Consider the following 82,490-nt stretch of genomic DNA (forward strand, 5'->3'; position numbering starts at 1 on the left):
TAATTATAACAAAAAGTGAGAACTATTCTATGTAGTTCTCACTTCTAAATGTTGATATTTCTATGAACTTTGTGCGAAAAAATCTTTAAAATATTGTTATTCGTTGGCCTTTAAGCTTGCAACCATATCTATCTTTTTAAGATTACGTGACAAAGCGATACTTGTTACAAACATAATTATAAGAGTGCCTAGTATAGCAATAAGGTATGAAGATATATCAATGTTTGCGAAGAAATCATAATTATCGCCAATAGCATATTTAAACATACAGTCGGTGAATTCATAGCCCAATGGCAAACCAAATATGATTCCAACTATGGTAAGCCATAAATTCTGCTGAGTATAAATGAGTGCCAGCTTTTTGAACTTGAATCCCAATACCTTTAGTGTTGCAAACTGATACATCTTTTCTGTGAGAGCAAGGATTCCCATATTGTAAATGATAATAAATCCAAGTAAGGCTGATATAGCAATTAATAAAATAATCATGCTACTTATCATTTCAAGCATTACATTCATCTGCTCTTTCAAAGATTCGATAGATGAAATGGTGGATACTCCATCAATATCTGAATCTGTTAGATTGCTAAGGTCGTCATTTGTATAGATGGTATCGCAGACATATTCCTCGCCCAGATCTTCAAATGCGGCCCTTGTCATAGAAAACTGCTGACTTTGAGGGTCTCTATATGCAGCGGCAATGCTGGTTTCATACCAATCATCCTCACCCATGATTCTCCATTTGACCTTATCTCCTAATGAAAAACTATTTTCTTTTAAAAGCTTTTCTGTGGCAAATAAAGCCCCTGCTTTATTTATATCACCATCAGTGTTTCCTGGGATTCCTTCGTTTATATCATAAGTGTTTGTATCATGATCAGATACTCTTAAATACCCATCAGAATCATTTACTGTAATGGTGGATGTGACGATGTTACCATCTGAATCCTTGTATTCAATAGCTACTGTTTGGCTTGTTGCATCCCCATAGGTATCAAACAATTCATCCAATCTATCATCAGATACATTTTCTGATAACGTGAGTTTATATTTATAAGCCTGTATCTTATCAAACTCCCATTCCATATAATGATTCAGCGAATCCTGCATGCCAAATGCCATTACTATAAGTAAGGTAGAGCCCATAATACCAACTATTGCCATTATGCTTCTAGATTTACTTCTGAAAATATCACGAAGATTCCACTTTACAGAAAATGGAAGCTTTGCGCTGATTCCTTTACCGCCTTCTTTTGCTTTTATTTTTATATGAGGCACTTCAAGCCTAAGGGTTTGCGCTGCAGATTCCTTCAAAATGGTCTTGATAGAATAATATGTGATTATCGTAATTACGATAATAATTGCCGCCGCAAGAATATAGTTTTTGCTTAGAATAACTTTGTGAGCTTCTGGCAAATCAAACATGGATAATTCCATATTTAAAAATGGCTGTCCAAGCAAAGGGGCTCCCATAGCAAGTCCTAAAATTGCCGCTATTACACTTACCCAAAATCCGTATGCAATATAATGGATTGTAACTCTTCTATTTCTAAATCCTAAAGCTTTTAGCGTACCAATCTGTACTCGCTGCTTCTTTACAAAACGGCTCATTGTTGTTACAACAGAAAGTCCTGCAATAAAAACAAACAAGATTGTAAACATGCCGGAATATGTATCTCCTTCTTCTGACTCAGCCTTCAAGCTAGCATAAGATTGCCACACATCCCTTCCTGTTATAGCGCTTATTGATGTGTCATCCAGCTCGTACAATTCATTTTTAACTGTCTTTAGTTTATTTTCAAATTCATCTAATTCACTTGATTTAATATATGGATTTGGAGCTACACCTGCTACATCAACTATGGCATTAGGATAAACAAAACATTCCTCTATATCAAAATCTGGATCTACGGCTTTTATAAATGCTTCTTTATCTGATATATCTGCCTTTTTATCCTTTACCAAGCTAGCTTTATCCAAAGCTGTCTCAAGGTCCACAGCTTCATCTATATCCAACTGCTTTTTAACAAATTCAATATCAGCTCCCATAGATGAATAAGCATCCACAGCCTTCTTTATATCATCTACTGAATCAAGATATTCTACAATTTCATCTTCCTTAAGAATCTCATCATAAAGATATTCCTTAGGAAATTCATTCATAGACAAATATGCCCAGCCGAAATCCGCAGCATCCTGGAATATAACTGTTGGGTCAGATACCGTATATACGTGATCTGGGGAAGATACGATTCCTCTAACTTTCTCTGTGAATTCATAGCCTTCAACATAAAATGTAAGTTCATCTCCAACCTGAATATCTCTGGCCTTGGCAAAATAATATCCTAGCCAGACACCATCCTTATCTGGGCTGTAATCCTCTCCATCTCTTAAATACAAAGATGAAATATTTTTTTCAGCATCCTCTGTGTCTAAGAAATTCAGCTCTGCCGGAATATTCTCAATCTCCGAATCATCTGTATTTTCTACATCAACTGAACCCTGCATGGACAGATATCTTTCCACATCTGCCACATTGTCTAAAGCTTTTATTTTTTCTAATTCATCATCTGTAAAGTTCTCACCATACAGCCATAGGTCCTGCAGATTATTCTTTTCGTAAAATTCAACTGATGAGTATTTCAATCCATCAGAAAAAGCACTGATTCCTGAAAAAGCCATAATCGCCAAAAATATCATGGCAAATATAGTAAAGAACTGTCCAAAGTTTCCTTTTATTTCTCTGAATAATTTTTTTCTAAACATTTTACCATTGAACCTCATCTATGTTTGCTGGGTTTACGTTCTCTTCAACACTCTTAATCTTTCCGTTTTTTACACGGATAACAACATCTGCAATGTCCGCAATGAGCGCATTATGGGTAACGATAATAACTGTGTTATTACCTCTTTCCTTCGTAGTCTGCTTCTTTAAAATCTTTAAAATCATTACACCAGTCTGAGAGTCAAGTGCTCCTGTTGGCTCGTCACATAATAGTAACGCTGGATTTTTAGCAATAGCGCGGGCGATGGAAACACGCTGCTGTTCTCCACCTGAAAGCTGATTAGGGAGCTTATTTATGTGCTCCAATAAACCTACATCCTCAAGTGCTTCTGTGGCATCCAATGGATTCTTTACGATTTCATTAATCAACTCCACATTTTCTTTTACAGTAAGTGAAGGAAGAATGTTGTAAAACTGGAATATAAAGCCTACTGATTCTGCTCTAAAATCACTGAGCTTATTCTCAGAGTAGCCAGTTATGTTTTCCCCATTTACAATTACTTCTCCCTCTGTTGGTACATCCATACCACCAATGAGATTTAGTAATGTAGATTTTCCCGCACCTGAAGGTCCAAGTATTACTACAAGCTTTCCTTCCTCGATATCCAAATCTACATGATCTAGTGCGCGATATTCCTTCTCGCCCACGTTATAAACCTTTGATACATTTCTTAAAGATACTTTATTCACCTGTCTCCTCCTTAACATCTAGCAATTACATAAGAATACATTCCAACCAGCCCTTAACTAAAAAAAGATAACAGCGTTATTTACATAACACTGTTATCTTAAATCTTTGGGTTAGTCTTGTCAAACTCTAGTTATATAGTTGCCACTTGTTGATTCTCTCCTTTATTCCCAATCTCTTAACACATCCAAACCTAATAGCAATGCTTTCTCGTGTGAACTGGTGCCAAAATCCCTTGTATCATATTCATGGACATTAGCAAGTGAATCTGCAGTAAATAAGAACTGGCCAAAAGATGCGCCTCGCTTTCTAGCGCAGGCTGCAAGGGCAGAGCACTCCATTTCAACCACACTACAACCTTCTTCTAATCGATACTTAACCATATCCTTGGTTTCGCGGAAAAATCCATCTGTAGTCCATGTTGTACAAGTAACAAATGGCAGCTCGTGCTTTTTAAAACAGCTTTCTATTACTTTTACAGGTTCTTCATCTAGTTCAATAAAGCGGGTTGCTGGGAGATAATGATAAGATGTTCCCTCTGCTCTAAGTGCTTTTATAGGAACAAGAAAAGCATTCTCTGGAATATCTGCAAGTACACCACAGGAACCTGTTGCAATAATCTTCTTACATCCGCAGCTTACAAGTGTATCAAGTACCTGCGCTGCCGCTGCGGCACCGATTGGTGACTGCACCAAACAAATATCTTCTTTTTCATCATGCAGGATATATATCTTGATATTATGCGAAACTGTTATAAGTTCCTTTGCAACGTCAGCATTGTTCTCTTTTGCATATTCATGAATAACATCACCAAGGAAAGCAAATAAGCACTTTTCAGGAAGCTGTAAATCCTCCATGTCATGATTTGGTGCTATAACCTCAATTGAACTGTCATCATATTCAAGTATTGGTATTTCGCTTTTAATAATCATTTTAATTCTCCCTAGCTGTCTCATTTGGGCAGTACTACAGCTATTTTTTCTTTAAATACTTTGCATTAACATACTTTGTAGCTCTTGCTTGTCCAATCTTTTTTACAGAGCCCTCCTTTACCATTTTACCAAGAACAGCTTCTACTGTTGTTGGACTAACATCTATCAGCAATTCACATATTTCAGATTTAGACACTGGTAGTACACTATTTAAAACTGTTTGTTCTATTCTTTCGCTTTTAGGAATTTTCTTTCCATTAACTGTCGAGAATCTTTTATCTAGTTCTTTATAGCATCTGTATAAAGTTGATAAAAAATTCTTCATAAACTCAAAATAGGAATTTTCATTATCATGCCATCCTTGCGAAGAATCACGTAACGCTTCATAATAAAAATCCTTCGAATTATTAATTTGCTCCTCAAATGAAACATATTTACAAACATCATATCCACTCTTATACAGTAATAAAATAGATAGCAATCTGGAAATTCGTCCATTACCATCTGAAAATGGATGTATACATAAAAAATCTAAAATTACACAAGGAATTAAGAGCAACCTATTAATTTTAGGATTATCTCTAGCATCTATATAAGCTAATATAAGCTGTTCCATTGCTTCATTAGTCTCATTTGCTGGAATTGGAGTAAAACGTACTTTTCGTCTTCCATTCTCATCAACTTGTAGAATCAAATTATCCTCTTCCTTATATTTTCCGGATAATTCATAACCAGCTAGATTTGTCATCATATGATGCATGTGTAAAATTGTATTTTCACTAAAGCTCAAAGATTGATGATTCTTATGAATCTCATCTAATGCGTCTCTGTATCCTGCAATTTCACATTCACTATGATTTAATGGTGCACTATCACCATCTACAATTTCCTTAATTCTTGCATCAGTAGTAATGATTCCTTCAATAGCATTAGAACCCTTTACAGACTGCACTCTAGCGATTTTTTCAAGTTCTGTATATATACTTTGATTTTCATCCTTTCTCACAGATGATATTGCATCAAATGCAGCAATTGATGCTGTCAAATTAACCATTTCAGCAGGCAACATTCCTTCATCTAAAAATGAATAGTCAAATTTATGCATACTGTACCTCCTCAAGTATCTGCATATAATATACAAAAAAATATTCAGATACTCAAGCAGTATCTGCATATAATTCTCTATTTTATATGCAGATATTTGATTCATCTACTTGATATCATGTGCAGTAGGATTCTTGTTGGCAGTGCTACTATCAAAATCTTCTTCGGTACTGCTTTTTCTTCAATTCATCTTTGTAGTAAAAGAATGCAATTACCTCAGCACATTTTACATCCCTATTTTTCCAGCGTCACTGCCACGTCCTTGCTTCCAAGCATATCTGTCAATTCTTCCTGTGTCATATCAATATGACCTAGTCTTGTGTATGCCCAGGAATTGCTACCATAGAAAATAACGATCTGATTTCCAGAATACAAAACTATATCACCATAGTCCGTTGTAGTCTGCTTGTCGTCTCTGACAATACTTTTTCCTATGGAACCAACCTGCTCAAAGCCGCCGTACATGGACATTTCCACTGTAAGGGGACTCATTTCTTTTAAAGCTTCTACAGAAGCATTTTCTTCCCAAGTCACAGGGACTTCTGTTCCATCAATTTTCAGCTTCATTGCATCAGTTTCCTCCACCTCATCAACATTTTCATCCGTCACTACTTCACCTGTCCAGTCGATAATTCCACCAAATTCATAGACATTAGTATATCCCATATTAGCAAGCTTTTGTGAAGCCTCTTTACTTCTTCTCCCACTTCTGCAATAAACCAATATAATCTGATTCAAGTCAGGTAATTCTGCTGGCTGGTCATTGCCAATAGTTTCATTAGGAATCAAAATTGCCTCTGGAATGTGTCCTGCGGCATACTCATCTTCTCTACGCACATCCACAATTACATGACCATCATCCTGCTGCATCATAAGCTTTGCAGTTTCTTGATCAATCTGTGTGTAATCATCTTTGCTACTCTCATCTAAATAAATAGATGTTGGTTCATCAGCCCCACCTATAACAGCTGCCTCCTCTTCATTTTCTTTATTGCATCCCGTCAATACTAGTAACATTAAAATAAGCACGATTTTAGCAAATCTTTTCATCATAGTCATCCTCAATTTAATAGCCTGCTTGAATTGGTAAATTGCTGCCTTCAATCATATCGTAATCTCTATCTGATTTCCTTCAATCCCTACAATACAACTCTCATAATATCCATCGCCTGTAGTACGTGGTCCGCTAACTATGTCATAACCATCTAATTTTAATTGCTCTGTCATAGCATCTACCTTTTCCTTGCTACCAACAGAAAAAGCGATGTGAATGTAACCAGTGCAGTTAATCGGCTTATCTATTTCATACATATCAGGCTTATTCATTATTTCAAGCCTTGCACCATCATCAAATGATATGAAGTAAGATCTAAAGTCAGTTTTGGGATTATGGTAGCCATCATTAGATTTCCCATCAAGATACTTAACAAAGAAATCTCTAGCCCCTTCCAAGTCTGCAACGTACATTGCTATATGTTCAATTTTCATACTGTCCCTCCAAGTTCCATCATCTAGTGCAAAATAAATCATAGCTCCGATTTTTATCCCATCTTCAATGTGCTCAATAGTTTCATAAATTGTACTCCATTTTTTTCTATTCTACACTATATGATGCCATATAATTAAAAAAAGTAAACATACACACAGTACTATTACTATGTGTATGTTTACTTTAATAAATACTTTAGACTGCGCATTTATGTATTTTTTGCGTATGTTTAGGTAAATTATACATCTGATGATGACTATATTTACATTACCACTAGCAAGCTTGACCAGTACATCTTGTACTCACTTGTAAAGCAAGTTGAATCTATTACAGGAAAAGAGCTTAATATTGCTCTTATAAAAGAAGCGTATGAATATGTTTCTAATTTCCCTTCAGACTTTTATGATATGCCATCAAAAGAGTACAAGCAAAAATTCCATATCTCAGACGAGGAATACAACTCAATGATTCTGGATTATGTATTACTTGAAAAATATCAAACTCTTCTTCGTAACTGCGACTTTTTCGAACTGATTAACTAACAAAAAGATTCATAATTCATTGACTTATCCAATTCAGTTGCTATAATAATCTTAGGCAAGAAATGAAATTAGAGTTTCAACAATGAAGCAAAAAAGCTAGGAGCGGCAACTCCTAGCTTTTTCTATGCCGTTTTGGTCAAGGTGGCTTATGCCTTAGGCTCATTGCCATTATCGTCGCCGTCGAACCATTTGCAAATATAATAGGCTGTTATACTTGCCATAACGGAAACTAGAAATGAAATAAGAATTTCCAATGAAGCACCCCCTTTCTGATGCCTAGTCTAGGGGTGGCAACGTCCATTAGTATATCACTGTAAATATATCTCCACAAGTAATTCAGCAGTTAAATAATTATGTACTTTCTCTTGATTTATCACATAGATTAGAAGTAGTCAATCAATATATGAGCTTACGTCTGACCCTCTATATGCGCACGCCAATCGAACCAAATGACTATTTTTCTTCATTATCTGGGGCTGGATGCATCAATGTGCGTGCTCCAACCGCATATAGACGGCCCACGTAAACTCACATATTTGTGAGTCTTCGTTAATCAGAAAAAAAGCCCGATACATTTCGTATCAGGCCTGTATTTTCAGTTTTAGATATTATGGTATCTAAGTCCGCTATTCCAATTGGTTACAATGCGACCATCGTCTGTATAAGACTCAATACGAAATCCATTGACACCTGATGATTGATTTTCGTTGAAATAGCCGATTTCTGTTTCACCGGTTGCAGTGTCAATCTCATAACTTAAGTCTGGACACTGATTGCAAACAAAGCGCTGTATAGTGACCGGATTGTCACCGAGAATAGTGTATGACTTGTCTGTAAATGTAACACCATTAGCGACAAGATAATTATAAACATCAGATGCTGTATTAAGTCCGCGTGACTGCATCCAAGAGCAGATATACTGTGTGTTAATACCGTTTGCTATAAATGCATCTTTGTTCCATACACCGTCGGTGTTAAGTATTGCGTCCTCACCAAACGAAATCCAGCCATAAGCTTTATCCCAATCTAAGTCAGCTTTAGCCATACCTGAGTCGTAAGTCAGCTTTGGAGTTGAACCAATTGTACCTTTTGCGCCATCAGCATATAACTCAAAACCACAATAGTATATATGAGAATTTTCAGTTCTTGACTCATACATAGGTGATACTGTTACAGCTGGATTTGCTTCATAACCTAAAGTAATTAACTGCTGTGAATCATATGATTTTCCACCGATGACTAAACCATTAGACTTGAGACCTGTTGCTACTAAATCATTTACTACAGCGTTAGTGCTATAAGTTGTGGCTACAGCCTTCTTTGCAGAATTCTTACCCTTTGCTTCAGATGTGATTGATGTACCTGTCACAACAATCGCACATACAAGAGCAAGTGTTAATACTTTTGATAAAAACTTTTTCATAAAATTGTTACCTACCTTTCATCCCCTCGCGGAGATTTCAAACATAAATCCAACACCGTTATTCTACCCCCCCCTATTTGCAAACTGTCAATACTTTTATAACTTTCTTTGTATGGCGCTTCATTTATACAAACAAAAAAGCACTGAATCATTGTAGATTCAATGCTTTTATCACACTATCGCATGTTCTCTTTTTTGTTTTAATACAATTTTGCACCAGCTGGGATGTGGTTGTCAATCATGAGAAGGTGAAGTTCTTCATCCTCTGAATCCTTGAGGTTGTTAACTGCTGAAAGTAACATACCGCAAGATTCGATACCCATCATTGGTCTTGGTGGAAGGTTTGTAATAGCTACAAGTGTCTTTCCAACAAGCTCTTCTGGCTCGTAGAATGCATGAATGCCTGAAAGGATTGTACGGTCTGTGCCTGTACCATCATCAAGTGTGAACTGAAGAAGCTTCTTTGACTTAGGTACTGCCTGGCAAGCCTTTACTTTTACTGCTCTGAAATCGCTCTTTGAGAATGTGTCGAAATCAACTGTCTCTTCGAACAATGGCTCAATCTTTACGTTTGAGAAATCGATGCTTGAGTTAGGAGCAAAGAATCCATTGTTATCACCAGCAGACTGTGAAACCTTAGCTGGGTTAAGTGACTTCATTGTCGGGAATAATAATACATCACGGATAGCTGCGCTATCTGTAAGTAACATGCAAAGTCTATCAAGACCGTATCCGATACCGCCTGTAGGTGGCATACCAATTTCAAGTGCGTTAAGGAAGTCCTCATCTGTGTGCTCTGCCTCATCATCACCTGCTTCCGCGTTAGCATCCTGTGCTGCGAAACGCTCACGCTGATCGATTGGGTCGTTAAGCTCTGAGTATGCGTTACACATTTCCCATCCGTTGATGAAGAGCTCGAAACGCTCTACCTTTGTAGGGTCAGATGGCTTCTTCTTTGTAAGTGGAGAAATCTCGATTGGGTGATCCATAATAAATGTAGGCTGGATAAGATTCTCCTCGCAGAACTCCTCGAAGAAGAGGTTAAGGATATCACCCTTCTTGTGGCGCTCCTCAAATTCGATGCCCTTCTCACGAGCAAGTGCCTTAGCGGCTTCATCATCTGCTACTGTATCAAAATCGATGCCTGCATACTTCTTAACAGCATCTGTCATTGTAAGTCTTTCGAATGGCTTACCAAGGTCGATTTCTACTCCGTTGTAAGAAATCTTTGTAGAACCAACAACCTTTTCAGCAAGATATCTGAACATGCTCTCTGTGAGCTCCATCATACCTTCGTAATCTGTGTATGCCTGGTAAAGCTCCATAAGAGTAAACTCAGGATTATGTCTAGCATCAACACCCTCGTTACGGAATACACGGCCGATTTCGAATACTCTCTCAAGACCACCAACGATAAGACGCTTAAGGTAAAGCTCAAGAGAAATACGAAGCTTACGCTCCTCACCGAGTGCGTTGTAATGTGTAAGGAATGGACGAGCTGCTGCACCACCTGCGTTTTCAACAAGCATAGGTGTCTCAACTTCCATGAAATCACGACCTGCAAGGAAGTTACGAATTTCGCGCATCATAAGTGAACGCTTAATGAAAACATCCTTTGAATCCTTGTTCATGATAAGGTCAACGTAACGCTGTCTGTAGCGTGTATCTGTATCTGTAAGACCGTGGAACTTCTCTGGCAAAATCTGAAGAGACTTAGAAAGAAGTGTAATCTCCTCAGCGTGGATAGAAATCTCACCAGTCTTTGTTCTAAAAGCGTAACCCTTTACGCCGTAAATATCACCGATATCAGACTTTTTGAAATCTGCGTATGAATCCTCACCGATTGCATCACGTGCTACATAAACCTGGATGCTGTTCTGTAAATCCTGAATGTTACAGAAGCTAGCCTTACCCATAACACGCTTGAACATCATACGACCTGCAATACTAACGTGGATAGGCTGAGCATCCATGATTGCACGACGCTCGTTGTAATCATCGTTGATTGCCTGCTTTGCAGCTTCCTCATCCATACCGTCTGTGTTAACTGCTGCACGACCTGCTAAAAGCTTAGCCTCATGCTCCTCGTAAAGTGCGCGAACTTCATCACTGTGATGAGTCTGGTCGAACTTTGTAATCTGAAATGGATCCTTGCCAGCCTCCTGGAGTGCAGAAAGCTTTTCACGGCGAACCTTTAATAACTGGTTAATATCCTGTTCTGCCATAATATCTCCTTATCTATTCTTAAACTATATTTTTCTTGTCATAAACTATTTGATTATAGTCTAGTTTTCTTGAATCTGTCAAGGTATGCCCCCGCCACCGCTAAGCGCTAGACAATCTGCTGAAGCCATACGTTTGATTTCACCATGAAATAACCCATAATGTTTTTGATAAGCTCTGTTCCGCATACGAAGAAGTAAATCCATACGATTCCAAGTCCTGTGAAATGAGCAAGTACAAATGCAAGTGGTGCCATAACAACCCATGTAAACACTGAATCAAACAGGAAGGTAACTAATGTCTTACCACCTGAGCGAAGTGTAAAGTATGAGCAATGGCTGAATGAACAGAATGGCATCCATATTGCTGCAACTGCAATGAACTTTGTTGCAAGTGCTCTTATATCGTCAGATACATTGTAGATGTGTGGGAACAATCCTCCGAATGCAAACATGATGATGGCCATAATAGTACAGCAGAATACGCTGAAAACTATCATCTTGTTATCAGCATCCTTTGCCTCTTCAAGGTCACCTGCACCAAGGTGCTGTCCTACAACGATGCTGATGCATGCGCCTAGCTGGATAAATACAATATTGAAAAGATTTCCAACTGTATTTGAAATGCTGAGGGCTGTAAGTACGTTCATGCCTTTGATTGAGTAGCTTTGAGTTACTGCGCTCATGCCTGCTGCCCAAAGAACTTCGTTAAACATAAGCGGTGCGCCCTTTATAATGATAGGTCCAAGTATATCCTTTGGAATACCAAAGCCTAAGTAAGCACCTTCAAGATATCTGTTGAGGCTTCTGTGGCTGTGCGCCCAGAATATAACAATTGCTGCCTCAATATATCTGGCAATAACTGTTGCGATGGCTGCGCCTGCTACACCAAGCTTTGGGAATGGACCGAAGCCGAAAATCAAGCAATAATCTAAGATGGCATTTGTTGCAACGGCAATCATACCTGCAACCATAGGAACCACCGTCTGACCTGTTTCTTTTATGTTAGTAGCGTATGCCTGATTAACGGCAAATGGAACTAAGCCCACTAAAATGATGCTTAGATACTGTAAGCCAAGCTGCAGTGCAAGCTCTGGAGATGCTCCGGCACTTTCTGTTAAAAACAGGGAAATTAATTCTTTTCCAAATCCAAGGAAAATCAATATACCTATTAATGTAGCTAAAAGTGTGGCATAGAGCTTGAAACGGAAGGTGTACATGTGACCCTTGTGGTCGCCCTTGCCAAAGTACTGTGCGCCGTAAATACTACCTGCTGATGCAGCACCAAAAACAGCCAGCGAAAATACGAAGTTAAGCTGGTTGACTGTGGCTACCGCAGATATTGCTTCCTGACCAAGCTGACCGACCATGATGTTGTCGAGGAAGCTTACAAAGTTTGTAATTGCGTTTTGAATAATCATTGGAGTTGCAAGGAAGATGTAGCGCTTGTAGAAGGCTTTGTCTCCGATGTACTTCTTTTTTAGTGATGTTAACATTTTGTCCTCCTTTTTCCCCTCATCAGTCAGCTGTGCTGACAGCTTCTACCTGTTACGGTGAAAGCCCATAAAAAAAGCCGCAACCTAATTCGGTTGCGACCTTACTTTAACTTAATTATTTAGTCTTGCTTGCAGCTAAAATCTTGTACTTGAACTCGCCAGCTTCTGTTTCAACAGTAACTGTATCACCTTTTTTGTGTCCAAGGATTGCCTTACCAACTGGAGACTCGTTTGAGATCTTACCCTTAAGGCTGTTAGCCTCAGTAGAACCTACGATTCTGTATTCTGTCTCCTCATCAAACTCAAGGTCAAGAAGTGTAACTGTCCAACCGATGTTAATATTCTTTGTATCGTGCTCGTCTGTAACGACCTCAGCATTCTTAAGGATTTTCTCGATTTCTTCGATACGTGCTTCGATATCACGCTGCTCATCCTTAGCTGCATCGTACTCAGCGTTCTCTGAAAGGTCACCCTGCTCTCTAGCTTCCTTAATCTTCTGAGAAACTTCTTTACGTCTGTTTACCTTTAAATCTTCTAATTCGTCTTCTAATATCTTAAGTCCTTCAGCTGTAAGTAAATTCTTTTTAGCTTCCATGTTTTGGTTCCTTTCCCCTTCGGATTTATTTTTGAATGATTCCGTTTAGAATCAGTATATATCAATAGCTTAGTGAATTATAAGCCACACAGATTTTGATGTCAAGAACAAGCATATTCTTTCATAAAATCTTCAAAAAGTTGCTCTAACTCATCATAAGATTCCACATCATTTATTCTGCCACGAAGCTTGCTGGCGCCCTTATATCCTGCTGTGTACCAGGCAGCGTGCTTGCGCATTTCTCTTATTCCAAGGTAGTCACCCTTGAATTCGATTTGGAGCTTTGCGTGGCGAAGCATGGTCTTGACCATCTCCTCCATAGGTGGCTTTCCAATCATTTCTCCAGTTTCAAAATAATGAAGAATCTGATGGAATATCCAAGGATTACCTTGGGCGCCACGGCCTATCATAAAGCCGTCGCAGCCTGTCTGCTCCGACATAGCGATAACATCCTTTGCATCAAGAATGTCACCGTTTCCAATAACAGGTATTGATACTGCAGACTTTACATCTGCGATGATGCTCCAATCTGCCTTGCCAGAATAGTACTGTTCTCTGGTACGACCGTGAACTGCTACTGCAGCTGCGCCAGATTCCTGAGCCACGTGAGCCATCTCAACTGCATTGATATGCTCGTCGTCAAAGCCCTTTCTGATTTTGACTGTGACTGGCTTATCGATGGCCTTTACCATGCCCTCAATGATTTTGCCAGCAAGCACTGGATTTTTCATAAGAGCTGAGCCATCACCATTATTAACTACCTTTGGCACTGGGCAGCCCATATTGATATCTAAAATATCAAAGTTGCGATGCTCAATTCTAGCTGCCATGGCTGCCATGATTTCTGGGTCAGAGCCAAACAGCTGAAGGCTAACTGGGCGTTCCCTTTCATCTACTGTAAGAAGGCTTTCGGTATTTTTGTTGTTGTAGTAAATACCCTTGGCGCTGACCATTTCCATGCAGCAAAGTGCCGCGCCCTGTTCCTTACATAAAAGACGAAATGGCAGGTCAGTTACGCCTGCCATTGGTGCCAAAATCAAATTGTTTTCTAATTCTACGTTTCCGATTTTTAACTTATTTATCATTATCTCTTTTGCTTATCGTAAATAAATTTCATACCATAGAGAGTAAGGTTTGGATTGTAAATATCGATGCACTTTGTCTCGCTTGAAATAAGATTTCCAAGTCCGCCTGTAGCAACAACCTTTACGTTCTCGTAACCGCTCTCCTCTATCATGTGTTTAACAATGTATTCTGTCTGACCAATCTGTCCATAAACAAGACCAGCCTGCATAGAAGAAATTGTTTCCTTAGCAAGAATCTTTTCAGGCTTCTTGATTTCGATTTCAGGAAGCTTTGCTGCGTCCTCCCAAAGAGCACGAGCGCTGATTCTGATACCTGGTGCTGTAACACCTGAAACAAATGCGCCGTTTGCATCTACTAAATCGTATGTAGTAGCTGTACCAAAATCAAGTACAAGTACAGGACCGCCGTAAAGCTCGTAAGCACCTGCTGCATCTACGATTCTGTCTGCACCAATCTGCTTTGGATTTTCTGTTGCAATTCTGATTCCTGTTTTGATACCAGCCTCAACGATGATAGGCTGAATATCGAAGTATTTGATGATTGCGCTTGTAAGTGAGTGCATTACGTTTGGCACTACTGAAGCGATGATTACATCGTTGATGCAATTAGCATCCAAATCGTTAGAACGAAGGATTTCTTTGATTACGATACCGAACTCATCTGATGTTCTGTTGATTTTGGTGGTGACACGGAAATTACCGCGAAGCTCCTGTCCTTCGAACACACCCATTGTTATATTTGTATTTCCAACATCAATTGTAAGAAGCATTATATGCCCTCCCCTAAGAATACTACTTTATAATATGTTTCTAGTGCTTCGAAAAGCTCTGTGCGTTCACGCTGCATTCTCTTTACTTCCAGAACTGAACCGATTTCATCATACATGAAATCATTTTCGTTGTGGTCCACATCAATTCTAAGGGAGCCGTCCTCCTCATAGACCATCTGGATAGTACCACTGACCTGTTCTGTGTACATTACGCACATTATTTTTAACTCATCCTTAATCATAGGAGGGAGTCCCTCAAATTCAGGATTTAAATAAAACTTTTTGGTGTAGCAGCTTGCGCCACAAAGTACTTTCTCTTCCATATTTACCCTCATCAGTCAGCTGCGCTGACAGCTTCCCCCAAAGGGGGAAGCCTTTTTATACATAACCATAGATGCCTCTTACTGAGACCTCTCCGGTTCTTATTATTTGTTCTTTTTTATCCACTTCCACTATCAATTCTCCTTTGGCGGTGATGCCTTTGGCGATAGCTTCATATGAATTTTCCTGAGCTTCTATTCTAACACGTTCTCCAAAGTTCGCAAGGTTTCTTTCGTATTCTTCTTTTAAACCTGACATGTCCTGGGTTTTGATGAAGATGTTGTAATACCTTTTAAAGCTCTCCCAAATAGCCTTTGTAAGCTCTGCTCTGTGGCCAGTTTCTCCATCGCGGTTTGCCTTTTTCAGCTCCAAATCAACTGATGTTGCCTTAAATGCAATCTCCTCATCAAAGCTTTTGTTGTGAACATTGACGCCGATGCCAACAACCACAAACCAAACATTCCCATCCTTCATTTCCATTTCGGTGAGGATTCCGCATATCTTTTTGCCATCTAAAACTATGTCGTTAGGCCATTTGATTTTGCCCTCTAAGCCGTACAGCCTGCTTAAAGCATCACGCACTGCCATGGCTGCTACCACTGTGATGGTAGGGACAGCTTCTAAAGATATTTCCTGAGGCGTAAGCAACATTGATGTAGCAATAGAATCGTGCTTTGGCGATTCCCATTTGCGCCCTATTCTGCCCTTGCCTGCTGTCTGTGTTCCAGCTGATATTACAAGGCCTTGCTTTTCGCCTGCGTGTGCTCTTTCTTTTATTCTGTCGTTGGTGGAATCCACCGAATCATAATACTCAAAATTAATATTATCTAACATCGCCTAATGTTGCGTACATAACTGCCTTGATAGAGTGCATTCTGTTTTCTGCCTCGTCAAAGACGATTGAACGCTCGCTTTCAAAGATTTCGTCTGTAACTTCCATACAGTCAATTCCAAACTTCTCATGGATTTGAACGCCGATTGTTGTATTTAAATCATGGAACGCTGGAAGGCAGTGCATAAATTTAGCACCTGGCTTCGCATAAGAAAATGCCTTAGCGTTAACCTGATATGGGCTAAGCTCCTTGATTCGCTCTTCCCATACTGCATCTGGCTCGCCCATTGATACCCACACATCAGTATAGATAACATCTGCATCCTTACAGCCTGCTGCAACATCATCAGTCAAAGTAACACTTCCGCCTGATTGTTTTGCAATATCCTGACACTTTTCTACTAACCAGCTTTCAGGGAAATACTTTTCGCTGGTACATGCCACGAAATCCATTCCAAGCTTAGCGCAGGTAACCATGAGGGAATTACCCATATTATAACGAGCATCGCCCATATATACAAACTTTATTCCTAAAAGTTTTCCAAAATGCTCTTTAATTGTCATCATATCTGCAATCATCTGTGTAGGATGTGATTCATTTGTAAGGCCATTCCATACAGGTACCCCTGCATACTTTGCAAGAGCCTCCACCTTGTCCTGTTCAAAACCACGGTATTCGATTCCATCATACATACGGCCTAAAACTCTTGCTGTATCGGCGATGGATTCCTTCTTTCCAATTTGAGAACCAGATGGGTCAAGATATGTAACATTAGCTCCCATATCATAGGCTGCAACCTCAAAGGAACAACGTGTACGTGTGGATGTCTTTTCAAAGATTAAGGCAATATTCTTGCCACTCATGTAATCTTTCTGTGATTTACCCTGCTTTTTTTCAGCCTTAAGTTGTAGTGATAAATCTATTAGATAGTTTATTTCCTCTGCTGAAAAATCCAACATCTTCAAAAAATTTTTACCCTTTAAATCCATAACGTACCTCCTTTGAATGCATGTATATTTATTCACTTTTAATGATTTGTTATGCATTATATAACAAAAAAGCTCTCGGGTAAAGTCCAAGAGCTTATTTAATATTCAGTTTATAAACATTTTAATAGAATACGTGATTACCGATAATAAGTCCTTCTTTAGAACCTGCACGTCTAAAGTGTGTTAAACCGCCTGTTGGGTCGCTACCTGCGATAGCTTCCTGAGCTGCCTGTACGCAAGATGCCTTTGGTCCCTTTGCAATAACTGAAGACATACGTGATGTTGCGAACTGACCTCTTGCGAAAATAACACCACCTACAGAATTAGCGTATGCACCACTACGAACTCTGTTCATAACTACGGCACCTACCGCTACCTGTCCTTCGTATGGCTCGTTACCAGCTTCGATTTGGATGATAGCTGCTACAAGCGATACATCTGTTGCTGAATCAATAACAGCCTGGTTTGCTGCAGCTGCAGCGGCTGCCTGTTCCTTGGCCTTACGTGCTGCTTCTTCTGCAGCGGCCTTAGCCTCAGCCTCTTCTTCTAATGTGATAGCCTCGCCTGTTACCATGTCTACCTGAACAAAATCAGCCTTTACATAGCCTGTTTCATCACCACTTGTAACAGCTACCCAGCCATCAATTGCTTCTGCATCTGAATTAACAGAAAGCTTTGTTCCTTGTGGAACTACCTTGAGGATTTTAGAATCCTCTGATGCTTCGCTACGAATGCGAAGACCTGCTACATCTGTTGTAGCGTATGTGTTGCAAACATCCATTGCAAGCTCGTAAGCTTCAATGCCAGTAACACAATAATCAGCTGATACAAAACCGTGTGCATTACCTGACTCTACTTCGTACCAACCATCAAATACATCAACTAGTGTGGCAACATCGCCCTTGCGAAGCTTAGCAATTGCTTCTGAAGATTCGTTAGCTTCAGAACGAATGTAGAGATAATCTTCTACATTTGCCATTGCCTTGTCTGCCCACTCATCATATTCATCATCTAAATCTGGCTCTACCTGATCTGTAGTAGCCGCAACCACTGTAACATCTGCCGATGCATAAACTAAGCTTGAATCTCCTGCCATAAGATTCATAGATGATACTGCTGAGAAAACACCTGCTGTTCTAGCTGGGGTAACATCTACGTCTGTCTTTGATACTTCCTGTGGCGCGTTCACGTATGCACCTGTGAATAAAAGCATCATTGCTAAAGCAAGAGCTCCGCCCTGCATATTACGCTTATTAAAGATTTTGTTGTTCTTTGCATAAATAGCAGTTAAGGTTTCGTTGAATTTACTCATAAGCCTCCGTCACTTTTTACAAAAGTTTTTTATTTATTACAACTTTGTTACGAAGGCTAATATAACATTCTTACAAATTTTTGTCAAATCAGGTCGTCAATACAGTCCCAAAGCTCCTGATATTTGACTGGTTTTTGGATGCAATGCTTGGCTCCCATAAGCTTATATTTAAGCAAATCTGCCTTTGGTCGACCAGAGCAAACGATGATTTTTGCCTTGCTGTCTAAGGATAATAATTTCTCAATCAGCCACTCGCCGCCAATACCACCCTTCATAAGGATATCTGTGATAACTATGTCTGGATGCATTTCTTCATATAACATATAGGCGTCGTAGCAATCACCAGCCTGCAGGATTTCTACACCATCCTCTTGGGACAATAATCGCTCTAGTGTTTTAAGTGCAAAAATTTCGTCATCAACTATTAAAACTTTCATTCCAGTTCCTCTTCCCCGTACGAGTTAGTATATCTTGATTTTATCATGTGATATGGTTCTTCGCACTATAAATTTGACTTTTTACTAGGTATTGGTATCATTTTAGATGTTGAATAAATTGTTTGAAAAGAGGTATTTCTTCTTATGAAAAAGATAGTTATGACAGGTGGAGGAACTGCAGGTCACGTTACACCTAATCTTGCCCTTGTTCCTCTTCTTAAGGAAAAGGGATACGAGATTTTTTACATCGGTTCCTACAATGGAATCGAGAAAAAGCTGGTGGAAAATGCCGGCATTACCTATTATGGTATCTCATCTGGTAAGCTTCGCCGCTACCATGATTGGAAGAATTTCACTGATCCATTTAGAGTAATCAAGGGGTTTTCTGAGGCCAATCAGTTACTTAAGCACATCCAGCCTGATGTAGTATTTTCTAAGGGCGGATTCGTTTCAGTTCCTGTAGTTATGGCTGCTGCAAGACAGCACATTCCTGCAATCATCCACGAGTCTGATATGACTCCAGGACTTGCAAACAAGCTTGCTATTCCTTTCGCATCAAAGGTATGCTGCAACTTCCCTGAGACTATGCAGTATCTTCCAGATGGCAAGGCCGTACACACAGGCTCTCCTATTAGAAAGGAGCTTTTCTCTGGAAACCGCGAGGCTGGTCTTGCATTCACAGGATTTTCTGCTGACAAGCCTGTAATCCTTATTATGGGCGGAAGTATTGGTTCTAGATTCATTAATAATGCAGTTTGGGATTCACTTGATACTTTACTTGAGAAATTCCAGATTGTTCATTTAGTTGGTAAGGGAAATATCAACAATGATTTGGTTGGTCGCACTGGTTATCAACAATATGAATTCATCAGTGAACAGCTTAACGACATTTTTGCAATGACTGACCTTATGATTAGCCGTGCTGGTGCAAATTCTATCAGCGAGATTTTGGCGCTTAAGATTCCTAACATCTTAATTCCACTTTCAGCTGCTGCAAGCCGAGGCGACCAAATCCTCAACGCAGAAAGCTACAAGAAGCAGGGATTTTCAACTGTTCTTCAGGAAGAGGAGCTTACAGGCGAATTGCTGGTTAGCTCTGTTGAAGATGTGTACGCACGCAGGGATGAGATTAAAGAAAAAATGGCATCCAGCAAGTTACTGGACGCCAATAGTACTATTCTTGATCTTATTTTAAATGCTTAATTTCTTTACAACCTCAGCAGTTTCAGCATCGCTGAAGCTCTGATGATCCCATTCTTTGATGGCGCCGTCGCCAGCAAATCTTGGAATAACATGTACATGAAGATGGTGAACTGTCTGTCCGGCAGCTTCACCATTATTTTGTATGATGTTGATTCCGTCGCAGCCTAATTCCTTCATCATTTTGTTTCCAATCTTCTTGGCAAGTGGAAGTGCCTTTGCAAGCACATCATCATCTGTCTCTAAAAGATTAGCGAAATGATTCTTTGGTAAGATAAGTGCATGCCCCTTTGTTGCTGGAGATGCATCTAAAATGACCTTAAATTCATCATCCTCGTAGATTGAGTTTGTAGGAATATCTCCATTTGCTAACTTACAAAAAATGCAATTATTGTCCTTCATTTCATTATCCTCCTATTGATTAGCTAAAAGTAAATATTTCATCAAGCATTCTAAGGGTTCTGAAATTGCCTTTGGCAGTCATATCTCCTACCGAAAATGCTCGCTGGAAAGTCTCACGTCCTGCAACGATGTTGTCCATGATGTTGGAATTCAGCTTCATGTAAACATCGATGTTGTCTTCCTTGCCGTAGCGACAGTCCATCTGCTCGCCAGATACATTAACAAAAAGAGGTAACTCCTTTCCATCTATCATAAACAGGTACTTGGCGTTAAATTCAGGATTTCCCCTAAACTGTACCTTGAAATCGTTGATATACTCGCCGGCGCTGTCTTCCTTTTTCTCGCCCATCATATTTCTGAACATACTGGTAAGGTCGGCAATATCAGCCTTCTGTGTCTGAACATATTCATCGTCAGATACGAACTTGGACAGCTGCTCTGATTCCTGTGGAGAAAGCTCCAGCTGTGTGGTGCGAAGGATGCTTCTTGTGACAGCCTGATTGCTGGTTGGCAGGCCCTTTGTATGCTGAGAAATGGTGCGATACAAGGTCTCCACTTTCTTTTCGATGATATGGGCATACTCTGTGTTTTCGCGGAATTCCTTAACATCCTCTACATAGCCGCAAAAGCCTGAGCATGGCAATCCACCCAGGATTTCCCAGGCATTTTCCAGTGTAACCATGGCTTCGCGCTCACCGTAGGTGGTGGACATGACCACTGGCTGCATATAGGTGGTGGCAAGTGCAGTCTTGTCCGCATATAGCCAGCACGCATCTAGGAACTGATTCATGTAACCGCCGATGCCAAGCCATTCAACTGTGGTGGCAAGGATGATTCCATCAGCATCCTTAAGTGTCTGTGGAAGCATAGATATGGTGTTCTTCTGCTCGTAGATGTTGTAAAGCTTAACCTCTACCTGAAGCTCTGTCAGCACCTGCTCCATTTTGTTAATTACGTATAGTGTTGGGTCCTCTAATAGACCACGCCCTCCATAGTAAATATTTACCTTCATTTATTGCCCCTCTTCATCCTGTTTGTTACTTAAAAGTATAGATTTTTTCCTGTTTTGAATCAAGGTCTCAATTCCATAACATAGGAATGTAAGGATGAGCCCTGCCAGCAAACCGCCGATATGCCCCACATTATCGGTGCCGGCTGTAGCGAATCCGAAATAAAGCGTAATTGCCGCCATGAACAACATTCTTTTAGCGCTGATGCCCTGATATTTTCCCTTGTGAACAAGAATCACTATAATCATTCCGCCTACAATACCAAAGATTGCCCCGGAAGCACCGGCAACAATATCGTTTTTTCCCATAAGGCACAGGTAAAAGAATGATAAAAATGAACCGGCTAGTCCGGAGCCTAAATAGATTCCAAGGTAACGCACTGGCCCTACAGCCCTTTCAAAAATCTGTCCTAATAAAAATAGAAGCAGCATGTTGTTAGCCAAATGCTGTATCCCAAAATGCATGAAGGTGGCTGTAAAAAGCCTATACCACTGTCCCTCATATAAAATAAGATACGGATTCATTGCGCCATTATTTAACATAAAGGCGCTATCCTCCGTATCTCCTAAAAATTCCAACACAAGAAAGACAATTATATTAATTGCCACTAAAATAAAAGTGATTGGTCCGTTCTTTGGATTTAAATATTCGTTAGTTTCCTGTTTCAAACTTATGCAAGCATTTCCTGTGGCATTCTATGCAAAAGATTGCTCATGGCCACCTTATGCTCTTCCTCCATCTCTGTAAGTGGAAGTCTTAGGCTTCCTACATTAAATCCTAACATATTCATAGTGGATTTAACAGGGATTGGATTTACTTCACAGAAAAGTGCATCTACTAATTCAAGGTAATCAAGCTGAAGCTGTCTTGCCTTTTTCTCGTTGCCGTTTAAATACTCCATAACCATGTCGTGAGTGCCCTGAGGTGCTACGTTTGAAAGCACCGAAATAACACCAACTCCGCCAAGAGAAAGTATTGGCACAATCTGATCATCGTTACCTGAATAGATATCCAAGCAGCCTCTGCAAAGGCTGGCAAGCTTTGTTATCTGTGAAATGTTACCGCTGGCTTCTTTGATACCTACGATATTTTTGAACTCAAGTGCAAGCTTTAAGGCTGTTTCTGGAAGTATGTTGCAGCCTGTGCGGCTTGGCACATTGTACATGATGATTGGAAGGTCGATTGCCTTTGCAATTGTAGAATAATGCTGGTACAAGCCCTCCTGTGTAGCCTTATTATAGAAAGGTGTAACGATAAGAAGTCCATCTACACCAAGCTTTTCAATCTTCTTTGAAAAATCGATTACAAGCTTTGTTGAGTTTCCGCCGCTGCCTGCGATAACTGGGATGCGATGGTTAACTCTTTTTACTGTAAAGTCGATGACAGAAAGCTTTTCTTCCTCGCTCATTGTGGCATTCTCACCTGTAGTGCCGCACACAATAATAGCGTCGGTATGTCCTTCAATCTGTCTATCAATAAGAATTCCTAGCATGTCATAATTTACGGTCTCGTCTTCATTGAATGGAGTGATTAATGCTACTCCTGCGCCCTTAAATAATGTCATTGCCGTCCTCCTTCACAATATCCGCGATAAGCTCGCGCTCGTCCATGTGGTGCTTAACACCCTTAATTTCCTGGTAATCCTCGTGGCCCTTACCTGCAAGCACCACAATGTCCCCTTCCTTTGCATTTACAAGGCAATAGCGGATTGCTTCCTTGCGGTCAGGGATAGTTACATATTCGCCATCGGCTTTCTTTACACCGATTAAGATGTCGTTAATGATGTCCATTGGCTCTTCGTTACGTGGGTTGTCTGATGTAACAACTGTAAGGTCTGCAAGTTTTGAACTAACCTGCCCCATCTCGTAACGACGGCTCTTAGCACGGTTACCACCGCAGCCAAAGAGGCAAACCAATCTGCCTGGCTCGTATGCCTTAAGTGTTGTAAGAAGGCTCTCAAGTGCCATGGCATTATGTGCATAGTCAATCATGACTGTAAATTTTTTTGAAACTGGGACAAGCTCGATACGTCCCTTTACATGAACATCCTTGAGAGCTGCCTTGATTTTGTCCTCTGCAACATCAAACTGCTTGCAAATAGCAACTGCAGTAAGTGAATTGTAAACAGAGAATGTTCCTGGCACATTTACCTCAACATCCATGTTTTCCTTGCCAGCGATGTGGTACTTAACGCCAAGTGCACCGTGCTCCTTAAGAAGCTCTACGTTTTCAGCAACAAGGTCGTTATCCTTACCGTAACCGTATTTGATAACATCGCAAGTATGTCCCTCAAGGATGCCATCGATGTGCTCGCTGTCTCCGTTGAAGATACCCACCTTACACTGCTGGAAAAGTAAGCTCTTGCAGTGCATGTAATCTGCGAAATCCTTGTGTTCGTTCTCACCAATGTGGTCTGGCTCAAGGTTTGTAAATACGCCAATATCAAAAATGAAGCCTGAAACTCTGTGAAGCATAAGAGCCTGTGAGCTTACTTCCATAACAACAGCATCAAGTCCTGCATCAACCATCTGACGGAATAATTCCTGTACTCGATAAGATTCAGGTGTTGTGTTAACAGCTGGAATACGCTCCTCACCAACGATTGATTCGATAGTGCCGATAAGACCTGTCTTAATACCAGCCTTTTCAAGGATTGACTTAACCATGTAAGTAGTAGTGGTCTTACCCTTTGTACCAGTGATACCGATGGTCTTAAGCTCCTTTGCTGGATGACCAAAGTATGCAGCTGAAAGAATAGCCAGTGCCTGGCGGCTGTTTTTAACCTTGATGTATGTGATGCCATCTACTGGCTCCACGTCCTTTTCAATGATGATTGCAGTAGCGCCCTTTTCGATTACATCAGGGATGAAATCGTGTGCATCTCTCACTGTACCTGAGATGCAGACAAACACGCTATCCTTCTCTACCTTTCTAGAGTCGTATACTAATGTGGAGATTTCTTTATCAAGCTCTCCTGCATATAATTCATAATCTAATTCTTCTAATAAATCTCTTAACTTCATTATTTATCCTTTCAATCTAAGCCTTCCCCTTGAGGGGAAGGTGCCCGAAGGGCGGATGAGGTGTCTTTGACTGATGAGGGTCATACCTAGCGCCCTCTATACCTCAATCTCTCCACTAAACACCTCCGTCGCCGGTCCCGTCATAAACACATGATTACTCTCACGATCATACTCAATAGTAAGATCACCACCACGAAGATGCACCAGCACCTTATCCGCAGTCTTTCCATTTAAGATGCAAGCCATCACACATGCGCAAGTACCAGTTCCACATGCCCAGGTCTCAGCACTGCCTCGCTCCCACACTCGCATGTTAGCCTCTGTTCTGCTAATAATCTGAACAAATTCTGTATTGGTACGCTTTGGAAATCTCTCATGATTTTCAAAAAGCGGTCCATAAGTCTCAAGTGGGAAATTTGCTGTATCATCTACAAACACAACTGCATGTGGGTTGCCCATAGAAACACAGGTCATGTTCCAGGTCTTTCCACCTACCTCGATTGGCTCATCGATGACCTTGTCCCCATCAGCCACAACTGGAATCTCAGCTGGTGTAAGGATTGGCTCGCCCATATCTACGCGCACCTGCTGTACCTTACCATCTTCTGGAAAAAGAATCAGTGTCAACACGCCAGCACCTGTCTCCACTGTAATCTCAGTCTTGTCTGTGAGATGGTGGTCATACACATATTTAGCAACGCAGCGGATACCATTTCCGCACATCTCTGCCTCTGAACCATCTGCATTATATATGTGCATTCTGAAATCTGCCTTATCAGATGGGCCAATTGTAATAAGGCCGTCTGAGCCGATTCCAAAATGTCTGTCACTTACTTTAATAGATACTTCTGCTGGGTTTTCAACCTTCTCTTCAAAAAGGTTTACATATACGTAGTCATTACCGCAGCCGTGCATTTTAGTGAATTTCATAGGATGTCCTTTCGAAACCAGTTAATTGTTCTAATCAAGAATTCTAATAATTATTAATTTGAAGTGCAATTAATTTATTAGATTCCTCACAGAACTGTCCTACTTTAATTTAAGTATACTCCGCACTTTTTGTTTCATCTAGTTAGATTAGTGCGCAAAATATTGCAAATAGTGCTCCCAGTGATATAATTCTAATTAGGAGGATGCCATGGAATCATATTCAAAAAAGGGCTATTTATACGACAATTTCAAGATTTTCCACCTGACAGATTCTAATCTTGGGGAAATTGATTTTCATTATCATGATTTCCACAAGGTGCTTATCCACCTGTCAGGGAATACTTCATATTCTATAGAAGGTCAGACCTTTGATTTGGAGACGGATGATATTGTATTTGTAAATGCAGGGGAAGTGCACCGTCCTATTTTCCATGATGATTCCCCTTATGAGCGTATCATCATTTATATTTCCAAGGATTTTCTGGCTGAGTATAGTCAAGCTGACAATGATTTATCCTATTGCTTTAGAAATGCTATAGAAAATGGTTCCCATGTTTTGCGACTTCATTCTTTTAAGAATTCCAGGGTGGCTGCCACGGTAGCCAGGCTTACTGCAAACCTAGGTATAGATGCCTATGCTAACGAACTATTGATGCAGGTGCTCTTTCTTGAATTTATGGTAGAGCTTAATCGTGCTGCCATCAGCGACGAGATTAAATACATATCTACTAATTATGCCGATTCAAAGGTAAGCGAAATCATTCATTATATTAATGAACATTTAAAAGAAGATTTATCTGTGGATGCTATTGTGGGAAAGTTCTATCTTTCCCGCTACTATCTCATGCATACCTTCAAGGATGAAACTGGCTACACCATCGGCAACTACATCACCATCAAACGCTTAGCCCTAGCTCAGTCATTAATAGACGCTGGCAAGCCAATCGCTGATGCCGCAGAACAATCTGGCTTTGGTACCTATTCCACTTTCCTGCGTGCATACAAAAAGACCTATGGCACAAGCCCTAAGAAAAGGCTTACGTCACAGGCCTCGCTGTCGTTTTAGTCTAAATCTGATGCTGAACAAACTCCTTAAAAAATGGAAGAGCAAAACATAATCTTCCATAGGCCCCATCTGACTTAAGAATCCCGGAGTTTTCCAACGTACTTTGATATGATGAAAAATTATTTGAATCCATCTGGATACTCTCTCTTACTGTCTTAACAGATACATTATCCTCAAAACCCGAAATTGCTTCTGTTACCTTTTGTTCTGCAGGGGATAATTCTTCCCATATCTTCTCATAAGAACTTTCTTCAAGGCTGGTCTTATACTCAAAAAGAATTTTATCATCAACTGCTTTCTTTTTTGATTCAAATAAATAATAGCCCAGTATCTGAAATCCATATGAATATCCGTCAGTTAGCTTCGCCATCTTAAACGATTCTGCCTCACCTATTCCAAAAATCTCTTCATATTGCTTTGCCATTCGCCTCATGTTTAACGCGCTCAGTGATACCTTAGGCGCTCTCTTTAAAAATGTTTGTGAGCGATTATTCTGCAAGGCTCTAACATTCTTATATAAGCCTGTCATTAATACAAACACAGGTAATTTTTCTCGTAAGCAATGCTGATAATAAGTTGTAAACTCCCTTACATTCTGTGAATTAATCACTTCATCTATTGTTATTAATACTTTGATATCATGCTTTGCCAATGTTTTTAGCATAGAATCTATATCAAGCTGTATATCTGAATATTTTTCATCTTTATCAAGTGAGATAGATACTCCTTTTATCGAGACATCGAATTTAACCTTTGGAAATTTTCCCTGTGTTTTCTTATATAAATTTGCCGCAAGCGAATTTAACATATCTGTCTCTACATTTAGATCGATATGAAGCCATTTTTTATCTTCTGCAAGTCTATGAGAAACAGCTGTCATCAGTACAGTTTTTCCTGATCCTCTTGCGCCAAGTAACAAATACATATGTGTAGACGGTATTTCCGAATTAAATGTATTTATTATTTTGTTCTGTTCTTCTGTTCTAGGAATGTATAAATTTGGTTCTGTTCCAAAATCTAAGCTAAACGGATTATTCATAGATGACCTCCTCGTATTACAACTTATTACATGTTTATAATCATCTTACAACTTATTACAGGTTTTATTTTATATTACAACTTATTACATGTTATTACAACTTTTATGCTAACTTTCTTCTACAAAAAAGACCTGTGCCCTCATCCCTTGTAAAAGGCTGAGTCACAGGCCTCGCTGTCTCACTATCTACTTAAATACATCACATCGATTTGAAATTAAGCTAATTATTTCCTCCTGCTCTATTCATCTAACTTGCTCCTATCTATTTCTCCAGGTACAGCTTCCATGCCAAACATGCTTAACGCTTGGTTCACCTTGTCAAGGCGCACCGTCTCCTTCCCCTGCTCTAATTCGCGCACAAAGCGAAGGCCGAGCCCTGCCCTCATGGCAAACTCCTCCTGTGTAAGTCCTGCTTTTTTTCTTTCAGTTTTTATGTATTCTCCAATAGTATTCATAATATAAATATATACCCGATAAGGTATAATTTCAATAGTTATAGTACTATTTATACCTTATCGGGTATATTGTGTTCTTTCTAGGAGGATTTTATACCCGTTAGGGTATATTATCTTCTTCCCTTATTGATATATAGACCTATCTACAGCGAGATATTTATCATTCTCTCTCAAATCTCTTGCAGTTGGATTTATTAACAACACATAGCTAATCTTATTGTTTTGCGAATCCATAAGGGCATATTCAAATACTTTATTTGTGCTTCCTGATGGATCTTCATAATTAGTGACTTCTTCGCCATCAAATAAAACATATGCTGGATATTCATAAGTGTCAGCATCAAAGGTCGTGTAACTTATTTCTTCATCCTTAAGTCGAGCCTCTTCTGCTTTATAATCATCTTCTGAATACTCTGCTTCCAAAGTTACATATCCGCTATCATCATCTCTACTATATTTGAAATATCCATCCTTCACACTGCTAATATTCTTTGGGAATACAAGTAATCCGGATATTCCTGCAAAGGCATTTTCCAATTCCACCTTGTTGTAAGATTTTAGTCCGTAGCTTATGCTATGCCCCTTATACATAGGTGGCTGATATATATTATAGGCAGTAGATTTTTCATCAAGATAATTACTATATCCACCATTTTCTAATGTCAGACTTTCCTCATAATCTGTAGGAAGATATTCCTTAGGAATCTTTTTTAAGCTTTTCTCAGATGTCCTATAGGCAACATAAATATATGCAATGCTATTATCTCCCAAATCCATAGCATACTCATATGAATAATCATTATGGTCAATTGCTATATAGACTGGATGGGCAAATCTATCTGAATTATCGTAAATCAGTTTTTTCTCTCTATCATCATATTTTGTATATGTTTGTGACGATTGAGAAAGTCTTTCGATTTCGCTTTGATAATCCTCATCACTATACTGACACTTAAGATACACTTCATAAGTTGGGTCATCCCAGGTATCCTGAAATGAATTATAAAATTCAGGCTTGCTATCCTGCTCAAATGCGCTTTCCGGCACCTTCTTTGGGAAAGTCAAAAACTCTGTCCTGGCTTTTCCATATTCACGAGTCGTGTTTTCCTTCATTGTCTGCTCGTACTTTTCTATACCCTTTGTAACCTTAGGAGGACCTCCAAAGAAGAATACTAATATTAATATAAAAATGGCTGCAATTACAGTAATCAATCCTATTACAAGCCCAGCCAATATTCCTATAGCTATCTTAAAACCTTTTTTCTCTAACATGTCTTTCTCCTGCCTCTATTCACAAAAATATACAAAATACACTACCAAAGCAACAAATGCTCCTATCGGTATCATCGCACCTATCATCATTCCAATGAGATAGTATTTTCTTCTTTGCAATGATGCTATAAATTTGTGCCCTCTACTTTTCTTTTCTAGTTCATTTATTTCGATTTCCTGCTCCAATTGTTTTAGCTTACCTTTACAGTGGTTACAAGATTCAAGATGATTTTCTACCATAAGCTTCACCGAATCTGTTAACACCTCATCCCTGTATGATGGCAGCAAATCTTCTATTATTTCGCATGATATTTTTTCCATCACAATACTCCATTCGTTAAAATGTAGTTTATAATTACTACAACTATGATTGCAAAGAAAAGGTACCCCAGCACTCCTAAGAATATTTTAAGAAGGATAGGGATTTTAAATCTCCTCTTTCTTTTTACTGGGTTTGGTAGCTGCATATCTGCTGTCATTGCCTCATAAATTTCCTTGCATTCTTCGCATGTTTTAATATGCTCTTCTATAAATTTCTTCGATGCCTCACTTGCTTTTCCATCGATATAAATAGGAAGAAGATCTGCCACTAAATCGCATTCAATATTACTCATATTCGCACATCTCCTTTCCTATTTTTGCCTTGCCACGATAGAAGGTTACCCTGGCCCAGTTTTCTGTCTTGCCCTTCAGTTCTCCTATTTCCTTGAAGGAAAGCTCACCTCGTATCCTATAAAGCATCACATCCTTTGTAGTGCTATCTAGCTTTTCGATAGCCGCATACAATGCCTTGTTTGTTTCATTTTTGATGTACATCTCCTCAACCAGCTCACCAGTGGGTATCTCCATGGCTTCTTCCATTGGAAGCTGTTTGAATTTATTGCTTTTTTCAAGATGCTGCCAGAAGGTGTATTTTGCTATCTGGCATAGCCAGGTTGAAACCTTTGCATCACCTCTGAATGTATCGCTTCGTCTTATTGCACGAAGGAAAGTCTCCTGAGTTAGGTCCTCGGCCAAGTCCCTATCTCCGTTAGTAAGTGTCAGAAGAAAGCCTAGCACAAGCTGATAGTATTCTTCGCACATATTCTTGATGTTCAAGCTTTCTTCCTCCCTTTTTATTTGCTTTCACTACATTAGTCCGATTATGTAGAATTTTGTTACAAACTTTTTTATTTTACTTTTAAAAGATTATCATATCATCTGCCTGTAACATAGTAATTTCAGGTCAAAATTCAACAATTTTAATGACTTGGGAATTCAAGAATGATATTATATTTTTATATTATTTATAGGGAGGAAAAATCATGAGTAATTTTTCAGTTGCGGATGAAATCAAAAAATACAAAGATTTGTTAGATCAGGGTGTTATTACCCAGGAAGAATTCGAGCAGAAGAAATCAGAGCTATTAAAATCTCAGCCAGCTACTTCTGGCAGCACTCCTGGCATGTCAGCTCAGACTACTGGCATCGTAGCTTATCTTACTTGGATTGGCTTCATAATCGCTATTCTTATAGGTGACAGAGAACATGCAATGTTCCATATCAATCAGGCACTTGTTATTAATCTTTTCTTCTTCCTTGGATGGATTCCTGTTCTTGGATGGATTTGGTCAATCATCATGGTTGTACTTTGGATTATTGCTTTAATTGGCGCATGCAACGGTGAAGAACGTCCAGTTCCTATTCTTGGTGGAATTAAAATTTTAAGCTAAATACCATAAAAAAGAGTCGACGGTTCAATTCGTCGACTCTTACAATTCTTACCATACGTAGCTTGCTATGTATTCAGTTTTTTCTGGGGCCAAAATACCAGGGTCTGCCTGCTTGAATGTAAGCTTTTTGCCCTCTTCTCGGCACTGGTTTTCAAAATGATAAAGAGCAATTCCAAGGTCTACCTTCTGTAAATCATAAGTTCCATTGTCGTAGCCCTTATCCTTTTTCTCATAGAAATGTGCAGCATTTTCTGTAACCACTACTCGCCATGGCTGCTTGTTTACAGCTGATGGCGCAAGGCGAACTGCTTCGAGAGCTGTCTTAATTCCAAGTTCATCCGCCTTAGCTTCTGTAAGTGGCGTTTCAAAGCTGTTTGCAAAAAATAATTCTGAAAAATCATATCTGCTATCAGCCTTTACGCCCTTTCGCATAAGAACTTCCTTCATGCCCATTTTATCTGCTGTATATCCTATAGGACTCATACATGGCATGATTTCATCTTCCTTAAGATTAGAAGCTTTTTCAAACTTATCCCTTGGCATGGTGCCACCAATCCAAACTGTGCCAAGATTCTTGCTTACTGCGTACATCAATAGCTCTTCAAAGCTGTAACCGTATGCAACATCTGAGTTTGTTCCCTTTTTCACTTTAGCAGCGATATATTCCTTTTCACCAGAGAGAACCGGGCTAGAAAGACCATGTTCATCCTTATTCAAGAATACAAACTCAACAGGGATGTTATATGGATTTACGATGCTCCCTGCATATTCCTTCAAATCATCTATTACTTCGTTGCCTATACCTTTGCCATCAAAGGTTCGTACACTTCGTCTGTTTTTTACGTCATCAATAAACATATTTAGGTCCTCCCGTAGTATATAGATTTCACACTATTCGATAGCATGCAATATTATTTTACATACTATCCTATTTTAATCATTAATTCAATCCCACTACGGATATTTTTATATTATCTTTCGATTTTTACGTAAACCACGTAAGCTAAGCTTGTTTATTTATATTAATATGTTAACATTGAAACTAATAATCACATAGGGGGTTCAAAATGAATATTCGAAGAGCTAGTGAAAAAGATATCGACAGCTTGATTAAGCTATTACAGGAAGTGCTTGAAATTCATGCCAATATCAGACCTGATATTTTTATTTCAGGGACTACCAAATATACACGAAGCGAGCTGATTGAGAAGCTTGCTAACGATGAAGAGCCAATCTACGTGGCCGTAGATGAGAATGATGATGTAATGGGTTACGCATTTTGCGCCCTCAGAAATCAGCCTTTCTCCACCAACATGGTTCCTTTCAAATCACTTTATATCGATGATCTATGTGTTGATAGCAACTACCGTGGTCAGCATATTGGCGAGCAGCTTTTCGAATATGTTAAAGCTGAAGCAAAGCGCCTAGGCTGCTACGAAATCACTCTTGCTGTGTGGGCAGGAAATGATGGCGCTGAAAGATTCTATGATAGAATAGGTTTCAAAACTAAAGAACGTATTATGGAATACATCTTATAAAAAACAGATGGCTCAAAACCGGGCCATCTGTTTTTGTGTATTGTTAGAATGAAAGTACTACACTCCACAATGCTTTTTCATCAAGGATATCCTTAGCTTTATCTGTCTCTAATTGCTGTCCTTTTATTTCATCCATATAATCATAATAATCACAAACATATAGCATAATTTCTGAAACATCATGACCTTCAACTGGAAGCATATTCATATTATTCACGGCAGACATGTGTTTTCCATCCTTATCCAAAGCAACAACTATATAATTAGCATTAGGATCATCATAATCTAGCTCTAATTCAAATGGCGTCTTGCTGACGGTAATCTTGCTAAGTCCTGAAACTCCTTCAACATCAATAGCTCTTGTTGTAGTATTTTGTCTATCCACATTTACTTCAAAGTTAAAATGCCAAGGTCCGTCAATCCACCAATTCTCATATTCGTTTTTCCAGCCCAGTGCATCTCGCTCGTCTACAGTCAGCTCTGAAGCGGCTGGATTATTAATATCTGTCACAATAGAATTTAGGTCGAAGTCTACAGTAAATGAGTCTGGTAAATCATAATGAGAAACTGGTGTGTCCGCATCTGTACTATACTCATTAGACTCTAAAACATCTTTTGAATAGTAATTAAGCACGTATGATAAATCGACCTTAACCACACCCTGGAAGGTATTATCATCAATAAATTCACCATTCAGGTACTCTAAAGAATTGTTATTCAAACTACTATCTTCTGTTTCAAAGCTATATTTTAGCTTAGAATCGAAAAGATAGAACATATACATATCTTTATTATCCAAATCAGGATACATCTGGCTGATAGGGAACGACTCTTTACTTTCCACTATCATACTGATGTACATAGCCTTTTCGTCGCAGTAAATATCTTGAAGTGTAACTGTGTTTCCATCTACTGTTTGTGTCAGCGCTACTGCCTCGTTCAATGAGTCTGATGCTATAGGATTTGCGTATTTTTCATAATCTCCGCCAAACCCAAGCTTGTGACCCAAGCTAGAAAATACATTTCCTACAACAGGAACCTCCTCAGCAAAAGTAGGATTTGTAATGCATACTCCAGAGAAAACTACCACGCCAAATACTGCAGCTGTTGCTACGATTGTTTTTATTAGTCTGAAACTTCTTTTTTTCATTGTCCTCTCCTCTTCCTCATAAATCTGAGTAAAGGCAAGGTCTACTTTCTCCTGAACTATTGTAGGAATCTCAGCATCAGATATTATCAATTTCTTTTTATCCATTTTACTGTCTTCCTTTCTACTCAACTATCTCGTAATATCTGGCCAATCGCTCTCGGCCACGTTTCAATCTTGTTTTGACGGTATTTGTTGGAATATCTAGCACTCTAGAAATTTCATCCAAGGAATATCCCTGCCAATAAAACATAATTATGATTACTCTGTATTTTTCCTCAAGCTTGCCTAAAGCCTCTTTGAGTTCTAAATTACAGTTATCCTCATAGGTAGGTTCTTCCCATTCGTTTAACTCAACCTGAGCCTGCTTCTTTCTGATGATGTCATAACAATTATTCATGAGAATCTTTGTAAGCCAGGTCTTAAAATACTTGTTAAACTTAAGTGTATCGATTTTCTCCCAACAATTAAGGATAGTCTCTTGGATGGCATCTGCCACATCCTCATCATTCATAAGAATTGCCAGTGCCACCTTGTACATATCCTGCATGTGTCTGTTAATCAGTTCAGTAAAAGCATCCTTATCACGCCTCTTCGCTCTTACTATAAGTTCATTTATGTCTCGTTTCTGCATTTGATGCAGCCTCCTGTTGTGCACACAGTATTAAGAATAATCAAAGCGTCCTTCAATTGTTCTTACATACATTAGACGTGTAAGGAATGAAAAAGTTTCACATATTTTAATTTATGTGAAACTTTTAATGTAAAAAAGTGACTACTCATAATCTGGCTGGATTGAATAGTCACTAATCAATTTATCTCTAATTTTGTATAACTATTGTTTGTTGTTATTCTATATTTGTATTCTACATCTGAGAAGTCGTCATTTGCAGATGTGACGTAAGTATGATTAAACTGCTCTTCAGTCTGCATATAATAATAAACACCATTAGGTTTATTCCCATTTTTCTCCTGTATATAGCTAATTACTTCCTCTGCAGCTTTTAAAGCATCCTCTTCTTTTTCAAAAGGATCAACCATGCATATGTATGTTGTAGCTGATGCTCTGGATAATGCATCCCCTTCTCCTTCTTCTAGGATATTTATTGTTGAAAACACCTCAAATTCAGTTTCTGGGAACTTATCTTTTATACAATTTCTTATTTCCTGTTCATATTCGGTCATCGACTGTAATTCTAGGTAATCATCGGTATAAGTTACTTTTTTTGAATCAGATTTAGTTACACTTTTAACGGTTACTATGCATTCACTGTCATCAACAGGATAAACTTCTAATGATGGAGCCTCAATACCTGTTGAGTCTGCATAAAATTTATAAAATTCAAATTCCTTATCATATTTATTTTCTATATAATCTAGCATTAAGCCAATGTTTCTAATATTTATTTGCTGCATAGCATCCAACTCATCATAGTTTTGTGGAAGCCCAGCTTCTTTTAATATTTTTTTCTGCTTTTCAGATAGCACTACTTCGTCCTCATGCCTTATTGCTACCACTTCTTCATCCTGTTTTTCAGTTTTTGCTGAACATGCCCCCAACATACAAGCCATTGTAATATATGCCAATAAAATATATATTTTTCTCTTCATCTAATTTCCTTCCTCGCCATCAAAAAAATCGCTAGTTTGATTACTTTTCATAATATTATCCTTTAATTTACATTATAATTTTTATATTCATATAAACTATTTGTATTATAAATATTCCAGAAAAGCGTAACAAGTTTTAACTAAAAAACAACCGCAAGTTACATTTTATTTTTTGTAACTTGCGGTTGTTTTTTTAGTTAAGCTCTATATTTAATTCTTCAATCTCATCAATGATTCCACCGATGTAATCGATTGTATCGATTAATGCTGCGTCTGTGGTTACGTCAACGCCTGCCATCATGGCAAACTCTACTGGAGCTACGGTGCCGCCTGCTGCAAGGGTCTTCTTCCAATCATCGACAGCTGGCTGTCCTTCCTTACGAATTCGCTTCATCACCTGAGTTGCGATTGTAAGGCTGGCGCTGTAGCTGTAAGAATAAAGTCCCATATAGTAATGTGGCTGGCGCATCCATGTGAGCTCGCAGCCTTCTGTAAGCTCTACCTCATCGCCCCAGAATTTCTTAAGGACGTTCTTGTAAATCTCGTTTAGTGTCTCAGCTGGAACTGCCTCTCCCTTATCAACAAGCTTGTAAACCTCTCTCTGATAAGCAGCCTCTAGGAGATGTGTTACAAAGTTGTGGTAGTAGGTGTTTGAAATCTGGGATGCAAGCACCCATCTTCTAAATCTCTTATCATCACCACTCTTTTCCTTCAGATACTCTGCCATGAGGAGCTCGTTTATGGTAGATGGCGCCTCCACCACGTAGTTAGACACCTCTGCATCAAGAGCACTCTGTGTCTGATTACATGTGTAGAAGTGGCCTGCGTGACCAAGCTCGTGAGCAAGTGTGAATACATCGCTCATTCTCTCGTTCCATGAAAGCAGGATGTATGAACCCTTCTGATATGGGCTTGCGCAGAAGCCGCCAGTAGATTTACCAATGTTCTGGGCAAAATCAATCCATCTTTCATCGTAAGCTGTTTCAAGCATCTTCACATACTCAGGTCCCATGATTTTAAGACCGTCAAGGATGTACTTCTTTGACTCCTCTATTGTAACGTGTGGGTCGTAATCTGGGTCGAGAGTGATTTTCAAATCTGCGTAGGTCATCTTATCAAGACCGTGTGCTTCTTTAAGAAGACGAGCATACTTTCTCATGTGAGGCGCAAGCTTCTCCATAATGATGTCGATTTGTCTATCGTACATCTCTCTTGTAACCTTCTGCTGGAAGAGAAGCATGTCAATTACACTATCGTATTTACGAAGGTCAGCAATAATCTTTTCTGTGCGAACGTGAGCGCCGTAGACTGTAGCTGTTGTGTACATGTAATCTCTAAGCTTGTTAGAGAATGCGCTGAAGGCTGCTCGTCTAACATCAGTGTCGCGCTCGTATTCGTAATTATCCTCGAAAAGGCTGTAGCCTAAAGGATGCTTTTCGCCCTTTGCTTCAAAATCAGGGAAGCTCATGTCTGCAAGCTTGCTGGTTTCGTAGATGTTGTATGGGGCATCAATTGTCTCTCTAAGGGAAGCCATTGCCTTTTCTGTTTCTGGAGATAGACGATGTGGCTTCTCTCTTTCGATATCCTGCAAGTGGCACTTGCCTACTGTGGCAGATTTGATTGCCTCTTCAATCAGCTCCACTGGCGCATCTGCGAGTTCGCTGTCGATGAATGAAAGGGCGCTATCTGCCTTTGCAAATTCTGCAAGGACGATTGACTGCTCCTTCTGAGCCTCAGCATCTGTGTAATCTACGGAAACGTTAAGGCTCACGTAGTTGTAAAGCAAATCAATCTGGCGGCCCCATTCGTTGTATTTTTCCATGCACGCATTGATGGTTGCGGCATCTGTAAGCTTGCCCTTGTATGTCTTTTCAATTTCTTCTGTTAATGATTTGAATTCCTCTAACGCCTTTTTCAAATCATCCTTTGTTTTAAAAATTCTTGATGTATCCCACTTTAGATTCTCTGGGATTTCACTTCTTTTCTTAAGTGTTTCAGCCATTATTCTTCTCCTTTTTGGTTATTTGATTTTATTATCTCTAGTTATCTGTGTTGTAGATTTTAGCTACTTCTTTTCGGTGGCCTCCGATAATGGTTACGGCTGCCACTAGTGCCAGCATGTTGACCGCAAATACGATAATTCTTTCATCCACTTTCTGTGCTAACAAGCCTGCAGTCATCTGACCAAGCAACAAGCCAACTGTTGTAATCAGCTGAAAAGCTCCGTTGTATCGGCCCTTCTTTTCATCCGGCACGTAGTTTTGTGTGGATGAAATTCGGATGGTGTAACTGGTAACTCCGGAAATTCCAGTGATGAAGCATACGGCTGCGGCCAATCCCACTGGTAAGAACATGTAAGTGCCTTCACCAAGGGCGATGATGATGTAGATTGCCATCGCCAGCATAAACTTGTATTTAGTAGGCAGCTTAAATTTATAATGAAGGCCACCGCCCACTGCTCTGCCTATAAAGCTCATGCCAAATACAAGGATGTAAAGGTACTCTCCGTTTGGAAAGTTTTGCTTATAATAAGGCAGGCAAAGCACATCCATGGCACCGCAGGCCAGCATGTTAATTCCGAAATATGCAACTATTGCAAGTAACGCTGGCTCGGAGCGCATATACTTTACGCCCTCTTTAATATCTATCAACATCTGATTGATTTTGCTACCACTGTTATCCACTTCGTTTTTACGTTTTTCGACATACTTTTCCTCATGGCCAATCTGCAGCTCAAAGACTGCCGCTATTGCAAAGCTCGCTGCGTTGATAATCATCAGTGGCCCGATTCCAACTAGATTATAAACAAATGTTGATACCGGCACCATCACAACCGTCATGGTTTCAACCATGCTGGAGATGGAATAGGCCTTTTGGAAATTGCCCTCTGTGATGAGCAGTGGATATAGGCTGTCGTAGGCAATCATGTAGGTACTTTGAATTATACCTAGGATAAACACTACAGCTCCAAACATTGGGAAGTTGAAGATTCCTTTCATCAATGTGATTGCCATCAATAGGTAGATTCCTGCGGATATGAAATCCAGGGTGTAAATCATCTTTTTTCTAGAAAATCTATCCAAGATTGCGCCAGAGATGATTGGTGTTACCAGCTGTGGCAATGTGAACAGCACCATGTAAATTGCATACAGCATTGATGAGTTAGTGTAGTCCAATACCATCAAGCTCATAGCAAATCCCATCATAGAATTACCTAGCATGGATATCACACTGCCAATAGTTATGATGGTAAAATCTCTAGTCCATAAAGTGTTTTGTTGTCGCGGGGTTTTTGTCTTAGTTGTGGTTGTTATTTCTGTCATATTCCCTCCGTGGCTCTTTTTGCAGTTTTTACAGTTATACAAAAAAATCCCCTTGAAGTGTATTACCTCAAGGGGATGCTGATTCGTATATACGATAACCTACTGGCTAGCTACAAGCCCAGATTATCTCTGCAAAAAGAGCGCATCATTCTTAAAGTAATTAGTTACAATTTTTAATTCTCTGCCATAATTATTCATCATGACACGCCCTCCTTTCTTCGCAATTTTTCTAGATTGTAGCATAAGCCTACTGGCCATGCAATAGTTTTGTTTAAAATTATGGAACTTTATTCTTGATTATATTTTTCGCAGTTTTCCGCGATTTTACTGGGCTATATCTCCATCTAATTCAACTACATAGTCCTTTTCAACACTCAGAACAAAGTTGTATTCCTCTATAGATTTTATAAGTTCATTTAATTCTTTGTCCGTCAAATCCTTTTTGGATGAAAGGGAATAACCGGAAATTGTGTTGTAGCTGTACTTTATTTCAAGGTTGTAGGAATCGCAAATCTGCTGAACCTGGCTTTCTGCTGTTCCTTCTTTTACCATCACAATTACTGTGTTATGGCTGTATTGTCTGGCGGAATCGTCTATTTCAGGGACTGTCAGGTCTCTATCTTTTAATCTATCTGCTGTTGTTCCTTCATCTGATTCTACCTTTTCAAATTCCACTTTCCCAGGCTCGCTTTCATCTTTTTTAGTTTTTTCGTCGTCTGATTCGTCTTTGCTATCTTTTGGTTCTTCTTTTGATTCGTCCTCTGATTTAGTTATCTCGTCAGCGGTGACTTCCTCTACTATCTGATTATCTGCCACATCATCCTCACCCTGGGCTTTACCGCAGGCTGTTATGGCTAATATTAATGTCGCTAAAAGTGCTAATAATTTAATCTTGTTCATAATCCCCCTCACAATTCCTGTCGTAATCCTCTTTATACATTATATGTAGAATTTTTCTAAAATATACTCGATACATGGCTAAATAGCAAGCTATTTTTTGTCGCAGTTATTTCTTTGTGCTTAAATGCATTTCTTTTGGATTTGTTTTTCTACTGTTTTGGTATTAAGCCCCTTTTTCGATGATTCCATTGATATCAACAAATTCTCTCCCAGCGCCAGGTTGCTTTCCTCATATCCATGAATCTTTTCCATGTTTTTGGTGGCATATTCTTCCTGATCTATCAGCCCCAAATGCTCCCAATACAGGGTTTCTCTAGTGCGCAGGTTCAGTACCGCAAAATCCGGACATGCCCTGCGCCCATTTGCAAGCTTAATCATCGGCTCATAAACATAAGGGATATTGTATTTATGAAACAAGTCCGCCAGTATCTTTTCCGACTTAGAACGCACCTGCTCCCCCTTCTCCGTGTAGATGTTGCCTTCTATCGGATAGGAATTCTGCCCACCCTTGTGCTCTTCATACCATTTTGCTATGAAGACTTCATCGCTTGGGATTATTGGGGTGATGTAGGGTTTCTTTGCAGATGGTTGCTTATTATATACTGCCTTGATTTCAGATAAATCGATTTCTCTGAGATTCTTAGCAATTCTAGTAAGCTTCTTTTGCATTTTAACTAACTTTTTATTTACTTTAATATCATAATCTCGTTGTATAAGGCTGGAATACTTTACTAAATCTGAAATCTTCAAATATTTCCTTGTATTCATTGCTCTATCAACACAATAGAATTGTTCATATCCTCGATTCATTGATGATTGAATATGAATATCTGCTATATTGTTATATTGTGCTATCTGCTTATTTGATATACGAAGCAGATTATTTACTTCTTCCAATTTGATATCTATTTTTCTTATTATTTCTTTCATTAGAACTCCTTTTAAATCTTTATAAATAATGTATTTCCTTTTAACAAATGTGAATTACAGTGTTATTGTATTTTTTATTCTAGACACTGTACTCATGGCGACCGCATTGCAGTGCAACTACTATTTTGTATAAAATAACTGTAATGATTATTGTCCCGTTACAGTGCCGATGATATTTTTTCATTTCTGACTGTAATAATTAGTTGTGCATTACAGTGTTCTCATTATTTTTCTATATAGCGCTGTAATGATTCATAATTTTTTACAGCGCCATTATATATTTATCTATATACACTGTAATCACTTTTCCATCCTTACAGCGCTAGCATCTTTTTTTCTATTTCCACTGCATTAAATCAATACTCCATACAGTGCTTTCTTCAAATCTCTGATTTGCACTGTATTTGTATCCTGTCCATTACAGTGCAAACTAGGATTTTTCCAATAGCACTGTATTCGGCAGATTTTTTAATCTTTTTTTCATATTCTAGTCTTTCACTGATTGGGAAAATGTGCAGCGGAGCCGCGAGAGCGGCTTCGCTGGTTAAGAATTTAAGTGATATTACTGTGATGCTATTTTTTCTGTAAAATGTCGACTGTGTGGGCGCTGGCGCCGAGCAAGTCGGCGCGCTCGCAGACGGCCATCTGATACTGTATGAAGGTCGCGAATTGCTCCTCAGAAAGAGCGTTGACCTCGCGGCGCATGTGATTCGCAGGGCCGTCTGGCGATATGATTTGTACGCGGGCTAGCTCGGCGTCCGAATTCAGCGACTCAATGTCCTCTGTTCTCATGAACGCGTACAAATCATCAGCGCCCGGCCGTACGTGGTAGGCTTCGTCCAGCTTTCCTTCAGCAATGTTCTCTAAGACGTGGCCCTCCTTGATTCCATAAGTAAGAAAGGCATATTCATTCATAACATATGCTACAAGAATATAGCCGCCAGGTCTTGTGACACGCTTGGCCTCGCGCAGTGCCTGAAGCTGTTCTTCTCTAGTCTTTAGGTGATACATTGGCCCAAACAAAAGTGTAAGGTCAAAGCTATTATCATCAAAACGCTTTAGCTTTAAAGCATTTCCCTGGAAGGCCTTCACGCCAGTGCCTTTGGCTTTAAGCATGCCAAGGTTGTGTTTTACCAGCTCAACAGCGGTAACATCGTAGCCCTCGTTCCAAAGGGGGATGCTGTAGCCTCCGGTGGCGGCGCCTATATCTAAAATCTTTATATCTGACTTCGCCTTAGGCTGTGCATCTGGCATTTCTTCGCCACGCTCTAGTATGTCTAGATATTTGTGAACGTATTTCATGGTTACTGTGAATTCCATGATGCCATGGCGCGACTTAAGGCGTTTGTCTTCGTTGAATTTGTTGTAGTATTCTTCTAAGTTTGTCATATTACCCTCATCCACCGCTAACGCGGTCCCCCTTCCCCCTGCTCTCAGGGGGAAGGCTATATCTTAAAAGGCCTCATACTTTGTATGAGGCCCCTAATCATTATATTATTTTGCTCTTCCGCAACACTGCTTATACTTCAGACCAGAACCACATGGACATGGATCGTTAGGGAAGACTTTCTTTTCCTTGCGAACCTTTGGTCCTGAAGATGCTGTGTCGTCTTTGTTTGTGCCTGTTACCTTGGCAACTTCTTCACGCTCTACCTTCTTTTCGATGCGGATGCGGTAAAGCATTGTAAGTGTATCGTTGATGATTGCTGCATTCATGGCATCAAGCATGTCGTAGCTAGCTGCCTTATACTCGTCTACTGGGTTACGGTTACCGTAAGCCTGGAGACGGATACCCTGACGAAGCTGTTCCATATCATCAAGCTCTTCCATCCACTTGCGGTCGATTACACGAAGGAGGATTACACGCTCAACCTCGCGGAACTGCTCTGGCTGGTCGAATTCCTTTTCCTTCTTGTCGTACATATCAAGTGCGATATCTGTAAGCTTTTCCTTAAGTTCCTTCTTGCTCTTGATGTTACCGATTGAAAGCTGAGTCATAACTGGAACTGGGATTACTGGGCAGAGGAGATGATTAAGCTCCTGAAGCTCCCAAAGCTCTTTTTCAACATCATCTGGAATAGTCTTTTCGATACACTCGTCTACCTTATCCTTAATCATGCCAAGAATCTGCTCGTGCATATCCTCGCCCATAAGTACACGGCGACGCTGCTTGTAAATAAGCTCTCTCTGCTCATTCATAACCTGATCGTAATCAAGCAAGTTCTTACGAGCTGAGAAGTTGTTTTCCTCTATCTTCTTCTGTGCCTTTTCGATGGCATCAGAAAGCATCTTGTGTTTAATCTGCTCGCCCTCTGGAACGCCAAGAGAGTTGAACATTGTGATGAGACGGTCTGAACCGAAGAGTCTCATAAGGTCATCCTCAAGTGAGATGAAGAACTGTGACTCACCAACATCACCCTGACGACCTGAACGTCCACGGAGCTGATTGTCAATACGACGAGATTCGTGACGCTCTGTACCGATAATCTTAAGACCACCTGCTGCACGTGCATCCTCGTCAAGCTTAATATCTGTACCACGACCAGCCATGTTAGTAGCGATTGTAACGGCACCATGCTTACCTGCCTCTGCTACGATTTCAGCTTCCTTTTCGTGGAACTTAGCATTTAATACGTTGTGCTCGATTCCTTCGCGACGAAGCATCTTTGAAACGAGCTCTGAAATATCGATATCGATTGTACCAACAAGTACTGGCTGTCCTTTTTCGTGAGCCTTCTTAACTTCCTCAACAACTGCCTTGTACTTTTCAGCCTTTGTCTTGTATACGGCATCATCATGGTCGATACGCTGAACTGGCTTGTTGGTAGGAACAACTACTACGTCCATTCCGTAGATATCACGGAATTCCTGCTCCTCTGTGAGGGCTGTACCAGTCATACCTGCCTTCTTATCATATTTATTGAAGAAGCTCTGGAATGTGATGCTTGCAAGAGTCATAGACTCGCGCTTAACCTCAACATGCTCCTTTGCCTCGATAGCCTGATGTAAACCGTCTGAATAACGACGACCTGGCATGATACGACCTGTGAATGAATCAACGATCATAACCTGACCATCACTTACAACATAATCCTGATCCTTAAACATAAGGTTGTGAGCACGAAGTGCGAGGATGATGTTGTGCTGGATTTCAAGGTTCTCAGGATCAGCAAGGTTTTCAATGTGGAAGAACTGCTCAACCTTTGAAACACCTTCTGCTGTAAGATTAACCACCTTGTCCTTTTCGTCTACGATGAAATCGCCAGTCTCGTTACGCTCAACGCCCATGATGGCATCCATCTTTGTGAATTCTGGAAGGTCCTCGCCTCGTTTAAGCTGACGAGCAAGTACGTCGCAAAGCTCGTAAAGCTTTGTAGACTTTCCTGACTGACCAGAAATGATAAGTGGTGTACGTGCCTCATCAATAAGAACTGAGTCAACCTCATCGATGATGCAATAGTTAAGGCCTCTCTGAACAAGGTCCTTTTCGTATACACACATATTATCACGGAGGTAATCAAAACCAAGCTCGTTGTTAGTGATGTATGTGATATCACAATTGTAAGCTTCCTGACGCTCCTCCTTTGACATATCGTTAAGAACAACGCCTACTGTAAGGCCTAAGAAACGGTGAACCTCACCCATCCACTCAGCATCACGCTTTGCAAGGTAATCGTTAACTGTAACGATGTGAACGCCCTTACCTTCAAGTGCGTTAAGGTATGCTGGAAGTGTAGAAACAAGTGTCTTACCTTCACCAGTACGCATCTCTGCGATACGTCCCTGATGGAGGATGATACCACCGATTAACTGAACACGGAAGTGCTCCATTCCAAGGGCACGCTTACCTGCCTCACGGACAACTGCGTATGCCTCTGGTAAAATATCATCAAGTGTCTCTCCCTTTGAAAGACGCTCCTTAAATTCTGTAGTCTTTGCACGAAGCTGCTCGTCTGTAAGTGCCTGCATCTCAGGTCTGAGGGCTTCGATTTTATCAACGATAGGCTTAATTCGCTTAAGCTCTCTATCGGAATGTGTTCCAAATACTTTGTCGATAATGCTCATTTTATTAATTCTCCTAACTCTAGGGTTACCCCACAAACTCCTATCATTTTAACAGATTAAGGCATGGTTCACAACAATATTAGGAGTAATTCTCCCCCGACAAACTAAAGGAAAATATAACTTTCCGTGGCAAATCTAATTACATCCATTGGTTTTAACTTGTAAGGTTTTCTATACACAAGGGGAAGACTGTTTAGAAAACTCCCATTGGTACTGTTTGAATCAGTAATATAATAGTCGTTGCCTTCTTTTGTAATTTTGGCATGATTTCCGCTGACGGTTCTTGCATGGATTACTGCATCATTAGCCTGGGCAGTGCCAATTCTAAACACATCCTTATTTATGATGAAATCGTCCTCGTTGCTGTTGCCATCGTACACAAGCCTGCCTACGGGCTTGCTATCGGATAAAAGTACTGTCTTTTCATCTATTTCATAATCTGGCTCAATAACAAAATCCTCAGATGTTTCTCTCTCAGTAGAAGCCTCATCTTCAAAATGCATCTTGCCAAAGATAGCTTTTGTCTTCTCAATTATCGTATTTACGATATTCTTTGAATACCCCTCTTCCACCTCATAGTAGTCGGAAATATATTCTGCACCTATGGCATCAGTGTTATATTCCTCATAATCAGACGCTTCTTTTTCGTCCTCTTCCTCATCCAAAAACACCTTCTCTACCTGGATTTCCTGAGGAGCTTCCTCAACCGCCAGGCATTCTATGATTTCTGCCAGGGTGTAATCCCCCTTTAGGCACAGCTCGTAAGCCTCGTAGATTTTCCTAGAGGCTTCTCTATCGCTAGTGGCCAGCTTTGAAACGAAATATTCCATCAAATCCCTAAACTGAGTCTGCACACTGCCGCAGCTATCTGGGAAATAGCACAGGCTAACCCTGCAATTTTCCTTACTCTTTTCAAGAAAAATGGTTTCTTTATCAAGCAGGAAATGCTCTTCATCTATCAAATATCTGCTTGCCTCATCCAATGCCACCTGTAGATTCACCACAAAGCTTGTAAGCAAGCCTACAGTCAAGTCGTTGGTTTCGATATAATCTGACAGGTTTTCCTTTCTGCTAATCTTGTAGCTTATTCGCTTTTTTCCATCTATTTCAAAGCTATTCATATCAAGTATTGCTGATATGTTATTATCCATTATCATTCTATACTCGTAGGATGCTGCATTCAGCTCCCCTTCTAGCACCATATAGCTTTCATTGTGCTTTCGCTCGTATGTGATTTCCATATATTTAATCCTTTAGGGCGTGATAAACACCCATCATTCCTTCCTTTAATCTGAACAGGGTTACCGCATCAAAAGCCCCGTCCTTGTGTTTTACATATTCGATTGCCAGCTGAAAAAGCTCGTAGGCAATGCCAATGGCTACGCCGAATACAATAAAACAGAGGCTGATTACAACAGCAGCCTCAACTGTATAGCTTCCCTTTAGTTTCACTACAAACATCCTTTCAATCCGCCCACTGCAACCATTATCAAGTACGCCAAAAGAATGAAGGGAACAAAGGGCAGCTCCCGATCTGGTCCATTATCGTATTTACGAATTACAACCACTCCAGTAGCTGCTGCAAGAATAGAGCTAAGCCATACCAGCACCAGGGTATTCATAAAACCTAAATAAAGCCCTGATACCATCACAATCAATGCATCGCCCTTCCCAATTTTTTCTTTTGAAAGAATGCTGAACACCAATATGGCAGCACCTACCGCAACGCCGCCAATTATACTTACAAAGCTGTACTTCGCATTTACGATATTAATCAGCACACCGATTACCGCAAACACTATTATCTCCAATAGCTTTATCTGCCTAGTCCTAAAGTCATCATAAGCTGTAAAGCCGTACAAACAAACTAATCCAAAGGCTTCCAAAATTATCCTCCTACTATCTATATAATCAATGCTTCTCCCCTGCAGCGCACTTGCTGCAAGGTCTCATTGTGTCCTTCACTTCCTCATATAGCACCTTTTTAATGTTGTGCTTTATTTTGTTGCAATTTATATCACTGTGATAGGCAGTGCCGTAATCAGTGATGTAGTAAACACTGGTTTTAGCGGCTGTACTTGGCTTGCATTTTTCGCATGGGTAATACACACCTCCACCTTGATTTCTTTTGCCAGATAAATCAGCCCCTGCCACACGATGCACGCTAGGGTTCAAATAGGTGCAGTAATAATTTGTATGATAGGCCTCTCCATGGTCTGTGATATACACATACCTGCCATCCGTAGTGTTTTCAGCCTTATCATAGCCTACCCATTTTCTGCATCTGGCTCGCTGACTTACATCAAATTTAAAATTGCCCAAAAGCCCCACCGGAAAGGTCATGGTATAGCTGGCCTTTAAATCGATATAGTTTCCCTCCACATTAGTCTCGTAAAAATTAATGCCTACGGGGCCAAAATCTATAAATTCAATTGGTACCTTATTTTTTGCCACCTCGACACCTGCAAGGCCGATGGTGGCAATCTCCAACGCCCCCTCCGACAATTCACCTTTAATGGTGGGCGGGTCATTTGTAGTATCTACGTCCTTCTCCGATTCCCCTTTATTCACAACGTTTCCAAGTGTCACCGCCATTGTCCTGCTGGCGTTATCAAGAGATTTTTGCATCCCTGATTCCACCTGCAAAAGCCTAAAGGTAAACATGCCAAACACCATCAGTGTAATAAAAAGGGGCATGATGATTGCCGCCTCTATGGTATAGCTAGCCCTTTTAAAGGAGGCATAAATAGGCATCTCCTTTGAATCGTTTGGATTTGGTAAGTCAGACTTTAGAAACAACAATTTATTAGAAACAAAACTGAATAAAAACAATAATCCTAATCTATATAGGCGTTGGGGGAACCTATCATTTTTAAACTGAGACACCTATTTACACCTCCTTTAATACGTTATTTGTCGTGATTTTGATATGGTATAGCCTTCCATTCCTCCACCACTAAACAGTGATAGAAACATTTCATCCGCAGAATAATCCATAGTCACATCAGCCATAAACATCAGATTGTCGGCCTTTACATACCTATAGTCCTCCGTGGCATTTAGTGCATTTTCCATAACATCGCAGGCCCTCATGCCCAGGGTGCTGGTGCTATGAACAGCCAGCAAGCCTATCAGATATTTTTCATAGCTGACTCCTCCCTTGCATTGCTTCGCTTTGCAATTCACATTTAAAAACGATGACAAATGCATTACATCCGAAGTCCACTGATTTTTATTTTTCACCACGGGAACAGTGCCTCCAGATAGTAGCAGCCTCACGTCTAATACACTTTCGATGTATGCCCAGGAGGCTATCACCGCCCCTTCCACCACTGGCTCTATAGGTGGATTGAAGCTGCTTAAGGTGGCTGCCACGGATTTTGCCTGTAAGCTTAATTCGTTGCTATTGCAGATAGTTGCAAAATTGGCTGCCTCTCTGATAGCTAAAAGCTCTCCAACCACCACCGCAAGAGACTGGGCATCCGACTCCTTTCCAGCAATCAGATATTCCACCTCATATTTCATGCCTGCGTGATTTTTGTCCTGACTAAAGCTACTGTAATTTGTAAGCAGATAATCTATAAACAATGCTTTATCTGCTATGTTCTGACTATTTTCAAACTCCCCTGTACCTACCTGTAGCTTGCGATGAGAGGGCATTACACTTTTGTCCCATTCGGCTCCAGAGATTATATCCACATTAGTGACCTGAGCCAGCACACCTTTCGACAATGCCTCCTTCATCAGCTTGAAAGCGTCCAAGGGATTATCCTCAACCTCCTCCGGCTCGGTGTAATCTGCGGAAGATGTATTTGGATCATCATCCTCATCTGCGGCAGCCTTTTTCTCCTGCAATTCATTTTTTGCATTTTCTAAAGCCGAGCTTCCTTCTTCCGCCTTACTTTCCACCTGTACCTTTTCAATGCCATTCACTTTATCAAGGTGTCCTTGAATTCCATCAATTATCTGGGCCGCCATATCATCCTTTGCGGCCTTCGTGCCCAGGAAGGCTACACCAGCACCCTTGCCATCAGTCAAAACCTGATACTGATTCACCGTAACACCAGCCGGATTAAGTCTGGCAAAGCTGCTCCCCTCCTCTATATTTGCGTTGAATTTCGCGTAATCCATTAGCCTCTGACTAAAGATTGATGGCCCGATATTTTCACTTCCGTAGCCCAAATCGATAGCCAGAATTTTATAGTTGGCCCAAAGATATGGATTGTACTCGGAAAACCCGCTTTCCACAGCCATGTCCAAATACTCCTGACCAAAATCATTCAGCTCGTAAACTCTTATGCACTCGCTCATTGTAAAAATCAGCGTCATCACTACCACCAGAATCAAGGCGAAAAACACCGTAAGGCTTCCCTTTAATTTATAAATCAATATACTCTCCTAGCCTGTGAGTTAATCTGGTTGAAAATGTTGTTTACCAGACTGTTTAACTGATTCTTAAAAATTATTACAAGGCCGATTAATACAACCAAAATCAAAATGGCTTCAGAACAAGGTTTTTGATTCTACTCTGCTTTTCACTAAAAGTAATAATGTAATAATGTTCTACTTTGCTTTTCACTATATTCTATTTTGCTTTTCACTTGTAATTAATAAAAAAGGATACACATCATTGTGTACCCTTTCTATACCTTGTCTAATTGATTCATTGCTATTTTAATAGCCCTATATGAAGAGATTATATTTTTACTTAAAATATATGAGCTTGCATCTTCGATTTTGTTATTAGTTTCTGCCGTACCATCAACTAGATTTATTATAGACATGCATTCACGATAAGCTTGTTGCTCATATTTAGGTCTATCCAAAATATTTTCTATTATTATACTTGTACAAGAACCTATAAATTTTGCCTGATTAATGAAATAATTTCTATTTATTTTTATTTTATCGTTGTTTGTTGGTAGATGACTTTCATCTGTGATATATTTCCCTTTACCAACGCTTCTGTAATGAGATGCTATAAAAATTCTACCATTAAATAAGTCAATTTTATCCTCAAATATATGTATTTCCAACTTAGTACCAATATACTGCCACGGAGCTGAATAATAGTTGTCTTCGAAATTTATATGACTATCATATTCCACTTTTATCTTTTTTATTTTAAATATTTCAAACATATAACTTGGCAAATTAGCTAAGCTATCTTTTTCATATTCAACAAAAATTTCATATAGGGAGCGTCCATTATTTATATCCTTAATCGCATTTACACTCTTAAGTAATTGCTCATTATATAATGCTATATTATTTTGATAGAAATCATTATTCTTTTTTACAATAAAATTTGCACTCTGTAGCAATCCTTTCATTTTTGATAATGATATATACGATACTTCTAAGCTGTAGAATTCTCTCATTCTTTCAAACATAACATCATTTGTAGTATTGCTTTTTGTAGTTATTATTTTACATGGTAAGCCATCAACAAAAGTAAACAAATCATTAAGAGCATTTATTAACGAGTATACCGAATTGTCTTCATATGCTTGAATATAACAATACTTAGAATATTGAAAGAACGCTATAAAATAATAGATACTATCAGTTTTTTCTTCATCATCAAATTTTGTTGTTTCTGGCAACCAACACACCAATACTGATTCACCTGGAAGACCATTAACTGCCTTATTAATATCGTTTACGTCTTTAAAATATTTGCAAAAAGAAGCATATTTATAATACGCTACCCCATCATTTATGCACTCTTTAACATATTCTTCCCAACATTCTTTGAAGCTTTTTTGTTCGTAAAAAAGCTTACAACTTATCGCCGACTTATCAGGAAGACGCTTGCCAGTTTCTGTATATTCATTTAAACCAAACAGTTCAATCATAAAATCTTCATCACTCATACCAAGTAATTGTGTTTCTCGATTTTGTGCCATTTTCAGTGTTTTTCGTATCGTAGGATACGTAGTCCCGACAATTTCAGCGATTTTACTTCTGTTAATTCCAGAGTCATTTAATTCTATTATTTTTTTATAAGCCTTTGCATTTAGCTTACTCATATTTTATCCTCTTTTTGCCACAATATATGGAATATCTGGTAATTCTATCTCGTCATATTCTATATTACCATCATTACAGATTTCACATTTAGGGTGTTTGTTAACAATATCAATTATTCTATGATATTTTACAGCACCGCAATATGGACAACTAACACGTATCTTCTTCTTTGATATACATGGTTCATTTCTTAGCATATTAAGCGTCTCTTCATCTGATTCATCTATATACAATTCTAAAAACGCATCAGCTTCTAATGCTCTCTGAACTTGAGATTTTATAATTTGATTGCGTGTTCTTGCAGTAATTTCATGCTTTTTTAAATCAAGCATTTCAATCACAACCTTGTATGGCTCAATATCGTTATAATCCCTCATCTTCCAGTATTGCTTTATTGATTCTACTGAGTGCCTTGGATGCTGCTCCTTACTTTCTGGCCTTGTATAATATTTCTCCTTAATATCGTCATACGATAGCTTTTCATGAAAATATAATTTGTATGTATTCTCAATTGATTTTTTTTTCGCCTTTAAGCTTAATTCATTTATATCATCCAGTGCTCTCATAATTTCATTTTGCAAATCATATACTTTATCATGATTTCGGTCGTTTATTTGATATTTTTTTTTATAATAATCCTCTAATGCATATAGCGCATAGCTAAAATCAGAGTTCATATAAAATATGTTTTGCAACCTTTTTAATTCTAATTCTTTTTCATGATACAATCTGTTATAATTGAACGCTGGTAAATAACTGCCTCTATATTCTTCTTCCCATTTTGAAAGTTCTTCTAAGGAGTTTATTCTTGATATTTCTTCAAGTATTTCTTTATCAATTAACGAACTAATTCTATGAGTAAAGATAGCATGCTCAATTCCCTTTAACTCCTCTTCTCGGTATTTTACTTCAAAAAATATTGCTGCTCTTACTTCAGAAATATGATTAAGTTCTGACCGTTTCTTTTCCCCCTCCTGTAGTTCTTTTTTTAATGATGCAATATCTTTTTCTATTTGATTCTTTCCCATTTGAATCTGTTCTGCTTTACTGTATACCTCATCAAATCTTGGATATTCTAGGCCTGCGATGAACAAATCTATTGCATCGTCACGTTCTCTCTCCATGTCTTCTATTTTTTTTCTCAACTCACTATACGCCACAAAATCTTCGCTTGAAAGATTACTAGTTTTAAAGTAGTAATCATCAAATATATGTGTATTTTTAAGGATTGATAATGGTATTCCAGCTTCAAACAACACTAATTCAATACATTTTCCATTCTTTATTTCTCGTTCCAAATAACTGTAAAATGCATTTTTAAATGCAATCGCATTCTTAGTCAACCCCTCAACATAGTGACTCTCATATATTGTTTCATACTCCACATTAGTTAATTCAAAATCAAGAAATATGCATCTAGTTTCTTGCTCTAAATTTATATATTTGGGTTCAGAATTGACACTTGCTTTTTTTATTATATTTTCAACCTTTCGGTTAATATCTCTATAATACCGCTTAAGACTTCGATTTACATAATCTACTCTAGAATCATACCCAAGTCCACTTGCTAACTCTTGTAACTCCTCAAAAGTTATTTGCTTTGAACCATATTTATCGAAAACAACCTTCGTGAATTCATCTGTAAAAGAAAAGACATCGCTTCCTATATGCTTTGTATAATAGTTACTCTTTATTTTTTCAATATCTATCTTTTTTATAAGCACATTAAAATAATTATACTTAATCATCTAAATCCCCAATATTTGCAAATTTTTCTGCCCATTTCTTTCTAAATTCGACTGGTTCTATATTTGCTTCTTCAATATTATCTTCAACTTCTGCTATTCTGTCCGGTGTTTCAAGAACCTTAATTGCTATCGAATCATAGTTCAAAAAGAAATCTTTCATTTTCTCATATGCATTTCCATCTACACCTAGTTTTAACTTTTTCGCTTCTTCTGAACATGAATAATCTGGTTCAGTTTGCAAAAAGCCTATCTCAACAAAATGATCCAACATAGCTGCGTATAAAAGATTATTATTTATATATTTCAGGTATTTACCTTCCATTCGTTTAAGCGAATTATTTTCTTTTATTTGTTCTTTTAATTCGTTATTTATCTCTTTATTCTGAAATTCCAAAGTGTCAATGTGCGCTTTTTTTAGCTCAATATCTGTTTCTGCAGTTTTTACTTCATTAGATAGTTTTTGATTTGCTTTGATTAACATATTATTAGCTTCACGTAATCGTTCAAGTTCATCACTAATCTCAACCAATGCTTTTCTGAAGTCCTTCCCATTTTTACATCTTTGCATAATCGTTTCGATATCTAATGTACTTTCCAAAAGATGCTCCTCTACACCATTTTCGGATATATATCGAGTACGGAGCTCTTCATTATACCTTTCAATAAAGTCTTTGATCTCTTTATTGTTACGAAAGTCATATGCTTGTAATCCATATGCATCCGCATATTTCAAACGGCAGTGCTCTGCTATTTTGGTAACTACTAATTTCCCCGGGTTATCAAAATCATCCACATACCTCTGTATAAAACTCATCAGTTCGCTCTTCGTAAATTTCTGTTTCATCTTCCCTCACCAATCTCTTCCAACAAACCAATGACAGATTATTCATATCACTTTGTAATTCTGCCATTCTTTGCTGCATCGATATAATTTCGTTCTCTGTTTCTGCATTCTTCAATAATTTAATAACAAAATCTATTTCATCATCTACTTTTTTCGAAATATCTTTTTCATTTTCATTGAGATTTACATTCACCTTACAATATTTACAATTTCTACATTCACCATCAACCGATACACAATCTCCACCATCACCACTAATAAATTTTTTTGAATAACATAATCCTTCATCCACCTCTATATAGTCCTTTTCCTCTGTAATTAGCGCAAAAGATGGCTTTACAAAATCTACAGCTTGTGAATAATTTGCTCTATTCTTAGATTTATCATAGTAATATTTTGTTGCACATTTAACTACCTTACTGATTGCTTTATAATAATTAGCAGACATTGCCATATCTGCATGCCCCGCAAATTCCATTATTGTCATTGGAGAACACCCCCTCAAAATCAGATTAGTCATAGCAAGATGCCTTGTATCTTTGAGGCGTATAAGCATTATCTCATCAGACATTAAGTAGCAATCGCTTTCGTTTCCATTTTCTGTTCTTATTCTATTCCCACGAGGAATTACAGAATAATTCAATCTATCACATATAATTTCTTCGTAAAATGAATGTAAAAGTTTATTCATATTACGATTTCCAAAACTTGTATTTTGACACTTTTTCCCTTTCACTTTGCCACTTTTTTCTTTCAGAAATTGTAACGAAAATAGTTCATCATATGGATGCGCGTAATCTTTGGTTCGCTCTCGATAATCATTAATCAAATCATAAGTAAACTTATTTATTTCATATTTATCAAAATAATAGTCTTTGCTCTTTTTGTATGTAAATACAGAAACTGAACTTCCCTTCATCCTAGTTCGTCGAACAATAATATAATATTTGCCATCTAATTCTTCGATACAATCTTTGATAACAATAGAGAACTCCGTTGGTCTTTGTGGAATTATCGTCGTTGTGTTCCAATATATGAACAAAGGATAATATATATCTTTTTCTCTTTCAGTCGCTGTTGCCCAAAATGTATTTATAATTTCATGGAATTTAAAATATGTTTCAAAATCACACATTTCCATAGGTTGATTAGTCTTTCTGCGTTCTCTCGCAATCTCATTCTTATAAATACATATTTTTTCTAAACTTTTAATATATATAGATTCATAGTTATGAAATAACTTAACAAATTCGATTACATAGATAATCACCATTGGAGCTAGCTTGTTTGAACTTTCCGTAATTTGTTTAAATCCATAACTATTCTTATACTCTCTCACTATAGCGCTTATTAATGCTTGAATATTTTTCAACTGTGTTACCCCCAGTCTCATACCAGCATAGATTTTTAAGCACTTAATAAAATATGGATAGTTCTTGCATATTTTACGTATTTCAAGTTCATTTTGCTTAAATTTTATATATGATTCCGACTCCTGATTTGTCGCCACCCACTCATCATCATCATAATTTTCATTTAAAAACACATTTTCTCTTCTGTATTTTTGAAATTTATTCCTAGCATATTCTTCCATCTGAGGTGTGAACTCAGTTACTGGAATACGCTTTGATAGTGTTTCTGATATAGGTACTTCCATTGTCAACATATATTAGTCCTCGCCTAAAATCCTAGCTATTTCATTGCTATACTTTTTAACGTTAACTTTATAAATATTCTCTAATACGTAGAGTAGCTCACTAGCTGCTGGTAGCAAATTGCTTTCTAACATTATCTGAGCCTTTCTTTTTTCTCCCTCCGTATTTGCTTGAAGATATGCTTTATTCGCCTTTTTTATTTTACTAATTAAGACAAATAAAATTCCCTTTTCCATAATCGATTTTGGGCATCCGATACAATTCGAACGATTTTTGTATTCACAACTTTTTCGCTGTGCCATATTTATACATGGACAGTTTAAATCATGACCAATTGCTGTATGATTAATAAACCGCTCTAGAATACTATTAATGTTCCTTTGAATATTCCCATTTGAAACGTTCTGTAGTATCTCATCGACTATAATTTGAGCCTCTGAATATTTCTGCCCAACCATACTCATCATATTATTAATTACTAATGGACTTTTATTCAGTTCTACAATCAGTTCATTCTGATATTTTACTGGAAGCCTTATATAATCTTTGCCATAAAGTGTCCCCAACAACATATAAGGGATAAAAGAACATACTCCTGCCTCCATCAGCATACGCATTACTTCATCACTACTGAGTCCATCTAGTTTATGACTTAAATATCGTGACGTCATTGGAGGTAAATCATAGTATGAGCTGGCATGAGCCCGCATATACGATCCAACTTGATACCCCATAACCTTGTTTGCAGAATCAGATGCTAGTTCTGTGTTTTCAACTATTACATCTTCATATGATTTGTTTGCTCTCCTATTCATAATTGGTTTGGTTCCAAATATCTTCGTATAATCAGGTCCAAAAAATGCTATATAATCATCAATTACTTTTGTAGGTTTATGTATTTTTCTTCCCTGAAGATGACTACATACTATAGCAAATGAAGTTCCAACTACCCTTTGCAGCGTCCAAGGAATCATTACAACCAAATATTTGTCTTTCTGCCTTGTATGTGTTTTTAAAGGAAGTAGACAATCACCATTGATTTTTTCTTCTAGTTGAAGAGCAAGTATTTCCGCTTCGTCTCCAAATTTACCGGCTAATATTCGTTGTCTTATTGCATTTATATTACCTCTCAACATATTTGTAGGTATCTGTTCAAGATCTGCTTCCCTCCATGCTGCAATATATAACCAAATGCAATGCAACCACAAAATTGCGAACTTTTCACTTTCTATCGCCTTTTCTATCATCTTATTTTCGCTGATATAGGTATCACTAAATAGCATGTAACCACCAGCAAAATACTGTTCTCTTGTGTAAGGAGATGTTTCTATGTTTTTTTGTGTAACCGCTCTATTCTGTTTTAAATCAATAGTAAAATTGCACTCATATCTTCTCTTTATATAACTCAAGAATTCTGCAACACTACGTCCCCAATCTCCTGATTTATCCTTCAAATAATCTAGAAGTATATCTATATCTTTATTGTTAGCATCAATAATTTCACAATTAATTGTTTTAGAAATTGTATCAGCTATTCTCAATACTCTACTACGAGGTCTTAAGCTCAAATATTGCTCAATAATTTCTTTCGTCTTTGGATTCGCTTCATAATACTCAGACTTCATTAATAATTCCCACTTTTCATCCACAAGTCCGTAATTATCAATATATCTTTGTATCACATTCTTACACTCATCTAACATATTTTTTGATATGTAATACGAGTTACGACGATCTTCATGAAGACACGAAGCTTCCCATGATATTAAATATTTAGAAATAGAACTACTACGTAGGAAATTATTTAGACAAGCTCTATCTACTCTATTCTCAATGTTAAAAACTGTATTATTCAGGTTTATTTCGCTACATAATAAATCATAGATTCCAATATAAGTATTTTTTCTCTCAAGATAGTTTTTATACGATTCTCGTTCAACATAATTCTGATTATTAATAATACTTATCTTGAAACAGCCCTCTTTTGCCATTCTCAACAATTTATACTTAGATATTTTCTCTTGGCGAGAAAGCTCTATGACACTAATATAGTCAGCTATTTCATATTTTTCTAATTCTCTATTAATTGCATCATCTAATACACTAATCTCAGATTTCAAAATTAAAGGCTTCGCAAAAGGCAATATATATTTATTATTTTCTTGAGTAAATTTTCCCTTAATTTGATTTTTAATATTACGAGTAAAACTACTCTTATGCTCTCCTTGCATAGTAGCTTCCATAAATGACTTATCAATGTAAACTTGTATATTAATATATTTATCAATTTCTTTTAATGCTTTATCCACATATCTAGAATCAATATAGTTTTCTCCATCAATTTTCTTGCCTGGGATTAGACCATCGATAATAAATTTATTTAGTGTTGTTCTTGTTACAATTTTTGATTTTTCTGCCCATTTTTTTTCTGCTTCACAAACCTTAATCAACTTTATTTATAATCCTTCCTAGTGTTTCGGCTGATTCTAGATATTTTCTTTTTATTGCCCCTTTATTTCTCAGATAAGTTTGAGCCGATGTTACAATCTTATCTCCTCTTAATCCCATTATTTCAACATCATCAAGCCCTTCTAATACAAGTTCTACCGTAAACCAATGACGCAATGCATGTGCTCCCCATGTATGAGTACTAACATTGTTATAGAAAGCTCGTAATTCTGGATTTATTTCGTTCTTAAACGATGGAATTACATGGTTCCTCATTAGTTTTTCCAAACGTTCTCGATATGTATCACTAGTCATAGCCATGTAACATTGTTTTTTACGGCATTTATTTTTATTTAAAAAAAGTGCACCATATTCTTCTCTAGGTTTGTCACTAATAAGCTGTAAATGACGTTTATAAAACTTATAAATTGTATTGTTATACCTGTGAAAAGCATACCGTTCATTATGTCTCTTAATATGCCCCACTGATTTATAGTCTGACCTTAATTGATACTCCTTTCTTAAATCTATTTTAAACGAACGACAATTTCTTCCATCATAGTCAATTAAGATACCAGGTCCATACATACTATCACGGCGTCTAACATTACATATCTCTCCTTCTCTTATCCCCATAAACAGACCTAAAATTAAAGGGAATGTTAGCTCTGGGTCATATATCTCTGCCATTGCTATAATTCTAGGTGCTACTTCTTCAGGCATATCACGAAATAATTGCTGATATCCTGTTTGGTTATTCATATAACGGAGCTGAAATAACCATCTTTTCTCAACTCGTCTTTTTTGGCCATCAGTATACTTTTCAACTTTTAACAGATCTTTACTTTTTAAATGACACATTTGGACCAATTCTGGATTTTTTTCTCGTTCCATACACATGTTATAAAAAAAGGTACCAATTGAATCACGTTCGTCATTACAAGAATCTTCTGTTGGATAAAATCCTGCTTTTGTTTTTTTTTGGCAAAAATAAAAAAGGTAATCTTGTATCATCTCTCTAGTAAATTGGGTCGGATCATCAACATGATATTTATCGAAGTTCTCAATAATTACGTAGTTTAGTATATTTGTCACAGCATAGCAGCCTTTTTTACTATGCCCCCAAATTATTACATCTTCTTCAATATTTTTTCTGTATAACAAGTAATCAGCATATTCAGTGACAGCTACAGGGATTTTTGTTTCTTTATGTATAAGCACAATAACTGGTCTTTTGAATACTTCTCCATCAATAACATAATCGCATTCCTTAATAACATACCTGAATCTTTTTATAATTCGTTCCTTATATTTATCACCGCCTTTGAGAACACCTGTTTTCATTTACTTTTTGCCACCTTTGCTTTTTTCTTTTAATTTTAGCATTTTCAGTATATTCATTAAATACTATTTTTGACAATCTTATTTTTGACTATAACTTATGACTATATATTTTTGCTCATACAATTAAACTAATAACCATGCTTCTATAATCATAAGTTTTGACTATATATTTAATCATAAAAAAAGCAATCACAAATGATTGCTTTTTATAACTGTATTAATTAAGAATTTGTATTCAATAATGAATTATTCGTATATCGGTTTTTTCATTTTTTGCTCTCTCTATCATATTTCTTGTACCTTTACTTCTTCCATTCCAAAATGCTATTAACACAGATTGTTCCTCTAGACTATAATCTAGCATCTGCTTATTTCTAATAGGTCCTGCGGCTTTTCCATATTTTTTCCATTCTGCAGGAAATATTTTTAATGATATATTATGTTTTTTTGCATATAGTTCTGCCAAAGAATCCGCACCACTTGAATGGCCAGAAATTATTTCAATATTATCTATTCCTAATTCTTTAACTATCTTATTAACTTCCTCACTAAATAACACTTTATTATTAAAATCTCTTCCTCCAGCAATGATTATTCTATATAGCACCGTCGTTAATCTCCTCTTCATATTCAACTATTTTCAAACCTTAGGCTAGTCTTTCTTTTCTCAGGCTGGATTTATTATATTCCTAGTGAATCCAGTTTTGATAAAGAATGCCTCAATGGCTGCCTCTTTAATGACATTAATATTGGGCGATTATTCATATCATTGATACTTTCCCTCAGGCTTTTCAGGTGTTCATATTCCTTTCGATTTAGACTTATTACTATGTTTTTCCTACATAATAAATCTGCCGCTGCGTTGTATTTTCTATTCACTGAAATCACATCAACTTTTCCAAATGAATCTACAAGTTTATATTCACCCTTAATCTTATTCCATTTTTTTAGTGCTTGATCATTATCTATAATTATTTTGACTTGATTATAATAATTATATTTAAAGGCAAGTTTGTTAAGTACATATGCAATTCCCTCTAATGTAATTAATTCCATATTGTTGACTGTACTACTTTGAGCAACCCCACATTCAACTATTTTCGTTTTTTTCAGCTGCGCACTCTTTTTTAGATTTCCCTCAGCTATTATGTATGAAAAGTTACATATTGCCTTTGTACTCCCAATTTCATCTACTTTAAGTGTTTCATCTATAAACACCGATAGAATAGTAGTGTCTCCTATTAAACTTTCATTATCTCTGTTTCTCAGGTAATATCTAATAATTGCCTCACATGTCATAAACTCAATTCGTCCATAATTCTCTGCCTTTTCTAATGCATCATATATTTCAGTACGCTCTATTGAAGTATTTGATTTAATATAATTCTCCAATAAATCTTCTTCTATCAAACATATAGTCCTTAACAAATTCTCCATAATTAGTTTAATAGATTCAGATATTATTTCTGGATTTCTTTTAGAAATAATATAATAATTAATGTAATTTTGTTTTGCTTTATGAAGCTTTTCTTTCGGCACTTGTTTAGATGGTACACCTGTAAGTTGAACCATTCTCTTTTTATACTTACCAAGTATCCCTTTTAAATTTCTAATATCACTTTCCACCTCAACATCATATCTAATCTTTTTTGATGAAAGCATTTTTTCATAAGCAGTTCGTACTATGCTTTGACTTTCGCTCACTTCCACTTTTTATCAAGATCTCCCTTCTCAGCCCATTTTATATCCCTTAATGTCTAAGAAAATCAATTAACAATTACTTCCAAGAACACTTCCTGTTTCAAAAATTTCTTGCCAATTCCTTTAATCATTTAAGTATCACTTCTTCCATTCTAATTATAGTTTCTGTTCTTTCTTTTTCACTCATCGACTTTCTCCACTCTCGTTTAATTCGTGTTAGCGAACTGATGCTTATACCTGTCATTTTTGAAACTTTTTTGTATGAATATTTTTCTAACAAAGATATTGCTAAATCTCTTTGTTCTTCATTGAATTTCTTAGGTCTACCTTCTTTATATCCAGGTTTCAACCTTGCTAAGGCTCTTCCCTCTTGAGTTCTTTCAACAATCATATCTCTTTCAAATTGGGCAAACGATAGTAAAATATTTCTTACTAATACACTCATGGATGAATTATCAAGTATACCTAAATTTAATATATTAATACTTACCCCCTTTTCAATCAGGTCAGTTATTGTTTCTGTAGCTTGTCCCACTGTTCTAGATAATCTATCCATTTTTGTTACTATCAACATGTCACCTGACTTTACAGTACTTAACAGTTCATCCAAACGCGGCCTGTTAAACTGCGCTCCAGTATACGTTTCAATATATACTTCCTGAGCACCAGCTCTTCTTACAGCAGCTATTTGAGCCTCTAGGCTGTTACCATCATCCTTTTGTAGTTTTGTGCTAACCCTAGCATAACCATATACCATTCTCATCCCCCTAAAAAAGAACGGAAGCCTAATAGCTTCCGTTCATAACCTTCTCTAATAATGCCTCATTTCTATATGTTGTAGTAACTCCTCCTGGTCGATCAGAAACCACTTCTTGTTCTATACTTTCTTCGTTGATTACAACTAACCGTCCCTCATCAAGAAACATGGTAACAGTTTCTCCCTTGTCATTCACCTCTGATTCCAGATAATATTGGTCAACCGCATATATACCAATCCTCCTACCGATACAAATTCCTTCAAATCCACTTACTTTATCACGACATTTTTTTCCAAAGAATTCTTCTTGTTTTCTCAGTGGGATTGGGGTTTCAACCTCAATTATTGTTTCAAGCACATCAAATAATTGTGCTTCTTCCATAAAATACTTATGCTTATCACTATTTGTTACATTTCCTGCATACTGAGTACACCCAAATAACCAGACCAGCTTATGCTCACATACACCTTCAAGGCCAGTAAGCTTATTTTTTACCTTTTTCCCTAATAGCTCTTGTTCGTCACTCATTTGCAAATCCCCCTTTAACATAATAATTTACTAATGTCGACCTTTAGATAATCTGCAATTTGTACAAAAATGGTCAGATTTTCTGTTTCACCTTTTTCGTACCTTTGCAATGTGCGCACTGAAATACCAATGGCATCAGCACATTCTTGTTGCGAGATTCCGCGGTCTTTTCGCAATTTCTTTATCTGATTTTCCATGATATTCCTCCATAAATATTGTAATATAGTGTCTTTTTATTTTGTAGCGACAGAGTTGTCGCACGAACATACGTTGTGGTGCGCACGTGCACCATATTATTTTACCTGTTTTACATTTATTCTTCTATATAGAGGTGACAATTATGATTACTTTTGATCCTTTATGGAAAACTCTTAAAGAAAAAGATATTAGTCAATATGATTTAATTAATAAATATAATGTTGATAAAGCTGTTTTACAGCGTCTGAGAAACAATCACAATGTTCAGTTAAATACTATAGATAAGCTCTGTAACATCCTTAATTGCAACGTCGAGGATATAATTAGGCATAAATAAAAAGCATCCTAATCGGATGCTTTTTTTCTTATAACATATTCTGTAGATACTCATTAAAATCAAACCTGTATAGCCTTTCAACATATCTACCAATACCATCAATTCCAGGAAATAAGGTTTTTTCATTTATTCCAATCGTATCTAATTCATGTAATATTGCTTGTTTCCTATCTGCTGGAATAATAGTCGACATGATAAACTCATCTAGTCTTGCTGATTCATATGATTTAAATCCATCATCACCAACGTTTCCATTTATTATTTTCATTTGATTTTTTTCTTCAGAAAACATTTCCTCTAAAGGTGTTTCTGTCGTTCCCCATGCCATAAAAAAACTTGATTGTGCACTCATTCGACTATCTACATAATATGGCAAATACACAAAAGGATATTTAGGCTTGAACTCATTTTTAAAAAGACTATTAACCGCCTCTCGCTTTACTAGTTTTATCTTAAAAATAGAATCATCTATCTTATTAATATAACTATTGTAATTAATTTTATTTAAAATCCATATTTCTCCGTCTTTATCGTTTTTATCTTTACATGCAAAATATAGAGCGACTAACGGATTCTCAGTCCAATCTAATAATCGTGTAGGCACTCCATAATGTTGTGCATATTCTAACCAAGTAACATAATCATCCTTGGGTATTTTCAGATAAACACTCGCCTCTAGAATGAATTGATTTATAATATTCTGTTCTGTACCCCAAGTTAGGTATTCCTTATGTTCACCATTAGTTCTAAATAGTCCAGGTAATAATTTATATCTTTTATCACTATGACCTCTAAATAAGAATTGATGATATATTGGATTATTCGATACCAGATTATTTGGATACTGTCTCTTGAGCCTATCAACCACAGACAAATAATCTGAAACAGAATGAATAGTGTTTCCTTCCATAGCATTCTCCTTTAATTTAAGTAAATAATGGCAGTATCTCCTCCATCAAATCATTTCTAAAAGCTTTAATTAACTCCGTATAAAACAAAAACTTGGCCAATGGCTCATCTGTTTCTTCTTTATACTTAGCATAATCAGCATTTTCCTTAAGCTTTGTCTCATTCTGAAGCTTGCCATCATGATAATTATATGCTTCGTACTTAACCTCATTAAAATCAAGGTACCACTTATCCGCAAATCGCTTGATTTCTGCATCAATTGCAGCGTATCTAGCCACATTAATAATCACTGAAATATCCTGACCAACATACTTATCTTTCTGTTTAATAATATCATCCAAAATATCTGCTATAAGCTTACCAAGTTTTGGATTATTATTAGAATATTCTATAATAAGCTGTTTTATCTGAGCAATATCTACACTAAACTGAACTTCATCGCTATCTTCTTCATCCTGATTAATTGTATCCATAAAGCCTCTTAGCATTTCAACTATATACTCATAGTCCACTCTCGTTTTAACTAGTGATACAAGCTCATAATCATCAAATACTGGAGGTTCTCCAGGCTCAGGCTTATCTTCCTTTAACTCTGCTAGTACATTCTTATACTGAGCCGCGTAATCCTCGTATTGCTCGTGTGAAAATCCTAGCTCCTCTATCATGTAAGATTCATAATTTGAAAAGGCTCTTAAATGAGCATACGACTTATCTAAATCCCTAAACAACTTCACATACATTTTCTTCTGTTTTTTTGAAAGTCCTGGAACATCGCTAGGTTGAGGTGTAAGTTCTTTAAGTGCTTTCAAACATATTTTGAATATACGATATATGGTATCAAAATCTTCAACGATAGGATTTCCTTCACCACCTCTGGAATAAAGCGCTATAGCATCATCAATTGCTTCCTTCCATTCAAGTGGTGACTGAAAAGTCACAATCTGCCCATACAATTTATTCTTATCATATAAACGATTCGTTCTAGAAAAAGCCTGAATTATTTCATGTGGTGGTCTAGGTTGTCTATCTATAAACAAAGTTGATAAGCAAGGAGCATCAAATCCTGTTAACAATCTGTCAACGACAATAACTATATCTAGCTGCTGGCTTCTCTCAAAGTACTTTGCTTCTTTTCTTGCTAAACGTGAATTGAGATTACTATTGTAAGCTCTTATATTCTCCAATGAACAATGGGTTCCAAACATTTTATTATAGTCTCTTATTGACTCAGCCATTTTATCTTGGTTAACATTTGATGCTTCTCCATTCTCCGAGATTGAATATGTTATAGCAAATCTTGGAAAATCTGGAACTTGCTTGATTATTTCCTCAGAAATCTTTAATTCATCTTTTCCTTCCTTTACCTTTTTAAAATAATCATAATACTTCTGCGCCATCTGAATTGAGCTGCAGGTAAGTATCGCACTATATGTCTGCCCCTTTCCATTCTTAAAACCGAGTTTTTCTGCACACTTGTTAAAAATAACTTCAGTTACCGCTCTCATATGAACTTCAGATTCATAAATTAACGCATTCTTATTTCCATTTTTGGAACCTAAATTTTCAACAAAGAATCCTAAAACGGCACCATCATGAATAGCTTCTTTTATGGTATAACTATGTAATGGGTTTTCTGCTCCACCATACATTTGTGCAGTTGTTTGTGGTAAATCTCCTTTTGCACCTTTACCATTCTCTTCAAATATAGGCGTACCCGTAAATCCATACCAAAGACTATTAACAAAAAAATTCTCTAAATCACGTTTCGTTTGAGGTGTTACAGCCCTATGACATTCATCTACCACAAAAGCAACCTTCAAGCGTTTTATTTTGTCTATTTTTCTGCCAGTCTTTTTTAACAATCGCTGCATTTTCTGAACTGTAGTTACTATCATACAACGTTCCCCACTAGCCATCTTATCTATCAAAGTTGTTGTATAATCCGTATCTTCAACATCTACAGAATCGTTATATGAATAAGATTTAAAAGCCATTGTTGTCTGCTCGTCCAAGTCTTTTCTATCGATTAAAAACACAGTCAAATCGATACTTGGAATATCCATGAGCAAATTACGAGTTGCTTTATACGATGTCATTGTTTTTCCAGAACCTGTCGTATGCCAAATAAATCCTGATTCACCTCTTCTTGAAGCATTACGCATAGCTTCTATAGCATGTACCTGATATGGACGCAAAATTTGTAAACGCTTCTTGTCTCTGTCAAGTACTGTATATCTAGCAATCATTTCATGTGCTTCTGGAATCCTTAGCACTGCTCTTGCAAACTCTAGATAATCACTAACCGGATTATTCTCAGGATCTAACCAACGAGTCATAAAGTTTTGTTTTAATTCTGAATCTCTCGCTGGAGCAAAGTATTTAGTATCAACTTCATTTGATACTACGAACATCTGAACATTTGAAAAAAGACCTCTGAATTTACCCTCAGCAATATATTTTTTAATTTGGTTATAACCGTCAATATATGAGTGATCCTTATTCTTAAGCTCAATATGAATCATAGGAATACCATTTATGAGAAGTGTCACATCAAACCTACGACTTCTGGCACGCTCATCATCGTCCTCTTTAAAGGCCTGATATTGATTAATTACTTCGTATACACTAGTTCCACCGGCTATGTGCTCATTGTTGAGCACCATGAGATGAATTAACTCACTACCTCGTTGGATATGTACATAAACTTTTCCATTTTCCCCTACAAGCCATTCACCAGCCTCATAGAACGAGGAGTGAGAAACGTCATTTTTAATCTTTGCAAATTCTTCGTCTGTCAATGGAACTTCATTTAACTTATTCTTGTTATTTTGCTCTAAAATATATTTAAAATTAGCCCATAATTGGTCTTCGGAACGAATATCATTGCGGTAAGTCCACTGTGAATTTCCATTACATAACTGATTAATTAGTCTCTCCTCGATTACTCGCTCTAATTCAGCCATTTTTTGTACCCCCTTTTTCTCCTACTGTGGAAACATATTCTGTAACATATATTTTTTGAATAATTTAAGCTCATCACACTTATTCTGATGAAGGGTGATAAGGTTGTCGAGGTTATCAAAATATTCACCAATTTTTGTCTGCTCTTCAACAGATGGAAGTCTGATTTCATATTTCAGCATATCACTGATTTTAAGAACTCTATTTCTTCCAGCACCACCTGGAGAACATAATTCTAAATACTCCCGAAATTTTCTATCGAGCATTAAGTATTTAAAAAAGTGAGATTTTAATCTCTCATCAAATGAAAACTGTGGAAACCTGTGAGAAACAAGCTTTCCAGCATCGCCTTCATCTGTAATTGCTACGGCATGCTCCCATGCAAAAGTTATATTTAAGATAAATTTATCTGCTGCTACACGGTACATTTTAGCTGCTTCAAGTGCTTTACCTTCTTCAACATAACTATGAAAAGTGCCTTTTGCGTGACTTCTAATTCCAACTCGTTCGTATCCTCCGGTTGGTGTATCTACAGGATCTTCGTATTTTTCAAGAAGCTCGCCTAACTTACGCTGTTCCCAATCTCCAGTAAACCCTTTGAATCGAATTTCAGGAACCTTTTGCCCTTTTCGAGGGAACATTTTTTGTAGCATTCCTTTCTTCAGAATTGCAAGGTCATCACACTTACGCTGATGAAGGGTGATAAGGTTATCGAGTTGCTTAAAATTCTCTCCAATTTTACGTTGCTCATTCACATCAGTAGGAAAAGCAATGTCTACTTTTCCTATTTCATCCTTATTTATTTTCATAGGTATTGCGGTCAACAAAGTACGCTCTCGTAACCCATGTTGAAATGCAGATGACTGAATTGCGTTATTCAAAAAATATGAATCTATACCCTTGGGTTTTAATAATGCCAAACTAACGTAATATGCAAGCTTTTCGTTTGTTTCTACAACATTAGGAGTACCAACATCCCCTATTCTTGTCATAAGAATATCGCCCTTTTCTGGACGTACCTTATAATCCCTTTCGTAGGCTTCTTCTGAGATGTATTTTTCAGATGTCATTGTTGCTATATTTTCAACAGAGAGAAACATAATTCCCTCATCTTGATAGTCTGGCGTTTGATGAACTCCATCATATACTCCAGCCACATCGGATAACTTACGCTGTTCCCAAGGGGCAGTATACCCCTTGAATCTTATCTTAGGTGTATTAGACATATCTTATACCTCCTTAACGATTGACATAAACTCAGTAACAGCATTCTTTGTTTCATCATCGGCATATGCCAACTCGCCTAACATATCAAGGAATCTTTCGTTACATTCACGAATTGACACGTTAGTATCTTTGATTGAACCAACAAGCTGTGTTAAATCAATCGCCTCTTCCTCCTCTGAAGTATCAACATAACGAGGAATATTAAGGTTAAAATCATTCTTCTCAATCTCATCGTAAGTCACTAATGCTGCGAGCCTATCGATATTTTCACGCTTCTCATATAATTCAAGCACCTTATCAATATGCTCTTGATTCATAACATTCTGTTTCTTGTTCTTTTCAAACAGATTTGATGCATCTACAAATAATACATCTCGTCCTTCACGATGCTTCTTAAGAACAACGATACAAGTAGGAATACTAGTATTGTAGAACATGTTTGCTGGAAGTCCAATTACTGCATATATCGAACCATCTCTAAGCAACTTTTCTCGAATAACTCCTTCTGCACCTCCTCTAAACAAAACACCATGAGGTAATACAATAGCCATTGTTCCAGTAGCCTTAAGGTGATAGAATCCATGCAATAAGAATGCATAATCAGCCTTTGATTTTGGAGCAAGTTTTCCATAATCCATAAATCTTTCATCATTCATGAATCCTTCATTGGCAGACCAATTTGCAGAATATGGTGGATTCATTACAACACAATCAAAGCCTGTTTCTTCGGTTGTTGGCCAGTCTTTATCTAAAGTATCACCATTTCTAAGTGTCTGGTTTTCAGGCAATACACCATGAAGGAACATATTCATACGAGCCAAGTTATATGTAGTATTCATTAACTCTTGTCCATAGTACTTAATGTAATCTGGATTCTTAGAGTATTTCTTACATCTCAAAAGCAACGAGCCTGACCCCATACAAGGATCATATACTTGTAAGCCCTTCTTTTCTTCCTGGCCCATCATTGCTATCCCTGAAACAATCTGTGCCGGACCTCCTGGTGTATAAAATTCTCCAGCCTTCTTGCCTGTTTCTGACGCAAATTGACCAAGCAGATATTCATATGCATTTCCCAACACGTCTGCATCTGTATGTACCAAATCAGCTTTATTAATAACAAGCATTAAATCAGCAATCAATTGACTCTGCTTCTGATCACTCAAGCCTAAAACCTGAGAGTACAAATTTACGCCCGCAAATAAACCTTCATAGTCACTATTAGACTCCTGAATTCGATTAAACGCTGCCTGCAGCTCTTCTCGATTGAACTGATGATTATTTATTTGATTTATCATATGAACATTTGTCATATTTGGCTCTAATGTGTAGCCAAGAATATTTTTAATTTCCTTAAGCAGCGCTTCAGCAGAACTACTATTGTACATCTCTTCGTATGCCTTCTGAGCATCATCTAGTGAATTTGGTTCCTCATCATACATAAGATCGTATGCTTTATATAAATACTGGTCACTCTGATGCTTAAAGAATATTATTCCTAAAATATAATCCTTATACTCATTTGCGTCCATCTGTCCGCGTAACACATCTGCACCTGCCCATAAAACTGTTTCTAATTCTTTTAAATCTGTCATATTATCTATCCTCCGAATCTATTAATCTAATTATTTCCATTGTGTATGTATGAACTTGCCTCATTTGTTCTTCCATCAATCTATCTTTCTCTAATGCCAGTTTATACATATTTCCAATTACTACTTGCTCTTTCATATTAGGAATAACTATTTCCATTTCCTGTAAAAGTTTTACATTAAGTCTTTTCAGACTTGCTCCAGCGCCATAACCTTGCTCCGCCGCTGCAAATTGTTGACAAAACTTTTTGTCCTCATTAAACTTATATACGAAGTACCAAGGATAAAGTTTGTCTTCATCTATCACACACTCAATAAAATTAGATGTTACAAACTTTTCCGAGGTCATCTCAGTCATCATAGTTGCTTTCGATTTCATAAGATTAATGATGCATTTTGTCGTATCCTGATTATTTCGTCTTCGCAAATCATTATCGAAATCTTCTTGTGTATACAAATCAGCATCTTTATCTTTTATTCGAGAAGCATTTTTACCAACTGAGAATTGAATTACATCTCTTAATTTATAAACGCTCATTTATGCTCCTTTCTCTGTTTATATTTTGTACTTTAGCTAAATTACATTTTTAATGTACAACATAAAACGGGGTTTGTCAAGTGTAATTTAGTTAAATTACAAAAAATGAGGGCATTTTATTTTTTACTTTGCCCTCATGTAGAATTCTATAAGCTCTGCCAAAATATCGTTATCGACTTTTCGTCTATGATTCATCTGGAATATGTCATGACTAATTATTAGCTTTACTGCATTATCAATAGATGTAGGTCTCCATCTTTCTTTATGATATTCATATCTTTCTGAATGCCTATGTAATATTTCTACTCTATTACTATATGCATTTATTATCCAGTAATGTTTTGTGTTATTAGATTGTAATTCCACATAATTATTATTACTTCTTATCAACTTAAAATATGACTTATTTATCTCGTTAAAATAATTATAAGTTTCTATATTCTTTTTACATTTCATTTTTTAAAAACCTGTATTTGTGCACTATCACATTATTACTTTTTTAAAAATTAATAATAATTAATAATCCCTTGAATTTACTGACTTTAACCGATTATAATGTCATTATTAATTATAATTAAAAAAACTATGTTCTCATCTCTACAGTTCCGATTCCATCCTCTTCCTCAATAAATTCCTTTACCTTCTGCTTTAACATTAAATATTTAATTCCTAACATTTCTTTTACCTCTTTCTATATATTCATTTGCATCATTGCTGGCACTACCAGTATCGTAATTACGATAAACAGCATTCCTGCCATTGGCAAAAGCAGCTTTGTAGATGCCTCCTCACCTTCGCGAATCACTCTTTGCTTACGCATTTCAAAAGAGTATCGTTCTTCCTTTTCCAGACTATCCAGCAAATCCTTGGAGCCTTTTTTTAGATTTTGGGACAGCAGCATGGCTAGCTTTCTATATTCCTTGCTTTCGCTTTTCATCCCCAAATCCTCCAAGGCTGCTATTTCACCCATTCCATCCACTATCTTTCGATAGGTCTGTGCCATTTCCTCGTAGCCTGGACGAATCTGACCACTATTTTTGGTGGCATTGTATTTTGAGGTGATTCTTTCTAATGCATTCCTAAAGCTCATTCCAGCGCCCATAAGGATAGAAAGCTCACTGACAATCCTTGGATAGTCTCGCTCCTTTTCCTCTAGTCGCTTTTTTTCTAGCAGCTTTTCGTCCCTCTTTTTGCCAAGCATCAGCCCTGCCACCGCCACCATTCCTAAAAACATCACCTGCAAGCCTCTGTAATTCATTTTCTTTTTCCACTTCAGCTGCATGTTTCCGGCTGTGTTTGGAAGAGTGATATAGTCCTTGGTTCGTGTGGCTTTATCTGCCTTTTCCACTGCCTTGTCTATGGCTTTTAGCTGCCCTGTGATGGTATCTAGGCCGGGCTGCATTACTACCACATTGAAACAATAAAGCTCAGATACATCCTTGTACATAAGCTCTGCAACGATTCCTACAACCTCCCCCTCTTCAGGGATATTTTCGTATTGCAGCCTGCCATCGTCGCTTATAATTCCATATTTATCAAACTTGTACTCTGCCAAAATCATTCCATCACAGTAGCTTTTTTGCAGATTCAAATCATATATGACTTTATCTGGGGCTTTGTTTTCCCCAAGATAGCTGCTCTCAAGCTCCTTTATGGCCTGTGCAAATATTTTTTCCTGTTGCTTTTTCGATAGCCCTTTTTCAGCTATCTCTATCTCATAATCTCTGTCATTTCCCTTAAAGTGTAATTCCAGCTCGTCTGTCAGTGGGCCTCTTCCTGCCTCGTTTCGTTTTAACATCCCATCAAAGCTCACCCGCAGGCTGAAATAGTCGTAGACCAGCATGCCCAAGCCCAGCACCAGACATGCTATCAGGATTTTCTTATATGTTGATTTCAATGATTCTCCTTCCCAGCATTATCAGTGCGCCGTAGCCCATTAGGCATCCAGTCATTATGACTATTCCAAGCAGATTTCCATATAGCGGTGCAATAAAGGCGCCCGAAGTAAGTGTGATATAGGCAAGAATTGCCAGTGGCATCACACACATCACCTTTAACTCAAGGCGTTTTTCTGTGGTGATAGTTTCTATCTCCTGCTTAATCGAAAGATTTTCCTCCAGCTTCATGGCAGTGTCTTTAATGTTTTTTCCGTAATTTCCACCACTTCTTTTTGCAAAGGATATAATCTCTGCCAGGCTAATTGCCTCCTCTAAATCTACCGATTTAGCAAATTCAAAAAATGCCTTTTCCAGCTGAATATTCATGCTTATCTTCTGGTTCATCACATGCACCAAAGGCAGCAGCACCGAATCCTTGGGATATAACCTTTTCAATTCCTTTTCAGATTGAAGAAGTGCTTTTTCCAGCGAATATCCTGTTTGCAAAGATGCCACTATAAGCATCATTAATTCTTTGAATTCTATTAAAATTCTCGCCTTCCTTTTTTTCTGCTGCTCAATTTTAGCCAGCCTACACCAAAAAGGCACAAGTATGATTCCTATGAAAATTCCAAAAATGGATTTGTAAAAAAGATAGGCAATCACTATGGTAAGGAGAACTCCCTGAATAACCGGGATGCACTTTGGTGTTAGAAGATTTTTTATAGAGTAATTCCACTTGCTGTTAGCTTTTCTTTTCGTTTTAGGTCTCCTACTTTTTTCCATTCACCTATTATCCTTCCCTCCACTTCTTCCTTTTCCTGAAACTGATACAAAGGATTCAGCTTTATTTCATTTTCCTCAAGCTCCAGCACCTCTGCTATTTCAAGCAATTTTCGGCTCTTATCCCTTAGTCTTCCAAGTTGCACTATAATGTCTATGCCAGATGCAATCTGCTGGCGTATAGCCGGAAGTGGAATTTCCGCCCCCATCAAAACCATGGTCTCAAGCCTAGAAAGCATATCCCTGCAGGAATTGCTATGGCCTGTGGAGAGACTCCCGTCATGCCCTGTATTAAAGGCCTGAAGCATTTCTAAAGCCTCCGCCCCACGACATTCGCCCACCACTATACGGTCCGGACGCATTCTAAGGGAGGACTTTAGCAAGTCCCTAATAGTAATTTCATTTTTACCTTCCAGATTTGCATTTCTTGCCTCCAGACGAACCAGGTTTTGTACGTTTTTCAGCTGAAGCTCCGCCGAATCCTCGATGGTGATTACACGCTCATCCTGTGGAATAAATTCTCCCAAAGCATTCAGAAAAGAGGTCTTTCCGCTACCGGTTCCTCCTGAAACAAATATGTTATATCCGCTGATTACAAGCTTTTTTAGAAAATCAATTTGCTCTTTTGAAATTGAACCATAGGACTCTAATCTGTCCATGGTCATCTGTTCCTTGGGGAATTTTCGAATTGATAATATGCTGTAATCCACCGCCGCCGGTGGCAGCACGATGTTCACTCTTGAGCCATCACTCAACCTTGTATCCACTATTGGATTCTGCTCATTTACGATTTTGTTACTATTTGCAACGATGCTTTGTATCACGTCATTTAGCTTCTCTTCTGATGAAAAGCTTTCTGTAGATTTTTCCACCCGGCCATTTCTTTCTATGAAAATATCGTCCGGGCCATTTATCATGATTTCAGTGATTTCTTCATCCTTCAGCAAATCCTCAAGCACATCCAGCTTACGAAGAGAATTGAAAACATGGCCTTCAATTCTCTTTCTATCTGCCAGAGATATAGGCTGATTTCTGCTGATTTCTATTATTTTGTTTCTGATTAGCTTAAGGATTTCCTCGTCTGAAATATCCACCGATAAATCAATGGAATTCATAACAAAGCATCGAATTTCATCCTCTATGTTTATCATTTTTAATTAGCACTTTGTCTGTTTGCATTTACAATTTTCTTTGCGAACATTCCAAGATTGCCCTGCAACAGCTCCTCTATTTGGTAGGAATTATCTGAGAGATTTTTTGCTGACATTGGCAAAAGCACATCTTCTGTAGCAACCATAGAATTACATCTAGCTATGTACTCATAAAATAAATCCTGACTCTTTTTGAAATAGTCGCCGGGCTTCCCTAGTATGTACAATTTATCCAAACCATCCAGGATTGAATTAAAGCCATTAATTGTCCTGCCAAAAAGGATTACAATTACATCATATTCAGCCACAGCTAATTGCTTGAATAAACCTTCCCACCCGCTAATATCTATCTCAGATATTTCGTGGGGATTAAGGAACGGCTCAATGTAATCGAACCCCATAAAGCTATGTGCATAATCATTTAAATCTACATCAGCAGCATCAATTTCATATAGAAGATCCATGAGATTTTTTTCACAGTGCTTGCCAAGTAAGCTTGGCATTATCGAAATCTCTTCCAGATCTAAAAAGAGAACTCTCCCCGCCGATTTATATGCCTGGGCTAGTGCCATGGCAAAAGGAAGTGATAGTTCGTGGGCGACTGGTGAATAGACGCCGATTAGTTTTGAGTTGGAAATAGATTTTTTGGTACAGCTGCCACTCTGTCTTCGTAGCAGACTAATATCATCTAAAATGTAATTTACTGCCTGATATTTATAGATATGATTTTCTTTTTCGCAATCTCTATGCTCGCATAGAATGTATTTTTGCCCCATATTTTTGTTGGAACCGAAATCACAAATCTCCTGAAACTCCTCTGTCATTATTGTTACATCATAGTTCCCATCATCTGCAAAAAAGCTTTCTGGTGTTGTGAAGATGTGGATTCCTACCTCAAATTCATTCATTAAATACGAAGCAAATCTTAATATGTAGTCTTCATTGGAATCGCATAATGCGACTTCAAAATTGTTCAATAGCATCAACCTCCATTATTTCATCATTTGAACTGCAGTAAAAAAAACGCAGCCGACATGCACAGTGCATAATGAAGATTTCTTTTCATTAATTGCCTTTCATATATGCTGACTACTAAAATGGCTATAGCAGCAACCATAACCGAGATAATCATCACCTCTATTACCACCCTAGTACCCACTATGGCTGACATAACAGAGAACAGCTTGATATCTCCAGCCCCTATCTGCTTACCAAATATATTTAGCAGCGATAAACAAATACAGGGCCATATAGCCTTCAATATGAAATACGTTATACCTATCACCCCGTATTGCTGCAGATTCAAAAATAATCCCGCCACATATCCCAGGAGAATAAGCTGATTTGGAATTCTGTAAGACTTGGCATCAAAAACTGATGCAACAGTCAAAATGCTCCAGATCAAAAACGTGCTCGTTTCTTTCACCTCGCTTTCGAGTGACAAGTATATATGCCCAGAATAATTTCAGCTATAGCATTTCGGGCTAAATATTTTTTTAGCTATTTTTCCCTTTTTATTTTTTGTTACAATCTCACAGTGTTTTACATCAGCTTCCTTTTGACATTGTTAATGAATCACAACTTAATCCATTACACATCATTAAAAAAAGAGGTCTCGACTGCTCGAAACCTCTTTTCTCTAATCATCCTATTAACTTATGCCCAAAAGCCTCTACTGCTTTGGTTACCTAATATATCTTCGTTTAAAGACCCCTTTCCGTAAGTCATTCCTGCTATTACCGACTGCGTGTTACGCATTAGAGGTGCTGAATCATCCTCCTTTGCAATCTGCTCAAATGCGTTACCTAATTCATCCATTACTCTTTTTGCTTCTATCAAGCCTTCCGAATTTGCCTTATATATGGACTTTGACACATTTCGCTGTACATAATCGTAAAGCGCGTACAGATTTCCACTTACCTTGTAATTAAAATTCAAATCCTTCTGGAGGTGGTTCACAACTAGTGAGCATTTTTTTAATGCTGCAATTGCTTCTTCCACTTGGCCAGCTTCAAAATTCTCAAGTGCATCGCTTTCATATTCTTCATATATATCATAAAGAATTGATATTAATCCTAATCCATTACTTGATGCTATTTTTAAGGTAAAAGCTGAAATCTTATCCTTGTTCATTTTGTTTCTCTCCTTTAAGGCAAGTTCTTAAGCTAAACTCTGGAAAAACCTTGTCCGCCGCTAGACATGTAATCTACTGGCGAAATGTCTGGTCCGCTGCGAGATTTCTTGACAGAAATCTGCTCGCGAAATTTATTGTAGCAACTGTAGAGCAAGCTGTGGTAGCTCGTTGGCTTGAGCCAGGGCTGATGTACCTGCCTGCTCTAGCACGTTGAGCTTTGTATACTCAACCATTGTTGTTGCCATATCTGCATCCTCAACTCGCGAGATAGCTGCTGTCATGTTTTCACCTGTTGTATCAAGTGACTTTGTGGTGTGGTCCAATCTGTTTTCGTATGCACCTAGCTGTGAACGAACACTGGTTACATAGCTTAAAGCTACATCCAATGAATTTAGTGCATCCTCTGGACCATTTACTCTTGTAACATTCAAATCATCTATATACATGAACTGTGTTGTTACTGCTGCAATTCTTACTTCCATATTCTGGTTCTTATTAGCTCCAACATGAAGAGTCATGGAACCAATATCTGTTACGTTAAAAACAATTTTTCCCTTATTATCTGTTGCTGTATCTGTTTTTTCATCAAATCCTGCCTCTGCCAGGAAGGATAATTCAAACCCATCCACGTCACTGACTGTAATATGATTTCCATCAGCGCTTACTGTGGCCTGAGCACCAAATAAAGACTTTGAATCTACAGTGCCTTTTTTTACTAATGTAATCTTTGGATCTGTACCAACACTTTCAATCACTGGTGTGTTTGCATCTGGGAAAAGGTCTGTGTCACTAGTATCAAAACCTAATGCTTTTGCAAAATCCATGCTAGAAAAATCAATCTTTAAATTGGCATGTGCGCCAAACTTATAAGATTGGATTGAAAAAGCTGTGCCATCCCCTGGATTTGAAATGATAGCACCTGCCTCCTCGCAAATATTTCTTAAAAGCTCGTATACACCTTCGCCAGAAGTACCCTGTGTCAATTCCACACCATGTCCATTAATTGTTATGGTACCAGACATTCCAAGGCCATTACCAGATTCTGATGTAATAGTAGAGCCATCGCCCAAATCTACTTTATCTACCTGCCAGGTTGTTTGATTTATAAAGTCCTTAAAATCTGTCACACCTGTAGGTGTGGCTACTGATGTATCTGTTCTTGTATTGAAGTAACTATTTGTTGTGCTGCTTGTAAAAGTATCTCCTATCAAGCTGTTACTTCCAGTCGAACCTCTAGTTGCAGCCTCGTTAATTGTGAGCTCATAGATACCTGCTGCCACAGTTTTAGATGTTTGCATTCTAGTTGCGTGCTCTGCATAGGTTCTATTATCAAGTCCTCCATTTAGAAGGTTGATATTGTTAAATTCTGTGGTCTCTGCAACTCTATCAATTTCCTCTAGAAGGGAATCGATTTCCTTTTGAATTGTTTTTCTTTCTGAAAGAGAATTGGTGCCGTTGGCTGCCTGAACAGAAAGCTCTCTCATTCTTTGAATCATCTCTGTTACTTCGTTGAGAGCACCTTCGGCTGTTTGAAGTACGGATATACCATCCGAACTGTTTGTTGATGCCTGTGCCAAACCATCTATCTGAGCCTGCATCTTACCTGCAATTGCTATTCCAGATGGATCATCTGACGCATGGTTAATACTAAATCCAGAACTTAATTTTTCCATTACATCCGCAAGGGAACTTTCAGTACCTAGAAGCTGATTGTTAGTAATCACCGCTGACATGTTGTTATTAATTCTCATATGCTGCCTCCTAATAAAAGCTAGTCAAGCATCCGTGCGGTGTGTTTTTAGTTGTATAGGTCTTCCATGTCCTTACAACAATAATATCGGTTTGAAGCGTCCAAACTTAACCAAAATTAGATACATTTTTGAGCTAAAAAAGCTCTGCTATTACCTGTATATAGCTTCGTGAAATATTGTAGAGTGCTTGTGTTTGTATTTCATAATCTTTGTTGGACTCTGGCTGGCTGGTTGATGAAGTAAAATTGCCCATATTTAAATTGTAAATATCACTTGCGCTTATACCCATGGATCTGGTAAATGAGAAGCTGAAGGCGTAGCCGGTGGAATCCTTCATAATGCCAGCGATTCGGTCTGCCTGCTCCTCAAACATCTGACGCATTTGGGCTGTTTCGCATTCTACAGAAGCCTTTACTTCACCAGCTTCATATCTGAAGGTGGTTGAAATTGTTCCTGTTGATTGCAAGTAAAGGGCCATCTTAATCAAGCCGGTTTCTCCACTTCCTCGAACTACTCTAAGGCTCATAGAACCAGCCTCGTTGTCTATCATCATTGGGATATGGTAGGTTTCGCCTGTGGCTGCCATTTTCTGCATAGCTCTAGCCTGCTGCACAACAAGCTTCATACCATCCATATCAATAGTACGCACATCCTCGGTTTCAATCATGGTCTTCATTACGTTTTCTGCTAAATCCCCTAGAGCCTCCTGGGCCTCAAGCATGTCCTTAGGATTATGGCAAGCTTCAGAAAAACGCTCATAAGCCATATTTATCAAATCCTCTATATCCATGTCCTGCTGTTTTGCAGCACGGCCATAAAGGTCCTTTATTACTTTTCCATTATTTTCTACGAGAGCCTCTACTGCTGCAATCATATTTGCTGAATGAGGCACATTGTATTCATCCAATACGGCTATAACAGATTCCTCAGCCTTAATAGATGTCTTTAGCTGCTCTGTAACATACTGGTTATAGGCTAACTCCGACTGTTCATCCAGGGTTTGCTCCATTGCAGTAGCGAACTCATCTGGGTTCATGGAAAGTATTGCATCCTCCCCGAAGGCTTTCATCTTGTCTGGAGTCATTGCTTCCTTGGCATCACGACATCTGTCTGTAAGGAATACCTTTTCAATTTGCTCTGTAATAGAAAGGTCTGTGACTACCATCTCGTCCAGCTGACCAAATTTGTCGCTCACTTCATACTCGCGGCCGGTGTGCTTTGCACTTCTAACAGCTGTCATAAGATTTCTTAGGGTTACTTCTGTGCCCTGACTTATCAACGCTCCGATGGCTGCACCATCAGACTTTTCCACTTGGTGCAAAAGTCTATACACTCCGATGTAAGCATCACGTTCTGCTTGGCTGATATCAGAATTTCTCTCGGCCTTCCACAGGAATTTCGCAAAGCTTTCTTCATCAGAGGAGCTTCCCATTTCCGCCTTGATTTCCTCAGCCTTTGCCTTTAAATCCCCCATGTTCATATCAAGAGGATTGTCTCCTCGCTTTATCATTTCTGCTACTACTGCAGGAGTCATGCTCTTAAAGGTTCGAGACACTATTTCTGTAGTAGCCTTAACTGTTGATACAGATTCTGCAGTGATTTCCATGTGGTTGTAGGCAAGAGAGCGCACTGCCTTTTGGCTGGAAGCCGTTGCCTCTATATCAAGGTCTGCAAGTATGTCATCTACATTCTGAAATGCCTTGTTGATGCTATCGCCCAGGTCACGTCTTACTTCTGTACCAACTGCCTCATAGGTCATTTCCATACGACTGTATTCTGCGGTTACAGATACACTTACCTCATGAACGTAGGAGAAGGTTTCAGCATTTATGTTAGAAAATCTGGCAAGCCCTGCTACAGGAGATGCTTGGATTTCTGCCATTTCGTTCATCACCTGGGTAAACAGCTTCACATTGGAATTTGTGGCTTGCTTATTTTCCGCCTTCATCAAAATCTGAAGGAGATTTGTTTCCTGTAACTTTAATTTATCCAGCAAATCCGACAGGTCTTTAGTGTCCACATCTATGCCATTTTTCATCATGGTAAATGTAGCCTCAACTGTCATGGTAAGCTGAATTTCTGTAAGCTGACGTTGGGCTGTGATGGTTGGCAGTTCGTTTACATCCATGGCCATCACTTCCTCAAAGGTCTTCTTGGCCTGGTCCATAAGAGAATAGCCTGAGATAAGATATGCCTCAGTAGGTTCCTTACCCTCTGCCATTATGTCGTCTATGGCACTTACGATATTTGCCTCATCTGGCTTTTCATAATCCTGCAGCTGCACCATATACTCAAGATGTTCTTTCGTAATAGGAACATCTTGCTTCATCATGGTTGCAACTGTTGTTTTAAGTGCAGCCTCTGTATGTTCACCTTCAACACTGTCTATAAGTGAATCCAGCTTTTCCCCTAGATTTTCTAATAGGTCTACTATGTCCTCATCGCTAGGCGCATCTGTTAGCTTATCGTTTACAGGGGCTGAATAGGTTGCATTATATATGTTTGTGATTGTAGGCTTCAGTTCATTTTTTACAAGATATGCCTGAGTTTCAACTGGCAATTTATCAGATAGGCCTTTAGTCATTTCTACTGCCTGTGCAACCGAGCCTGTCATGGCTGAAATTTCCTCTGTCGATAATCCGCCCATCTTGCTAATGTCGGCGCCTGCTTTTGCAAGATTCATTTTAATCTCATCTACCACAGTGATGAGAGTATCATCTTCCATGTCCATAGGATTATGACCGTCCTCGCGTACCTTTGCTGTGGCCTCTTCATCCCAGGCGTTTTCAATGTTTTTTACCTTTTCAACTGTAGACATACCAAGAGCTGATGCTTCATTCACGTCATCCATGAAATCTTCATCAGTCATCTTTCCTTTATTATCATAAAAGGCATTATCCACTGATAATGTTCTAAGTTCTATGTTAATGTTTGCTTTGCTATCATCCTTGATACCGCTGGTACCTACGCCATATCCATGATTGTCTGTACCTTCTGTTTTGATGTAATCCGTTACCTTGAGTGCGTCTATTTGCATATAGTTCCTCCAGGGTAGTTTTCGTTTACATTAACTATTTCGGACGAGAAGGGAAAAATGTTAACTAAAAAAAGCCGAGGTTTTTCAACCTCGACTTACAATCTAATATTTATTATGAGCAATTTACACTGACTGCCACCTGCTTCACAGGTGGTGTGACGCCTTTATAATTATCGTATATTAATCTTAAATCCGCAGTGGTAAAACTTGGAAAGCAAATACACAATGTATCAAAATCCATTCCACAACTGCACATAGCCTCAACAGCCCTAACATCCTGCTCTTTCATACCGGTACCTCCCATTACATAACTCTGCTCGCGAAATTCTTGGTCCGCTGCGAGATTTCTTGACAGAAATCTGCTCGCGAAATACAAAATATAGGATTACTATATTTAAAAGTATAACAAGATGTTGTGAAAATACAATGATTATAGTAAACGATTTTTATAGCTCAATTTTCATATATTTTGTCATAAGTTCATACACTGCTGAATCATCAGATGTGTTATAGCCTGACACAACATATTTTTTAATTTCATTGTTACTGTTTTCAATTACGATTAGGAGGTTCTGCTCTACGTCCCAGTTATCATTGCTTTCTATTTCTGAAACTGCCTTTTTTAATACATCTGCATAATCATCCTTGCTTCCCTGTAAGTCGCTGATGTTTTCTGCCTTTGTATAATCGAAGGTTCCGCCCTTATAGCTGTATATTTTTCCTTCCTTTACATCAGCTACCGATGCGTGCTCCTCAACAAATTCTCCTGTTGTATGAACATTAGCATTTACATAGATTCTATTAATGTCTGTTACAAATGTGGCGATGTCTTCATCACTTTCATCTTCGGTAACAATATCTGCCGGGTCACAGCCAACAGCGACACCATCATTGTAATCTGAAATGATTTCTTCATCCCAGCGCATCTTTGCTAAATCTTCCTGCTTGATATTGTATTCATCTATGTAGCCCTGAATATAATCTTCTGGAATATCCTTCAATGTATCGCCATAGTATTCAATTAAGGTATTTGCATTCATAATTCCGCCCTCAGCTTTCTCCTCTATTTTTTGTTTTTCCACATCAGGATTGCTATTTACTACTTCTTTTCCACAGCCTGCTAACATAATTAACATAAGCGTTACTGCAATTAAATGTTTTTTCTTCATAGTAATCTCCCAAATCCAATTAGTTAGTTCCAGCCATTTCTGATGCTATATCGTTGAAGGTGTTCTGGACATCTTCGGAATAGTAATTGTATCCGTCCATACCTGAATCACAATCTGTAATCATACCAGCCATACATTCAGCGAAGCATTCTAAAGGCTGCTTCGTTGTACGGACTAAATCGCCATTTTCATCATATGCTGGAACTTCATTCCCATTTGCATCCGTAGTTGTTGTATACCAATAATCAGCATCATGTTGCCAATAAGAAACTGTGTTACCTGTATATCCACCATATACATCAGATGCCTCACCAGCATTAAACGCTAAATCAATTTTTATTGAAAAGACGACACTCTTATAGCATTTCTTTGTCATTGCATCATCTATCTTTGGAGGATCATTTTTATAATCCGCTGTGTTCATTATCAAATGAGTAACATCATCCTCCAGCTTTTTCTTTTCTTCTGCTGTTAAATTTAAGTTCTTTTTTTCTATATACTCATCTACCTCTGTTCGGATTCTATTTTCCACATCTGCTTTCAGATAATCATTTAAAGTATTTCCATTTTTATCTACGTAATCAATTGTTGTATAGTTTCCGTTACATTTTCTTTGTCCATAAGAATAATCTGCGGCGTGAGACATTTCATGGAAAAATGTCCTATAGTTCGATGCCCTTCTTCCAAATGAATGAAAATCATCTACATCGAAATATACATAATCCTTGTTTTGATAAGCTGTTCCTTTATAATGCATATCCCCCAACTTAGTGAACATAACATAGGCGTTTGCAAAACGCCACAAGCCGCGTAAATGCGGCATTTTTTGTTAACTAAAAAAGAATAACTCCCCACTGATATGGTACAATAGAATTGACGAGAAACCACTGTACTAACCAAGAAAGGAGTTATTCTGATATATATGATACCATATAAACAGCTTTCTTTGGCTGATATTTATTCAGACTGCCAAGATAAACTTGAAAATGACAAGCCTGCGTTTCTGGCTCTATTAGAAACCTATATCAATCTTGATGAAATTATCCCGATTTCTTTCAGAAATCATTTCTATGCATCAACGGGCAGAACCCGTAAATACCCTTTGCAAGCGTTACTTTGGG

The 82,490-nt window shown here is 38.0% G+C and carries 77 protein-coding genes and 2 pseudogenes; 7 read left to right on the forward strand and 72 right to left on the reverse strand.

From position 1 onward, the window contains the following. Positions 1 to 96: 96 nt before the first annotated feature. The 6 genes from BM097_RS05055 to BM097_RS05080 form a co-directional block, all read right to left on the reverse strand. A complete protein-coding gene (locus BM097_RS05055; protein WP_177197373.1) occupies positions 97 to 2,766 on the reverse strand; it encodes an ABC transporter permease in 2,670 nt (889 codons plus the stop codon). A gap of 1 nt (position 2,767) precedes the next feature. Further along, positions 2,768 to 3,475 carry an ABC transporter ATP-binding protein gene (locus BM097_RS05060; RefSeq protein WP_177197374.1) on the reverse strand — a complete coding sequence of 236 codons (708 nt, stop codon included), beginning with the start codon at positions 3,473 to 3,475 and terminating at the stop codon, positions 2,768 to 2,770. Positions 3,476 to 3,637: 162 nt separating this feature from the next. Beyond that, positions 3,638 to 4,405 carry a nucleoside phosphorylase gene (locus tag BM097_RS05065; RefSeq protein WP_090546550.1) on the reverse strand — a complete coding sequence of 256 codons (768 nt, stop codon included), beginning with the start codon at positions 4,403 to 4,405 and terminating at the stop codon, positions 3,638 to 3,640. A gap of 40 nt (positions 4,406 to 4,445) precedes the next feature. After that, positions 4,446 to 5,510, reverse strand: a complete 1,065-nt coding sequence (locus BM097_RS05070) for a Fic family protein (RefSeq protein WP_090546552.1) — start codon at positions 5,508 to 5,510, stop codon at positions 4,446 to 4,448. A 233-nt stretch (positions 5,511 to 5,743) separates the two neighbouring features. Continuing rightward, the gene (locus BM097_RS05075; RefSeq protein ID WP_242944661.1) at positions 5,744 to 6,562 is read right to left on the reverse strand and encodes a cyclophilin-like fold protein; all 819 of its coding nucleotides are present in this window, start codon (positions 6,560 to 6,562) and stop codon (positions 5,744 to 5,746) included. Positions 6,563 to 6,613: 51 nt separating this feature from the next. Continuing rightward, on the reverse strand, positions 6,614 to 6,997 hold the full coding sequence (locus BM097_RS05080; protein WP_090546553.1) for a VOC family protein: 384 nt from the start codon (positions 6,995 to 6,997) through the stop codon (positions 6,614 to 6,616). Positions 6,998 to 7,294: 297 nt separating this feature from the next. Here BM097_RS05080 and BM097_RS05085 point away from each other — a divergent pair, with 297 nt between their 5' ends. Then, on the forward strand, positions 7,295 to 7,540 hold the full coding sequence (locus tag BM097_RS05085; RefSeq protein WP_090546555.1) for a hypothetical protein: 246 nt from the start codon (positions 7,295 to 7,297) through the stop codon (positions 7,538 to 7,540). Between the two features lie 601 nt (positions 7,541 to 8,141). On the opposite strand, the gene BM097_RS05090 is transcribed toward BM097_RS05085, so the two are convergent. The 11 genes from BM097_RS05090 to BM097_RS05140 all read right to left on the reverse strand — a co-directional run bounded on the left by BM097_RS05090 (position 8,142) and on the right by BM097_RS05140 (position 19,023). Next, positions 8,142 to 8,963, reverse strand: coding sequence for a hypothetical protein (locus BM097_RS05090; protein WP_090546558.1), 822 nt, complete (start codon positions 8,961 to 8,963; stop codon positions 8,142 to 8,144). Positions 8,964 to 9,163: 200 nt separating this feature from the next. Continuing rightward, positions 9,164 to 11,188: a lysine--tRNA ligase gene (gene lysS / locus BM097_RS05095; RefSeq protein ID WP_090546560.1), complete on the reverse strand. Its 2,025-nt coding sequence runs from the start codon at positions 11,186 to 11,188 to the stop codon at positions 9,164 to 9,166. Positions 11,189 to 11,295: 107 nt separating this feature from the next. Beyond that, positions 11,296 to 12,681: an MATE family efflux transporter gene (locus tag BM097_RS05100; RefSeq protein ID WP_090546563.1), complete on the reverse strand. Its 1,386-nt coding sequence runs from the start codon at positions 12,679 to 12,681 to the stop codon at positions 11,296 to 11,298. Between the two features lie 115 nt (positions 12,682 to 12,796). Then, the gene (gene greA / locus BM097_RS05105) at positions 12,797 to 13,276 is read right to left on the reverse strand and encodes a transcription elongation factor GreA (RefSeq protein ID WP_090546565.1); all 480 of its coding nucleotides are present in this window, start codon (positions 13,274 to 13,276) and stop codon (positions 12,797 to 12,799) included. 101 nt (positions 13,277 to 13,377) lie between these two features. Continuing rightward, positions 13,378 to 14,361, reverse strand: a complete 984-nt coding sequence (dusB, locus tag BM097_RS05110) for a tRNA dihydrouridine synthase DusB (RefSeq protein ID WP_177197375.1) — start codon at positions 14,359 to 14,361, stop codon at positions 13,378 to 13,380. Then, a complete protein-coding gene (locus tag BM097_RS05115) occupies positions 14,361 to 15,131 on the reverse strand; it encodes a type III pantothenate kinase (RefSeq protein ID WP_090546567.1) in 771 nt (256 codons plus the stop codon). Before BM097_RS05115 ends, dusB begins: the two co-directional genes overlap by 1 nt. Further along, complete coding sequence (locus BM097_RS05120; RefSeq protein WP_090546569.1) at positions 15,131 to 15,454, reverse strand: DUF6145 family protein; 324 nt, start codon at positions 15,452 to 15,454, stop codon at positions 15,131 to 15,133. Before BM097_RS05120 ends, BM097_RS05115 begins: the two co-directional genes overlap by 1 nt. Positions 15,455 to 15,509: 55 nt before the next feature. Continuing rightward, positions 15,510 to 16,286 (reverse strand): biotin--[acetyl-CoA-carboxylase] ligase, encoded by a 777-nt coding sequence (locus BM097_RS05125; RefSeq protein WP_090546571.1) that lies wholly within the window; start codon positions 16,284 to 16,286, stop codon positions 15,510 to 15,512. Continuing rightward, positions 16,276 to 17,274 (reverse strand): ornithine carbamoyltransferase, encoded by a 999-nt coding sequence (gene argF / locus BM097_RS05130; protein WP_090546575.1) that lies wholly within the window; start codon positions 17,272 to 17,274, stop codon positions 16,276 to 16,278. Before argF ends, BM097_RS05125 begins: the two co-directional genes overlap by 11 nt. A 121-nt stretch (positions 17,275 to 17,395) precedes the next feature. Beyond that, positions 17,396 to 18,586 (reverse strand): cell wall hydrolase, encoded by a 1,191-nt coding sequence (locus tag BM097_RS05135; protein WP_090546577.1) that lies wholly within the window; start codon positions 18,584 to 18,586, stop codon positions 17,396 to 17,398. A gap of 83 nt (positions 18,587 to 18,669) precedes the next feature. Beyond that, positions 18,670 to 19,023, reverse strand: a complete 354-nt coding sequence (locus BM097_RS05140) for a response regulator transcription factor (RefSeq protein WP_090546579.1) — start codon at positions 19,021 to 19,023, stop codon at positions 18,670 to 18,672. A gap of 144 nt (positions 19,024 to 19,167) precedes the next feature. Between BM097_RS05140 and BM097_RS05145 the strand changes: the two genes are divergently transcribed. Further along, complete coding sequence (locus BM097_RS05145) at positions 19,168 to 20,226, forward strand: undecaprenyldiphospho-muramoylpentapeptide beta-N-acetylglucosaminyltransferase (RefSeq protein ID WP_090546581.1); 1,059 nt, start codon at positions 19,168 to 19,170, stop codon at positions 20,224 to 20,226. On the opposite strand, the gene BM097_RS05150 is transcribed toward BM097_RS05145, so the two are convergent. The 6 genes from BM097_RS05150 to dapF all read right to left on the reverse strand — a co-directional run bounded on the left by BM097_RS05150 (position 20,215) and on the right by dapF (position 25,588). Further along, the gene (locus tag BM097_RS05150) at positions 20,215 to 20,625 is read right to left on the reverse strand and encodes an HIT family protein (protein WP_090546583.1); all 411 of its coding nucleotides are present in this window, start codon (positions 20,623 to 20,625) and stop codon (positions 20,215 to 20,217) included. The genes BM097_RS05145 and BM097_RS05150 overlap by 12 nt on opposite strands. Before the next feature lie 19 nt (positions 20,626 to 20,644). Next, positions 20,645 to 21,637, reverse strand: coding sequence for an SCP2 sterol-binding domain-containing protein (locus BM097_RS05155; RefSeq protein WP_090546585.1), 993 nt, complete (start codon positions 21,635 to 21,637; stop codon positions 20,645 to 20,647). Then, on the reverse strand, positions 21,638 to 22,177 hold the full coding sequence (locus tag BM097_RS05160) for a rhomboid family intramembrane serine protease (RefSeq protein WP_090546709.1): 540 nt from the start codon (positions 22,175 to 22,177) through the stop codon (positions 21,638 to 21,640). It abuts the gene before it with no gap. Positions 22,178 to 22,305: 128 nt separating this feature from the next. Beyond that, positions 22,306 to 23,199, reverse strand: a complete 894-nt coding sequence (gene dapA, locus BM097_RS05165) for a 4-hydroxy-tetrahydrodipicolinate synthase (RefSeq protein WP_090546587.1) — start codon at positions 23,197 to 23,199, stop codon at positions 22,306 to 22,308. Beyond that, complete coding sequence (locus tag BM097_RS05170) at positions 23,186 to 24,658, reverse strand: UDP-N-acetylmuramoyl-L-alanyl-D-glutamate--2,6-diaminopimelate ligase (protein ID WP_090546590.1); 1,473 nt, start codon at positions 24,656 to 24,658, stop codon at positions 23,186 to 23,188. Before BM097_RS05170 ends, dapA begins: the two co-directional genes overlap by 14 nt. Positions 24,659 to 24,754: 96 nt before the next feature. Then, positions 24,755 to 25,588, reverse strand: coding sequence for a diaminopimelate epimerase (gene dapF / locus BM097_RS05175; protein ID WP_090546592.1), 834 nt, complete (start codon positions 25,586 to 25,588; stop codon positions 24,755 to 24,757). A 208-nt stretch (positions 25,589 to 25,796) separates the two neighbouring features. Between dapF and BM097_RS05180 the strand changes: the two genes are divergently transcribed. Next, positions 25,797 to 26,654, forward strand: coding sequence for a helix-turn-helix transcriptional regulator (locus BM097_RS05180; RefSeq protein WP_090546594.1), 858 nt, complete (start codon positions 25,797 to 25,799; stop codon positions 26,652 to 26,654). Between the two features lies 1 nt (position 26,655). Here BM097_RS05180 and BM097_RS05185 read toward each other — a convergent pair whose 3' ends face one another. From BM097_RS05185 to BM097_RS05210, 6 genes are all read right to left on the reverse strand, one after another. After that, the gene (locus tag BM097_RS05185; RefSeq protein ID WP_090546596.1) at positions 26,656 to 27,693 is read right to left on the reverse strand and encodes a P-loop NTPase family protein; all 1,038 of its coding nucleotides are present in this window, start codon (positions 27,691 to 27,693) and stop codon (positions 26,656 to 26,658) included. A gap of 239 nt (positions 27,694 to 27,932) precedes the next feature. Then, positions 27,933 to 28,148: a helix-turn-helix transcriptional regulator gene (locus tag BM097_RS05190; protein WP_090546600.1), complete on the reverse strand. Its 216-nt coding sequence runs from the start codon at positions 28,146 to 28,148 to the stop codon at positions 27,933 to 27,935. A gap of 123 nt (positions 28,149 to 28,271) precedes the next feature. Next, the gene (locus tag BM097_RS05195; protein ID WP_090546602.1) at positions 28,272 to 29,420 is read right to left on the reverse strand and encodes a hypothetical protein; all 1,149 of its coding nucleotides are present in this window, start codon (positions 29,418 to 29,420) and stop codon (positions 28,272 to 28,274) included. A gap of 15 nt (positions 29,421 to 29,435) precedes the next feature. Next, a complete protein-coding gene (locus BM097_RS05200) occupies positions 29,436 to 29,741 on the reverse strand; it encodes a zf-HC2 domain-containing protein (protein WP_090546604.1) in 306 nt (101 codons plus the stop codon). Then, positions 29,741 to 30,034 (reverse strand): zf-HC2 domain-containing protein, encoded by a 294-nt coding sequence (locus BM097_RS05205; RefSeq protein ID WP_090546606.1) that lies wholly within the window; start codon positions 30,032 to 30,034, stop codon positions 29,741 to 29,743. Before BM097_RS05205 ends, BM097_RS05200 begins: the two co-directional genes overlap by 1 nt. Further along, on the reverse strand, positions 30,027 to 30,518 hold the full coding sequence (locus BM097_RS05210) for an RNA polymerase sigma factor (protein WP_090546608.1): 492 nt from the start codon (positions 30,516 to 30,518) through the stop codon (positions 30,027 to 30,029). The genes BM097_RS05205 and BM097_RS05210 overlap by 8 nt, the downstream gene beginning before the upstream one ends. 206 nt (positions 30,519 to 30,724) lie before the next feature. Between BM097_RS05210 and BM097_RS16815 the strand changes: the two genes are divergently transcribed. Next, positions 30,725 to 31,132, forward strand: coding sequence for an SHOCT domain-containing protein (locus BM097_RS16815; RefSeq protein ID WP_255406624.1), 408 nt, complete (start codon positions 30,725 to 30,727; stop codon positions 31,130 to 31,132). 48 nt (positions 31,133 to 31,180) lie between these two features. On the opposite strand, the gene BM097_RS05225 is transcribed toward BM097_RS16815, so the two are convergent. Beyond that, a complete protein-coding gene (locus tag BM097_RS05225) occupies positions 31,181 to 31,990 on the reverse strand; it encodes a nitroreductase family protein (protein ID WP_090546610.1) in 810 nt (269 codons plus the stop codon). 209 nt (positions 31,991 to 32,199) lie between these two features. Here BM097_RS05225 and BM097_RS05230 point away from each other — a divergent pair, with 209 nt between their 5' ends. Continuing rightward, the gene (locus BM097_RS05230) at positions 32,200 to 32,670 is read left to right on the forward strand and encodes a GNAT family N-acetyltransferase (protein WP_090546612.1); all 471 of its coding nucleotides are present in this window, start codon (positions 32,200 to 32,202) and stop codon (positions 32,668 to 32,670) included. Between the two features lie 43 nt (positions 32,671 to 32,713). Here BM097_RS05230 and BM097_RS05235 read toward each other — a convergent pair whose 3' ends face one another. From BM097_RS05235 to BM097_RS05360, 26 genes and pseudogenes are all read right to left on the reverse strand, one after another. Further along, a complete protein-coding gene (locus BM097_RS05235) occupies positions 32,714 to 33,925 on the reverse strand; it encodes a DUF4179 domain-containing protein (protein ID WP_090546614.1) in 1,212 nt (403 codons plus the stop codon). 16 nt (positions 33,926 to 33,941) lie between these two features. Continuing rightward, the gene (locus BM097_RS05240) at positions 33,942 to 34,451 is read right to left on the reverse strand and encodes an RNA polymerase sigma factor (RefSeq protein WP_015550543.1); all 510 of its coding nucleotides are present in this window, start codon (positions 34,449 to 34,451) and stop codon (positions 33,942 to 33,944) included. 176 nt (positions 34,452 to 34,627) lie between these two features. Next, positions 34,628 to 35,428 carry a hypothetical protein gene (locus BM097_RS05245; RefSeq protein WP_090546617.1) on the reverse strand — a complete coding sequence of 267 codons (801 nt, stop codon included), beginning with the start codon at positions 35,426 to 35,428 and terminating at the stop codon, positions 34,628 to 34,630. Positions 35,429 to 35,621: 193 nt separating this feature from the next. Further along, on the reverse strand, positions 35,622 to 37,430 hold the full coding sequence (gene pepF, locus BM097_RS05250; RefSeq protein WP_090546619.1) for an oligoendopeptidase F: 1,809 nt from the start codon (positions 37,428 to 37,430) through the stop codon (positions 35,622 to 35,624). A 37-nt stretch (positions 37,431 to 37,467) separates the two neighbouring features. After that, entirely contained in the window at positions 37,468 to 38,751 is a 1,284-nt protein-coding gene (locus tag BM097_RS05255; protein ID WP_090546622.1) for an MFS transporter, read from the reverse strand. A gap of 324 nt (positions 38,752 to 39,075) precedes the next feature. Further along, positions 39,076 to 39,651, reverse strand: coding sequence for a hypothetical protein (locus BM097_RS05260; protein WP_090546623.1), 576 nt, complete (start codon positions 39,649 to 39,651; stop codon positions 39,076 to 39,078). A gap of 120 nt (positions 39,652 to 39,771) precedes the next feature. Beyond that, positions 39,772 to 40,581 carry a hypothetical protein gene (locus tag BM097_RS05265; RefSeq protein ID WP_090546625.1) on the reverse strand — a complete coding sequence of 270 codons (810 nt, stop codon included), beginning with the start codon at positions 40,579 to 40,581 and terminating at the stop codon, positions 39,772 to 39,774. Between the two features lie 573 nt (positions 40,582 to 41,154). Next, on the reverse strand, positions 41,155 to 41,970 hold the full coding sequence (locus BM097_RS05270; RefSeq protein ID WP_090546627.1) for a class I SAM-dependent methyltransferase: 816 nt from the start codon (positions 41,968 to 41,970) through the stop codon (positions 41,155 to 41,157). A 105-nt stretch (positions 41,971 to 42,075) separates the two neighbouring features. Next, positions 42,076 to 44,646, reverse strand: coding sequence for a preprotein translocase subunit SecA (gene secA, locus BM097_RS05275; RefSeq protein WP_090546629.1), 2,571 nt, complete (start codon positions 44,644 to 44,646; stop codon positions 42,076 to 42,078). A gap of 104 nt (positions 44,647 to 44,750) precedes the next feature. Next, positions 44,751 to 45,887, reverse strand: coding sequence for a DUF6382 domain-containing protein (locus BM097_RS05280; protein ID WP_090546631.1), 1,137 nt, complete (start codon positions 45,885 to 45,887; stop codon positions 44,751 to 44,753). Between the two features lie 4 nt (positions 45,888 to 45,891). After that, positions 45,892 to 46,098, reverse strand: a complete 207-nt coding sequence (locus tag BM097_RS05285) for a hypothetical protein (RefSeq protein ID WP_177197376.1) — start codon at positions 46,096 to 46,098, stop codon at positions 45,892 to 45,894. Next, positions 46,098 to 46,532, reverse strand: coding sequence for a prepilin peptidase (locus BM097_RS05290; protein WP_177197377.1), 435 nt, complete (start codon positions 46,530 to 46,532; stop codon positions 46,098 to 46,100). Before BM097_RS05290 ends, BM097_RS05285 begins: the two co-directional genes overlap by 1 nt. 25 nt (positions 46,533 to 46,557) lie before the next feature. Then, positions 46,558 to 47,343 (reverse strand): hypothetical protein, encoded by a 786-nt coding sequence (locus BM097_RS05295; protein ID WP_090546637.1) that lies wholly within the window; start codon positions 47,341 to 47,343, stop codon positions 46,558 to 46,560. 204 nt (positions 47,344 to 47,547) lie between these two features. Then, positions 47,548 to 49,035, reverse strand: a complete 1,488-nt coding sequence (locus BM097_RS05300; protein ID WP_090546640.1) for a DUF5702 domain-containing protein — start codon at positions 49,033 to 49,035, stop codon at positions 47,548 to 47,550. Beyond that, positions 49,032 to 49,151, reverse strand: a pseudogene (locus BM097_RS05305) (Flp1 family type IVb pilin); the annotation flags it as partial. The gene BM097_RS05300 and the pseudogene BM097_RS05305, both read right to left, overlap by 4 nt. Before the next feature lie 138 nt (positions 49,152 to 49,289). Next, positions 49,290 to 50,678 (reverse strand): Mu transposase domain-containing protein, encoded by a 1,389-nt coding sequence (locus tag BM097_RS05310; RefSeq protein ID WP_090546644.1) that lies wholly within the window; start codon positions 50,676 to 50,678, stop codon positions 49,290 to 49,292. A 3-nt stretch (positions 50,679 to 50,681) separates the two neighbouring features. Further along, positions 50,682 to 52,427 carry a hypothetical protein gene (locus BM097_RS05315; RefSeq protein WP_090546646.1) on the reverse strand — a complete coding sequence of 582 codons (1,746 nt, stop codon included), beginning with the start codon at positions 52,425 to 52,427 and terminating at the stop codon, positions 50,682 to 50,684. Beyond that, entirely contained in the window at positions 52,420 to 53,271 is an 852-nt protein-coding gene (locus tag BM097_RS05320) for a hypothetical protein (protein ID WP_090546648.1), read from the reverse strand. Before BM097_RS05320 ends, BM097_RS05315 begins: the two co-directional genes overlap by 8 nt. Beyond that, positions 53,213 to 54,937, reverse strand: coding sequence for a site-specific integrase (locus BM097_RS05325; RefSeq protein WP_090546650.1), 1,725 nt, complete (start codon positions 54,935 to 54,937; stop codon positions 53,213 to 53,215). Before BM097_RS05325 ends, BM097_RS05320 begins: the two co-directional genes overlap by 59 nt. Positions 54,938 to 54,940: 3 nt before the next feature. After that, on the reverse strand, positions 54,941 to 57,376 hold the full coding sequence (locus BM097_RS05330) for a hypothetical protein (protein WP_090546652.1): 2,436 nt from the start codon (positions 57,374 to 57,376) through the stop codon (positions 54,941 to 54,943). After that, positions 57,369 to 58,718: a site-specific integrase gene (locus BM097_RS05335; protein ID WP_090546654.1), complete on the reverse strand. Its 1,350-nt coding sequence runs from the start codon at positions 58,716 to 58,718 to the stop codon at positions 57,369 to 57,371. Before BM097_RS05335 ends, BM097_RS05330 begins: the two co-directional genes overlap by 8 nt. Positions 58,719 to 58,953: 235 nt before the next feature. Continuing rightward, complete coding sequence (locus tag BM097_RS05340; protein ID WP_177197378.1) at positions 58,954 to 59,325, reverse strand: DUF2493 domain-containing protein; 372 nt, start codon at positions 59,323 to 59,325, stop codon at positions 58,954 to 58,956. 74 nt (positions 59,326 to 59,399) lie between these two features. Further along, the gene (locus BM097_RS05345) at positions 59,400 to 60,428 is read right to left on the reverse strand and encodes a hypothetical protein (protein ID WP_090546659.1); all 1,029 of its coding nucleotides are present in this window, start codon (positions 60,426 to 60,428) and stop codon (positions 59,400 to 59,402) included. Positions 60,429 to 60,546: 118 nt separating this feature from the next. Beyond that, entirely contained in the window at positions 60,547 to 61,176 is a 630-nt protein-coding gene (locus tag BM097_RS05350) for a recombinase family protein (RefSeq protein ID WP_090546661.1), read from the reverse strand. 28 nt (positions 61,177 to 61,204) lie between these two features. Continuing rightward, positions 61,205 to 61,705, reverse strand: coding sequence for a hypothetical protein (locus tag BM097_RS05355; RefSeq protein WP_090546663.1), 501 nt, complete (start codon positions 61,703 to 61,705; stop codon positions 61,205 to 61,207). A gap of 14 nt (positions 61,706 to 61,719) precedes the next feature. Next, the gene (locus BM097_RS05360) at positions 61,720 to 61,902 is read right to left on the reverse strand and encodes a helix-turn-helix domain-containing protein (RefSeq protein ID WP_090546665.1); all 183 of its coding nucleotides are present in this window, start codon (positions 61,900 to 61,902) and stop codon (positions 61,720 to 61,722) included. A 143-nt stretch (positions 61,903 to 62,045) separates the two neighbouring features. Here BM097_RS05360 and BM097_RS05365 point away from each other — a divergent pair, with 143 nt between their 5' ends. Continuing rightward, a complete protein-coding gene (locus tag BM097_RS05365) occupies positions 62,046 to 62,240 on the forward strand; it encodes a helix-turn-helix domain-containing protein (RefSeq protein ID WP_090546667.1) in 195 nt (64 codons plus the stop codon). A gap of 28 nt (positions 62,241 to 62,268) precedes the next feature. Here BM097_RS05365 and BM097_RS05370 read toward each other — a convergent pair whose 3' ends face one another. From BM097_RS05370 to BM097_RS05445, 16 genes are all read right to left on the reverse strand, one after another. Then, positions 62,269 to 63,150 carry an FRG domain-containing protein gene (locus BM097_RS05370; RefSeq protein ID WP_090546670.1) on the reverse strand — a complete coding sequence of 294 codons (882 nt, stop codon included), beginning with the start codon at positions 63,148 to 63,150 and terminating at the stop codon, positions 62,269 to 62,271. 16 nt (positions 63,151 to 63,166) lie between these two features. Beyond that, a complete protein-coding gene (locus BM097_RS05375) occupies positions 63,167 to 66,112 on the reverse strand; it encodes a type I restriction endonuclease subunit R (protein WP_090546673.1) in 2,946 nt (981 codons plus the stop codon). A gap of 21 nt (positions 66,113 to 66,133) precedes the next feature. Further along, entirely contained in the window at positions 66,134 to 67,336 is a 1,203-nt protein-coding gene (locus BM097_RS05380; protein ID WP_090546675.1) for a restriction endonuclease subunit S, read from the reverse strand. 3 nt (positions 67,337 to 67,339) lie between these two features. Further along, on the reverse strand, positions 67,340 to 68,932 hold the full coding sequence (locus tag BM097_RS05385) for a type I restriction-modification system subunit M (protein WP_090546677.1): 1,593 nt from the start codon (positions 68,930 to 68,932) through the stop codon (positions 67,340 to 67,342). Position 68,933: 1 nt separating this feature from the next. Continuing rightward, on the reverse strand, positions 68,934 to 69,467 hold the full coding sequence (locus BM097_RS05390) for a restriction endonuclease subunit S (RefSeq protein ID WP_090546679.1): 534 nt from the start codon (positions 69,465 to 69,467) through the stop codon (positions 68,934 to 68,936). A gap of 691 nt (positions 69,468 to 70,158) precedes the next feature. After that, positions 70,159 to 71,364 carry a type II secretion system F family protein gene (locus BM097_RS05400; RefSeq protein ID WP_090546684.1) on the reverse strand — a complete coding sequence of 402 codons (1,206 nt, stop codon included), beginning with the start codon at positions 71,362 to 71,364 and terminating at the stop codon, positions 70,159 to 70,161. Then, entirely contained in the window at positions 71,348 to 72,130 is a 783-nt protein-coding gene (locus BM097_RS05405) for a type II secretion system F family protein (protein ID WP_090546685.1), read from the reverse strand. Before BM097_RS05405 ends, BM097_RS05400 begins: the two co-directional genes overlap by 17 nt. Then, on the reverse strand, positions 72,067 to 73,278 hold the full coding sequence (locus BM097_RS05410; RefSeq protein ID WP_090546687.1) for a TadA family conjugal transfer-associated ATPase: 1,212 nt from the start codon (positions 73,276 to 73,278) through the stop codon (positions 72,067 to 72,069). The genes BM097_RS05405 and BM097_RS05410 overlap by 64 nt, the downstream gene beginning before the upstream one ends. 2 nt (positions 73,279 to 73,280) lie before the next feature. Continuing rightward, complete coding sequence (locus BM097_RS05415; protein WP_143084958.1) at positions 73,281 to 74,255, reverse strand: P-loop NTPase family protein; 975 nt, start codon at positions 74,253 to 74,255, stop codon at positions 73,281 to 73,283. 23 nt (positions 74,256 to 74,278) lie between these two features. Next, positions 74,279 to 74,704, reverse strand: a complete 426-nt coding sequence (locus BM097_RS05420; protein ID WP_255406625.1) for a prepilin peptidase — start codon at positions 74,702 to 74,704, stop codon at positions 74,279 to 74,281. 230 nt (positions 74,705 to 74,934) lie between these two features. After that, positions 74,935 to 75,411 carry a flagellar export chaperone FliS gene (locus tag BM097_RS05425; protein ID WP_090546694.1) on the reverse strand — a complete coding sequence of 159 codons (477 nt, stop codon included), beginning with the start codon at positions 75,409 to 75,411 and terminating at the stop codon, positions 74,935 to 74,937. A gap of 132 nt (positions 75,412 to 75,543) precedes the next feature. Further along, the gene (locus tag BM097_RS05430; RefSeq protein ID WP_090546695.1) at positions 75,544 to 77,163 is read right to left on the reverse strand and encodes a flagellin N-terminal helical domain-containing protein; all 1,620 of its coding nucleotides are present in this window, start codon (positions 77,161 to 77,163) and stop codon (positions 75,544 to 75,546) included. Between the two features lie 133 nt (positions 77,164 to 77,296). Further along, positions 77,297 to 80,200 carry a DUF6240 domain-containing protein gene (locus tag BM097_RS05435; RefSeq protein WP_090546697.1) on the reverse strand — a complete coding sequence of 968 codons (2,904 nt, stop codon included), beginning with the start codon at positions 80,198 to 80,200 and terminating at the stop codon, positions 77,297 to 77,299. A gap of 112 nt (positions 80,201 to 80,312) precedes the next feature. Beyond that, positions 80,313 to 80,489: a hypothetical protein gene (locus tag BM097_RS16310; RefSeq protein ID WP_177197380.1), complete on the reverse strand. Its 177-nt coding sequence runs from the start codon at positions 80,487 to 80,489 to the stop codon at positions 80,313 to 80,315. Between the two features lie 157 nt (positions 80,490 to 80,646). Then, positions 80,647 to 81,369 carry a hypothetical protein gene (locus BM097_RS05440; RefSeq protein ID WP_090546699.1) on the reverse strand — a complete coding sequence of 241 codons (723 nt, stop codon included), beginning with the start codon at positions 81,367 to 81,369 and terminating at the stop codon, positions 80,647 to 80,649. A 19-nt stretch (positions 81,370 to 81,388) separates the two neighbouring features. Next, a complete protein-coding gene (locus tag BM097_RS05445) occupies positions 81,389 to 82,126 on the reverse strand; it encodes a hypothetical protein (protein WP_090546701.1) in 738 nt (245 codons plus the stop codon). Positions 82,127 to 82,291: 165 nt separating this feature from the next. Between BM097_RS05445 and BM097_RS16485 the strand changes: the two are divergent. Then, positions 82,292 to 82,490: pseudogene (locus tag BM097_RS16485) on the forward strand (ISNCY family transposase); the annotation flags it as partial.

Source organism: Pseudobutyrivibrio sp. OR37, from assembly GCF_900113655.1.
Taxonomy (GTDB): Bacteria; Bacillota; Clostridia; order Lachnospirales; family Lachnospiraceae; genus Pseudobutyrivibrio.

What these genes read in the sequence shown, in the direction of transcription:
- BM097_RS05325 (WP_090546650.1), bottom strand. Translation starts at nt 54,937, where the DNA reads ATGTTGACAATGGAAGTACCTATATCAGAAACACTATCAAAGCGTATT.
- BM097_RS05355 (WP_090546663.1), bottom strand. Translation starts at nt 61,705, where the DNA reads ATGAGTGACGAACAAGAGCTATTAGGGAAAAAGGTAAAAAATAAGCTT.
- BM097_RS05390 (WP_090546679.1), bottom strand. Translation starts at nt 69,467, where the DNA reads ATGAGCGTTTATAAATTAAGAGATGTAATTCAATTCTCAGTTGGTAAA.
- BM097_RS05365 (WP_090546667.1), top strand. Translation starts at nt 62,046, where the DNA reads ATGATTACTTTTGATCCTTTATGGAAAACTCTTAAAGAAAAAGATATT.
- BM097_RS05145 (WP_090546581.1), top strand. Translation starts at nt 19,168, where the DNA reads ATGAAAAAGATAGTTATGACAGGTGGAGGAACTGCAGGTCACGTTACA.
- pepF (WP_090546619.1), bottom strand. Translation starts at nt 37,430, where the DNA reads ATGGCTGAAACACTTAAGAAAAGAAGTGAAATCCCAGAGAATCTAAAG.
- BM097_RS05235 (WP_090546614.1), bottom strand. Translation starts at nt 33,925, where the DNA reads ATGGATAAAAAGAAATTGATAATATCTGATGCTGAGATTCCTACAATA.
- BM097_RS05115 (WP_090546567.1), bottom strand. Translation starts at nt 15,131, where the DNA reads ATGCTTCTTACAATTGATGTTGGAAATACAAATATAACAATGGGTGTG.
- BM097_RS05150 (WP_090546583.1), bottom strand. Translation starts at nt 20,625, where the DNA reads ATGAAGGACAATAATTGCATTTTTTGTAAGTTAGCAAATGGAGATATT.
- BM097_RS05100 (WP_090546563.1), bottom strand. Translation starts at nt 12,681, where the DNA reads ATGTTAACATCACTAAAAAAGAAGTACATCGGAGACAAAGCCTTCTAC.
- BM097_RS05070 (WP_090546552.1), bottom strand. Translation starts at nt 5,510, where the DNA reads ATGCATAAATTTGACTATTCATTTTTAGATGAAGGAATGTTGCCTGCT.
- BM097_RS05140 (WP_090546579.1), bottom strand. Translation starts at nt 19,023, where the DNA reads ATGAAAGTTTTAATAGTTGATGACGAAATTTTTGCACTTAAAACACTA.
- BM097_RS05295 (WP_090546637.1), bottom strand. Translation starts at nt 47,343, where the DNA reads ATGCCCCTTTTTATTACACTGATGGTGTTTGGCATGTTTACCTTTAGG.
- BM097_RS05170 (WP_090546590.1), bottom strand. Translation starts at nt 24,658, where the DNA reads ATGAAGTTAAGAGATTTATTAGAAGAATTAGATTATGAATTATATGCA.
- dapA (WP_090546587.1), bottom strand. Translation starts at nt 23,199, where the DNA reads ATGACATTATTTAAGGGCGCAGGAGTAGCATTAATCACTCCATTCAAT.
- BM097_RS05375 (WP_090546673.1), bottom strand. Translation starts at nt 66,112, where the DNA reads ATGGCTGAATTAGAGCGAGTAATCGAGGAGAGACTAATTAATCAGTTA.
- BM097_RS05075 (WP_242944661.1), bottom strand. Translation starts at nt 6,562, where the DNA reads ATGATGAAAAGATTTGCTAAAATCGTGCTTATTTTAATGTTACTAGTA.
- BM097_RS05065 (WP_090546550.1), bottom strand. Translation starts at nt 4,405, where the DNA reads ATGATTATTAAAAGCGAAATACCAATACTTGAATATGATGACAGTTCA.
- BM097_RS05125 (WP_090546571.1), bottom strand. Translation starts at nt 16,286, where the DNA reads ATGTTAGATAATATTAATTTTGAGTATTATGATTCGGTGGATTCCACC.
- BM097_RS05425 (WP_090546694.1), bottom strand. Translation starts at nt 75,411, where the DNA reads ATGAACAAGGATAAGATTTCAGCTTTTACCTTAAAAATAGCATCAAGT.
- BM097_RS05190 (WP_090546600.1), bottom strand. Translation starts at nt 28,148, where the DNA reads ATGAATACTATTGGAGAATACATAAAAACTGAAAGAAAAAAAGCAGGA.
- BM097_RS05360 (WP_090546665.1), bottom strand. Translation starts at nt 61,902, where the DNA reads ATGGAAAATCAGATAAAGAAATTGCGAAAAGACCGCGGAATCTCGCAA.
- BM097_RS05380 (WP_090546675.1), bottom strand. Translation starts at nt 67,336, where the DNA reads ATGTCTAATACACCTAAGATAAGATTCAAGGGGTATACTGCCCCTTGG.
- BM097_RS05385 (WP_090546677.1), bottom strand. Translation starts at nt 68,932, where the DNA reads ATGACAGATTTAAAAGAATTAGAAACAGTTTTATGGGCAGGTGCAGAT.
- dapF (WP_090546592.1), bottom strand. Translation starts at nt 25,588, where the DNA reads ATGAAATTCACTAAAATGCACGGCTGCGGTAATGACTACGTATATGTA.
- BM097_RS05265 (WP_090546625.1), bottom strand. Translation starts at nt 40,581, where the DNA reads ATGAAAGAAATAATAAGAAAAATAGATATCAAATTGGAAGAAGTAAAT.
- greA (WP_090546565.1), bottom strand. Translation starts at nt 13,276, where the DNA reads ATGGAAGCTAAAAAGAATTTACTTACAGCTGAAGGACTTAAGATATTA.
- BM097_RS05435 (WP_090546697.1), bottom strand. Translation starts at nt 80,200, where the DNA reads ATGCAAATAGACGCACTCAAGGTAACGGATTACATCAAAACAGAAGGT.
- BM097_RS05310 (WP_090546644.1), bottom strand. Translation starts at nt 50,678, where the DNA reads ATGAGTAAGCTAAATGCAAAGGCTTATAAAAAAATAATAGAATTAAAT.
- BM097_RS05440 (WP_090546699.1), bottom strand. Translation starts at nt 81,369, where the DNA reads ATGAAGAAAAAACATTTAATTGCAGTAACGCTTATGTTAATTATGTTA.
- BM097_RS05270 (WP_090546627.1), bottom strand. Translation starts at nt 41,970, where the DNA reads ATGACAAACTTAGAAGAATACTACAACAAATTCAACGAAGACAAACGC.
- secA (WP_090546629.1), bottom strand. Translation starts at nt 44,646, where the DNA reads ATGAGCATTATCGACAAAGTATTTGGAACACATTCCGATAGAGAGCTT.
- BM097_RS05180 (WP_090546594.1), top strand. Translation starts at nt 25,797, where the DNA reads ATGGAATCATATTCAAAAAAGGGCTATTTATACGACAATTTCAAGATT.
- lysS (WP_090546560.1), bottom strand. Translation starts at nt 11,188, where the DNA reads ATGGCAGAACAGGATATTAACCAGTTATTAAAGGTTCGCCGTGAAAAG.
- BM097_RS05350 (WP_090546661.1), bottom strand. Translation starts at nt 61,176, where the DNA reads ATGGTATATGGTTATGCTAGGGTTAGCACAAAACTACAAAAGGATGAT.
- BM097_RS05160 (WP_090546709.1), bottom strand. Translation starts at nt 22,177, where the DNA reads ATGTTAAATAATGGCGCAATGAATCCGTATCTTATTTTATATGAGGGA.
- BM097_RS05225 (WP_090546610.1), bottom strand. Translation starts at nt 31,990, where the DNA reads ATGTTTATTGATGACGTAAAAAACAGACGAAGTGTACGAACCTTTGAT.
- BM097_RS05080 (WP_090546553.1), bottom strand. Translation starts at nt 6,997, where the DNA reads ATGAAAATTGAACATATAGCAATGTACGTTGCAGACTTGGAAGGGGCT.
- BM097_RS16310 (WP_177197380.1), bottom strand. Translation starts at nt 80,489, where the DNA reads ATGAAAGAGCAGGATGTTAGGGCTGTTGAGGCTATGTGCAGTTGTGGA.
- BM097_RS05255 (WP_090546622.1), bottom strand. Translation starts at nt 38,751, where the DNA reads ATGACAGAAATAACAACCACAACTAAGACAAAAACCCCGCGACAACAA.
- BM097_RS05370 (WP_090546670.1), bottom strand. Translation starts at nt 63,150, where the DNA reads ATGGAAGGAAACACTATTCATTCTGTTTCAGATTATTTGTCTGTGGTT.
- BM097_RS05280 (WP_090546631.1), bottom strand. Translation starts at nt 45,887, where the DNA reads ATGGAAATCACATACGAGCGAAAGCACAATGAAAGCTATATGGTGCTA.
- BM097_RS05120 (WP_090546569.1), bottom strand. Translation starts at nt 15,454, where the DNA reads ATGGAAGAGAAAGTACTTTGTGGCGCAAGCTGCTACACCAAAAAGTTT.
- BM097_RS05055 (WP_177197373.1), bottom strand. Translation starts at nt 2,766, where the DNA reads ATGTTTAGAAAAAAATTATTCAGAGAAATAAAAGGAAACTTTGGACAG.
- BM097_RS05230 (WP_090546612.1), top strand. Translation starts at nt 32,200, where the DNA reads ATGAATATTCGAAGAGCTAGTGAAAAAGATATCGACAGCTTGATTAAG.
- BM097_RS05245 (WP_090546617.1), bottom strand. Translation starts at nt 35,428, where the DNA reads ATGAAGAGAAAAATATATATTTTATTGGCATATATTACAATGGCTTGT.
- BM097_RS05195 (WP_090546602.1), bottom strand. Translation starts at nt 29,420, where the DNA reads ATGTTAGAGAAAAAAGGTTTTAAGATAGCTATAGGAATATTGGCTGGG.
- BM097_RS05320 (WP_090546648.1), bottom strand. Translation starts at nt 53,271, where the DNA reads ATGAAACAGAAATTTACGAAGAGCGAACTGATGAGTTTTATACAGAGG.
- BM097_RS05240 (WP_015550543.1), bottom strand. Translation starts at nt 34,451, where the DNA reads ATGCAGAAACGAGACATAAATGAACTTATAGTAAGAGCGAAGAGGCGT.
- BM097_RS05445 (WP_090546701.1), bottom strand. Translation starts at nt 82,126, where the DNA reads ATGCATTATAAAGGAACAGCTTATCAAAACAAGGATTATGTATATTTC.
- BM097_RS05430 (WP_090546695.1), bottom strand. Translation starts at nt 77,163, where the DNA reads ATGAGAATTAATAACAACATGTCAGCGGTGATTACTAACAATCAGCTT.
- BM097_RS05090 (WP_090546558.1), bottom strand. Translation starts at nt 8,963, where the DNA reads ATGAAAAAGTTTTTATCAAAAGTATTAACACTTGCTCTTGTATGTGCG.
- BM097_RS16815 (WP_255406624.1), top strand. Translation starts at nt 30,725, where the DNA reads ATGAGTAATTTTTCAGTTGCGGATGAAATCAAAAAATACAAAGATTTG.
- BM097_RS05410 (WP_090546687.1), bottom strand. Translation starts at nt 73,278, where the DNA reads ATGATAAACATAGAGGATGAAATTCGATGCTTTGTTATGAATTCCATT.
- BM097_RS05200 (WP_090546604.1), bottom strand. Translation starts at nt 29,741, where the DNA reads ATGGAAAAAATATCATGCGAAATAATAGAAGATTTGCTGCCATCATAC.
- BM097_RS05315 (WP_090546646.1), bottom strand. Translation starts at nt 52,427, where the DNA reads ATGATTAAGTATAATTATTTTAATGTGCTTATAAAAAAGATAGATATT.
- BM097_RS05260 (WP_090546623.1), bottom strand. Translation starts at nt 39,651, where the DNA reads ATGAACAAGATTAAATTATTAGCACTTTTAGCGACATTAATATTAGCC.
- BM097_RS05185 (WP_090546596.1), bottom strand. Translation starts at nt 27,693, where the DNA reads ATGAATAATCCGTTTAGCTTAGATTTTGGAACAGAACCAAATTTATAC.
- BM097_RS05155 (WP_090546585.1), bottom strand. Translation starts at nt 21,637, where the DNA reads ATGAAGGTAAATATTTACTATGGAGGGCGTGGTCTATTAGAGGACCCA.
- BM097_RS05405 (WP_090546685.1), bottom strand. Translation starts at nt 72,130, where the DNA reads ATGGAAAAAAGTAGGAGACCTAAAACGAAAAGAAAAGCTAACAGCAAG.
- BM097_RS05335 (WP_090546654.1), bottom strand. Translation starts at nt 58,718, where the DNA reads ATGAAAACAGGTGTTCTCAAAGGCGGTGATAAATATAAGGAACGAATT.
- BM097_RS05205 (WP_090546606.1), bottom strand. Translation starts at nt 30,034, where the DNA reads ATGAGTAATATTGAATGCGATTTAGTGGCAGATCTTCTTCCTATTTAT.
- argF (WP_090546575.1), bottom strand. Translation starts at nt 17,274, where the DNA reads ATGGATTTAAAGGGTAAAAATTTTTTGAAGATGTTGGATTTTTCAGCA.
- dusB (WP_177197375.1), bottom strand. Translation starts at nt 14,361, where the DNA reads ATGATAAATAAGTTAAAAATCGGAAACGTAGAATTAGAAAACAATTTG.
- BM097_RS05135 (WP_090546577.1), bottom strand. Translation starts at nt 18,586, where the DNA reads ATGAGTAAATTCAACGAAACCTTAACTGCTATTTATGCAAAGAACAAC.